Source organism: Sphingopyxis sp. EU05-FHT14B03 (genome assembly GCF_058790875.1).
This window is the reverse complement of sequence record NZ_JBYTDC010000002.1, coordinates 824707-936648: the sequence shown is the minus strand read 5'-3', so window position 1 is coordinate 936648 and position 111942 is coordinate 824707. Positions and strand designations below refer to the sequence as shown.

105 protein-coding genes and 3 tRNA genes (2 of these 108 cut by a window edge) are annotated in these 111942 nt (G+C 66.2%); 51 read left to right on the top strand and 57 right to left on the bottom strand.

What is annotated here, in order from left to right; genetic code table 11:
* Positions 1-691, bottom strand: partial view of a peptidylprolyl isomerase gene (locus tag AC3WS4_RS13575; protein ID WP_492739681.1) — the 5' portion only. Its footprint begins 242 nt before the window's first position; 691 of the gene's 933 nt are visible here — the first part of the coding sequence; its start codon is at positions 689-691; the stop codon falls past the left edge of the window.
* 74 nt (positions 692-765) lie between these two features.
* On the opposite strand from AC3WS4_RS13575, the gene AC3WS4_RS13570 reads away from it, so the two are divergent.
* A tRNA-Ser gene (locus AC3WS4_RS13570) sits at positions 766-856 on the top strand.
* Positions 857-862: 6 nt separating this feature from the next.
* Here the strand turns inward: AC3WS4_RS13570 and AC3WS4_RS13565 are convergent.
* The 3 genes from AC3WS4_RS13565 to AC3WS4_RS13555 are packed head-to-tail and all read right to left on the bottom strand — an operon-like array spanning position 863 to position 6666.
* Positions 863-2263 (bottom strand): efflux transporter outer membrane subunit, encoded by a 1401-nt coding sequence (locus tag AC3WS4_RS13565; RefSeq protein WP_187141399.1) that lies wholly within the window; start codon positions 2261-2263, stop codon positions 863-865.
* A complete protein-coding gene (locus AC3WS4_RS13560) occupies positions 2260-5454 on the bottom strand; it encodes an efflux RND transporter permease subunit (RefSeq protein ID WP_187141400.1) in 3195 nt (1064 codons plus the stop codon). The genes AC3WS4_RS13565 and AC3WS4_RS13560 overlap by 4 nt, the downstream gene beginning before the upstream one ends.
* Before the next feature lie 6 nt (positions 5455-5460).
* On the bottom strand, positions 5461-6666 hold the full coding sequence (locus AC3WS4_RS13555; protein WP_187141401.1) for an efflux RND transporter periplasmic adaptor subunit: 1206 nt from the start codon (positions 6664-6666) through the stop codon (positions 5461-5463).
* A gap of 206 nt (positions 6667-6872) precedes the next feature.
* Between AC3WS4_RS13555 and AC3WS4_RS13550 the strand changes: the two genes are divergently transcribed.
* From AC3WS4_RS13550 to AC3WS4_RS13535, 4 genes are all read left to right on the top strand, one after another.
* Positions 6873-10085 (top strand): autotransporter outer membrane beta-barrel domain-containing protein, encoded by a 3213-nt coding sequence (locus tag AC3WS4_RS13550; RefSeq protein WP_056351683.1) that lies wholly within the window; start codon positions 6873-6875, stop codon positions 10083-10085.
* A gap of 93 nt (positions 10086-10178) precedes the next feature.
* The gene (locus AC3WS4_RS13545; protein ID WP_316248976.1) at positions 10179-10889 is read left to right on the top strand and encodes an RNA polymerase sigma factor; all 711 of its coding nucleotides are present in this window, start codon (positions 10179-10181) and stop codon (positions 10887-10889) included.
* Positions 10879-11820: a FecR family protein gene (locus AC3WS4_RS13540; RefSeq protein ID WP_492739684.1), complete on the top strand. Its 942-nt coding sequence runs from the start codon at positions 10879-10881 to the stop codon at positions 11818-11820. Before AC3WS4_RS13545 ends, AC3WS4_RS13540 begins: the two co-directional genes overlap by 11 nt.
* Position 11821: 1 nt before the next feature.
* Positions 11822-14272: a TonB-dependent receptor gene (locus tag AC3WS4_RS13535; protein WP_492739685.1), complete on the top strand. Its 2451-nt coding sequence runs from the start codon at positions 11822-11824 to the stop codon at positions 14270-14272.
* A 231-nt stretch (positions 14273-14503) separates the two neighbouring features.
* On the opposite strand, the gene AC3WS4_RS13530 is transcribed toward AC3WS4_RS13535, so the two are convergent.
* The 13 genes from AC3WS4_RS13530 to AC3WS4_RS13470 form a co-directional block, all read right to left on the bottom strand.
* On the bottom strand, positions 14504-15643 hold the full coding sequence (locus AC3WS4_RS13530) for an acyl-CoA dehydrogenase family protein (protein WP_492739686.1): 1140 nt from the start codon (positions 15641-15643) through the stop codon (positions 14504-14506).
* Between the two features lie 107 nt (positions 15644-15750).
* The gene (locus AC3WS4_RS13525; RefSeq protein ID WP_056351696.1) at positions 15751-16944 is read right to left on the bottom strand and encodes an acyl-CoA dehydrogenase family protein; all 1194 of its coding nucleotides are present in this window, start codon (positions 16942-16944) and stop codon (positions 15751-15753) included.
* A gap of 133 nt (positions 16945-17077) precedes the next feature.
* A complete protein-coding gene (locus AC3WS4_RS13520; protein WP_492739688.1) occupies positions 17078-17977 on the bottom strand; it encodes a PAS domain-containing protein in 900 nt (299 codons plus the stop codon).
* A 69-nt stretch (positions 17978-18046) separates the two neighbouring features.
* Positions 18047-19681: a TadG family pilus assembly protein gene (locus AC3WS4_RS13515; protein WP_492739689.1), complete on the bottom strand. Its 1635-nt coding sequence runs from the start codon at positions 19679-19681 to the stop codon at positions 18047-18049.
* Complete coding sequence (locus AC3WS4_RS13510; RefSeq protein ID WP_492739690.1) at positions 19678-20094, bottom strand: TadE/TadG family type IV pilus assembly protein; 417 nt, start codon at positions 20092-20094, stop codon at positions 19678-19680. The genes AC3WS4_RS13515 and AC3WS4_RS13510 overlap by 4 nt, the downstream gene beginning before the upstream one ends.
* A gap of 302 nt (positions 20095-20396) precedes the next feature.
* A complete protein-coding gene (locus AC3WS4_RS13505) occupies positions 20397-20981 on the bottom strand; it encodes a phage tail protein (protein ID WP_262408007.1) in 585 nt (194 codons plus the stop codon).
* A gap of 78 nt (positions 20982-21059) precedes the next feature.
* Positions 21060-21665 carry a phage tail protein gene (locus tag AC3WS4_RS13500; protein ID WP_187141410.1) on the bottom strand — a complete coding sequence of 202 codons (606 nt, stop codon included), beginning with the start codon at positions 21663-21665 and terminating at the stop codon, positions 21060-21062.
* Positions 21666-21727: 62 nt separating this feature from the next.
* Complete coding sequence (locus AC3WS4_RS13495; RefSeq protein ID WP_492739691.1) at positions 21728-22333, bottom strand: phage tail protein; 606 nt, start codon at positions 22331-22333, stop codon at positions 21728-21730.
* 98 nt (positions 22334-22431) lie between these two features.
* A complete protein-coding gene (locus tag AC3WS4_RS13490; RefSeq protein ID WP_187141412.1) occupies positions 22432-23055 on the bottom strand; it encodes a phage tail protein in 624 nt (207 codons plus the stop codon).
* A gap of 44 nt (positions 23056-23099) precedes the next feature.
* The gene (locus AC3WS4_RS13485; protein ID WP_492739693.1) at positions 23100-23768 is read right to left on the bottom strand and encodes a phage tail protein; all 669 of its coding nucleotides are present in this window, start codon (positions 23766-23768) and stop codon (positions 23100-23102) included.
* 3 nt (positions 23769-23771) lie between these two features.
* Positions 23772-24380 (bottom strand): phage tail protein, encoded by a 609-nt coding sequence (locus AC3WS4_RS13480; RefSeq protein ID WP_492739694.1) that lies wholly within the window; start codon positions 24378-24380, stop codon positions 23772-23774.
* A 105-nt stretch (positions 24381-24485) separates the two neighbouring features.
* Complete coding sequence (gene yghU / locus AC3WS4_RS13475; protein ID WP_492739695.1) at positions 24486-25367, bottom strand: glutathione-dependent disulfide-bond oxidoreductase; 882 nt, start codon at positions 25365-25367, stop codon at positions 24486-24488.
* A 72-nt stretch (positions 25368-25439) separates the two neighbouring features.
* Positions 25440-26618 (bottom strand): CaiB/BaiF CoA transferase family protein, encoded by a 1179-nt coding sequence (locus AC3WS4_RS13470; RefSeq protein WP_492739697.1) that lies wholly within the window; start codon positions 26616-26618, stop codon positions 25440-25442.
* Between the two features lie 142 nt (positions 26619-26760).
* Between AC3WS4_RS13470 and AC3WS4_RS13465 the strand changes: the two genes are divergently transcribed.
* The 9 genes from AC3WS4_RS13465 to virB11 all read left to right on the top strand — a co-directional run bounded on the left by AC3WS4_RS13465 (position 26761) and on the right by virB11 (position 38051).
* Positions 26761-30024, top strand: coding sequence for an amidohydrolase family protein (locus tag AC3WS4_RS13465; protein WP_492739699.1), 3264 nt, complete (start codon positions 26761-26763; stop codon positions 30022-30024).
* A 228-nt stretch (positions 30025-30252) separates the two neighbouring features.
* Positions 30253-30576 (top strand): TrbC/VirB2 family type IV secretion system protein, encoded by a 324-nt coding sequence (locus AC3WS4_RS13460; protein ID WP_262408008.1) that lies wholly within the window; start codon positions 30253-30255, stop codon positions 30574-30576.
* A 9-nt stretch (positions 30577-30585) separates the two neighbouring features.
* On the top strand, positions 30586-30870 hold the full coding sequence (locus tag AC3WS4_RS13455) for a VirB3 family type IV secretion system protein (protein ID WP_056351740.1): 285 nt from the start codon (positions 30586-30588) through the stop codon (positions 30868-30870).
* Positions 30843-33221, top strand: a complete 2379-nt coding sequence (locus tag AC3WS4_RS13450; RefSeq protein ID WP_492739790.1) for a VirB4 family type IV secretion/conjugal transfer ATPase — start codon at positions 30843-30845, stop codon at positions 33219-33221. Before AC3WS4_RS13455 ends, AC3WS4_RS13450 begins: the two co-directional genes overlap by 28 nt.
* On the top strand, positions 33218-34453 hold the full coding sequence (locus AC3WS4_RS13445) for a type IV secretion system protein (RefSeq protein ID WP_492739701.1): 1236 nt from the start codon (positions 33218-33220) through the stop codon (positions 34451-34453). The genes AC3WS4_RS13450 and AC3WS4_RS13445 overlap by 4 nt, the downstream gene beginning before the upstream one ends.
* Before the next feature lie 11 nt (positions 34454-34464).
* Positions 34465-35292 carry a VirB8 family type IV secretion system protein gene (locus AC3WS4_RS13440; RefSeq protein WP_492739702.1) on the top strand — a complete coding sequence of 276 codons (828 nt, stop codon included), beginning with the start codon at positions 34465-34467 and terminating at the stop codon, positions 35290-35292.
* Complete coding sequence (locus AC3WS4_RS13435) at positions 35289-35987, top strand: TrbG/VirB9 family P-type conjugative transfer protein (protein ID WP_492739703.1); 699 nt, start codon at positions 35289-35291, stop codon at positions 35985-35987. The genes AC3WS4_RS13440 and AC3WS4_RS13435 overlap by 4 nt, the downstream gene beginning before the upstream one ends.
* Positions 35984-37048, top strand: coding sequence for a TrbI/VirB10 family protein (locus AC3WS4_RS13430; protein WP_492739704.1), 1065 nt, complete (start codon positions 35984-35986; stop codon positions 37046-37048). The genes AC3WS4_RS13435 and AC3WS4_RS13430 overlap by 4 nt, the downstream gene beginning before the upstream one ends.
* 1 nt (position 37049) lies before the next feature.
* Entirely contained in the window at positions 37050-38051 is a 1002-nt protein-coding gene (gene virB11 / locus AC3WS4_RS13425; RefSeq protein WP_056351750.1) for a P-type DNA transfer ATPase VirB11, read from the top strand.
* A gap of 50 nt (positions 38052-38101) precedes the next feature.
* On the opposite strand, the gene AC3WS4_RS13420 is transcribed toward virB11, so the two are convergent.
* From AC3WS4_RS13420 to AC3WS4_RS13405, 4 genes are all read right to left on the bottom strand, one after another.
* Positions 38102-39067, bottom strand: a complete 966-nt coding sequence (locus AC3WS4_RS13420) for a right-handed parallel beta-helix repeat-containing protein (RefSeq protein WP_492739792.1) — start codon at positions 39065-39067, stop codon at positions 38102-38104.
* A gap of 58 nt (positions 39068-39125) precedes the next feature.
* On the bottom strand, positions 39126-40097 hold the full coding sequence (locus AC3WS4_RS13415; RefSeq protein WP_492739705.1) for a right-handed parallel beta-helix repeat-containing protein: 972 nt from the start codon (positions 40095-40097) through the stop codon (positions 39126-39128).
* 175 nt (positions 40098-40272) lie between these two features.
* Positions 40273-41220: a NosD domain-containing protein gene (locus AC3WS4_RS13410; protein ID WP_056351761.1), complete on the bottom strand. Its 948-nt coding sequence runs from the start codon at positions 41218-41220 to the stop codon at positions 40273-40275.
* 59 nt (positions 41221-41279) lie between these two features.
* Positions 41280-42248, bottom strand: a complete 969-nt coding sequence (locus tag AC3WS4_RS13405; protein ID WP_492739706.1) for a right-handed parallel beta-helix repeat-containing protein — start codon at positions 42246-42248, stop codon at positions 41280-41282.
* A 341-nt stretch (positions 42249-42589) separates the two neighbouring features.
* Between AC3WS4_RS13405 and AC3WS4_RS13400 the strand changes: the two genes are divergently transcribed.
* Positions 42590-42679 (top strand) — tRNA-Ser (locus AC3WS4_RS13400).
* Positions 42680-42748: 69 nt separating this feature from the next.
* Here AC3WS4_RS13400 and AC3WS4_RS13395 read toward each other — a convergent pair.
* Positions 42749-43396 (bottom strand): Yip1 family protein, encoded by a 648-nt coding sequence (locus AC3WS4_RS13395; RefSeq protein ID WP_492739707.1) that lies wholly within the window; start codon positions 43394-43396, stop codon positions 42749-42751.
* Positions 43397-43576: 180 nt separating this feature from the next.
* On the opposite strand from AC3WS4_RS13395, the gene hspQ reads away from it, so the two are divergent.
* Entirely contained in the window at positions 43577-43960 is a 384-nt protein-coding gene (gene hspQ / locus AC3WS4_RS13390) for a heat shock protein HspQ (RefSeq protein ID WP_082545292.1), read from the top strand.
* 9 nt (positions 43961-43969) lie between these two features.
* Here hspQ and AC3WS4_RS13385 read toward each other — a convergent pair whose 3' ends face one another.
* The gene (locus AC3WS4_RS13385; protein WP_492739708.1) at positions 43970-44854 is read right to left on the bottom strand and encodes an ABC transporter permease; all 885 of its coding nucleotides are present in this window, start codon (positions 44852-44854) and stop codon (positions 43970-43972) included.
* 111 nt (positions 44855-44965) lie between these two features.
* Between AC3WS4_RS13385 and AC3WS4_RS13380 the strand changes: the two genes are divergently transcribed.
* Positions 44966-45658, top strand: coding sequence for a GcrA family cell cycle regulator (locus AC3WS4_RS13380; protein ID WP_492739709.1), 693 nt, complete (start codon positions 44966-44968; stop codon positions 45656-45658).
* Between the two features lie 10 nt (positions 45659-45668).
* Positions 45669-46070: a PaaI family thioesterase gene (locus AC3WS4_RS13375; RefSeq protein ID WP_187141427.1), complete on the top strand. Its 402-nt coding sequence runs from the start codon at positions 45669-45671 to the stop codon at positions 46068-46070.
* Between the two features lie 63 nt (positions 46071-46133).
* Here the strand turns inward: AC3WS4_RS13375 and AC3WS4_RS13370 are convergent, their stop codons facing one another.
* Entirely contained in the window at positions 46134-46970 is an 837-nt protein-coding gene (locus AC3WS4_RS13370; protein WP_492739710.1) for an outer membrane protein, read from the bottom strand.
* 168 nt (positions 46971-47138) lie between these two features.
* Here AC3WS4_RS13370 and parE point away from each other — a divergent pair, with 168 nt between their 5' ends.
* The 4 genes from parE to AC3WS4_RS13350 all read left to right on the top strand — a co-directional run bounded on the left by parE (position 47139) and on the right by AC3WS4_RS13350 (position 51611).
* Entirely contained in the window at positions 47139-49118 is a 1980-nt protein-coding gene (parE, locus tag AC3WS4_RS13365; protein WP_492739711.1) for a DNA topoisomerase IV subunit B, read from the top strand.
* Positions 49119-49201: 83 nt separating this feature from the next.
* Positions 49202-49723 carry an RNA polymerase sigma factor gene (locus tag AC3WS4_RS13360; protein WP_492739712.1) on the top strand — a complete coding sequence of 174 codons (522 nt, stop codon included), beginning with the start codon at positions 49202-49204 and terminating at the stop codon, positions 49721-49723.
* On the top strand, positions 49720-50307 hold the full coding sequence (locus AC3WS4_RS13355) for a hypothetical protein (protein ID WP_492739713.1): 588 nt from the start codon (positions 49720-49722) through the stop codon (positions 50305-50307). Before AC3WS4_RS13360 ends, AC3WS4_RS13355 begins: the two co-directional genes overlap by 4 nt.
* Positions 50304-51611, top strand: a complete 1308-nt coding sequence (locus tag AC3WS4_RS13350) for a serine hydrolase (protein ID WP_492739714.1) — start codon at positions 50304-50306, stop codon at positions 51609-51611. The genes AC3WS4_RS13355 and AC3WS4_RS13350 overlap by 4 nt, the downstream gene beginning before the upstream one ends.
* On the opposite strand, the gene AC3WS4_RS13345 is transcribed toward AC3WS4_RS13350, so the two are convergent.
* The 8 genes from AC3WS4_RS13345 to uvrC all read right to left on the bottom strand — a co-directional run bounded on the left by AC3WS4_RS13345 (position 51612) and on the right by uvrC (position 58860).
* A complete protein-coding gene (locus AC3WS4_RS13345; protein ID WP_492739715.1) occupies positions 51612-52088 on the bottom strand; it encodes a DUF417 family protein in 477 nt (158 codons plus the stop codon).
* 61 nt (positions 52089-52149) lie between these two features.
* On the bottom strand, positions 52150-52941 hold the full coding sequence (locus AC3WS4_RS13340) for a LysR family transcriptional regulator (RefSeq protein WP_056351805.1): 792 nt from the start codon (positions 52939-52941) through the stop codon (positions 52150-52152).
* Entirely contained in the window at positions 52938-53339 is a 402-nt protein-coding gene (apaG, locus tag AC3WS4_RS13335; RefSeq protein WP_187141451.1) for a Co2+/Mg2+ efflux protein ApaG, read from the bottom strand. The genes AC3WS4_RS13340 and apaG overlap by 4 nt, the downstream gene beginning before the upstream one ends.
* 20 nt (positions 53340-53359) lie before the next feature.
* Positions 53360-54565, bottom strand: a complete 1206-nt coding sequence (locus AC3WS4_RS13330) for a trans-sulfuration enzyme family protein (RefSeq protein ID WP_492739716.1) — start codon at positions 54563-54565, stop codon at positions 53360-53362.
* Positions 54566-54570: 5 nt separating this feature from the next.
* Positions 54571-55617 (bottom strand): 3-isopropylmalate dehydrogenase, encoded by a 1047-nt coding sequence (leuB, locus tag AC3WS4_RS13325; RefSeq protein WP_492739718.1) that lies wholly within the window; start codon positions 55615-55617, stop codon positions 54571-54573.
* 177 nt (positions 55618-55794) lie between these two features.
* Positions 55795-56532, bottom strand: a complete 738-nt coding sequence (gene recO / locus AC3WS4_RS13320; protein WP_492739720.1) for a DNA repair protein RecO — start codon at positions 56530-56532, stop codon at positions 55795-55797.
* The gene (locus AC3WS4_RS13315) at positions 56520-56912 is read right to left on the bottom strand and encodes a PaaI family thioesterase (protein ID WP_492742825.1); all 393 of its coding nucleotides are present in this window, start codon (positions 56910-56912) and stop codon (positions 56520-56522) included. Before AC3WS4_RS13315 ends, recO begins: the two co-directional genes overlap by 13 nt.
* A 13-nt stretch (positions 56913-56925) precedes the next feature.
* Positions 56926-58860: an excinuclease ABC subunit UvrC gene (uvrC, locus tag AC3WS4_RS13310; RefSeq protein WP_492739722.1), complete on the bottom strand. Its 1935-nt coding sequence runs from the start codon at positions 58858-58860 to the stop codon at positions 56926-56928.
* Between the two features lie 83 nt (positions 58861-58943).
* On the opposite strand from uvrC, the gene AC3WS4_RS13305 reads away from it, so the two are divergent.
* Both AC3WS4_RS13305 and AC3WS4_RS13300 read left to right on the top strand, forming a co-directional pair.
* Positions 58944-59663 carry an SDR family oxidoreductase gene (locus AC3WS4_RS13305; RefSeq protein ID WP_492739723.1) on the top strand — a complete coding sequence of 240 codons (720 nt, stop codon included), beginning with the start codon at positions 58944-58946 and terminating at the stop codon, positions 59661-59663.
* Between the two features lie 11 nt (positions 59664-59674).
* Positions 59675-60319, top strand: a complete 645-nt coding sequence (locus AC3WS4_RS13300) for a glutathione S-transferase family protein (RefSeq protein ID WP_492739724.1) — start codon at positions 59675-59677, stop codon at positions 60317-60319.
* A gap of 64 nt (positions 60320-60383) precedes the next feature.
* Here the strand turns inward: AC3WS4_RS13300 and AC3WS4_RS13295 are convergent, their stop codons facing one another.
* From AC3WS4_RS13295 to AC3WS4_RS13260, 8 genes are all read right to left on the bottom strand, one after another.
* The gene (locus AC3WS4_RS13295) at positions 60384-60929 is read right to left on the bottom strand and encodes a F0F1 ATP synthase subunit B family protein (protein WP_492739725.1); all 546 of its coding nucleotides are present in this window, start codon (positions 60927-60929) and stop codon (positions 60384-60386) included.
* Positions 60922-61419, bottom strand: coding sequence for a F0F1 ATP synthase subunit B family protein (locus AC3WS4_RS13290; RefSeq protein WP_056351828.1), 498 nt, complete (start codon positions 61417-61419; stop codon positions 60922-60924). The genes AC3WS4_RS13295 and AC3WS4_RS13290 overlap by 8 nt, the downstream gene beginning before the upstream one ends.
* A gap of 71 nt (positions 61420-61490) precedes the next feature.
* Positions 61491-61721, bottom strand: a complete 231-nt coding sequence (locus AC3WS4_RS13285) for a F0F1 ATP synthase subunit C (protein ID WP_037515205.1) — start codon at positions 61719-61721, stop codon at positions 61491-61493.
* 44 nt (positions 61722-61765) lie between these two features.
* Positions 61766-62518, bottom strand: coding sequence for a F0F1 ATP synthase subunit A (locus AC3WS4_RS13280; RefSeq protein WP_056351830.1), 753 nt, complete (start codon positions 62516-62518; stop codon positions 61766-61768).
* A gap of 61 nt (positions 62519-62579) precedes the next feature.
* Positions 62580-62909, bottom strand: coding sequence for an AtpZ/AtpI family protein (locus tag AC3WS4_RS13275; RefSeq protein WP_056351833.1), 330 nt, complete (start codon positions 62907-62909; stop codon positions 62580-62582).
* A 232-nt stretch (positions 62910-63141) separates the two neighbouring features.
* Positions 63142-63540, bottom strand: coding sequence for a YdbL family probable chaperone protein (locus AC3WS4_RS13270; protein ID WP_156377831.1), 399 nt, complete (start codon positions 63538-63540; stop codon positions 63142-63144).
* 11 nt (positions 63541-63551) lie between these two features.
* Complete coding sequence (locus tag AC3WS4_RS13265) at positions 63552-63767, bottom strand: YnbE family lipoprotein (RefSeq protein WP_056351836.1); 216 nt, start codon at positions 63765-63767, stop codon at positions 63552-63554.
* A complete protein-coding gene (locus tag AC3WS4_RS13260; RefSeq protein WP_492739728.1) occupies positions 63764-66928 on the bottom strand; it encodes an intermembrane phospholipid transport YdbH family protein in 3165 nt (1054 codons plus the stop codon). Before AC3WS4_RS13260 ends, AC3WS4_RS13265 begins: the two co-directional genes overlap by 4 nt.
* A gap of 156 nt (positions 66929-67084) precedes the next feature.
* Between AC3WS4_RS13260 and radC the strand changes: the two genes are divergently transcribed.
* On the top strand, positions 67085-67762 hold the full coding sequence (radC, locus tag AC3WS4_RS13255) for a RadC family protein (protein ID WP_492739729.1): 678 nt from the start codon (positions 67085-67087) through the stop codon (positions 67760-67762).
* Positions 67763-67994: 232 nt separating this feature from the next.
* On the top strand, positions 67995-68411 hold the full coding sequence (gene rnk / locus AC3WS4_RS13250) for a nucleoside diphosphate kinase regulator (RefSeq protein ID WP_082545252.1): 417 nt from the start codon (positions 67995-67997) through the stop codon (positions 68409-68411).
* A gap of 61 nt (positions 68412-68472) precedes the next feature.
* Here the strand turns inward: rnk and AC3WS4_RS13245 are convergent, their stop codons facing one another.
* A complete protein-coding gene (locus AC3WS4_RS13245; protein WP_492739730.1) occupies positions 68473-69015 on the bottom strand; it encodes an EF-hand domain-containing protein in 543 nt (180 codons plus the stop codon).
* 195 nt (positions 69016-69210) lie between these two features.
* Here AC3WS4_RS13245 and purB point away from each other — a divergent pair, with 195 nt between their 5' ends.
* The 9 genes from purB to AC3WS4_RS13200 all read left to right on the top strand — a co-directional run bounded on the left by purB (position 69211) and on the right by AC3WS4_RS13200 (position 77153).
* The gene (gene purB / locus AC3WS4_RS13240) at positions 69211-70524 is read left to right on the top strand and encodes an adenylosuccinate lyase (protein ID WP_492739731.1); all 1314 of its coding nucleotides are present in this window, start codon (positions 69211-69213) and stop codon (positions 70522-70524) included.
* 232 nt (positions 70525-70756) lie between these two features.
* Positions 70757-71119 carry a LapA family protein gene (locus tag AC3WS4_RS13235; protein ID WP_056351847.1) on the top strand — a complete coding sequence of 121 codons (363 nt, stop codon included), beginning with the start codon at positions 70757-70759 and terminating at the stop codon, positions 71117-71119.
* Positions 71116-71790, top strand: coding sequence for an orotidine-5'-phosphate decarboxylase (gene pyrF / locus AC3WS4_RS13230; protein WP_056351851.1), 675 nt, complete (start codon positions 71116-71118; stop codon positions 71788-71790). The genes AC3WS4_RS13235 and pyrF overlap by 4 nt, the downstream gene beginning before the upstream one ends.
* Before the next feature lie 115 nt (positions 71791-71905).
* Complete coding sequence (locus tag AC3WS4_RS13225) at positions 71906-72538, top strand: phosphoribosylanthranilate isomerase (RefSeq protein WP_492739732.1); 633 nt, start codon at positions 71906-71908, stop codon at positions 72536-72538.
* Complete coding sequence (trpB, locus tag AC3WS4_RS13220; RefSeq protein ID WP_187141444.1) at positions 72535-73746, top strand: tryptophan synthase subunit beta; 1212 nt, start codon at positions 72535-72537, stop codon at positions 73744-73746. The genes AC3WS4_RS13225 and trpB overlap by 4 nt, the downstream gene beginning before the upstream one ends.
* On the top strand, positions 73743-74066 hold the full coding sequence (locus AC3WS4_RS13215; RefSeq protein ID WP_492739733.1) for a hypothetical protein: 324 nt from the start codon (positions 73743-73745) through the stop codon (positions 74064-74066). The genes trpB and AC3WS4_RS13215 overlap by 4 nt, the downstream gene beginning before the upstream one ends.
* Entirely contained in the window at positions 74063-74854 is a 792-nt protein-coding gene (gene trpA, locus AC3WS4_RS13210) for a tryptophan synthase subunit alpha (RefSeq protein WP_492739734.1), read from the top strand. The genes AC3WS4_RS13215 and trpA overlap by 4 nt, the downstream gene beginning before the upstream one ends.
* On the top strand, positions 74851-75702 hold the full coding sequence (gene accD, locus AC3WS4_RS13205) for an acetyl-CoA carboxylase, carboxyltransferase subunit beta (protein WP_056351863.1): 852 nt from the start codon (positions 74851-74853) through the stop codon (positions 75700-75702). Before trpA ends, accD begins: the two co-directional genes overlap by 4 nt.
* Positions 75703-75812: 110 nt before the next feature.
* Positions 75813-77153, top strand: a complete 1341-nt coding sequence (locus tag AC3WS4_RS13200) for a bifunctional folylpolyglutamate synthase/dihydrofolate synthase (RefSeq protein WP_492739735.1) — start codon at positions 75813-75815, stop codon at positions 77151-77153.
* Positions 77154-77314: 161 nt separating this feature from the next.
* On the opposite strand, the gene AC3WS4_RS13195 is transcribed toward AC3WS4_RS13200, so the two are convergent.
* The 3 genes from AC3WS4_RS13195 to AC3WS4_RS13185 all read right to left on the bottom strand — a co-directional run bounded on the left by AC3WS4_RS13195 (position 77315) and on the right by AC3WS4_RS13185 (position 80017).
* Complete coding sequence (locus AC3WS4_RS13195; protein WP_492739736.1) at positions 77315-78058, bottom strand: tetratricopeptide repeat protein; 744 nt, start codon at positions 78056-78058, stop codon at positions 77315-77317.
* Between the two features lie 2 nt (positions 78059-78060).
* Positions 78061-79473, bottom strand: coding sequence for an MFS transporter (locus tag AC3WS4_RS13190; protein ID WP_492739737.1), 1413 nt, complete (start codon positions 79471-79473; stop codon positions 78061-78063).
* Between the two features lie 103 nt (positions 79474-79576).
* Positions 79577-80017: a response regulator gene (locus tag AC3WS4_RS13185; protein ID WP_056351872.1), complete on the bottom strand. Its 441-nt coding sequence runs from the start codon at positions 80015-80017 to the stop codon at positions 79577-79579.
* A 154-nt stretch (positions 80018-80171) separates the two neighbouring features.
* On the opposite strand from AC3WS4_RS13185, the gene AC3WS4_RS13180 reads away from it, so the two are divergent.
* A complete protein-coding gene (locus AC3WS4_RS13180; RefSeq protein ID WP_492739738.1) occupies positions 80172-81044 on the top strand; it encodes a pseudouridine synthase in 873 nt (290 codons plus the stop codon).
* Complete coding sequence (gene rsmD, locus AC3WS4_RS13175; RefSeq protein WP_492739739.1) at positions 81044-81586, top strand: 16S rRNA (guanine(966)-N(2))-methyltransferase RsmD; 543 nt, start codon at positions 81044-81046, stop codon at positions 81584-81586. Before AC3WS4_RS13180 ends, rsmD begins: the two co-directional genes overlap by 1 nt.
* Before the next feature lie 31 nt (positions 81587-81617).
* Here rsmD and AC3WS4_RS13170 read toward each other — a convergent pair whose 3' ends face one another.
* The 3 genes from AC3WS4_RS13170 to AC3WS4_RS13160 all read right to left on the bottom strand — a co-directional run bounded on the left by AC3WS4_RS13170 (position 81618) and on the right by AC3WS4_RS13160 (position 84320).
* On the bottom strand, positions 81618-82883 hold the full coding sequence (locus AC3WS4_RS13170) for an MFS transporter (RefSeq protein ID WP_492739740.1): 1266 nt from the start codon (positions 82881-82883) through the stop codon (positions 81618-81620).
* Between the two features lie 83 nt (positions 82884-82966).
* Positions 82967-83707: a CPBP family intramembrane glutamic endopeptidase gene (locus AC3WS4_RS13165; protein ID WP_492739742.1), complete on the bottom strand. Its 741-nt coding sequence runs from the start codon at positions 83705-83707 to the stop codon at positions 82967-82969.
* Between the two features lie 46 nt (positions 83708-83753).
* A complete protein-coding gene (locus AC3WS4_RS13160; protein ID WP_492739743.1) occupies positions 83754-84320 on the bottom strand; it encodes a septal ring lytic transglycosylase RlpA family protein in 567 nt (188 codons plus the stop codon).
* A 316-nt stretch (positions 84321-84636) separates the two neighbouring features.
* Here AC3WS4_RS13160 and AC3WS4_RS13155 point away from each other — a divergent pair, with 316 nt between their 5' ends.
* The 4 genes from AC3WS4_RS13155 (at position 84637) to AC3WS4_RS13140 (ending at position 90414) form a co-directional block, all read left to right on the top strand.
* Positions 84637-86931: an ATP-dependent helicase gene (locus AC3WS4_RS13155; protein ID WP_492739794.1), complete on the top strand. Its 2295-nt coding sequence runs from the start codon at positions 84637-84639 to the stop codon at positions 86929-86931.
* A gap of 306 nt (positions 86932-87237) precedes the next feature.
* Positions 87238-88134 carry a DUF4349 domain-containing protein gene (locus AC3WS4_RS13150; RefSeq protein WP_492739744.1) on the top strand — a complete coding sequence of 299 codons (897 nt, stop codon included), beginning with the start codon at positions 87238-87240 and terminating at the stop codon, positions 88132-88134.
* 47 nt (positions 88135-88181) lie between these two features.
* The gene (locus tag AC3WS4_RS13145) at positions 88182-89231 is read left to right on the top strand and encodes an aspartyl/asparaginyl beta-hydroxylase domain-containing protein (RefSeq protein ID WP_492742823.1); all 1050 of its coding nucleotides are present in this window, start codon (positions 88182-88184) and stop codon (positions 89229-89231) included.
* Between the two features lie 19 nt (positions 89232-89250).
* Positions 89251-90414 (top strand): acyl-CoA dehydrogenase family protein, encoded by a 1164-nt coding sequence (locus tag AC3WS4_RS13140; RefSeq protein ID WP_492739795.1) that lies wholly within the window; start codon positions 89251-89253, stop codon positions 90412-90414.
* Between the two features lie 30 nt (positions 90415-90444).
* Here the strand turns inward: AC3WS4_RS13140 and AC3WS4_RS13135 are convergent.
* A tRNA-Ala gene (locus AC3WS4_RS13135) sits at positions 90445-90520 on the bottom strand.
* A gap of 87 nt (positions 90521-90607) precedes the next feature.
* Here AC3WS4_RS13135 and AC3WS4_RS13130 point away from each other — a divergent pair.
* Complete coding sequence (locus tag AC3WS4_RS13130) at positions 90608-91624, top strand: NADP-dependent oxidoreductase (RefSeq protein ID WP_492739796.1); 1017 nt, start codon at positions 90608-90610, stop codon at positions 91622-91624.
* Between the two features lie 9 nt (positions 91625-91633).
* Complete coding sequence (locus AC3WS4_RS13125) at positions 91634-91999, top strand: DUF7668 domain-containing protein (RefSeq protein WP_492739746.1); 366 nt, start codon at positions 91634-91636, stop codon at positions 91997-91999.
* A 37-nt stretch (positions 92000-92036) separates the two neighbouring features.
* Here the strand turns inward: AC3WS4_RS13125 and AC3WS4_RS13120 are convergent, their stop codons facing one another.
* Together AC3WS4_RS13120 and AC3WS4_RS13115 are read right to left on the bottom strand one after the other, a co-directional pair.
* Entirely contained in the window at positions 92037-93443 is a 1407-nt protein-coding gene (locus AC3WS4_RS13120; protein ID WP_492739747.1) for a DEAD/DEAH box helicase, read from the bottom strand.
* A 114-nt stretch (positions 93444-93557) separates the two neighbouring features.
* A complete protein-coding gene (locus AC3WS4_RS13115; RefSeq protein WP_492739749.1) occupies positions 93558-94085 on the bottom strand; it encodes a hypothetical protein in 528 nt (175 codons plus the stop codon).
* A 192-nt stretch (positions 94086-94277) separates the two neighbouring features.
* Here AC3WS4_RS13115 and AC3WS4_RS13110 point away from each other — a divergent pair, with 192 nt between their 5' ends.
* The 3 genes from AC3WS4_RS13110 to AC3WS4_RS13100 all read left to right on the top strand — a co-directional run bounded on the left by AC3WS4_RS13110 (position 94278) and on the right by AC3WS4_RS13100 (position 97135).
* A complete protein-coding gene (locus AC3WS4_RS13110) occupies positions 94278-95702 on the top strand; it encodes an FAD-binding oxidoreductase (RefSeq protein ID WP_492739751.1) in 1425 nt (474 codons plus the stop codon).
* Between the two features lie 100 nt (positions 95703-95802).
* Positions 95803-96579, top strand: coding sequence for a SapC family protein (locus AC3WS4_RS13105; protein ID WP_492739752.1), 777 nt, complete (start codon positions 95803-95805; stop codon positions 96577-96579).
* Between the two features lie 13 nt (positions 96580-96592).
* Complete coding sequence (locus tag AC3WS4_RS13100; protein ID WP_492739753.1) at positions 96593-97135, top strand: cytochrome b; 543 nt, start codon at positions 96593-96595, stop codon at positions 97133-97135.
* Positions 97136-97152: 17 nt separating this feature from the next.
* On the opposite strand, the gene AC3WS4_RS13095 is transcribed toward AC3WS4_RS13100, so the two are convergent.
* Positions 97153-97362, bottom strand: a complete 210-nt coding sequence (locus AC3WS4_RS13095; protein WP_056352362.1) for a DUF1674 domain-containing protein — start codon at positions 97360-97362, stop codon at positions 97153-97155.
* 64 nt (positions 97363-97426) lie between these two features.
* On the opposite strand from AC3WS4_RS13095, the gene AC3WS4_RS13090 reads away from it, so the two are divergent.
* The gene (locus AC3WS4_RS13090; protein ID WP_492739754.1) at positions 97427-98719 is read left to right on the top strand and encodes an RsmB/NOP family class I SAM-dependent RNA methyltransferase; all 1293 of its coding nucleotides are present in this window, start codon (positions 97427-97429) and stop codon (positions 98717-98719) included.
* Here the strand turns inward: AC3WS4_RS13090 and AC3WS4_RS13085 are convergent.
* From AC3WS4_RS13085 to AC3WS4_RS13075, 3 genes are all read right to left on the bottom strand, one after another.
* A complete protein-coding gene (locus AC3WS4_RS13085; protein WP_492739755.1) occupies positions 98716-100500 on the bottom strand; it encodes a TRAFs-binding domain-containing protein in 1785 nt (594 codons plus the stop codon). The two genes, AC3WS4_RS13090 and AC3WS4_RS13085, sit on opposite strands and share 4 nt — an antisense overlap.
* Positions 100497-101702: a TIR domain-containing protein gene (locus AC3WS4_RS13080; protein WP_492739756.1), complete on the bottom strand. Its 1206-nt coding sequence runs from the start codon at positions 101700-101702 to the stop codon at positions 100497-100499. The genes AC3WS4_RS13085 and AC3WS4_RS13080 overlap by 4 nt, the downstream gene beginning before the upstream one ends.
* Before the next feature lie 106 nt (positions 101703-101808).
* Positions 101809-103530 carry a DUF885 domain-containing protein gene (locus AC3WS4_RS13075; RefSeq protein WP_492739758.1) on the bottom strand — a complete coding sequence of 574 codons (1722 nt, stop codon included), beginning with the start codon at positions 103528-103530 and terminating at the stop codon, positions 101809-101811.
* Positions 103531-103658: 128 nt separating this feature from the next.
* Here AC3WS4_RS13075 and AC3WS4_RS13070 point away from each other — a divergent pair, with 128 nt between their 5' ends.
* The 4 genes from AC3WS4_RS13070 to AC3WS4_RS13055 all read left to right on the top strand — a co-directional run bounded on the left by AC3WS4_RS13070 (position 103659) and on the right by AC3WS4_RS13055 (position 107887).
* On the top strand, positions 103659-104981 hold the full coding sequence (locus AC3WS4_RS13070; protein ID WP_082545255.1) for an MFS transporter: 1323 nt from the start codon (positions 103659-103661) through the stop codon (positions 104979-104981).
* 150 nt (positions 104982-105131) lie between these two features.
* Entirely contained in the window at positions 105132-105803 is a 672-nt protein-coding gene (locus AC3WS4_RS13065) for an RBBP9/YdeN family alpha/beta hydrolase (RefSeq protein ID WP_056351924.1), read from the top strand.
* Positions 105800-106720, top strand: coding sequence for a cysteine synthase A (gene cysK / locus AC3WS4_RS13060; protein WP_187142226.1), 921 nt, complete (start codon positions 105800-105802; stop codon positions 106718-106720). Before AC3WS4_RS13065 ends, cysK begins: the two co-directional genes overlap by 4 nt.
* A 9-nt stretch (positions 106721-106729) precedes the next feature.
* The gene (locus tag AC3WS4_RS13055; RefSeq protein ID WP_492739760.1) at positions 106730-107887 is read left to right on the top strand and encodes a cell wall hydrolase; all 1158 of its coding nucleotides are present in this window, start codon (positions 106730-106732) and stop codon (positions 107885-107887) included.
* A gap of 233 nt (positions 107888-108120) precedes the next feature.
* Here AC3WS4_RS13055 and AC3WS4_RS13050 read toward each other — a convergent pair whose 3' ends face one another.
* From AC3WS4_RS13050 to cysN, 3 genes are all read right to left on the bottom strand, one after another.
* The gene (locus AC3WS4_RS13050; protein ID WP_492739761.1) at positions 108121-109251 is read right to left on the bottom strand and encodes a zinc-binding dehydrogenase; all 1131 of its coding nucleotides are present in this window, start codon (positions 109249-109251) and stop codon (positions 108121-108123) included.
* A gap of 179 nt (positions 109252-109430) precedes the next feature.
* Positions 109431-110180, bottom strand: a complete 750-nt coding sequence (locus AC3WS4_RS13045) for a 3'(2'),5'-bisphosphate nucleotidase CysQ (protein WP_492739762.1) — start codon at positions 110178-110180, stop codon at positions 109431-109433.
* Between the two features lie 3 nt (positions 110181-110183).
* Positions 110184-111942, bottom strand: the 3' portion of a protein-coding gene (gene cysN, locus AC3WS4_RS13040; protein ID WP_492742820.1) for a sulfate adenylyltransferase subunit CysN. 167 nt of this gene lie beyond the right edge of the window; 1759 of the gene's 1926 nt are visible here — the last part of the coding sequence; its start codon lies beyond the right edge, outside the window; its stop codon occupies positions 110184-110186.

Genomic DNA, 111942 nt, shown 5'->3' with positions numbered 1-111942 from the left:
GCGGCAGGCTCGACAGATATTCGATGCCGCCGATCACGCGCCCGACCAGCGCTATGTTGCGGTCGAGATGGCGGGGGGCATGGCCGATCACGGCATAAAGCTCGGCGCCCGAGCCGGTATCGGGCGACAAGTTACGGCCAACGCCGACCATGCCGTAACAATGGACGGGCCAAGCGCTGCCCTTGTCCAATGCAATCGGCCACCCAAGCCGGGGTATGGCCGCACCGGCATAAGCGTCCTTTCGATTCTGACGTCGCAAAACAACCTTGATGGGGAAAGCTCTGCCGCTGACCACATAATTCGATTCCGGCACCACCGCCAACCCGTCGGGCAACGCCTTCTTCTCGGTCGCGTCGCCCCATTGCGCGACATAATTGTCCTGCACCCGGTTGACGCTCGTCCCGTCCCACCAATGCGCGGCGGCGAGCTTGCGGATATTGCCGATCCACCCCCGGCTGAACGGCGCGGGCATCAGCTGGATGACGACGCGGCGCGGCTTGCCCATCGCGTCTGGCGCGAGGTCCATCACCAGCAGGTCCGACGCCGGAATCGCGACCCAGTCGCGCGCCGGCGCCGCGGCGGCGATCTCGCCCGGCGACGGGATTTCGGCGGCGGGCGCCGGTGCCTGCTGCGCGGCGGAGGGAGCGGTGAGCGCGAGGGCCGCTGCGGCGGCGAGGAGGCTGTGTTTCATAGGCGATGTCTGCCACGCCCATGCCGCTTGCGAAAGCCCCGCCAAGCGATTAGGGCGCCCCTTCCAGTGCATGCGGAGCGGTGGCCGAGTGGTCGAAGGCGCTCGCCTGGAAAGTGAGTATACGTCAAAAGCGTATCGAGGGTTCGAATCCCTCCCGCTCCGCCATTTTCCCTATTCGGTCGAAATCCCGTCGTCGCCCAGCGAGCGGTACAGCGTGATCCGGTTCCGCACCGCCGCCAGTTCGACCGCAATCTGCGCGCGGCGGGCGCTGTAGAGGCTGCGCTGCGCGTCGAGGCTCGACAGGAAGCTGTCGACCCCGCCGCGATAGCGGGCGTCGGTCAGCCTTGCCGTATCGGCCGCCGCCTCGGTGTTCGCGCGCGCGGCGCGCAGCCGCTCGCCAAGCGTGCCCTGATCGGCGAGCGCGTCGGCGACTTCGCGGAACGCGGTCTGGATCGCGCGTTCGTAACTCGCGAGCGCCGCATCGCGCTGCGCCTCGCTGACGGCGACCCCGGCACGGCGCCCGCCGGCGTCGAAGATCGACAGGCTGGCGTCGGCGCCTGCGCTGAAGCGGAGCGCGTCGCCGGTGAACAGCGACCCCAGCGCATCGCTCGCGAAACCGAGCAGGCCGGTCAGCGAGATCGTCGGGAACAGCCGCGCGCGCGCGACGCCGATATCGGCATTGGCGGCGCGGAGCAGATATTCGGCCTCGACCACGTCGGGTCGGCGCAGCAGGACTTGCGAATTGGTTCCCGCCGGCAGCGTCGCGATCGACGCGCTGACGTCATCAAGTTTCTGCGGCAACAGCGCCTTGTCGTAATCGGCACCGACGAGCAGCCGGATCAGATTCTCGTCCTGCGCCACCGCGGCGGTTTGCAACGCCAGGTCGCCCTCGGCGGTCGCCAGCACCTGTTCGGCCTGGCGCAGGTCGGTGCGCGGTGCGACCCCGCCCTCCAACCTTGCACGGGTCAACGTCACGCTGCGCCGCGCGCTGTCGGCGGTCTCGCGCGCGATTCCCAGCAGTTCGCGGTCGGCGGCATGGTTGGTCCAGGCCTCGGCGAGATCGGCGACCAGCGCCAGGCGCACGGTGCGGGCCACCGCCTCGGTGGAAAAGGCGCGGTCGCGGTCGGCGGCGGTCGCGTTGGCGAGCCGCCCGAACAGGTCGAGTTCGAACGCCGAAACCCCGGCCTGTAGCGCATAGCTCTCGCGTCCGCCGCTCGCGACGCCGCCCGCAATACCGCCGTCGGTATAGTCGCCCGAGCCGCTGATCCCGATCGCCGGGAACTGCGCCGATCGGGTCACCCGCACCTGCGCCCGCGCCGCCGCGACATTGGCGGCGGCGACGCGCAGGTCGCGGTTGTTGGCGAGCGCCTGATCGATCAGCGCCTGCAGCCGTGGATCGCGAAACAGGGCGGCGAGCGTCACCCGCGGCAGCGCCGCCTCGCTCTGCGCCAGATAAGCATCGCCGACCGGCCACGACGCCGGCACCGGCGGCGCCGGCTGGACATATTTGGGCGCCAGCGAACAGGCGCCCAGCGCCAGCGTCGCCGCGCCCAGAAGCAGGACGCGCGTCATGCCGCCACCTCGCTGCCGTCACGCCGGCGGCCGATCCAGCCGCGCACCGCGAGCAACCCGTCGCGCACCCCGCGGCGGACGAGGACGAAGAAGAGCGGAATGAAGAAGATCGCGAGGAAGGCGGCGGTGAGCATGCCGCCGATCACCGAGGTGCCGATCGCGACGCGACTGTTCGCGCCCGCCCCGGTCGCGATCGCCAGCGGCAGCACGCCGAAGATGAAGGCGAAGCTGGTCATCAGGATCGGACGCAGGCGGATGCGCGCCGCGGCGACCGCCGCCTCGATCACGCGCTTGCCCTTGCGCTCTTCCTGTTCGGCGAATTCGATCATCAGGATCGCATTTTTCGCCGCGAGTCCCATCGTCGTGAGCAGGCCGATCTGCAGATAGACGTCGTTTTCGAGCCCGCGCAGCGTCACCGCGAAGACCGCGCCAATCAGTCCGAGCGGAATGACGAGCAGCACCGCGAGCGGGATCGACCAGCTTTCATAGAGCGCCGCGAGGCACAGGAAGACGACGAGCAGCGAAATCGCATATAGGAAGGGCGCCTGCCCCGACGACAGCCGCTCCTGATAGGAGGACCCCGACCAGGCGACGCTGGTGCCGGCAATCTCGCCCGCCATGCGCTCCATCTCGTTCATCGCTTCGCCCGAGCTGGTGCCGGGGGCCGGCTGCCCTGAGATTTCGAACGCCGGCACGCCCTGAAAGCGCGAACTGCTGCTCGGTGTCGTCGACCATCCGACCTTCGCAAAGGCCGAGAAGGGCGACATCTCGCCGTCGCTCGATCGGACGTACCATTGACCCAGATCCTCGGGTTTGGCGCGATAGGGCGCATCGCCCTGCACATAGACGCGCTTGACGCGGCCCTTGTCGATGAAGTCGTTGACGTAGCGCCCGCCCCAGGCGGTCGCGAGCGTCGAATTCACGTCGCTGTTGGTCAGTCCATAAGCGGTCAGCCGCTGGGTATCGACGTCGACCTTCAGCGTCGCGACGTCGGGAAGGTCGGACAGGCGCACCGATGTCAGCTTGGGATTGGCGTTCGCCATCGCCAGCAGTTTCTCGCGCGCTTCCACGAATTCATCGCGGCTCATGCCGCTGCGGTTCTGGAACTGCATCGTGAAACCCGAGGAATCGCCGAGACCGCGCACCGCGCCGGGCACGAGCGCAAAGATCTGGGCATCGCGCAGTCCGCTGAGCGCCTTGCGCGCGCGCGCAGCGATCGCGTCGGCGGTGTTTTCATCGCCCGAACGCTCGTCCCAATGGACGAGGTTGACGAAACCCTGCCCGGTATTCTGTCCCGCGGCCGAACCGCCGCCGCCACCCGCGATCAGGAACAGCGCCCCGACGTTCGCCTTTTCCTCGGTCAGCATATATTTTTCGATCGCGTCGCGGACCTCGAGCGTCCGCCCCTGCGTCGCGCCGGCGGGCAGGCGGAACTGGACCTGGACGCGCCCCTGGTCCTCGTTGGGCAGGAAGCCGCCGGGCAGGCGCAGGAAGAGCACGGCCAGCGCGACGAGCAGCACCGCATAGATGCCGAGGAACAGCCATTTATGGTCGACCACCTTGGTCACGCTGCCGACATATCGCTCGACGGTGCGGTCGAAGCGCGTGTTGAAGCCGTCTTTCGCCCGTTCGAGCAAGGCGCGCGCGCGCGGAAAACGCCCTCGCGGCGTCGCGGCATCGCCCTGATGCTTGGGCTTGAGCAGGGTCGAGGTCAGCGCCGGGCTGAGGATCAGCGCGACGAGCACCGACAGCATCATCGCCGAAATGATCGTGACCGAGAACTGGCGATAGATGACACCGGTCGATCCGCCGAAAAAGGCCATCGGCAGGAACACTGCCGACAGCACCAGCGCGATCGCGATCAGCGCAACCTGCAATTCCTGCATCGACTGGATCGTCGCCTCGCGCGCCGACATTTCGGGATTCTCTTCCATCAACCGCTCGACATTCTCGACGACGACGATCGCGTCGTCGACGAGCAGGCCGATCGCGAGCGTCAGCCCGAACAGCGTCAGCGTGTTGATGCTGAACCCCAGGATATAGAAGATCGCAAAGGTCCCGAGCAGCACCACCGGCACCGCGATCGCCGGGATAAGCACCGCGCGCCAGCTTTGCAGAAAGACGAACATGACGAGGATGACTAGCAGGATCGCCTCGAACAGCGATTTCTGCACCTCGCTCACCGACAGCTTGATGAAGGCGGTGGCATCGTTGGCGTAGCTGTAGGTCAGTCCGTCGGGGAAATCGGCGGCGAGTTCCTCCATCCGCGCCTTCACCCGGTCGGCGGTTTCCAGCGCGTCGGAGCCGGGCGACAACGAGATCGACATGCCGGCGCCGGGGTGGCCGTTGATGCGGCTCACGACGGCATAGCTTTCGGCGCCGATCTCGACCCGCGCGACATCCTTGATCCGCACCGCCGCCCCGTCGGGCAGCGTCTTGAGCACGATATTTTCGAACTCGGCCACCGTCTGCATTCGCGACTGGGCGGTGACCGTGGCGTTGAGCATCTGGCCCTGCGGCGACGGCAGGCCGCCGACCTCGCCCGCCGCGACTTCGGCATTCTGCGCGGTGATCGCCGAAATCACATCGCTCGGCATCAGCGACACCGCGGCGAGCCGCTGCGGGTTGAGCCAGATACGCATCGCGTGCGGGCCGCCGAAGATATTGACCTCACCCACGCCCTCGACGCGCGACAGCGGGTCCTGGATGTTCGACGCCATATAGTCGGACACGTCCTGGTTCACGCGCGTGTCGGTCGCGTCATAGACGCCGACGAGCAACAGCGTGTCCGAATTGGCCTTGGTGACGCGAATGCCCTGCGCCTGCACCTGTTGCGGCAGGCGCGACAGTGCCGCCTGGATCTTGTTCTGGACCTGCACCTGCGCGATGTCGGGGTCGGTGCCCTTGGCGAAGATGGCGGTGATGTTCGCCTGCCCGCGCGAACTCGACTGCGAACTGAAATAGAGCAGCCCGTCGATCCCGGTCAGTTGCTGCTCCAGCACCTGGGTGACGCTATTCTCGATCGTCTCGGCCGATGCGCCCGGATATTGCGCGCGGATGTTGACCTGCGCCGGCGCGATGTCGGGATATTGCTCGATCGGCAGCAGGTACAACCCGCCGACCCCGCCGAGCATGACGATGATCGCCAGCACCCATGCGAAAATCGGACGATCGATGAACAGGCGCGACATGGACGGTCAGTTACCCTTCGCCGCTGGCTTTTCCGAAGCGCCGCCCGCCGTGCCGCCCTTGGGCACCCCGACACGTTGCCCGCTGCTCGCCGTGACAGGACGGATCGGCTGCCCCTGCCGCAAATTGCCGAGCCCCTGGCTGATGACGCGGTCGCCCGCCTTCAATCCGTCGGTGACGATCCAGTCGGTGCCCAATGTGCGATCGGCCTTCACCTTGCGGCGCTCGGCCTTGTTGTCCTTGCCGACCAGATAGACGAATGCCGACCCGTCGAAATCGCGCTGCATCGCCGCCTGCGGCACGCGGAAGGCATTTTCTTCGATCGCCTGGTCGAACGCCGCCTTGACGAACATGCCGGGAAGCAGCGTGCCTTTGGGATTCGGGAAACGCGCGCGCAGGGTCACCGTGCCGGTTTCCTCGCTGACCACCGCTTCGGAAAATTCGATCGTTCCGGCAAAGCCATAGGCGCTGCCGTCTTCGAGGATCAGCCGCACGCTGGTGCTGCCCGGCAGGACGCCGCCCGCGGCGATCGACTGGCGCAGCGCGGTCAATTCGGCGCTCGACTGCTGCATGTCGACATACATCGGGTCCGTACGCTGGATCACCGCGAGCGGATCGGTCTGGTTGGCGTTGACCAGCGCACCGGCGGTGAACAAGGTTCGCCCGATGCGACCGCTGATCGGCGCGGTGATCGTCGTATAGCGCAGGTTGATCCGCGCGGTTTCGAGCGCCGCTCCATTCTGTGCGACGACCGCATTGGCAACGCGCGCCTGCGCCAGTGCGTCGGTGTAATCCTGCTTGGCGATCGCCTCCATCTCGGCGAGCGGGCGGAAACGGTCGGCCTTGACCTTCGCCGCTTCGGCGCTGGCGCGCGCGCTCGACAGATTGGCGGCCGCCTGGTCGACCGCGGCCTGATACAGGCTGGCGTCGATCTGGAACAGCGGCTGGCCGGCGCGGACATAACCGCCCTGTTCGAACAAGCGCCGCCGGATCAGGCCGTTGATCTGCGGGCGGACTTCGCTCGTCTCGAACGCCACCGTCCGCGCGCCGAGTTCGATCGGCACCGGAACGGTGGCCGGCTGGACGACGACATAGCCGACCTCCGGCGCCTGCCGGTTGCCATCGCCCTCGTCGCTCGCCGAACAGCCCGCAAGCAGCGCCATCGCGACACAGATCGCGCCGAGCCGAAGCCTCGGCCGCCCATTCACATGCATTCGAAGAACCTTTTCGGGCTGGGGACTAGCCTTAAGTCGCTATCCTTGAGCAAATTGGGCGGTCTTGCGCAATGCTTTGGTTACGATTGCGACAGGTTGCGACAATTTTGCTGGCCGCGAGCGATTTTTTTCCAAGGCTGCGCAGGGCGGGGTCCGTCTTGAGATTGTCGCGGGACCCTTCCCGCCCCGATTTCAAGAGGACCTTCATGCGCAAGACCCTACTCGCGTCCACCTGTCTTGTGGCTGTCATCGCCACGCCTGCCTATGCCGAAACCGTGATCGGCAACGCGCTCACCACGCCCATCCGCACCTCGACGGTCAATGGCGGAACCGCCCCCGATGACGCGAGGCTCGCCGCTTCGGGATCGATCAAGCCGACCTCGGGCACCGCGGTCACGATCGACAGCAATCACAAGATGACCAACGAGGGCACGATCCAGATCACCAACGCCGATGGTTCGATCGGCATTTTGGCCAATGCGGGCACGACCGGCGCGATCACCAACGCGGCCAGCGGCAAGATCGTCATCGACGAGACCTATGCGCCGACCGACATCGACAATGACGGCGACATCGACGGCCCCTTCGCGGTCGGCACCGGACGCGTCGGCATCGCGACCGCCGGCGCCTTTACCGGCAACATCGTCAATTCGGGTGCGATCACGGTCGAGGGCAATGATTCGGCCGGCATCCGCCTCGGCGGCCCGCTGACCGGCAAGTTCACCAATGACGGCACGATCTCGGTCCTCGGCGACCGCGCGCTCGGCGTCGGTCTGCGGGATGTCACCGGCAATGTCCGCCTCGCGGGCACGATCACCGCCACCGGCCTCGATGCCACCGCAGCGCGTCTCTCGGGCAACATCACCGGCGCGCTTGAGATCCAGGGCACGTTGACCTCGACCGGCTACCGCACCACCACCGTCCCCGCCGACCCGTCGAAGCTCGACGCCGACGATCTGCTCATCGGCGGCCCGGCGCTGTCGATCGAGGGCGACGTGACCGGCGGCATCATCTTCGCCGTCCCGCCCAAGGACAGCAGCACCACCGACAATGACGAGGACAAGGACGGCATCGAAGACGCCAAGGAAGGCTCGGCTTCGGTCCGCTCCTTCGGGTCGGCACCCGCCGTGCGCATCGGCGCCGCGGGCCGCGATGTCACCATCGGCCCCGTCGCGGGCACCGGTACCAATTTCGGCGTCATCATCGACGGCGCGATCCTCGGCAACGGCCTCTATGCCGGCAAGAATGCGGCCGCGATCCAGATCGGCGGCATGGGCGGAAACGTCACCATCGCCGGCGGCCTCGCGATCGGCAGCAGCGGCACCGTCACGGCGGTTTCCAACGGCGCTTCGGCGACCGCGCTGCAGGTCGGCGCCGGCGCGACCGTCCCCGAAATCCGTAACGCGGGCAGGATCGAAGCCTCGGGCGGCAACGCCGCGACGGCGATCTCGACCGGCATCCTCGTTCAGGCCGGCAGCAATGTCGGGATGATCCGCAACAGCGGCACGGTCAGCGCCAAGGCGGCGGGCACCGACGGAACCGCACGCGGTATCGTCGACCTGTCGGGCAATGTCGGGCTGGTCGAAAACAGCGGCACGATCACCGCGACCGGGGCGCTGGGCACCTCCGACCGCAACATCGCGATCGACCTGTCGGCCAATACCGGCGGCGCGTCGGTCAAGCAGACCGCCGTCGCTTCGGGCATCACCGCACCGTCGATCGTCGGCGACATCCGTTTCGGCGTCGGCAACGACCTGATCGACATCGCCGACGGTTCGGTGAAGGGCGACAGCTTCTTCGGCACCGGCAACAACACCCTCGCGCTGTCGGGTGACGCGACGTACGACGGCACCGCCCAGTTCGGTAACGGCAACGACATCATGACGCTCGCCGGCACCTCGAAATTCGGCGGCCTTGCCGACTTCGGCGGCGGCAGCGACACGCTGACCATCGGCGGCACCGCGATCTTCTCGGGTCGCCTCGCCAATGCTCAGGGCCTCGCGGTCGCGGTCAATGGCGGCGCCTTCGACGTCGTCGGCGCGGCGACGATTTCGTCGCTCGCGGTCACCAACAAGGGCGTGCTCGGCGTCACCCTCGACGGCGGCACCACCGGCACCGCGATCCAGGTCACCGGCAACGCCAGCTTCGGCGCCGAATCGAAACTGGCGCTGCGGCTGTCCAGCCTCGACAACGCCGAGGGCCAGCATGTCGTGCTGACCGCCGGCACGTTGACGGGTGCCAGCAACCTCACCACCACCTCGACGACGCTGCCCTTCCTGTTCAAGGGCACCCTGACCTCGAACGCCACCCAGCTGATCGTCGACGTGTCGCGCAAGAGCACGACCGAACTCGGCCTCAACCGCTCCGAAGCGGGCGCCTTCAACGCGGTGATCGACGCGCTCGCGGGGGACGAGGCCATCGAACAGGTGTTCCTCGACATCACCAACGGCACCCAGTTCAAGGGCCAGCTCGGCCAGATGCTGCCCGAGCATGAAGGCGGCGTGTTCGAAACCGTCACCTCGGGCTCGCGCGCCCTCGGCCGCTACCTGATGGATCCCAACGCGCCGTTCCAGGACGAAGGCAAATGGGGCTATTGGGTCAACCAGGCCGTGTGGGGCACGTCGAAGAGCATCGGCGACACCGCCGGTTACGACGTCACCGGCTGGGGCATCTCGCTCGGCGCCGAAATCAAGTCCGACATGGGCAATTTCGGCGGCTCGATCGCGTTCCTCAGCGGCAAGGACGGCAACGCCAGCAACCTCAATGAAGTGACGTCGAGCCAGTTCGAAGGCGCGCTGCACTGGCGCCTGCGGTCGGACGGCTGGATGGCGAATGCCCGTATCTCGGGCGCGCCGATCAGCTTCAAAGGCACCCGCCGGTTCCAGGCCGAGGCCGGCGCCGACGACATCGACGAAACGATCCGCGGCAAGTGGGACGGCACTTTGTGGTCCGCCTCGGGTTCGGTCGCGCACGACGGCCGCCTGGGCGGATTGTCGGTGCGCCCGACGGTCGCGGTCGACTATTATAAGCTCACCGAAAAGGGCTACACCGAAACCGGCGGCGGCGACGCACTCGACCTGACGGTCCTCGGCCGCGACAGCGACGAACTCGCGGTCTCGGGCACCGTGGCGGTCGGCCTCGATTTCGGCGGCACCGACGAATATGACGGCTGGACGCGCTTCGAGATCGAAGGCGGCCGGCGCCAGATCGTCGGCGGCTCGCTCGGCACGACGACGGCGTCGTTCAAGGACGGCACGCCCTTCACCCTCGTCCCCGACGATCGCACGAGCGGCTGGGTCGGCCGCATCCGCGGGATGGCCGGCAACTCCTCCTTCCAGGTGGGCGGCGAACTTTCTGCGGAAGAACAGCAGAGCCATATCGGCTGGGCTTTCCGCGCGAGCCTCAAGGTCGGTCTCTGAAGGGCACGCCCCCGCCCCTGACCGGCCTTGTCCGCAAGGGGGAAGCATTACCCCACCCTCCGCTTCCCCCTTGCCTTGCTTTTTGAACGAACGATGAGGACCATGATTGCCGCCACCGTCCCCTTTCTCCCCCAGCAGGACCGCCGTCCGGGCATCGGCGGAGTCATGCTGCGGTTGCGCGTGCCGCACGGTGCGCTATATGACGGCTCCGCCAGGGGGACGGGGGGCGCCGGCCAAACAGGTGTCGTTCAGCAGCAGATGGCGTTCCGAATCAACCGATCCATGACCGATGCGACCGACGCACCCTCGCCCGCGCAGGGCATCGAAGGCGTATTGCTCGCCAACCGCGACCGCATCGTGCGGTTCCTCGAAGTGCGCGGCGCGGGCGACGGCGCCGAGGACCTGTTCCAGGACCTGTGGATGCGGCTGACCGAGCGCCGCACCGGACCGATCGCCGATCCCTTGTCCTATGTGATGCGCGCCGCGAACAATCTGATGCTCGATCGCTATCGCTCGGCGCGCCAGCGCATGCTGCGCGACCATGCGTGGGGCGAAAATACCGCGGTCGAAAGACCCTCGGCCGAGGCCGCGCTGATCGCGCGCGAGCAGCTCGTGCAGGTCGAGGCGGCGGTGACCGCGACCGGTGAGCGCCCGGCGCGCATCTTCCGCCGTTTCCGTGTCGACGGCATCGCCCAGCGCGACATCGCCGCCGAATTCGGCGTCAGCCTCAGCACCGTCGAGGCCGATTTGCGCAAGGTCTATGCGGCGCTTGCCGCGGTCAGGAGGCATTTCGATGCGTCCTGAAACCGACCCCATCATCGAAGCCCGCGCGATCGACTGGGTGATCCGCCAGCGCGACCCCGAATTCGCCGACTGGGACGCCTTCGCCGACTGGCTCGGCACAAGCCCCGACCACGCGGCGGCCTATGACGCCGCCGCGCTCCTCGACGCCGATCTCGACGCGCTGCCCCGCGATCCCGCGCCGTCGGTCGTCATCCGCGAAGACGCGGCACCGCGCCGCGCTCCTTCGCGCCGCGCCTGGTTCGGCGGCGCGATCGCCGCGGCGCTGGTCGGCGCGATCGTCCTGCCCAACCTCGGCCTGTTCGCCGACCCGAACCGCATCCAGACCGCGGCGGGCGAACATCGCACCCTGACGCTCGCCGACGGGTCGAAGATCGAGATCAACGGTGGCTCGGTCGTCACGCTCGACGAGGATCGCCCGCGTTTCGCGCGCCTCGAAAGCGGTGAGGCGATGTTCCACGTCGTCCACCGCGAAGGCGATCCCTTCGTCGTCGAGGCCGGCGAAAACCGCATCGTCGACCTCGGCACCGCTTTCAACGTCGTGCGCCGCCACCGCGAAACATCGGTCGCCGTGTCCGAAGGCATCGTCGTCTATAATCCGCAGCGCGACAATGTCCGCATGCTTGCCGGCGAAGGCATCGAGGCCCGGGACGGCGACGCCAGGCCGCCCAAGGTGCGCAGCGTCGATGCCGCGTCGATCGGCGGCTGGCGCTCGGGCCTGCTCGTCTATGCCGACACGCCGCTGGCGGTGGTCGCCGAGGATTTGCAGCGCACCGCCGGGATGAAAGTGACCGTCGCGCCCGAGGCGGCGCAACAATCGTTCCGGGGCGCGCTGGTCGTCGGCGACGATCCGGCCCGTACCATCGCCGACCTCGCCGCCCTGTCGGGGACACGCGCCGAAAAGCGCGGCGACGGCTGGGTGCTGACGCGCTGATATGAACCGCAGCCTGCCCCTCCTCGTCGCGGCCGCCGCCCTGTGTGCGCCCACCGCGGCGTCGGCGGCGGAAGAGCGGGCGTTCGACGTGCCCAAGGGCAGCCTCGCGACCGCGCTGCCGCTCGTCAGCCGCCAGGGCGGGGTCAGCATCAGCGTCGCTGATGCGCAATTGTGGAACGGGCGGGTCAAGGCGGTGCGCGGGCGGATGAGCGTCGACGAGGCGATCCGCCGCATGCTCACCGGTACCGAAGCGCGCGCGGTACGGGTCAGCGCGACCAGCTGGCGGATCGAGCGCCGCCCCTCGCCGCCGCCGAAGGTCGCGCGGCGGGCGACCTCGCCGCCAAAAACGCCGCCATCGAGGACACGGGAACCCGACAATCTGGTCGCGGGTCCCGGCGACGAGATCATTGTCACCGCCTCGAAGACCGACCTTCCCTACGCAAGCTTTGCCGGCGTCGCCACCGTTCTCGATGGCGGCGATTTGGCGTTCGGCGGCGAGCGCGGAATGGAATCGATCCTGTCGCGGATGGCGACCGTCTCCTCGACCCATCTCGGCTCGGGGCGCAACAAGCTGTTCATCCGCGGCATCGCCGATTCCAGCTTCACCGGTCCGACCCAGTCGACCGTCGGCCAATATCTCGGCGACATCCGCCTCAGCTACAATGCCCCCGACCCCGACCTGCGCCTGTACGACATCGAAAGCGTCGAGATTCTCGAAGGGCCGCAGGGCACCCTCTATGGCGCCGGATCGCTCGGCGGCATCATCCGCGTCGTGCCGCAGGCGCCCGATCCCGACCGGCAGACGGTACAGGCGAGCGCAGGCGTGTCGCTGACCCAGCATGGCGACCCCGGCGGCGACCTCGGCGCGACGGTCAACCTGCCGATCGGCGAGACCGGCCATGCGCTGCGCCTCGTCGGCTATATGATCAGCGACGGCGGCTATATCGACAATCCGCTGCGCGGGCAGAAGGACGTCAACCGTGTCAATGTTCGCGGTGGCCGTGCCACCTTCCGCGTCGACGCCGGCGACGACTGGACCATCGATCTCGGAGGTGTCTATCAGTCGATCGTCTCGCAGGACGCACAATATGCCGACAAGAACGCCCCGCCGCTGATCCGCAATTCGATGGTCGAGCAAAATGCCAAGGCGAAATACGGCCTCGGCACGATCGTGGTGATGAAGGACTGGGACGGGCTGCATTTCCAGTCGTCGAACGCCTTCGTCAGCCACCGCCTGTTTGAGCGCTTCGACGCGAGCAATCCGAACGACCCGCCGCGCATCCTCGACCAGCGCAACGCGACGCGGATGTTCGTCAGCGAGACGCGCCTGTCGCGGCCGTTCGACGATGGCCTCGGCTGGGTGATCGGGGCCAGCATCCTCGACAATCGCACCCGCCAGAGCCGCGAACTCGGCAACGCACTGGTCCAGATGCCGCTGACCGGGGTCGCCAACCGCATCACCGAATTCACCGGTTATGGCGAGGCGACGGTCGAGGTCATGCCGAACCTGATCGCCGCGGGCGGCCTTCGCCTCTCGCACGCGAGCCTCGACGGGTCCGGCAGGGATATCCCGCTCGATGTCGCTTTCGCGGGCCGCGCCGAAACCGCGCATCGGTCTGAGACCGACCTGTTGCCGTCCGCCTCGCTGCTCGCCTTGCCGGTGCGCAACGTGACGCTCTACGTTCGTTACCAGGAGGGCTTCCGTCCCGGCGGCCTCGCGGTCGACAATAATTTCGTCCGCCGCTTCCGCAACGACCAGGTCCAGACGCTCGAAGCCGGCGTGCGCTTCGGCGAAAAGGGCTGGACGCCGTTCGACGCCAGCCTCTCGGTCTCGCACAGCCGCTGGCGCGACATCCAGGCCGATTTCATCGACACCAACGGCTTTCCGACCACCGCCAATATCGGCGACGGCCGGATCACCAGCATCACCGGCGCCTTTGCGGTGCGGCCGACGCCCGAATTGTCGTTCGAACTCGGCGCGGTCTATAACCACAGCCGCGTGACCGAGCTTTTCTCCGGCGAACTGCGCACCATCGCGGTTCGCGCCGCCGCCGCGGGGGGCGATGTCGGGATCACCATCCCGCAGGAGGCGCTGCTCGCGCGCCTCGGCCAGATTCCCAATGTCGCGCGCTACGCGGTCCGCGGTTCGTTCAACTATGCCGCACCGATGGGCGACGAGGATCTGCGCATCAACGGCTGGGCCAATTATGTCGGCCCGTCGCGGCTCGGTATCGGCCCGATCCTCGGCGAGGGTCAGGGCAAATATCTCGACACCGGCCTCGCGATGCGCCTCGGCGATCATCGCCGCGGCCTGTCGCTGACGCTGACCAACCTGTTCGACGCCAAGGGCAATCGCTTCGCGCTCGGCACGCCGTTCGTCGAGGGCAGCGCGGGCTTCCTGACCCCGCTGCGCCCGAGGACGATCCGCATCGCGATCGACGTGGCGTATTGATTTCAGCCGACCGACCGCTTTTGGGCGGTTAGCGGCCGTCTCAATCCTCCCTGTCGCGCAGCGATGGGGAGGTGGCAGCGCGAAGCGCTGACGGAGGGGCTGACGCGGTCAAAGGCTGGCGCGAGGCCGCGGCCCCTCCACCACCGCTTCGCGGCGGTCCTCCTCCCCATGGCCTTACGGCCACCGGGAGGATTGGATGGGACCCGCTAGCGCCCCGAGCCGCCTTGCAAGCTACTCCGCCAGCGTCAGCGCCTCATAGCGTTCCATATGATAATCGGCGCTGCCGAACTGGCCCTCGATCATCGTTGCGCGCTTGAAATAATGGCCGATCGCCAGCTCCTGCGTGATGCCGATGCCGCCATGGGTCTGGATCGCATTCTGCCCGACGAAGTTCGCGCCGCGTGCGACCTTGTTCTTCGCCGCCGACACCGCCGCCTTGCGTTCGTCGGCGGGCAGGCCGAGCTTCAGCGTGCCCATGATCGTCATCGAACGCGACTGTTCGACCTCCATGAACATGTCGACCATGCGGTGCTGCAGCACCTGGAACTTGGCGATCGGAATGCCGAACTGCTTGCGCTGCTGGGTATATTCCAGCGTGCCTTCGTGCAGCTTCTGCATCACGCCGGTGGCTTCGGCGCAGACCGCGATCGTCGCTTCGTCGACGACCTGTTCGATCAACCCCAGCCCCGCGCCCTCGCCGCCGAGCAGCGCGTCGGCGGGGATCGCGACATTCTCGAAATAGATTTCGGACGCGCGGCTGCCGTCGACGGTCGGATAGTCGCGGCGGACGATGCCCGGCAGGGTCGCGTCGATCAGGAACAGCGACACGCCGTCGCGGTCGCGTTGGCCGCCGCCGGTGCGCGCGGTGACGAGCAGATGCGTCGCCCAGGGCGCGGCATAGACCACGCCCTTGTGTCCGTTGAGCACATAGCCCGCACCGTCCTTCTTGGCGGTCGTGCGCAGGTTCGCGAGATCGTAGCGGCCCTGCGGTTCGGCATAGGCGAAGGCGACGATGACATTGCCCGCGATGATCTCGGGAATATATTTGTCCGCCTGCGCGCCGCCAACGGCCTTGAGTGCGCCGCCCGCGATCACGACGGTCGGCAGATAGGGCTCGATGCCGAGCACCTTGCCCAGTTCTTCCATGATAATCGCATTTTCCAGCGCGCCGCCGCCAAGGCCGCCATGCTCTTCGGAAAAGGACGCGCCGAGCATGCCGAGTTCCTGCGCCAGCGCGGTCCAGATCGCCGGATCGCGGCCTTCGTCGCTCGCGATGAACTTCTGGCGCGTCTCGAAATCATAGGTGTCGCTCAGAAAACGGGCGAGCGTGTCGCGGATCATGTCCTGCGTTTCGGTGTAGGTGAAATCCATCTCTATATCCTCGTCGCCCCCGCGAAGGCGGGGGCCGCTATCGTTTTACACTGCGGCGCTGGATAAGGCCGACTGCGGCCCCCGCCTGCGCGGGGGCGACGCATGCTTCAGAGTCCGAGCACCATCTTCGCGATGATGTTGCGCTGGATCTCGTTCGACCCGCCGTAAATCGTCGTCTTGCGGACGTTGAAATAGGTCGGCGCGGCGCGGTGGGCATAGTCGGGCCCGATCGGATGCTCGTTGTCGCCTTCCCCGAAACCGCGGAAATAGGGTGCGCCATAATGGCCGACCGCTTCCAGCGTCAGTTCGGTCAGCCGCTGCTGGATTTCGCTGCCCTTGATCTTGAGCAGGCTCGATTCCGGCCCCGGACCCTTGCCCGCGTTCGGGCCGGCCAGGCTGCGCAACTCGGTGAATTCGAGCGCGGTCAGGTCGATCTCCAGCTCGGCGATCTTGCGCTTGAAGAACGCGTTGGCGAGCAAAGGCTTGTCGCCGTCGAGCTCGGTGCGGGCGATTTGCTTGACCTTCTCGACTCCGCGCTTCGACGACGCGACGCCGGCGATGCCGGTGCGTTCGTGGGCCAGCAGGAACTTGGCGCAGGTCCAGCCCTTATTCTCTTCGTAAACACGCTGCGACTGCGGGACGCGAACGTCTTCGAGCCACACCTCGTTGACCTCATGCTCGCCGCCGAGCGTGATGATCGGGCGCACGGTGATGCCGGGGGACTTCATGTCGATCAGCAGGAAGCTGATGCCTTCCTGCTGCTTCGCGTCCTTGTCGGTGCGGACGAGGAAGAAACCCCAGTCGGCGTGCTGCGCCATCGTCGTCCAGGTCTTCTGGCCGTTGACGATATAGTCGTCGCCGTCGGGCACAGCCGCTGTGCGCAGGCTGGCAAGATCGGACCCGGCGCCGGGTTCCGAATAGCCCTGGCACCACCAATCCTCGCCCGACAGGATGCGGGGCAGGAAATAGGCTTTCTGCTCGGGGGTGCCAAAGGTGTAGATCACCGGACCGACCATCGCGAGGCCGAAGGGCATCAGGCGGATGCAGTCGGCGCGCGCGGTTTCCTCGGAAAAGATGAAGCGCTGCGTCGGGGTCCAGCCGGTGCCGCCATATTCGACGGGCCATGCCGGGGCGACCCAGCCCTTGTTGTACAGGATCTTGTGCCAGGCGAGGAAATCTTCCTTGGCGAGTTCGTCGCCCTCATCCTGCTTGCCGCGCAGGTCGGCGGGGTAATTTTCCGCGATGAAGCTGCGCACTTCCTGCTGGAAGGCGAGGTCTTCGGGGCTGAACTCCATGTCCATTATGATTCTCCCAAGGGCTATGCCGACCTTATATGGCCGGTTCACGCTTACGTAAAGGTAAGTTGCTTCTTGCTACGCGATATGCGCGATCATCGTGAAGATGCGCGTCTTTGTCCAGCGCAGCAAGAATGCGTCAGCCCACGCCGCCCCGCCGCGTCACGATGACCACCGCCCCGTCGCTGAAATAGGCGTTGCGCCGCTCGGCGATCGACAGCGTCACCGGGACGATGGCGCCGTCGCGAACCACCAGGTCGGATTCGATCCGCGCCGGTTTCCCGTCCCGCAGCACCCCCTCCAGCGCATCCGAAAATTGCGCCCGCCGCGCGACCGCGAGCAAGGCGGAGAATTTCACCCGCCGGATCGCCTCGTCGCCGACCCCCAGCATGGCGGTCAGCGAGGCATTCGCATATTCGACCGCCTCGCGCAGCGAGATGCACGCATGGCCGATGCCGCCATCGGCATCGAGCGCGCGGAGCGCCGCCGTCCGCGCGTCGCTGGCCTCGAGCGCGGCGATCGCTTCGCTGACGTCGCGCAGGATGATCGCGCCGCCGATCGGCAGCGGAACGAGGTCGGCGTGCAGCCATTGCCCGGGCCGCAACAGCGACGGCAGGTCGCCCGAGAAGCGCTCGCGATGGTCGATCATGCGCAGGATGTGGTGAAAGATCAGGCTCGTCTCGATCCCCGGCAGCGCGGCGGCGAGCGGCTGCCCGACCAGTGTCGCCGTGGCGACCTCGAGCATGTCGGCCGCCGCCGGATTGACCGCCGAGATCCGCCGCTGCCGATCGACGAGGATCAGGCTGTCGCGGACCGATTCGAGCAGCAGGACCTGGGAATCGCGCAGCTGCGTTTCATTCGAAACGCCCTCGCCCGCCCCGCCCAGCCGCCGGTAATCGTCGAGCGAGATCAGCACATGCGCGTCCTTGCCATGATGGGTCACCACGACCGGCTTGCGCGCCGAATGCAGTCGCCAGCTGGCAAAACCGCGAATGAAGTCCGCCGCCGATACGCGCGCATGGGACTGGCCTGTTTCCATCTCATCCTCCGAAGCATCGCTGCTCCTTCCCTTATGGGTCGGTTTGGGACGCTTTCGCTCCGGAACGGACTAACCGACGAGCTTCGCCTGGCCGCAGCGCAGCGCGTTGACCCGTGCATCGGCCTGCCCGACATGGACCCCGAGCACCCCGGTCACCTGCTGCAGCACCCCGTCGAGCAGCGGCGCGGTTGCGCCGACCGTGGTGGCGACAAGCGACTTCAAAGCGCTCAGATTCAGCCCGATTCCCAGCACCGCCCCGCTAAGGTCCATGCGGTCGGCGAGCGACTTGGCCGCCCCCGCCACCAACCCCGTGCTCGACACCGTCTTGACCGTGCCGTCGGTGATATTCGTTCGCGAGAAGGCGACGGGTTTTTCCGCCAGATCGGACAGAACAAGTTCGGCCTCGGCGTCGACGCTGGCGAGCGGCAGTTTCAGCAGGCGCGCCTTTTGGGGATCGAGCGGGCGGCTCATGTCGCGAAACGCGCTGTCGGTGACCGTCCCGATCGCCAGCGACGCGGGCGACGTCGTTACCGCCAGCGTTACCGCCTTGCTCGCATTCTTGCTGCAATCGATCGCAGAAATCCGCGCCGAGGCCGATCCGAGTTCGGCGAGGATCGGCAATTCGATCGTCGCGACCGGCGTCGCGATCCGGGTGTCGATCCGCAATCGCACCTGCGCGGTGCGGACGACGACCTGATTGTCGTCGGTCACCGCGATCAGCGGCGAATTCGCCGGCGGCTCGCCGATGATCAGCGCCAGCTTCGCCTGCGTTCCGCCCGGCAGCGCGCCGACGAGGTCGAGGTCGACCTGCCGGTCCGCGGATCCCAGGATCAGCATCGTGCGCAACAGGCTGAGCAGGTTGACGCGCACCGGGTTGGCGGCGTCGACCCGTATGCTCGACGAACGCGGGCCAAGATCGATCGCCGACGCCGGCACGAGTTGCGTCGCGGTCGCTCGCGCCGCCATATGTTCGACCAGCGGCGCGACATGGCTGTCCGATGCCGCCGCCAGCGCCGACAGCACCTGCGGCATCGTTACCCGGCCGTCGAGCGTCTGGCCGAAGGTCAGCGCCTCGACCCCGATCTCGCTGCGCAAGGCGTCGGAGAATTTCAGCAGGTCGACGTCGGCGCTGGCCAGCGCGTTGTAATCCATCAGCGACAGGTTGAGCTCGCTGCCGGTTAGCGCCGACAGGATAGCATTGGGGACCCCGCCGCTCACCGCCGCGACGCGCGACCCGAGCGAGAAGGCGGCGTAGCCTCGCCGCGACCCCGTCGCCGAAGCGCTGATGATATTGCTGTCGCGTCCGGTGATGACGCGGCCGAAGAACAGCCGATGCTCGCGCGTTAGCACGACGCGCACCGCGTTGGGCGACGCACCGCCGGGCGTGAAGCGCCGTTCGGCGGCGACACCGACGTCGGCGACATAGCGGCCGGGGGTCAGCGCGGCGATCGTGATGTCGCAGTTGCAATTGGCGGCGATGATGCGCTCGGCCGCGGCGCGCTCCTCGCCCGGCTTCGCCGCCGCCGCCATCGCCGCGGCGTCGGCGATCCCCTGCAGTTTGCGGCGATCGAGGTGGAGCGATCCGACATCGACCGCGAGCGCGGCTGCCCCGATCAGCATGATCATGCCGAAAGCCGCGGCGACGCTGATGCTGCCACGAACGTCGCGCGACAGCCGGACAAGAAGGGCCCGCGCGCGCATCATTCGGCCGGCAGTTCGAAGGTCGCGCTGGCGCGGATGATATCGCCCGGCGTGGGCACGAGTGTCGAGCGCAGCAAATTGCCTTCGGGCACATGATAGGCGAGATCGACCGTCACCGCCTGCGCATTTTCGGACACCAGCACGCTGCGCAATTCGCGTCGATAACCGCCGACGCCGTGCATGCTGCGGTCGATCGCGCGGATCGCGACGGCGCGTCGATCGGCGGCATCGAGCCCCGTGATCGCGGCGCGTGCGCCGTCGTTCGCCGCCTGCTGGACGCTGTGCGCGAGCAGGAAATATTGACCGTAGATGAGGATGCCGAGCAACAGCATCAGGAAGAGCGGCAGCAGCAGCGCCGTCTCGATCATCGCGGTGCCGCGCCGGTCGCGGGCCAGTCGGGTCGATGTCTTTGTCATGCCGGCGATTATGCGCAGCGGGCGTAACCGGGCCTGCCTGCATCGCGGAATCGCGAAATACCGGAATTACACATTTTTGCCGGACCCGATTGATCGAGGGCATATTTCAGTCCGGGCGGCAATCGGCCATTTTTGTTTCGATGCAGGAACATTGCTAACGCGATCCTGCCATGGCCGCCGGCCCCGATGTCGGAAAACAGGAAAATTAGGCGCCGAAAACGGCGAAAGCCGCACCCCCTGGAGGGCGCGGCTTTCGAAACCACGACGATCGGTCAGACGATCGCGAAATCCCTATCCCCGCGTCAGTTGCGCGCGGGGAAAATGCCCTGCGTCGCGATGCACCACTGCACCGTCAGATAGGGCGGGCGAACGGGGATCGGGATATTGTTGCCCGTCGGCTGGAACTGGACTGTTCCCGGACTCATCAAATTGCCGACCGGGTCACTGCCGCCCAGGAAGCTGCTGTTCGACGAAATACCGAAGGCATTGCCGCTCGCGGTGGTCGCATTCGCCTGCGGCACCGCGGTCTGGACCGCCGAGCGGTGGGTGTGGCTCGGGATTTGGGTCGTCAGCAACGTCGTCGTTTCGGTTCCCGTCTGTTCGCCCAAAAGATAGGGCGACAGACCCGGTCCGCTGCCCTGGTTGATCGCCATGCGCCCGCGCATGTCGGGCAGCGCGAACGTCGTCTGCCCATTGCCGCCATAGGTGGTTCCCAGCAACGAGAACAACGCCGTGTTGGTGCTGATCGCCAGAATCTGGCCCGACGCCGATGCCCAGCCACGCGGGCAGAAATTGAAGCCGACCTGCATCATCTGGCCAAGGTACATCTCGGTCGCCTGCGCCGATGCCGGCGACGTATAGGCCAGCGAGCTGGCGGTCGTCGCCAACAGCAACGCGACTTTATGAAAATTCCCAGTGCGTGTCATATACGCCTCCCCAAATTTCAATAGGTTCGTCGAGCGCGATCAGTTGCGCGACGGGAATATGCCCTGCAGCGCGATGCAGAAACGGTTGACGAGGAACGGCGACACCGTCGGCGCCGTCGTCGTCGCGGTGTCGCCCGCGCCCTGTACCGTGATCGTATCGACATGCATCGTGACGTTCAGGTTGGTCCCGGTCGCATATTGATTGTCGGCCGTCACGGCGAAGGCATTGCGGAAAGAGCGTCGCTCGGTCGCATTGCCCGGATTGGTTTCGATCGTCGCGACGTGGATATGCGCCGGCAGGTTCGACTGGTTCAGTGTTGCCTGCTGCGCTCCGCCGACCTGGCCCAGGGCATAGGGGCTAAGGCCCGGCCCCTGACCCTGGCTGATCGCCATGCGCCCGCGCAGGTCGGGCAGCGCGAAGGTCTGGACACCATTGCCGCCATAGGTGGTCCCCAGCAACGAAAAAAGCGCTGTATTCTGTGCGATCGAAAGAATCTGGCCGTCGGTGGTGGCCCAGCCGCGCGGGCAGAAGCTGTTGCCGACCTCGATAATCTGCCCGAGATAATAGTCCTGCGCCGCCGCCGGCACCGCCGCGATCGCTGCCGCGCTTGCCGCGCCCAGTGCGAGAATTTTTGTATGCCGCATCGTCATACTCCCCTGAAATCCCTCTACCCTCGATGCGCGCCAGCGCGCGCCGACCCGCGCCGTCAGTTCGACGACGGGAAAATCCCGAATGCCTTCACGCAATATCGGATCGCCAGCAGCGGCGGGACGATCAAATAGGGCTGATTGCCGCCGGCGTTCGCGACGACGATCGACCCGCGCTCCATCAGGTTCGAGTTGGGTGCGGTACCGTTGATATATTTCATCGCCGGCGTCGTCGCAAAGTTATTGCCAACCGGCGTGGTGGTATTGGCGGCGTCGCTCGTCGCCTTCATCAGCGCGATATGCTCGTGCTTCGGCATCCCGGCCAGCGTCATCGTGTTGGTTTCGGTGCCGCCGGTCTGGCCCTGAACGCGCGTGGTCAACCCGTTGCCGGTCCCGACGTGCATCGAATAGCGCCCGCGCATGTCGGGCATGGCGAAGGTGTTCACCCCGTCGCCGCCATAGGTCGTCCCGAACAGCGTATAGAGCGCCGAATTGTTCGCGATCGAGATCAATTGCCCGTTCGCTTCATAGGTATCGCGCGGGCAGAAATTATAGGGGACCTTCAACAATTCCCCCATATAAGTGTCCTGAGCCGCCGCCGGCGCCGCCAGTCCGATCACCGCGACCGCAGCCGCATACCAACGCGATTTATGCACGAAAGCCATTGCCCCGTCCCCCTGCCCTGATCAATGGCGCGAAGGCTAAATGTTTTTACTTCAAAGTCAAACGACCTTTGCTTATCCCAAAAGAATTTGGGAGGACTTTAGTTGCGCGCCGGGAAAATGCCCTCGACCGCGATGCACCATTTCAGCGCAATATAGGGCGGCCGGTTCGTAAGCGGCTGCGACCCGCCGGTCGGCAGGACCTGTACCATCGTGCGATCCATGGTGTTGCCTGTCGGATCGATCCCGGTCAGGAAGCTGTTGTTCGACGAGATGCCGAACGCGTTGCCCGAAGCGGTCGTGCTATTGGCCTGCGCATTCGCGGTCTGGATCGCGGCGCGGTGGTCGTGCTTGGGCAGGTTGGCCACAGTCAGCGTCGTGGTTTCGGCTCCCGCCTGCTGCCCGGGGTCATAGGTCGACAGCCCGGGCCCCTGCCCCGGATGATTGGCGGAGCGGCCGCTCATATTCGGCAGGGCAAAGGTCGTCTGGCCATTGCCGCCATAGGTGGTGCCCAACAGCGAAAAAAGCGCCGTATTCTGCGAAATCGGCAATGTTTGACCGCTGGCCTGGAGAAAGCCGCGCGGACAGAAGTTGAAGCCGACCTGAAACATTTCGCCGAGGTAAGGATCTGCAGCGTCGGCCTGCGCCGGTGCCGAATAGGCCAAAGTGCTGCCGCCCGCCACGAGCGCCAGGGTGAAATTCCGGATTGCCGTCTTGCCTGCCATGTCCCGCCTCCAATTTCGATGTTTCGATCGCCCGAAAGCGCAGCTCAGTTGCGCGAGGGGAATATGCCCTGCAGCACGACGCAATACTGGGTCACCAGAAAGGGCGACATATTCGGAATCGGCACCCCGTCGGTGCCGGTCTTCTGGACCGTCAGCGTTTCGGAATGCATGGTGCCGTCAAACGACACCGGGCCGCTCACCGGCGGCGTTTTATACTGGTTGTCGGGGGTCGTCGCAAAGGCATTGCGGAACGACCGCCGCTCGTTCGTCGCATCGGTCAACGACAAGAACGCCCCGGCATGGGAATGCGACGGCAGCGTATTGCTCGTCAGCGTGACAGTCTCCTGCCCGGAAATCTGACCTTGTTGATAGAATGCGCCACCGCCGAGTTGCCCGTCGCCGATCACCATCCGGCCGCGGATGTCGGGAAGCGCAAAAGTGTTGACGCCATTGCCGCCATAGGTCGTGCCGAGCAGCGAAAACAAGGCCGTATTCTGCTGGATCGAGAGAAGCTGTCCGCTCGCGCTTGCAAAACCGCGCGGGCAGTAAGCCGCTCCGACCTCCAAAATCTGTCCGAGAAAGAAAGTTTGCGCCGCCGCGGGCGTTGCCGATGCAATCGCCGCCACCGATGCCGTGGCCAGCGCCAGAGATTTTCCGTGCCGCATGATATTTCCCCTAAAGCCCTTTACCCGAAGCGCCGCCGCGCCCAGCACCGCCTAATTCGACGACGGATAGATGCCGGCCGTGACGACGCAATAACGGATCGTCAGCGTCGGCGGCCGATGGTCCCACGGCTGGTCGCCGCCGGTCGGCCGGATGATCACCGTCTCGCGATTCATCAGGTTCGACACCGGGACGGTTCCGCTGACATATTTGTTCGCGGGCGTGGTCGCGAAAACGTTGCGGAACGAACGCTGCGAATCACCCGCCGCCGATGTGGTGCGGAGCAGCGCGACATGCTCATGCCGCGGCATGTTGGCGATCGTCATCAAATTGGTCTCGGTGCCGCTTTTTTGCCCGAGGACACGGTTGGTCAGACCCGGGCCCTGCCCCACGCTGATCGACGAGCGTCCACGAAAATCGGGCAATGCAAAGGTGGTGACCCCGTCGCCGCCATAAGTGGTGCCGTATAGATTATAAAGCGTGCTTTCCTGCGCGATGCTCAGCAGCTGCCCCTCGGCATTCAACGTGCCCCTCGGGCAGAAACTGCCGGCAGTTTTGATAATCTGACCGACATAATTGTACTGCGCCGCCGCGGGTGCCGCAAGGCTCGCCGCGCCGATCGCCAGTGCGGATGCCGAAATATATGTGAATCTGCGTAGCACAGCCACCCCCCCTTGATGCCGCAAGTCGGGGAACGGTAACGGCTGTTTGCTGAAAGTCAAAGCCGACAATTCATATATTTCAGCCGCTTGAACCGGCCTCGACGATCAGCTGCCGTCGGCGACCGCCAATTTGTCCTGTGTCCGCGTGTCGAAATCCGACGCGTCGTGCCGCTCGTGCAACTGGCTCGCGGGGTCGCCGGTCACCCGGTTGACCATGCGCCCGCGCTTGACTGCGGGCCGCTTGGCGATTGCATCTGTCCAGCGCTGGACATTCTTATATTCGTGCACCTGCAGGAACTCGCCGGCGTCATAGACCAGCCCCTTGGCCAGCGCGCCATACCAGGGCCAGGTCGCCATGTCGGCAATGCTGTAGTCGCTGCCACCCAGATACTCGCTTTCGGCAAGGCGGCGGTCGAGCACGTCGAGCTGGCGCTTCACTTCCATCGCATAGCGGTTGATCGGATATTCCATCTTATATGGCGCATAGGCGTAGAAATGGCCGAAGCCGCCGCCAAGGAAGGGCGTGCTGCCCATCTGCCACATCAGCCACGACAGCACCTCGGCGCGCGCCGCGGTTTCGGTCGGCAGGAAGGCGCCGAACTTCTCGGCAAGGTGGATCAGGATCGCGCCCGATTCAAAGATGCGGATCGGCGCCGCGCCGCTGCGGTCGACCATCACCGGGATCTTGCTGTTGGGGTTGGCGGCAACATAACCGCTCGAAAACTGGTCGCCCTCGCCGATGTTGATCAGCCAGGCGTCATATTCGGCGCCGCTATGGCCCGCTGCGAGCAGCTCTTCGAGCATGACCGTGACTTTCACGCCATTGGGCGTGCCGAGCGAATAGAGCTGGAGCGGGTGCTTACCGACCGGCAGGTCCTTGTCGTGGGTCGGCCCGGCGATCGGCCGGTTAATGTTCGCAAAGCGCCCGCCGCTTTCCTTGTCCCAGGTCCAGACCTTCGGCGGAACATAGTCGTTGGCGTCGCTCATCGGGCACTCCTGCGCTAAATCTGTACTGACCGGTATCTAATCATTCGCAGCCTCAACGTCCAGCAGGGCGGCTCAAATTATACTTTGCGCCCGCAAAGCCGAAATCGCGTCGGCATCATAACCGATCGCCGCGAGGATCGCGTCGCTATGCTCGCCGACCTGCGGCGCGGCGGCGGGATCGGCCTTGGCACTCGCCGACAGGGTGATCGGGGTGCGCACGACGGGCGCCGCACCAAAGGCGCCCGGATAGGCCATCGCTTCGACCAGCCCCGTCGCCGCGACCTGCGGGTGCGCCAGCGCCTCCGACGGCTTCAGCACCGCCCCCGCCGGCACCTTCGCCGCGCCGAGTTCGGCCAGCGCCGCTTCGTTCGTCCGCGCCGCACACCATTCGGCCATCACTGCGCTCAGTTCCTCACCATGGCCACCACGCGTAATGTCGTTAGAGAAGCGCGGGTCGTCGACCAGCTCCGGCCGCCCGACCAGCCGCGCCCAGCGCGCAAAGATCGGGTTGCCGACGACCTGCGTCATGATCCATCCGTCCTGCGTCGCGAAGATGTCGGTCGGCGCCGAACTGAAGGCGCGGTTGCCCATCATGCCGCGGTCGATGCCGTTCAGCGCATGGTCGATCGTCAGCCCGTTGGTGATCGCGAGCGCGGTGCCGAGCAGCGATCCCGACACGCGCTGCCCCCTCCCCGTCGTCTCGCGTTCGCGCAGCGCCAGCATCACGCCGAAGGCGCAATGCAGCGCGGTGGTGAAATCGACATAATTGACCTGCGCCCGCGCGGGTTCGCCATGCTTGCCGCCGATATGCACCGCGCCCGACATCGCCTGTCCGACCGCGTCGAAACCGACATGCTGCGCCAACGGCCCTTCTGTTCCGAAAGCCGAAGCGGTGACCAGGATGATGCGTGGGTTGAGCGCCGACAGCGTCGGATAATCGAGCCCCAGCTTAACCAGCGCGTCGTCGGGCATGTTGGCGATCACGACATCGGCGGTGGCGACCAGCTTGCGCACGATCACGCGCCCCTCATCGCTGCCTGGCTTGAGCGTGAGGCAGCGCTTGCCGCGGTTCATCTGCAGGAACATCGCCCCCGACCCATCCTCGGCAACCGGCACCGAAAAGCGGTCCTCATTGCCGCCGGGCGCCTCGATGCGGATCACGTCGGCGCCGTAGTCGGCGAGCAGCGCGCCGCAATAGGGACCGGCGATATAGCGTCCGAAATCCAGCACCCGGATACCCGTCAATGGCACGCCTTGCTCTCCCGCTTATGTTTCTGGCGAACGGGCTAGCAGCCGTCCGTCGACCGGACCAGCGCCTTCATCGAAACCCCGCGCTTGCACTCGGGCGGCAAAGCCATATGGTCGCAGCATTATTTCAACAGGGGAAACTAAAATGGCGCGCTATGCACTCGCCCTGGCCATGTCGCTGGCCTGCTCGACCTCAGTCTTCGCTCAAACCGCTACGGCGCCCGCCCCATCCGAAAACGGAGACAAGAAGGCCGAAAAGTGGGACGTCAATGCGCCCCCCGGCATGACGACGCGCAAGGTCAATATCGCGGTCGACGAGGGCAGCTGGATGAACGTCGATGTCGCGCCCGACGGGCGGATGATCGCCTTCGACCTGCTCGGCGATATCTACACGATGCCGATCGAGGGTGGCACGCCAACGCGCATCGCCGAAGGCCTCGCCTATGAGCACCAGCCGCGCTTCTCGCCCGACGGCAGCCGCATCGCCTTTGTCTCGGATCGCGGCGGCGGCGACAATATCTGGCTGATGAACCGCGACGGCAGCGGCAAGGTCCAGCTGTCGAAGGAGGATTTCCGCCTGCTCAACCAGCCGAGCTGGTCGCCCGACGGCCAGTTCATCGTCGCAAAGAAGCATTTCACCACCGGTCGCTCGCTCGGCACCGGCGAAGTCTGGATGTACCATGTCTCGGGCGGCGCGGGCGTGCCGCTGGTCAAGAAGGCGAGCGAGCGGCTGCAAAAGGAACTCGGCGAGCCGATCTTCGCCGCCGACGGCAAGAGCGTCTTCTACACGCGCAACGTCACCCCCGGCCCGATCTTCGAATATGCGCAGGACAGCAACAGCGACCTGTTCCACATCGAACGCTATGCGCTCGCCGATGGCGAAATCAGCACCGCGGCCTCGGGTGCCGGCGGCGCGGTGCGTCCCACCCCTTCGCCCGACGGCAAGAAGCTTGCCTTCGTCCGCCGCGAAGGCACCCAGTCGAAACTCTATGTGAAGGACCTCGCTTCGGGGCAGGAGCGCAAGATCTACGACGCGCTCGACCAGGATGTGCAGGAAACATGGGCGGTCACCGGCGTCTATCCGAACATGGCCTGGACCCGCGACAACAAGGACATCGTCTTCTGGGCCGGCGGCAAGCTCCGCCGCGTCGGCGCGGATGGCGGCGAGGCGCGGATCATCCCGTTCCGCATCGCCGACGACCGCGTCGTGATCGACTCGACCCACCCGACCGTCGACGTCGCCCCCGACAGCTTCGAAACGAAGATGCCGCGCTGGGCCGAAGTCTCGCCCGATGGCCGCACCGTCGTGTTCGAAACGCTCGGCAAGCTGTGGACCAAGCCCGCGACCGGCGGCACCGCGCGCCGGCTGACCTCGACCAAGGACGATGCGATGGAGCTGTGGCCGAGCTGGTCGCGCGACAACAAATCGATCGTTTTTGTGCGCTGGACCGACAGCGGCCTCGGCGAAATCCAGGTGATCCCGGCGGCCGGCGGCACCGCGCGCAAGGTCACGGTCAATCCCGGCCATTACGCCGAACCGCGCTTCTCGCCCGACGGTAAGACGATCGCCTTCGAAAAGCGTGGTAGCGGCGGGCTGACCTCAACGCGTTGGAGCGAGGACCCCGGCATCTATCGCATCGCCGCCGCGGGCGGCACGCCCGAGCGCATCAGTTCCGACGGCGCCAAGCCGCAATTCGGTGCCGACAACGACCGCATCTTCATGATCACCGCCGGCGACGGCAAGAGCCAGCTCGTCAGCACCGACCTCCACGGGCAGGACAAGCGCACACATGCGAACGGCGAACTGGTCAGCGACTATGAAATCTCGCCCGACGGCCGCACGCTCGCGTTCCGGCAGAATTACGATGCTTATGTCACCCCGCTGATGCCCGGCGGGCAGGACGTGTCGCTCGGCACCAAGAGCGGCGCGCTGCCGGTCACCCGCGTCAGCGGCAGCGGCGCCGATTTCATGCACTGGTCGAACGGCGGCGCGAAGCTTCACTGGAGCCGCGGCGCGACCCTGTTCAGCGCCGACCTCGCCAGCCTCTTCACCAACGCCCCGGCGGACGACAAAGCACCCAAATTTGCGCCGCCAACCGACGGCGTTTCGCTGGCGATGACGCAGGCCGCCGCGAAGCACAAAGGCACGGTCGTCATCACCGGCGCCCGCATCGTCACCATGGCCGGCAACGACGGCGGCATCATCGACAATGGCGCGATCGTCATCGAAGGCGACCGCATCACCGCGGTCGGTCCGCTCGCGTCGATCAGCGTCCCCGCGGGCGCGGTCACCGTCGATGCCGCCGGCAAGACGATCGTCCCGGGCTTCGTCGATGCCCATGCGCATGGCTCGCACGGCGACGACGAGTTGGTCCCGCAGCAGAACTGGTCCGAAATCGTCAATCTCGCGATGGGCACGACGACCAGCCACAACCCGTCGTCGCGCGCATCGGAGATTTTCCCCTCGGCCGAAATGCAGCGCGCCGGGGTGATCCTCGCGCCGCGCATCTTCTCGACCGGCGAGATCATCTACGGCGCTAAGGCGGCAGGGGTCTATGCCGAGATCAACAGCTATGAGGATGCCCTCGCCCATGTCCGCCGCCTGAAGGCGCAGGGCGCCCACAGCGTCAAGAATTACAACCAGCCGCGCCGCGAACAGCGGCAAATGGTCGTGAAGGCCGCCCAGGCCGAAGGCATGGAGGTCGTTCCCGAGGGCGGTTCGCTCTACACGATGGACCTGACGCTGATCCAGGACGGCAATTCGACCGTCGAGCATAATATCCCGCTACACACCTTCTATCAGGATCTGGTTCAGCTCTGGGGCCAGACCACTGTCGATTACACCCCGACATTGGTCGTGACCTATGGCGGCCCGGCGGGCGATCCCTATTGGCGTGCTCACACCAATGTCTGGGAGCATCCGATCCTGTCGCGCCACGCGCCGCCGACCGAACTCGCCGCCCAGAACAAGCGCCGCACGATCGCGCCCGAGGGCGATTATGTCGACGACGATTCGGCGCGCGAGGCGTGGAAGATCGCGCAGGCGGGGCGCAACGTCTCGATCGGCGCACACGGCCAGCAATCGGGGCTCGGCGCACATTGGGAGATATGGTCGTTCGTGCGCGGCGGCTGGAGCAACATCGACGCGCTGCGCGCCGCCACGATCATGCCCGCGCGATCGCTCGGCTATGCGAAGGACATCGGCTCGCTCGAACCTGGCAAGCTCGCCGATCTCTTGATCCTCGACGCTGATCCGACGCAGGACATCCGCAACACCGACAAGATCCATCGCGTGATGCTCGGCGGGCGGCTGTACGATCCGCTGACGATGAACGAGGTCGACACCGGGAGCCGCAAGCGGGCACCCTATGGCTGGGAAAGCGATTTGCCGTCGGCACCATCGAATTAATCTAGTCGTCATTGCGAGCGAAGCGAAGCAATCCAGAACGGTTTACGCAGGCTCTGGATTGCCGCGTCGCCTTCGGCTCCTCGCAATGACGGAGACTGGTTTCATGCTCCCGCTATGAAACGACGAACTGTTGGGGTGAACGGCGCATCGCCCTTGCACCATGAAGCCCTTTGCCTATAGAGTTTTAAGCTTGGGGAGTGCTGAGGCCTGCAGGCCGGGGGGATGATTTTGCGTAAACTAAGTGCCAGACTATCGGCGATTGCTGCCACCGCGACCGGCCTTTTCCATGCATCCGCCGCCTATGCGCAAAGCAGCCTTCCCGACCCCGAGGGGTCTGGCGCCATCGTCAACGCGGTGCGGTGGCTGCAAGGCACGCTGCTCGGCACCGTCGCCACCGTCGTCGCGATCATCGCGGTCGCCTCGGTCGGCTTCCTGATGCTCACCGGACGGATCAACTGGCGTTACGGCGCCACCGTGATCCTCGGTTGCTTCATCCTGTTCGGCGCTGCCAGCATCGTCGCCGGCATCCAGTCGACCTCCGGCGGACTCTAGGGGCTCGCCGTGAGCGACCTCGACCGCGACCCCCTGTTTGTAGCGCTGACCCGCCCGCAGATGTTCGCGGGCGTCACCTACAGCTTCTTCGTGATCAACGCGATCGTCGCGACCGAGCTGTTCCTGATCTTCCGCTCGCTCTGGGCGCTGTTCGGCGCGCTGCTGGTCCACCTGGTCGGCGCATTGCTGTGCCTGCGCGAACCGCGCTTCTTCGACATATGGCTGACCAAGGTCAGCCGCTGTCCCCGCGTCAAGAATTTCAAGACCTGGCAGTGCAACTCCTACCGACCCTGAAACCGCACCCGGCGGCGAGCGACGGCGAGGTGCCGGCGGGCAAGCATTTGCCCTATGGCCGCCATGTCGACGATCACACGATCGAGACCCGCGACGGCATGCTGATGCAGGTCATCCGCCTGCGCGGCATCCTGTTCGAGACCGCCGACAGCGACGAGCTCAATTACCGCAAGCTGCTCCGCGACGCGATGCTGCAGGCGATCGGATCGTCGCGCTACGCGCTCTATCATCACGTCGTGCGGCGCGAGGCGAGCATCACCCTCGACAGCGATTTCGGCGATGATTTCTCGGAGGGACTCGACGAACGCTGGCAGGCGCGGCTCGCGACCAAGCAACTCTATCGCAACGACCTCTATCTCACCCTCGTCCGCCGCCCGGCGCCGGGGCGCATGGGGTTGCTCGATCGCCTGTCGGGCTGGCTCGGCTCGACCGGGCAGGATTATCGCGCCACGGTGACGCAGGAACTGCGCCTGCTCGACACCGCGCGCGAGGCGCTGATGGCGCAGCTCGGCAGCTACCAGCCCGAACTGCTCGGTCTCTACGACACCGATCAGGGGCTTTGCTCCGAACCGCTCGAATTTTTCGGCCAGCTCTTCTCGGGCGAGCCGCGCCGCCTGCTCGCGCCGCATCAGGACGCCGGCGACTATCTGCCCGATCGCCGGATCAGCTTCGGCGCCGAGACGATCGAGCTCGCCCCCGTCGGCAATGCCGAGCGCCGTTTCGTCGGCATCGTCGCGATCAAGGATTATCCCGCGTCGACCGCGACCGGCATGTTCGACGAATTGCTGCGCCTGCCCTTCGAAATGGTGATGGCGCAAAGCTTCGCCTTCGTCGACCGCCAGCCAGCGCTCGGCAAGATGAACCTCGCGCTGCGGCGCATGCGCTCGACCGAGGATGAGGCGCTCAGCCTGCGCGATCAGCTCGCGCGCGCCAAGGACGATGTTGCGGCGGGCCGCGCCGCCTTCGGCGAACATCATATGACGATCGCCGTCCATGGCGCGAGCGAGGTCGAGGTCAGCGCCAACATCGCCGACGTCCAGGCCTCGCTTGCCGAACTCGGCATTATCTCGGTGCGCGAGGATGTCGCGCTCGAACCGAGCTTCTGGTCGCAGTTCCCCGGCAACTTCAAATATATCGTCCGCCGCGGCATGGTCTCCTCGGCCAATTTCGCCGGGCTGGCCAGCGGGCATAATTTCGCCGCGGGCCGCGCCGAAGGCAATGTCTGGGGCAAGGCGGTGACGGTGTTCGAAACCACCGCCGCCGGTCCCTATTATTTCAATTTCCACCAGGGCGACCTCGGCAACTTCACCGTCATCGGCCCGTCGGGCTCGGGCAAGACCGTCGTCGTCAATTTCCTGCTCGCGCAGGCGCGCCGTTTCGACCCGCGCATCATCTTCTTCGACAAGGATCGCGGTGCCGAGCTGTTCATCCGCGCGATCGGCGGCCGCTACGACCAGCTTCGGCCCGGGGTCGCGAGCGGGCTCAACCCGCTCCAGCTCGACGACACCCCGGTCAACCGCCAGTTCCTCATCGACTGGCTCACGCAGCTCGTCGGCGGCGCCAGCATCGAGGAAATGGCGCAGATCAAGGATGCGGTCGACGCAAGCTATGCGCAGCCGCCCGCGCACCGCCGCCTGCGCCATGTCGCCGAACTGTTCCGCGGCGGCGCCCGTCCGCGCGCCGATGACATGTGGTCACGGCTGCGGCCCTGGTGGGGCGATGGCGAACGCGCCTGGCTGTTCGACAATGTCGAGGACCTGACCGACATGGACAGCCCGACGATCGGCTTCGACATGACCGTCATCCTCGACGATGCCGCGATGCGCACGCCGACGATGATGTATCTCTTCCACCGCGTCGAGGAGCGGCTGACCGGCGAGAAAACGATCATCGTCGTCGACGAGGGCTGGAAGGCGCTCGACGACGATGTCTTCGTGCGCCGGATCAAGGATTGGGAAAAGACGATCCGCAAGCGCAACGGCATCGTCGGCTTCGCGACGCAGAGCGCGCAGGACGCGCTCGAAAGCAAGATCGCCAGCGCGCTGATCGAACAGGTCGCGACGCAGATCTTCATGGCGAACCCGAAAGCCCGCGCTGCCGACTATATGGACGGCTTCGGGCTGACCGAGCATGAGTATCAGCTCATCCGCACCCTGCCCGACGATGCGCATTGCTTCCTCGTCAAGCATGGCAATGACAGCGTCGTCGTGCGGCTCAACCTGACCGGAGAGCGCGACCTGCTGACCATCCTCTCGGGCCGCGAGCGTACCGTGCGGCTGCTCGACCAGATCCGCGAGACCGCGGGCGACGATCCCGGCGCGTGGATGTCGCGCCTGCTGGCCGTCGCATGAGCTTTGCCCTCGCCACCTGCACGCCATCCTCGGGCGACAGCTTCGTCGCCGGGACATTGAGCGCCATCGAGTGTCAGGCGCAGACGATCGGCAACGCCGGTTATCTCGCGCTGTCGGCGCCGGGGTCCGGCATCATGGCCTTCCTCACCGCGATGCTGACGATTTTCGTCGCGCTGATCGGCTACCGCATGTTCGTCGGGCGCGGCCCCGATCTTGGCGGCGGGCTGCTGATCTTCGCCAAGATCGGCATCGTCCTCGCCCTCGCAACGAGCTGGCCGGCCTTCCGCACCCTTGTCTATGACGTCGCGATCGACGCACCGGCGCAGCTCGGCGCGACCGTCGGCGGTGCGGCCTCGCTCGACGGCGGCGGGACGGCGCTGACCGCGCGCCTGTCCGAAACCGACCGCGCGCTGCGCACGCTCAACGCCTGGGGCATCGGCGCCGAGCCTAACCGGGCCGGGGTCAGCGATGATCAGGGCATCGAACCCGACACCACCTATGAGACCAAGGCGCTCGGCGCCGCGCGGATGAGTTTTCTGACCGGCGCGATCGGCAGCATCGCTCTCACCCGCCTCGCCGCCGGCGTCCTGCTCGCGCTCGCTCCGCTCTTCATCGCCTTCCTGCTCTTCGACGCGACGCGCGGCCTGTTCGGCGGCTGGCTGCGCGGACTGATCGGCCTCACCCTCGGCACCACCGCGAGTTCGCTGGTCCTCGCGGTCGAGACTGCGATCGTCCAGCCGCGTGTCGTAACGCTGATCAACCTGCGCGCGTCGGGCTATTCGATCCAGGGATCGGCGACAGAATTGCTCGTGCTCGGCATCGTCTTCGCCTTCGTCGCCCTCGCGGTGCTGCTCGTCTCCTTCTATGTCGCGGCGGGCCTGCGCCTGCCGAGCTGGCAGTGGACGCAGCAATATCTGCCCGCCTCGCTCGGCGGCGCCGCCGGACAGGCCGGTCAGCGCCCGCTCGCCCAGCCCGCCGAACGTCAGGATCCGCGCTCGCGCGCCGCGGTCGTCGTCGATGCGGTCGAGGCGATGCAGCGCCGCGAAACGACCGCCGGCGCGGGTGCGGGCGGCGGCAATGACCGCGCCCGTGCCGTCGCCGGGGCCGTGTCCGCCACCAACGCGCCGCGCAATCCGCAACGCGCCTCCATCGATGGCGGCAGCGACGCACCGTCGCGCCGCCGCACCACCGGTCGCACCTCGACGAGCGGCAGCCGCCGGGACACACGCTGATGAAGCAGGATATGAAACAGAACCGCGAAGACTATCTGCAGGCCGCCGAAAGCTGGGGCGCCGACCGTCACGACGAGCTGACGAAATCGCGCCGGACCGCGTGGATCGTCGCCGGCGTTGCGGCGGCGATCGCACTGTTCGAAGCGATCGCGCTGGTCTTCCTGACCCCGCTCAAGACCGTCGAGCCCTATACTTTGCTCGTCGACCGTCACACCGGTTTCGTCCAGGCGCTCAACCCGCTCGAGCCGCAGCGGGTCAGCGGCGACACCGCGCTGACGCAAAGTTTCCTCGTCCAGTACGTCATCGCGCGCGAGAATTATAACGTCGACACGGTGCAGAACGACTATCGCAAGGTCGCGCTCTGGTCGGCCGACAAGGCGCGCAGCGACTATCTGACGATCATGCAGTCGAACAATGCCGCCAGCCCGCTCGTCAAATATCCGCGCGGCACGATGGTCGAGACGCTGGTGAAGAGCGTGTCCCCGATCAGCGCCAATGTCGCGCTGATCCGCTTCGACACCCGCCGCCGCGACGCCGCGGGCGACTGGCAGCCGGCGCAAAGCTGGGTGTCGACGATCAAATATCGCTATTCGGGCGAGCCGATGAAGCAGGAGGACCGGGTGTTCAACCCGCTCGGCTTCCAGGTGCTGAGCTATCGCCGCGACGCCGAAATGCTTCCCGTCGCCGTTCCTGCCGCGACGAACACGCCCGCCACAAAGGGGGCGGCAGGCGCCCCGATCGCGGTCGGCGACGAAGTGCTGCCACAACCCCCTGCCGGCGGGATGCGTCGCGGCGACGTCGTGAAGGTCCTTCCCGACGGCACACAGGTAACGCTGTGATTCGCCTGACGCCCGTCCTGCTAGCCGCGCTGGTCGCGCTGCCCGCGGCGGCGCAGATCGACCCGCAACCGGTCGGCATCGATCCGGCGATCCAGTCGGTCACCTATGCCGAGGGCAAGGTCGTGCGACTGACCGCAGCGACCGGCTATCAACTCACCGTCGAAATCTCGCCCGATGAGACGATCGAGAATATCGCGCTCGGCGACAGCAGCGCATGGCAGGTTTCGCCCAGCCGCCGCGGCGACCGGATTTTCATCAAGCCGCTGCAATATGGCATCACCACCAACATGACGGTGGTGACCGGCACCCGCACCTATTTGTTCGAACTCGCGCCGGCAAATTATGGCGGCGCGGGCGCGGCGCAGATCGTTCGTTTCGCCTATCCCGAAGCGACCGCGGTTTCGACCCCGCCCGACGAGCAGCGTATCGACCAGGGACTCTACAAGCTCAGCGGCACGCGCGAACTTTATCCCGCCGCGATCAGCGAGGATGGTAAGCGCACCTATATGCAGTGGAACGACGACGCCCTGCTCCCGGCCATCTATATCGTCGACAAGCTGGGGCAGGAGGTGCTGGTCGATGCGATGATGCGCGACGGTATCCTGACCATCGACGAGGTCGTGCCCAGCCTCGTCTTCCGCCTCGACGGCAAGCTCGCCCGCGCGGTGCGCCGCAGCCAGGCGCGCGCGAAATGACCGACACCACGATCTCCCCCGAACCGGCACCGACCAACGCGCCGCAGGTGCGCCGCCCGCGTCAGGGTCTCCCGACCGCGCTGCTCGTCGGGCTTGCGATCCTGGCCGCCATCATCCTGTTCGTGGCGCTCGAAGCGCGGCGCCAGAATGCAGAGGCCCCGGCCGTGACCGGCGCCCAGACCGCGATGGGCGCCGCCCCGCCACCGCTCGCCATCCCCGACGATTACCCGCAGCCGCCACAGCTTTTGCCCGCGCCGCTGGAACGCGATCTCGAAGCGCCGGCCCGCAACGCGCCGCCCCCGCCGCCGCAGATCGTCTATATGCCGCAACCCAATCCGGGCCCGCCGCAGGGTTATGACCCGCCCCAGCCGCCGCCGCGTGCGGTCGGGGCCGGACCGGTCCTCGTCTACGACGGCGCGGGTTCGACCGCCGCGGCGAGCGGATCGCAGGACGACGGCAACGGTTCGACATCGCGCGCCGCCGCACCCGCCGAGGCCGGACGCGTTCGCGCCGGCGTGCTCGCCAACCGCGCGACCACCGTCGTGCAGGGCTCGCTGATCCCCGCCGTGCTCGAAACCCCGCTCGACAGCTCGCGCCCCGGCTTCTCGCGTGCCGTCGTGTCGCGCGACGTGCGCAGCTTCGACGGCAGCCGGGTGCTGATCCCGCGCGGCAGCCGCCTGATCGGCGAATATCGCTCCGAAGCGACGCAGGGACAGAAGCGCGCCTTCATCACCTGGACGCGGCTGATCCGTCCCGACGGCGCGACGATCTCGCTGAACTCGCCTTCGGGCGACCCGCTCGGCCGCGGCGGGATCAAGGCCAAGGTGAACAGCCATTTCTTCTCGCGCTTCGGCGAGGCGATCCTGCAGTCGGTGCTCGACATCGGCGTCAACGCCGCGGCGAGCGCGACCAATTCGCCGGTCGTCATCCTTCCCGGCGGCAGCGGCACCCAGCGCCCGCAGCCGAGCAATATTGCCCCGACCCTGAAGGTTGCGCAGGGCACCAGCATCTCGGTATTCGTCGCGCGCGATCTCGATTTCTCGGGCGTGGAGCGGCGCTGAGATGAGCAATGTCGCGGCCCTGCCGGACGACCGCGTCTATTTTCGCAGCTACCTCGCGCCGCTCGCGCCCCTGCTCGGCCGCGATGACGTCACCGACATCTACGTCAATCGCCCGGGCGAGGCCTGGGCGGAATCGCTGACCGGCAGGATCGAAACCCACGACATCCCGGCGCTGACCGAACAGGTTCTCGAACGGCTCGCACGCCAGATCGCGGCACTGTCGCATCAGGGGATCAACCGCGAGCATCCGCTGCTGTCCGCCACGATGCCCGACGGCGCGCGCGTCCAGATCGTCGCACCGCCGGCGACGCGTGGCGGCATGGTGCTGGCGATCCGCAAACATGTTTCACCCGACCTTCGGCTCGAGGACTATGCCGACAGCGGCGCCTTTGCCGCGACCAGGGCGGGGCGGCTTGGCGAGGCCAGCGACCTCGACCGCAAATTGCACGACCTGCTCGACGCCGGCGACATTCCCGCACTGCTCCGCGCCGCGGTGCAGAACCGCAAGAATGTCCTGATCTCGGGCGGCACATCGTCGGGCAAGACGACTTTTCTCAACGCCCTGCTGCGCGAAGTGTCGACAAGCGAACGGCTGATCCTGATCGAGGACACGCCCGAAATCACCATCCACCATCCCAACGCCGTCGGCCTGCTCGCCGCCCGCAGCGCGCTCGGTGAGACGCATACGACCGCGGAGGACCTGCTTAGCGCCTCGCTGCGCCTGCGCCCCGACCGCATCATCCTCGGCGAACTGCGCGGCGTCGAGGCCTTCTCGTTCCTGCGCGCGGTCAACAGCGGCCATCCCGGCTCGATGACGACGATCCACGCCGACAGCCCCGAACGCGCCATCGAACAGCTCACGCTGCTCGTCCTGCAATCGGGCAGCCGCCTCGACCGCGCCGACGTTCATCATTATGTGCGCTCGACCGTCGATGTCTTCGTCCAGCTCGGGCGCAGCGGCGGCAAGCGCCATATCGCGGAAGTCAAACTGCGCGACGTCTGACCGCCGGAAGGCTTCCCACGATTGGCGATCCGTTGGGCGTCCGACGCTAGCTATTTCTTGGTAGCGCTATTGGTGAAACTGCCGTTTGACACATTATCGAGCAGAATATTGTCGCCGTAGCTCGACACCCTGGCACCACCTTGCGAGGAAACGCCGAGCATGTTGTGCGCGATAACGCTGCCCCTCACGCCGAGGATGGCACCGGCCCCCCGCGCATCGATCGCTCCGACCTTTTGGTCCTTGATGATGCTGTTTTCGATCGTCAGATGTATCTGTCCGCTCGACGCATTTGCCGTTATTCCGTGGTTATCAAAGCCCCAGCTGTCGTCAGTCGTTGTGGCAATCAGACTCTCGGACACCACGCCTTTCACCGACGCCGTGGACGAAGACGTGCCGACGGTAATTCCTGACCGCAAGCTATCCGTTATACGGATATTTCTGGCCGTAAAGTTCAACGTCCCCGCGGAGCTTCTATGAAGACCCAAACCGCAAAAATTGGCGCTCGAAGTTATATTTTCCAGAAGAACCGAACCAGCGTCGCTGACTCCGATCGCGCAACTGCCCAGATTGTGGAAGGTTGAATTTCGGACATGAAGCTCCTTGCCCGATAGGAACGCTATCCCGCCTTGACCGGCCCAGTTTCCTCCGCGGATATCAAGCCCGCTGAGAAATACCTTATCATCTGGGCCAGCTTCCACGACTATCGCGCCAAAGCGATTTTCGTATGTTAGCTCTGGCTGTATCTTACCAGTCTGGCCTTCGCAAATGATCGAGATCGACTTGGTGATCGTCACCATGCCGTACAGCCCGGCATCGAGGCAGTTGATCTCTCCCCCGGACGCCGTTTTGACGATGGCACCCGCAAAGGTTTGGCAGGGCGCCGTGCGGCTGCAAGGATTGAGATCGTCTCCAACTCCGGACACCCAGGTGCGCGTCGCCTGCGCCGATGCGGGCACCGCAAAGCCCATGGCCGCTGCAAGTGCAGACGCCATCACTGTGTGGCTCAAATATCGCATCACGCCATCGCCCCCGGAAAACCTGCCTGTTGCTCATTGTGGATCGACGCGGACCTTCTCACTGTTTTGGTACCACGACAGTAAAAACGCCATTATTGTTGTTACCGGCCACGACGTTGTCGCCAAAGCTAACGATGTTTCCTCCCGTCATCGTCCGAACACCGTTGCCATTGTCAGTGATCGTGCTTCGACTGGCGCTGACTGTGGCGGCACCGCTCTCGGACAGCACGCCGCTGCTGCTGTTGCCGTTGACGACCGTATCGATCAGCGCAACATTTGCGTTACCGCCGCCAGTTACCGACCGAACATAAAGGCCAATCTGGTTGCCAGAGACGACACTGCTTGAAATCATCCCCTTGACGCTCGCGCCGTCAGCGGAAGCATCGACGCGAATACCGCCCCGATTATTGTCGGTCACCCGGCTGTTGACAATGGTGAAGGAGGCGGAGGCATTCACTGCCGGCTGGATCATTACCCCTCCCGTCACGCCGCTCGACGCGCCGTTGCCGACAATGGTAACATCGTCGAGCACCAACCGGGCGGCGGGTAAGGTTGGTGTGAAATTGATCCCGAATCCATTGGTTCCGCGAAAGTTGCGGATCGTCGAATTGCGGATGAGCAGCCCGCCACCGCCCAAGAACCGAACGGCGTTGACCCCCGTTCCAAAACCCTCAAAGTCAAAGCCGCTTAAGAAAACGACATCATAGTCGGCCGCGTTCACGGTGATCGCATTCGCCCCCGTCACCAGCACACCATTGAATGTGTCGTCACATATGATTGCGATGCTTTTGGTGATGGTCACCGCACCAAAGCCACCCCCGTCGAGACAGTTGATCTCGCCGCCCCATGCAGTCTTGGAAACCGCCCCGGCAAAGGTCTTGCACGGCGCAGCGCGGCTGCAGGGGTTGACGTCATCGCCAACTCCCGACACCCATGTCCGCGTTGCCTGCGCCGCTGCCGGCGTCGCGAACGGCAACGCCAACAGCGATGCGCACGCGGCGAGCGATGCCCGCATAAAATATTCCGGCATGTTCTTCCCCTCGAGCCGTCGCCGGCCACGATCGTAGCCATAACCGGACAACGCGGGGTTAATGCCCTGCAATCGAGAGCGAAAAACTGATCGCAACAATCCCGCGATGTCTGACGCACACGAAAAAGGGCGCCCGGCTTTCGCCGGACGCCCCAATTTTCTGCCGATCGCTCCGTTACTGCTTCACGACCGAGCCAGTGAAACTACCGTTCGTCGTGTTGGCGACGATGACATTGTCGCCATAGGATTGCAGATTGGCGCCGCTCGCGGCCGCGATGGCGATTCCGTTGCCCGCGATGCGGTTGCCGACGAGCTGCGACGACAGGCTGCTGCCGGCAACCACCACGCCGTTACTGTTGCCGGTGATGACATTGTCCTTGACCAGCAACTGGATCGAGTTGCCCGACGTCGTCGCCGCAAGCGCAGTGCCGGTATCGGCGAGCAGGCTGTTGGACACTGTCGCCTTGACCGTGGTGCCTGCGTTGACCGGCTGGATGAACACGCCCGAATCGGTGTTGCCGGTGATCCGGACGTTGTTCACCGAAACCGTCGCGAGGCCGCCATTCGCGGGAACCACGACGATTCCGCCATTGTTGGCCGTCATCGTCACATTCTCGACGGTCAACGAGCTTCCCGCATTGGCCGGGGCGAAATTGATCGCATTGCCGGTGGCGCCCCCACGGAACCCGCGAACGGTCGAATTGCGGACAACCACCCCGCCAGCCTGGAGGATGTTCACCGCGCGTCCGCCCTGGCCGAAGCCTTCGAAATCGATGCCGCTGATGATGACAATGTCGCTCACACCCGCATTGACGTTGATGCCGTTGCCGGCGGAAACCAGGATGGCGGCGGTCGTCGTGTCGCATTCGATGGTGATCGCCTTGGTGATCGTCACCGCGCCAAAGCCGCCCGGATCGAGGCAGCTGATCTCGCCGCTGGCGGCGGTCTTCGAAATCGCCCCGGCAAAGGTCTTGCACGGCGCGGTGCGGCTGCACGGGTTGGCGTCGTCACCGACCCCCGAAATCCAGGTCTTCGTGGCCTGCGCCGATGCCGGTGCGGCAAAGGCCATCGTGCCGGCAACCGCGGCGGACGCGTAAATCAGCGCTTTGATGGAATGTCTCATGATCGTTTCCCCAAATCTGTACCCAAAGCGCACCACCCCCGCGGGCGGCGCGCCGGAGATTATTGCTTGCCGACGGTCGCGGTGAACGCGCCGTTGTTGCCGTTGTTGATCACCTCATTGTCGCCGAGGCTGACCATCGCGCCGCCGCTGACCGAACGCACGCCAAAGGCGCTGTTCTGCGAAATCAGGTTGCCGCTGGCATAAAGGCTTGCGCCGACGTCCTGCGCGACGATGCCGTTCTGGCCGCCGCTGATCACATTTTTGCTGATCACCGCATCGACGACATTGCCGGTCGGAACCTTCGCGAAGATCGCGCTGGCCGAGTCGGTGAACACGCTGTTCGTCAGCGTGGCCTTCACCGTCACGCCGGTGAAACCGGTCGTGTCGAAACGCACCGCCGTGCCGGCGATGTCGCTGGCCTGGAGATTGTTGATCGCGACCTTCGCGGCGACATTGTTTCCCGGCTGCACCAGGATGCCGCCCGACCCGTTGCCGACGCCGTTCTTGACCAGCGTGACATTGTCGATGACCAGCGAGGTCGTGGCGGTGGTCGGCGTGAAGGTGACGCCATAGCTCGTCGCGCCACGGAAACCGCGAATCGTCATATTGCGCAGGTGCACATTGGCCGCGCTATTGATGCGCACGCCGTTGGTTCCCGTGTTGATCCCATCGATGTTGATGCCGCTGATCACGACATTGTCGGACGCGCCGGCGGCGATCGTGATGCCATTGGTACCGCTGGCGATGATCGTCGCGTCGACATTGTCGCAGAGCAGCTTGATCGACTTGGTGATCGTCACCGTGCCAAAGCTGGCGGGGTCGAGGCAATTGATCTCACCGCCCGCTGCGGTCTTCGAAATCGAGCCTGCGAAAGTGCGACACGGCGCGGTCCGGCTGCACGGATTGACGTCGTCGCCGACGCCCGAAACCCAGGTCCGCGTCGCCTGTGCCGAGGCCGGCGTCGCCAGCGGAATGGCTAACAGCACCGCAAACGCCGCCCATAGCGCGCGCATAGTATATCTGGTCATAAACACCCCCAATGATCGCCCGGTCGCCTGTCGGCCCAAGGCCGCGCGATCGGAACAAGTCCCACCCAAATGCTGCGATCGATCCGGAAAAGCGGTGCCTTTCGTGCCGCCCCTTCCCGATCGCGCACGAAGATTCGCCGACTTCGGTGAAGCGGCGGTCTCCCCGGCGCGAACATGACAGGATCGGACATGGCTAGCAAGCGCTTAACCATGCGAGCAGAAACGGACGGGGACGCGCTATCCCGTTCTTTTCGCGGACTCTTGTCGCCGAGGCACGCTTTGCGTGCCGCAGGGGGGTTGCAACATCATCGCGCCGTCGCTAGGGGCGTCTGCCTCAGCGAGGAGAGTTGGCTGAGTGGTCGAAAGCGTCGCACTCGAAATGCGAAGTGCCGGCAACGGTACCGAGGGTTCGAATCCCTCACTCTCCTCCATTTTCCCGTTATCGACCAACGGTGAGGCCGCGGGCCGCTTCGAAGGATCTTCGGAGCGGCCGCGGGGCTTCAGAGCGTTGGTGCGACGATCGTCGGGGCGATGAGCGGCGCGGCGATCAGCCCGACGACCAGCCCGACCACCAGGAACAGCGCGATCGCGGCGATCACCACGACGACCGTATAGCCGACCGCCTTGTCCTGCGGCACCTTCATCAGGATCGGCAGGCCCAGATAGAGCAGATACAGGCTGTAAAGCCCCACGATCCCCAGGACCGCCAGCGACGGCACGATGCCGAAGATTCCGGCGAGCCAGGCGGCCGTGGCCGAATAGGCCGCAACCTTCAACGCCTGGATCTGGTTCTTCTGCCCGCCGAAGTTGGGCGCCAGCCCGTCGATGATCCGCGCCAGCACGAAGGTGGTCGCGAGCGTCATGCCATAGGACAGGATGGACGACACCAGCGCGCCGACGAGCGGCGGGCGAAAGGTCATGCCCAAAATGCCGATGCCGAACACCTGTCCGCCGATGAACTGCGCGACCGGACCGATCGCGGCGAGGACCAGCACATAGGGCATATAGATCGACTGGGTGGTCGCCGGCTCGGTGTCGATCGCGGCCCAGGTCTCGCTCGGCTTCAGGATGATGTCCTTGGCACGCTGGACGATGCCCGCGGCCGGCGTGCCGGGGGGGATGGGTTCGCCAAAAGGTGTTTCGTTCATGCTATGCCTTTCCCTGGTTGCCAGGGACGGCCCCGAAACCCGAACGGGTCCGGGTACGCGTCCCGGGAGCAAAGTAGCTCAACTTGCCGACGCCTCTGTAACGGTCGTCACAGCCGGGATTCGGCAGGCCAAGTGTAACGGGCTTGAAACAAGAGGGAATAGCCATAGATAGAGGCGATGATGTCCGAATCTCCCATGGAATTCCCTGCCAGCGCCCCGAAGGCCGTCGTCGCCCCGCTGATCGAGCGCGCGCGCTTCGCGCCGGGCGATATCGTGCGTCACCGCCTGTTCGATTTCCGCGGCGTCGTCTTCGACATCGACCCCGTCTTTTCGAACAGCGACGAATGGTATGACGCGATTCCCGAGGGCATGCGCCCGGCGAAGGAGCAGCCCTTCTACCACCTGCTCGCCGAAAACGAGGACTCGTCCTATATCGCCTATGTCAGCCAGCAGAATCTCGTCGCCGACGGCGAGCATGGTCCGGTCGACCATCCTCAGATCGACGCGATGTTCGAATGGCTCGACCAGGGCGGCTATCGCCTTCGCGCGATCCACCGCCACTGAGGCAGGCGGTTACGCCTTCAGCTTCCAGCCCGACGCCAGCAGGCGATAGGTCACCACGCCCAGCGCGACATTGACCCCGACGAGCACGAGGATCGCGGTCAGCACCGGGTTCGTGATCGTCGAATCGACGGTGCCGATGAACCCGTAGCGGAACCCCATGATCGCATAATAGACCGGGTTCGCATGCGCCACGGACTGGAAGGCCGGCGCCAGCCGGTCGATCGCATAGAAAGTGCCCGAGAGCAGCGCGAGCGGGGTGACGACGAAATTGGTCACCGCGGCGGCGTGGTCGAACTTCTCGGCCCACACCGAAGTGATCAGGCCGAGGAAACCGAGCATCGAAGCCCCCAGCACGCCGAACACCGCGACCGCCCACAAATGGTCGGGCAGGACATGGACGTTCGGCCACAGCAGCATCGCGAGCCACAGCGCGCATCCGACCAGGATCGCCCGCGTCACCGCCGCGCCGATCAGCGCGATGATCAATTCGCCGACCGCGAGCGGCGGCATCAGATAGTCGACGATCGTCCCCTGGATCTTCCCGACGAGCAGCGAAAAGGAGCTATTGGCAAAGCTGTTCTGCAGCATCGCCATCATGATCAGCCCCGGCGCGACGAAATCGGCGAAGGGCACGCCGATGACGGTGCGCCCCGCCCCGCCCAGCGCGACGGTGAATATCACCAGAAAAAGAAGCGTGGTGATCGCCGGCGCCCAGATTGTTTGCAGCTGCACCTTGAAAAAGCGCCGCACCTCTTTGACATATAGGGCCTGCATGCCGGGCACGTTGAGCGTCCGGATATGCGGGACGCCCGGCTCCGCAAAGCGCGGGGTCGCGGCGAATTCTCCCGACATGGTGCCCGAGTCGGGGCGCGAAATTTGGGGCTGGTCGTTCATGGCGTTCTCGCCTATCGCCTCCCCGACTTTCCCGCAAGCTGGGCAACGACGGCCGCGTTCCGCAGGGGACCGCCGGACCGCCCGCACGGCGGAATGATAAGGATTTGAAGAATGTCTTGGACCGACGAGCGCATCGAGAGCCTGCGCAACATGTGGGAAAAGGGGCTGACCGCCAGCCAGATCGCCGACGAACTCGGCGGCGTCAGCCGCAACGCGGTGATCGGCAAGGCGCATCGCCTGGGCCTGAAATCGCGCCCCTCGCCGGTGAAGGCGACCGAAAAGGCAAAGCCGGCAAAGGTCGCCGCACCGGTGGCTCCCAAGCCTGCGGCACCGCCGCCCGCGCCGCGCGCCGCCGCGCCGGCCCCCGTGCGCCCGGTCGCGCCCGTGCGCCCCGAACCGCAGCCCGTCCCCCAAACGGAGTCGGATGACGAAAGCGGCGTCGACGCCGCACCGCGCAAGCCCGACGCACCGCGTATCGTCTCGATTGGCCCCGGCGGCTTCATCCGCCAGGGTCCCGGCGACCAGCAGGCGCCGATTCCGCCCGCGCCGCCGCGCCGTCTGGTGCCCGCCAAGCCGAGCCCCGAGATCGCCGGCAAGACCACGTTGCTCGACCTCAACGACCGCATCTGCCGCTGGCCGATGGGGCACCCGGGCGAACCCGACTTCCATTTCTGCGGCGTCGCCGTGAACCCGGGCTTCCCCTATTGCGTCGAGCATTGCGGCCGCGCCTATCAGGCGCAGCTGCCGCGCGGTACCCGCCGCCCGCCGCCGCCGCCGCCGTTCGGAGGCCCCCGGGTCCGTTGAGGGGCGTCCGTTGAGGCCGTTCGAGCAGGATTTCGATTTCGCGCGCGCGCTCGGCATGAAAATGATCGAGCGCGGCGACGGGCGCTGCACGATGGCGATCGACATCAATGCAAAGCAGCATTTCAGCCCGCAACGCGCGGCGCACGGCGGCGTCGCCTATAGTCTCGCGGATTCGGCGATGGGCGGAGCGCTGACCAGCCTCCTGCCCGACGATTATTGGTGTGCGACGCTCGAGATCAAGTTCAACTATCATGTTCGGGTCGGCGAAGGCAGGCTGACCTGCGAGGCTGCGGTGCTCCACCGCGGCAAGCGCATCGCCAACATCGAAGCGCGCCTCTACCAAGACGAGCGCCTGGTCAGCAGCGCCAACGGCAGCTTCGCGATTTTTCCGGCGCCTGGCGCCCGATCGTAAAAAGGCGCCGAACCTGTCGCAGGTCCGGCGCCTTCCTTTAAATCTTCCACGGGTACCAACCGTTTAGAAGCGGAAGTTCAAACTCGCACGCACGCTATGCGTCCGGAAATGGTCGTCGCTGCGCTTGATGTCGGTACCCGGACCGTTCTGCAGGAACGGATTGGTCGCCGCCGCGGTTCCCGGCCCGACATTGACGACAAAATCATCGTCCTGAATGTCGGTGTAGAGATATTCGAGGCCGAGCGAGACATTCTTGGTCAGCATCGCCTCGGCACCGCCGCCCGCGACATAACCCCAGCCGTTGGTGCGGCCGTTGTCGGCGAAGCTGTTCACGCTGTTCGTCGTCGAAAAGCGATTGTCGAGCTTGGCATAGGCGCCGCCACCGGTCGCATAGAACAGCACGCCGCCGCCGGGGGTATAGCCGGCCCGCAGCCGCGCATTGGCCTGATAGTCGGCCGAGCGCGAGAAGCGATAGGCAGCGGGGGTCGTCGAGAAGCCCGACACGCTGTCCTTGGCTTCGCTACGCCCACCTTCGAGGACCGCACCGATCACGATATTGCCCATGCGCCGGTCATAACCAAGCTTGCCGAAATATTCGAAACCGTCCTTGTCGTTCCGGCAATTGCCGTTTGCCGTACCGCTCGGCGAGCCGCCGCAGAATCCAGGCGAAAAGGCGTTGGCGCCGCCCGACGTATTGACGTTTTCGCCATAGGTGCCGTCCTGGTTGGTGTCGAAGACGAAGGTTTCGCGACCATCGTTCGGCTGAACGGTATAACCACCGGTGACGCCGACATAGGGACCGTTGAAATCCTGCGAGGTGTCGCGACCGCTTTGAGCGAACGCCGGGGTCGCCATTGCGGCCACGGCCGCCGTGGCGGCGAGGAGAGAGAGGGTTTTCATTTTTTGCTCCGCTTTTTGAATGACTTTGCGTCGACGGAGAAACCTTCCCCTTCCCCCCGAAGTTCCTCATGCTGCCGAAAATCGGACGAAGCGAGTGCGTCGGGCGATGGCCGAACGGCGCGACAACCGCCCTTGCCAGCGCCCTTCACGCCCTCCTATAGCAGGGTCATGAGTCACGATTTGTTCGACGGCAACACGCCCGCCACCGACAGCTACAACGCCTCGCAGATCGAGGTGCTCGAAGGGCTCGAACCCGTGCGCCGCCGCCCCGGCATGTACATTGGCGGCACCGACGAACGCGCGCTCCACCATCTCGCCGCCGAAGTGATCGACAACAGCATGGACGAGGCGGTCGCCGGCCATGCCAACCGCATCGAAGTCACGCTCGACGCCGGCAATCGCCTGACCGTGGTCGACAACGGCCGCGGCATGCCCGTCGATCCGCACCCCAAATTCCCCGGCAAGTCGGCGCTCGAGGTCATCATGACCATGCTCCACTCGGGCGGGAAGTTCGAGGGCAAGGCCTATGCCACGTCCGGCGGCCTGCACGGCGTCGGGGTCAGCGTCGTCAACGCGCTGTCGGCCGACACGGTGATCGAGGTCGCGCGCAACAAATTGCTGTACCGCCAGCGTTTTTCGCGGGGTACGCCGCAGGGCGGGCTCGAAGAACTCGGCCCCACCCCCAACCGGCGCGGCACCAGCGTATCCTTCATCCCCGACCCTGAAATCTTCGGCGACCACGGGCGTTTCAAGCCGCAGCGCCTCTATCGTATGGCGCGCTCGAAAGCCTATCTGTTTGCCGGGGTCGAGATTCGCTGGAAATGCGCGCCCGAACTGATCGGCGACGACACCCCCGCCGAAGCGGTGTTCCAGTTCCCCGGCGGCCTCGCCGACCATCTGAAGGAACAGATCGGTACCCGCGAATGCGCGACCGCCGAGCCTTTCATCGGCCGCCAGGATTTCCCCGGCGATCAGGGCCGCGCCGAATGGGCGATTGCCTGGCCTTTGTGGTCCGACGGGTCGTACAGCTGGTATTGCAACACCATCCCGACCCCCGCCGGCGGCACCCACGAAGCCGGGCTGCGCTCGGCGCTGACCAAGGGGCTCCGCGGTTTCGGCGAGTTGATCGGGCAGAAGAAGGCGGCGCAGATCACCGCCGAGGACGTCTTCAACGGCGGCGAGATGATGCTCTCGGTCTTCATCCGCGATCCCCAGTTCCAGAGCCAGACCAAGGACCGACTGTCGAGCCCCGAAGCGGCGCGCCTCACCGAAAATGCTGTGCGCGACCATTTCGACCATTTCCTGTCGGACAATATGGACCGCGGCCGTGCGCTGCTGGGCCTCATCCTTGAACGCATGGACGAGCGCCTGAAGCGCAAGGCCGAGCGCGAAGTGAAACGCAAGACCGCGACCAGCGGTCGTAAGCTCCGCCTGCCGGGCAAGCTTACCGACTGCGCGAACGACGGTCCCGAAGGCACCGAATTGTTCATCGTCGAAGGCGACAGCGCGGGCGGCAGCGCCAAGCAGGCGCGCGACCGCAAGACTCAGGCGATCCTGCCGATCCGCGGCAAGATCCTCAATGTCGCGAGCGCCAGCAACGACAAGATCCGCGCCAACACCGAAATCGCCGACCTTGCGCTCGCGCTCGGCTGCGGGATGCGCAAGGACTGTGATTCCGACCGGCTGCGCTACGAAAAGATCGTCATCATGACCGACGCCGACGTCGACGGCGCGCATATCGCGACCTTGCTGATGACCTTCTTTTTCCAGGAGATGCCCGACATCGTTCGCAACGGCCATGTCTATCTGGCGCAGCCGCCGCTCTATCGCCTCACCGCAGGCAATGTGACCGCCTATGCCCGCGACGACGCGCACCGCGCCGAACTCGAAGCGACGCAGTTCAAGGGCAAGAAGGTCGACGTCGGCCGCTTCAAGGGCTTGGGAGAAATGAACCCCAACCAGTTGAAAGAAACGACGATGGATCCCGCGACGCGCTCGATGCTGCGCGTCACGCTGCCGCAGGAATATGAGGAACGCCATCTGGTCAAAGACCTCGTCGACCGGCTGATGGGCAAGCATCCCGAACATCGTTTCCAGTTCATCCAGGCCAATGCCGCGACCCTCGACGAGGCGGCGATCGACGCCTGACGAAATAAATTTCACCCCTCCCGTCAGAAATTTCCGTCGCGGCCGACTAAAAGGCCATGCGACACGAAAGACGGGAGATCGGCGTGGACGAAGCCGGACGGGACAGGCTCTTTGCGGATGCGATGGCGCGCTTCGGCCCGGCGCTCGCCCGCATGGCGCGCGGCTATGAAGCCGACCCCGATCTCCGCCGCGATCTCGAACAGGATATGCAGGTCGCGCTGTGGCGAAGCTTAGCCAATTTCGACGGGCGCTGTTCGCTGAGCACCTGGGTCTGGCGCGTCGCGCACAATCGTGCGACCTCGCACATGCTGGCACACCGCCGCCGCAACGCCCGCGGCTGGACGAGCATCGAGGATGTCGACCTCGCGACCGACGCCCCCTCCCCTTTCGACGCGGCGGAAAGCGACCGGGCGATGGCGCTGATCCTGTCGATCATCGACCGCCTCGACCCGCCCGACCGCCAGATATTGCTGCTCTATCTCGAGGGGATAGCAAGCGCCGAGATTGGCGAGGTGACCGGCGTTTCGCCCGACTCCGTGACGACCAAGATCCACCGCTTCAAAGCCATGCTCACGCGCCGCTTCGCGCAAGGAGGTGCCGTATGACCGATTTTTCCGACGACGCCCGCCTGCACGGGCTTTGGCAGGGCGGCGACGCCGCTCTCGCCCCGCTGCCGCTCGACGAGATCAAGCGCCGTGCGGCGCGGTTCGGCGATATCGTCCGGCGCCGCAACCGCCGCGAATATATCGCCGCTGCGATCGTGCTCGCGGGCTTCTCGCTCTACGCCATCATCCTGCCCGGCGCGCTGCTCAAGATCGGCAGCCTGCTGGTCATCGCCGGCGTGCTGGTCGTCGTCTGGCAACTGGCGCGCCGCACCTCGCGCCCCGACCCGGACGCCGAGGCGGCCGACGTTCGGGCCTTTTACCGCGCCCGGCTGGTCCGCGAGGAACATATGCTCGCGCGGGTCGGCCTTTGGTATCTCGCGCCGCTGCTTCCCGGCCTGCTGACCTTCATGGCGGGCGAGGCGATATTGCTCGGCCGGACCGATGCGCTCGGCCTCACGCTGTTCCTCGTGCTTCCGCTGCTGCTTTTCGGTGGCATCTGGTTGCTCAACCACCGCGCCGCCGCCATGCTCCGCGCCCGGATCGACCGGATCGACCGCGCGGCCACGCCAGGAGACTCCGAATGAAGCCCATGCTGACCGCCCTGCTCGCTGCGACGCTGATCGCCCCGTCGGCGGTGTCTTATGCCCAGCCGCCCGAAACGGCTGCTGCCGCCGCCACGGCCTTCGACAAGCACGCTGCGCAGCTCGTCGACCTGCTCGCCGGGCGCATCGCCTATGCCGACTATTTCGACCCGTCCTTCCAGACCGCGGTGCCCGAGGCGCAGTTCCAGGCGATCACCGCCAGCCTGATCGCCCAATATGGCGCCCCGGTGGCCGTCGACAGCGCCACATCGGCCAATGGCCGCGCCGGAACGGTGATGCTCCGCTTCGAAAAGGGCGTCGGCACGATCGCGCTCGAAGTCGGCGCCGGCGAGGGCGCCCGCGTCACCGGGCTGCGGATCACCGGCTTCACCATGGCGGGCGACAGTTTCGACCGTGTAACAAGCGAGATCGCCGCGCTCCCCGGCGCCACCGGCTTCCTCGTCGCCGAACTCGACGGCGCGACGATCAGGCCCATCGCCGCCACGCAGCCCGACCGGCAATTCGCGATCGGCTCGACCTTCAAGCTCTACATTCTCGACGAACTGGCGGCCCAGGTCGCCGCCGGCCAGCGCAAATGGTCCGACGTCGTGCCGCTGTCGCACTTCAGCTTTTCGTCGAGCGCGACCGCCAACTGGCCGAAAGACACCCCGGTGACGCTCCAGACGCTCGCCAACTGGATGATCTCGGTCAGCGACAATGGCGCCACCGACACGCTGATCCACCTGCTCGGCCGCGAGAAGATCGAGGCGCGGATGCGCGGCACCGGCCACAGCGACCCGTCGCGCAACATCCCGTTCCTGACCACGGTCGAGGCCTTCGCGCTCAAGGGCGACAATTTCGCCGCCGAACGCACCGCCTTCGTCGCCGCCGACGACAAGGCGCAGCGCAAACTCATCGAAACGAACAAGGATCGGCTGACCCTCGCCAACGTCGACGGCGTCAGCTTCAGCGGCGGCCCGCGCTTCATCGATAGCCTCGAATGGTTCGCCAGCCCCACCGACATCGCCCGCGCCTTCATCGACCTGCGCGCGCGCCAGTCGGATACGACGATGGCAGCAATGGCGATCAACAACGGCGTCGGCCCCGGCGCGGCGAAGGGCTGGTCCTATCTCGGCTACAAGGGCGGCTCTGAGCTTGGCGTGCTGTCGATGAGCCTGCTCGGCCAGCGCGAGGCCGATGGCAAATGGGTCGTCGTCACGATGAGCTGGAACAACCCCGACGCGGCGGTCTCGACCGAAACGATCGCCGGACTGGTCACCCGGTTGCTGGCGCTCGCCGCCAGATAATCAGGCGACCGCTCCGGCCTGCTCCCGCAACGCGTGCCCGGCATGCAGCGCCAGAGTCACGCACCCGGCGAGCAGCACCGCGTCCTTGAACAGAAATTGCGCGAACGCCCCCATGAACGGAAAACCGTAGCCCGGCTCCCACAAAGGAGCGCCGAGGGCAAAGCTGAGCGTGATCAGGAAGGTGCAGACACCCATCAAGGCCCCGACCAGCCCGGCGCGGTGCGACCAGGCTCCAAGCGCGATTAGCGCGCCCGCGGCCAATTCGATCACGCCGATGACGTTGCTCGCACCCTGCCCCCCGATCAACGGGTACATCCAGGCGAACAGCGGATAGCCCATGGCGATCTGCGCGACACCCTCGGCCTCATAGGCGGCGAATTTCGCTATTCCGAAGAGCGCAAAGATCAGCACCAGCGACCAGCGCAGCGTCGCAAGGCCGAAGGTTACCGGAGGCAACCGGTCCGCAAATTTCCACATTGATATTCCCCTGTTGGTCTCGATTGCCAACGGGTTCGGGAAAGATTCGCCGCAGGTTACATCAAGCGGTCAGCGCCGCGACCAGCGCCTTGACCTTCGCCTGCCGCCACTGCGGCGTCGGCGCGACCAGCCAGTAACCGCGCTTCACGGCAAAGGCCTCGCGCACCAGCCGCACCCGGCCCGAGGCGATATCGGCCTCGGCGAGCATCGCGGGGACATTGGCCTGTCCCAGCCCGTTGGCGGCGGCGTCGATCGCCAGCCCCGCATCGCCCAGCCGCAGCGCGGGTTCGCCGTCGTCGACCGGGCAACCCGGCCAGGCGATCCGCGTGTCGCTCGCGCTGCCCGGACCCGCGACGGTCACCATCATCGCCTCGGCCAGCGCGACGCCCTCATGATCGCCGGTGCCGTCGCTCCAGAAGATCGCGAGATCGAGGTTCGCTTCGGTAAAATCGATCCCGCCGTCCGCCGACACCAGGGTGAAGCGCACATCGGGCGCCTGCTGGCTGTAACGCGCGAGGCGCGGCGCCAGCCATTTGGCGGTCAGGTCGCGCGGCGCGGCGATCGTCAGCGACTGCGACGATTGCCCCGCCTGCATCGCGCGCACCGATTCCTCGAACTGCAGGAACCCCTGGCGCAGCGCGTCGAGCCCGGCATCGGCCTCGCCGGTCAGTTCCAGCCCCTTGGGCGTGCGGCGGAACAGCACCACGCCCAGCATATCCTCGAGCGCGCGAATCTGCTGCCCGACCGCGGCGGGGGTCACCGCCAGCTCGTCGGCGGCGCGGGTGAAGCTCAGGTGCCGGGCCGCTGCATCGAATACGCGCAGCGCGTTGAGCGGCAAATGGGTGCGTTTCATGGGGCGGTCGCAGGCATCTTCAGGGCGAATTGGGGGATCGCGATCAGCATATGTCCGCCGTCGGCGCCCTCCATGTCGTAACTGCCGATCATCGATCCCTCCGGGGTCGGCAACGGGCATCCCGAAACATAGTCGAACGCACCGCCCGGCTGGATGATCGGCTGCTCGCCGACCACGCCTTCGCCCTCGACCTCGCTGACCTGTCCGCGCCCGTCGACGATGCGCCAATGGCGGTTGATCAGTTGCACGGCGGTGTCCCCATGGTTTTCGATGCGGACATGATAGGCCCAGAACCAGCGCCCCAGCGACGGGTGCGACTGTTCGGGCAGATAGCTGACCGCCACCCGCACCGTCACCGCGCCGGTCGTTTCCGCATAGGGAAAGAAGGAGTCGATCATCGTCACGCCGTCAAAATCGCCTAAAGCCCGACCTTGGTCAATGCCTGGTCCAGATCGGCGATCAGGTCGCGCGGATCCTCCAGCCCGATATTGATCCGCAACATGCCTTCGACGACGCCCATATCGGCGCGCGCCTCGGCGCTGACGCCATAATGGGTGGTCGAGGCGGGATGGCAGCACAGGCTGCGCGAATCGCCGATATTGTTCGAAACATCGACCAGTTCCAGCGCGTTGAGAAATCCCATCGCCTGTTCGCGGCCTTCGAGGACGAACGAGAAGATCGGCCCGCACGCGTCCATCTGGCTCATCGCCAGATTATGCTGCGGATGGCTCGCCAGTCCGGGGTGCAACATCCTGGTCACCCGTTTTTCGATCGCCTTGCCGACCGCGAGCGCATTTTCGGACTGGCGCCGCGCGCGCAGGTCGAGCGTTTCGAGACCCTTCAGCACCACCCAGGCGTTGAACGGCGACAGGTTCGGCCCGGTGTTGCGCTGGAACGGCAACAGCACCTCGTTGATGAACTTCTCGGTCCCGCACACCGCGCCGGCGAGCACGCGGCCCTGCCCTTCCATCAGCTTGGTCGCCGAATAGGCGACAACATCGGCGCCGAAATCCATCGGGCGCTGCAGCACCGCGGTCGCGAACGCATTGTCGACGACGCTGGTGATCCCATGCGCTTTCGCGACGGCGCAGACATGCTTCATGTCGACGATGTCCATCGTCGGATTGGCGGGCGTCTCGAAGAAAAAGACCTTGGTGTTCGGCTTGATCGCCTTTTCCCACGCGTCATTGTCGCGCCCGTCGATCACCGTCGTCTCGATGCCGAAGCGCGGGCAGAGATGGTCGACCAGCCAGCGGCACGACCCGAACGCCGCCTTCGCCGCGACGATATGGTCGCCCGCCGACAATTGGCACAGCAGTGCCGTAGTCATCGCCGCCATGCCGGTCGCCTGCGTCCGGCACGCCTCGGCGCCTTCCATCAGCGCGATCCGCTCCTCGAGCATCGCCACCGTCGGGTTCTGCAACCGCGAATAGGTCATGCCCTGCGCTTCGCCGGCAAAGCGCGCCGCCACTTCCTCGGCGCTGTCGTAGGTGTAGCCCGAGGTCAGGAACAGAGCCTCCGACGTCTCGCCATGCTCGCTGCGCCAGGTGCCGCCGCGCACCGCCTGCGTCGCGGGATGCCAGTTGCGCGTAGTACCGCGATCGAAACCCGTTGTCTTTTTCATCTGCCTTATCCGTTCAAAACCGCCACGACCGCATCACCCAGCGCCGCCGTGCTCATCGTACCGCCCAGGTCGGCGCCGCGGCATCCGTCCGCCAGCACTTGTCCCACCGCCGCCTCGATCCGCGCCGCGCTCGCCTCGTCGCCGCCCGAATGACGCAGCAACATCGCGAGCGACAATATCATCGCCAGCGGATTGGCGATGCCCTTGCCGGCAATATCGGGGGCGCTGCCGTGGATCGGTTCGTACAGCCCCTGCTTGCCCTCGCTCAGCGAGGCCGAGGCGAGCAGGCCGATCGACCCCACACACATCGACGCCTGGTCGGACAATATGTCGCCGAACAGATTGCCGGTGACGACGACGTCGAACTGCCCCGGATTGCGCACCAGCTGCATCGCGGCATTGTCGACATACATATGGCTCAGCGTCACGTCGGGGTATTCCGCCGCCACCTCGATCACGACATCGCGCCACAGCTGCGACGTCTCCAGCACATTGGCCTTGTCGACCGAGCAGAGCCGCTTCTGGCGTCCCTGCGCCGCGCGGAACGCGACATGCGCGATGCGCCGCACTTCGCTCTCGCTATATGACATGATGTCATAGCCTTCACGCTCGCCGCTGGCGGTGGTGCGGGTGCCCTTCTCGCCGAAATAGACGTCGCCGTTGAGCTCGCGCACGATCAGCAGGTCGATCGCCGAGGCGACCTCGGGACGCAGCGCCGAACTGTCTTCCAGCCCCGCGAACAGCTTCGCGGGCCGCAGATTGGCGAACAGCCCGAGTTCGGAGCGCAGCCCCAAAATCGCCTGTTCGGGCCGCAGATGGCGTTCGACACTGTCGAAGCGCGGATCGCCGACCGCCCCGAACAGGAGTGCATCAGCCGCCTTCGCCTTGGCCAACGTCTCGGGCGGCAGCGGGTGGCCGGTTGCCTCATAAGCGGCACCGCCGACGAGCGCGCGGTCGAGCGTCACCGGAAGCGCGAGCGCGGCGAGCACCTTCTCGGCCTCCGCCATGATTTCCGGACCGATACCATCGCCAGCCAGCAGCAGGATATTCAATGCGTCGCCCTTTCGTGTCTCGCGAGCCGCTTAGGCAGCGAGCGCGCACGACGCAACCGTCGCGTTGGCGGAGCACCGCCGGGCCTTCTTGTTCGTCACCCCGGACTTGATCCGGGGCCCGCCTCGTCTTGAGGATGAAAAGGCGGGTGCCGGGTCAAGCGCGGCATGGCGAATGGGCTATGCAACCGCCCTGCCGAGCCGGTCGATCAGCCGCGCGCGTACGCCGAGCAGTTCGCGGTTGCGCCCTTCGAGCAGATCGCGGTCGAGGAAATGCCCGGTGATCGCCAGCCCGTCTAGTACATCGTCCATCGCCTCGACCGCGCCTGCGCCCCGCAGGAACGCCGGAAGGCGAAGCAACCGCTCCTCATATCCGACCGCCGCCTCGACACACACCGCGCCGCCCGACTTCGGACTGACAAATGCCAGACCATTCCGTGACCCCGTCACCACGCATTCGTCGAGATCGAGCCCGAACCCCAGTTCGGCGAGCAGCAACAGCTCATACCGCGCCAGCGCCGCCGCCCATAGCCGCGCCGAAGGCGCCACCCCGATCGCATCGAGCAACCCCGACAGCGCATCGAAAAGCGCCGGGTAAGGCTGGCTCTCGGGCAGGATCGCGGCGGTCAGGCTCGTCACCCAGTCGATCGCGGCCGACGGTAGCGGCTCGGCCAGCAACGGCGCGCGGCTCGCCAGCAATTCGGCCGTCGCCCCCGCCAACTGCTCCTCGGTCCGCGCCCGCAGTTCGAGCGCGACCAGATTGCCCGGCATCAATATCGGGCGAAGCCGCCGCGATCGCCCGCCGCGCACATAGCCCACGACCAGCCCCGCCTCGCGCGTCAGCGCGCGCAGTATCGCGCCATGCTCGCCATGCACGCGCACCGCGCAGACGATGGCTTCGGCGCTCAGGCTGGCCAAAGCACCAGCTGCGTCTGCGTCACCAGCGCGACATCGGCGCCCTCTTCGGTGCGGATGCGCGTCTGCCACACCGACACGCGGTTGCCGACCTTCACCGGGGTCGCTTCGCCGACCAGCACCGACCCGACCGGCCCGCCACCGAGGAAATTGGTCTTGCTCTCGATCGTCGTCGTGCCCGTGGCGCCCTCGGGCAGCGTCAGGAAAGCGCCCACCGCGCCAAGGCAATCGGCGAACGCCATGATCGCGCCACCATGGACAATGTTCCCAGCGGTGCAGATCTCCGCCCGCACCGGCAGCTTGCCCGCGACGCGCTCCTTAGTCCCTTCCTGGATCGTCACCCCGAGCGTCCCCGCCAGCGGCATCATCGCGCCAAAATCCATCGTCCCGCTCTCCTCACCGTCCCGCGTGGTAGAAATCATGCACCGCCTGCGCCACCGCCGCGCTCACGCCCGGCGCTTTCTGCAAATCCTCGAGGCTCGCGCCGCGCACCGCGCGCGCGGTGCCGAAATGCATCAGCAGCGCCTTCTTGCGCGCCGGACCGATCCCCGGCACCTCGTCGAGCGGCGACGATCCCATCGCTTTCGCCCGCTTCGCCCGATGCGCGCCGATCGCGAAGCGGTGCGCCTCGTCGCGCAACCGCTGGATATAGAACAGTACCGCATTGTTTGGCGGCAAGGTGAATTCGCGCCCGTCGGGATGATAGAAAGTCTCGCGTCCGGCATTGCGGTCGGGTCCTTTCGCCACACCAATATACGTCAGATCGTCGATTCCCAGCTCGGCGAGCACCGCGCCCGCCGCCGATACCTGCCCCTTGCCGCCGTCGATCAGCACCAGGTCGGGCCATTCGCCCTTGGTGCGCTCGGGGTCTTCCTCGATCGCGCGCGCGAAGCGGCGCTGGAACACCTCGGCCATCATCGCGAAATCGTCGCCCGGCTGCGTCTCGGCGCGCTTGATGTTGAACTTACGATAGGCGCCCTTGATCCAGCCCTCAGGCCCCGCGACGACCATCGCGCCGAGCGCGTTGGTGCCCTGGATATGGCTGTTGTCGTAGATCTCGATCCGCTGCGGCGGGTTGTCGAGGTCGAACAGGTCGGCGAGTTCGCGCCCCAGCTTCGCCTGGCTGCTGCTCTCGGCGAGCCGCCGGTCGAGTTCCTCGCCTGCGTTGCGTACCGCCTGCTCGAGCAGCCGCCGCCGGTTGCCGCGCTGCGGCACGCTGATCTCGATCTTGCGTTCGGCGAGTTCGCCCAGCGCCTCGGCGACCAACGCGCATTCCTCAGGCTCGCGGTCGACGAGGATCAGCTTCGGCGGCGGCACGCCTTCGTAAAATTGCATCAGGAAGCTCGCCATCACCTCGGCTTCGGGAACCCCCGACACATGCGCCGGGAAAAAGCTGCGATGCCCCCAATTCTGCCCGCCGCGGATGAAAAAGCCCGCGATGCAGAGCTGCCCGCCCTTCGCCGCGAGCGCAAAGACGTCGGCGTCGCCCAGCCCGTCGGCATGGACCGACTGGCTCCCTTGAATGAAGGTCAACGCCTTCAGCCGGTCGCGCACGATCGCCGCGGTCTCGAAATCCATCGCCTCGGCGGCCTGCGTCATCGCATCGCCGAGCCTTTTCTGGACCGCGATCGACCGCCCTTCGAGGAAATCCTGCGCGTCGCCGACGAGCTGCGCATAGTCCTCGGTCGAGATACGACCGACGCACGGCGCGCTGCACCGCTTGATCTGATAGAGCAGGCACGGCCGCGACCGATTGGAGAAAAAGCTGTCGGTGCAACTGCGCAGCAGGAACGTCTTCTGCAACGCGTTGAGCGTCTGGTTGACCGACCCCGCGCTCGCGAACGGCCCATAATAGCGCCCCTTGGCGCGCCGCGCGCCGCGATGCTTCTGCACCCGCGGGAATTTATGATCCATGCGCAACAGGATGAAGGGAAAGCTTTTATCGTCGCGCAACAGCACATTGTACGGCGGGCGATAGCGCTTGATCAGCTGCGCCTCGAGCAACAGCGCCTCGGCCTCGCTCGTCGTCGTGACGATCTCCATCGCGCGCGTCTGCGACACCATGCGCTGCAACCGCTGCGGCAGCCGCGCGACCTGCGTATAATTGGTCACCCGGTTCTTCAGCGCGCGTGCCTTGCCGACGTAAAGCACATCGCCGCGCACATCGAGCATGCGATACACCCCGGGCCGCGTCGGCAGCTTCTTCACGACGTTGCGGATCGCTTCGGCGCCACGCTCGAGGTCGGGCTGGTCGCCCTCCCCGTCGCCGCCGCGCATCACATAGGTCGCCTTCTCTTCGTTGAATCGGTCGGGAGCGTTCGGGCGGGCCATGATTTTGCATGTAGGCGAGGACGATGCGACCCGCCATAGTGTGACAGGTAAAGTGACAGGCAAATTGACATCGGAGGGGTCGGATGGAGATACGCGGCAAATTGGCGCTGGTAACCGGCGGCAGCGACGGCATCGGGCGCGAGATCGCGCTGCAACTGCAGGGATCGGGCGCCGACGTCATCGTCACGGGCCGCTCGCCCGACAAGTTGCAGGCCATGGCGGCGCTCGGCTTCGGCACCATCGCGGGCGACCTGTCGACCGCGGCGGGCGTCGATGCGGTGGTCGACGGCGTCGCGGGCAAGCCGCTCGCGATCCTCGTCAACAACGCCGGGGTCGGCAGCGACTATGAACTCGACGACCCGGCCACGCTCGACAGCGCCGCGCACTGCATCCGCACCAATCTCGACGCGCCGACCGCGCTGTGCACCCGGCTGCTGCCGGTGCTGCGCGCCCAGCCCGAGGGCGCGATCGTCAACGTCACCTCGGGCCTCGCCATCGCGCCGCGCGCCGGCGGGGCGATCTATTGCGCCACCAAGGCCGGGCTGCGCAGCTATACGCAGGCGATCCGCCACCTGCTCAAGGACAGCAACGTCCATGTCATCGAGGCGCTGCCGCCGGTGGTCGAGACCAATATGACCGCGGGCCGCAGCGGCAAGAAGATGAGCGCGCACGACTGCGCCGCCGAAATCGTCGCCGGCATCCGCTCGAACAAGCGCGAGGTCAACGCCGGCATGGTGAAGCTGTTGCAGACCCTCCACAGCATCTCCCCCGCCCTCGCCCGGCGGATCATGATCCGGTTCTGAAGGAGGACGCGATGATCACCCTCTATGGCGAAGGCCGCGGCTTCCGCGTCGCCTGGCTGCTCGAGGAACTGGGGCTGCCCTATCGCATGCGCCCGGTCGATCTGCTTAACGGCCTGGAGAAGGACACCGAATTCCTCGCCGTGAACCCCGCCGGCTTCATCCCGGCGATCGTCGACGGCGACACGGTGCTCGTCGAATCGATCGCGATCCTCGAATATCTGCTCGCGCGGCACGGCCCGAGCCCGCTCGCACCCGCGCCGACCGACGCCGACTTCGCAACCTATCTGCAGTTCCTGCACATGGGCGAGGCCGGGCTTGCCGGGCCGATCAACGCGATCGTCGCCACCATCATCCTCGCCCCCGAGGCCGAGCAGACGAACTGGACGACAAAATGGGCGCGCGACATCTTCGAAAGCCGCCTCGGCCTCGTCAGCCGCCAATTGGCGAAGACGCCTTACATCGCGGGTGACCGCTTCACCGCCGCCGACATCTCGGTGACCTACGCGCTGCAATTCGCCCAGCGCACGATCGGCTACGTCCTCGGCGACACCGAACGCGCTTACATCGCCCGCACCACGGCGCGCGAAAGCTACGCGCGCGCGATGGACGCCTGTCCCGCCACCAAGGCATGGGTTGCGGGGCTCACTATCCCCTAGCACCCCAAAACAAAACGCCCGCGGAAATCCGCGGGCGCCTTGTTGTCGGCACTGTCGCTCGGGCTCAGCCCTTGGCGACGCCCGCGATCGCCTGATCGACCAGCGCCTTGTCGGCCCCGGCGTCATGCTTGTCGGCGATCAGCTTCGCCGCGGCATCGGTTGCGGCCTTGGCGGTCGCCGCACGAACTTCGGCGAGCGCACCGGCTTCGGCCGCCGCGATGCGGTCTTCGGCCATCTGCTTGCGGCGGGCGATCAGCGCGGTGGCGTCGGCCTTGGCCTTGGTCACCAGCGTCTCGGCCTCGGCTTCGGCGCGGGTGCGCATCTGGTCGGCTTCCTTCGCCGCATCGCCGAGCTTCGCTTCATATTCGGCCTTCAGCGATTCTGCGTCGAGGCGGAGCTGCTCGGCTTCCTTGAGCTGCTTCGAAATCTCGGCAATCTTGTTGTCGAGCATGCCCGCGACCAGCGCCGGCACCTTTTTCCACAGCAGGATGGCGATGAAGATCGCCATCGCGATCGAGACCCAGACGGTCGCGTCGATGAAACCGAACGACGCCGGTTCGACGTGCGTCTCGCCCGCGGCTTCGGACAGGATCAGAGCAAGATTAGCCATGGAGCACCGCCTTCACCGCCGACTTGGCATCCGCCGCGCCGATTTTCACGCCCGACAGCTTCGCGACCAGGTCGGTCGCCGCCTCGGCCGCGACCGATTCGATCTCAGCCATCGCCGAGGTGCGCGCCGCCGAAATATCGGCTTCGGCGGCACCCAGCTTGTCCGCCAGTTCGGCATCGACCTTGGCGAGACGCTTTTCGGCGTCCTTCGCGGCCTTGTCCTTGGCGTCGGCCACCGCCTTTTGCGCCGCGGCGCGGCTGGCGTCGCTTTGCTGGCGATAGCTTTCCTCGAGGTTGTCGGCGGCGGCATGCGCCGCCTTTGCCGCCGCGAGATCGTCGGCGACCTTGCGGTCGCGCGCATCCACCGTCGCCTCGATCTTCGGCAGCATGCCGCGGCCGATGACAAGGAAAACGAAGCCGAAGGTCAGCAGCACCCAGAAAATCTGCGATGCGGCATACCAGTTTTCAGCGAATTGGCTGATCTGAGGCATGGACTATCTCAACGAACAAAGAGGAAAGCGGTCGCGGGGCGGGCGCCGAAACGCCCGCTCCGCCGACGAAATCAGGCTGCCTTGAGGTACAGCAGGATCGCGATCAGGAACGACAGCAGACCGAGAAGTTCGGCAGCCGCGAAGCCGATGAACAGGCGGCCCTGCTGGCCGTCGGCAGCTGCCGGATTGCGAAGCGCGCTTTCGAGGAAGCTGCCGAACACATTGCCCACACCGATGGCGGCCATACCGGCGCCGATGGCGGCCAGACCGGCACCGATGAGCGAAGCTGCTTGAACGTCCATTGTATAAACTCCTTGGGAAAAACGTTAGTTAAACGGTTGAAAAATCAGTGCAGGTTGATCGCGTCGTTCAGATAGAGCGACGTGAGCAACGCGAAAACATAGGCCTGGATACCCGCGACCAGCAGTTCGAGCCCGCTGATGCCGACCATCAGCGCCATGCTGGGGATGCCGACGCCGATGCCGATCGCCGGGCTCGCGGCCAGACCATCGATGATGAACGAAGCGAACACCTTCATCAGCACGTGACCGGCGGTCATCGCGACGAACAGTCGCAGCGCGAGGCTGAACGGACGGACCATGAACGACACGAGTTCGATCACCGGGATCAGCCACAACAGCCACCAGGGCGTGCCGTGCGGGACGAAGAGCGAGAAGAAATGCAGGCCGTGGCGCCAGAAACCGACGATCAGCACGATCGCGAAGCTGAGGATCGCGAGGAAACCGGTGATCGTGAAATGGCTCGTCACGGTGAAGGGATGGACGCCGAACAGCCCGAGCGGCGCGAGGCCGATGAGGTTGAGCATCAGGATGAACATGAAGAGCGAGAAGACATAGGGCGTATATTTGCGGCCTTCGGGGCCGATATTCGCGTTCATCATGCTGGAGATGAAGCCGGTGAAACCCTCGACCGCGACCTGCCAGCGACCGGGGACGAGCTGACGCTTCATGCCGCCGATCATGAACACCCACAAAAGCAGGCCGGCGACGATCATCCACATCGCACTCGTCGTGAAAGCGACCTCGTGACCCCCGACATGGAACATGTCGAACATCTTCTGCACCTCGAACTGGTGCATCGGGTCCACTTTACCTTGATCCGCCACGCGATACCTCGCCTAAATCCCAGTCAAACCAGCTTCAATCCGGCTTTGTCGGCCGAATATTGGCAATTCGAAATATGTTCCTGAAGGCGACCGCCACTCCGAGGAACAGCACCACCAACAGACCCCAGGGCGCAGTGCCGGCAAAATGATCGATCGTCCAACCGACCAACGCGCCGCCACCGATGCCGCCCAGCAATTCCGCCAATACGCGGTTACCGAGCTTGTAATTGGCATCGGTCTCCGGTCCGGCGTTCACCGCGTTCCGTTTTGCTTCTGCGGCTTCGGCCCGGTCCAATCGCTCTTCGAGCGAGACCAGGCGCGAATCCTCCGAAGCTGGTTCCGGATCGCTGCCGTTCCCCGTCATTTCCCGCCATCCTCCTGAAACAGCGCCGGAAAGCTCCGGTTCCGCCTGCGAAAAAAGGCCCGAAAAATCGGGGGACCCCTAAGGCGCGGTCCGTTTAGGAATGACGCCCCATTAAGTCAATGCTTGTGCGCAACTGCACAAAAATGGCGCCGGGCGGGCGCACAAAAATGCCGCCGCGTTTAGGGGCGCGGCGGCATGTGACGCCCGCAGGCGCCCTTGTCGTTCCGAAAAATCAGGGGCAGCGCGAATCGCGAACCGGCGCGCCGGCGTCGCGGGTCTTCCAGCTCTTGTCGGGCGCCATATATTTCTCGCCCGGCTTGGTCTTGGCGATCAAATTGCAACCGGTGACGAAGGCGAACTGTTCGACCGTGCTGCCTGCCGGGGCCCCGCTGGTGTAGGCGGCCTTGCGCTTGATATTGATGTCGTCAACGATCGCGCGGACCGCCGGGGTCGGGGTCGAGGCATAGCCGAGATAGCCGTCGGGCTGCTCGCCGACCTGCCCTGCCGAACGGGCGGCCTCATAAGCGGGGTCGCGCTGCGCCATCGCCGCGGGCACCATCAGCGCCACGGCGGCGGTCGCGGCCAGGGCGGCCATCGCAATTCCGGTGGGTTTCCAAATCTTCGTCATCATATTTTTCCCTGTCAGAATATCGAGCTATTCTGTTCGATCAGCTTTTTGGCATCTCCATCAAGCCGGTACACGATTTCTTGCTTGATGTTGATATTCAGGTTGATCTCGATCGGCTTGTCGGGGGTTTCGATCTGCACGCAGCCGGTGAGGGCCGCCGCGCCGATCGTTACCGCAAGACACCGACCGATCCCGGCCCGCCTCCTCGCTTCACTTCTTGTTCTCTTCATTGCACGGGCTCGCTTGCTGGAGGCTGAACGGTCGAATTTTTCGCGGCGGCGGCTTTGGCGTCTTCCTGCGCCTGCATCAGCGCCGGCAGATTCTGTTCGATATAGACGGTCGGATCATAAAAGCCCTTGGCCGATGTGATCAACTGGCGGAACGGCGCCTGAATCTTGATGTTGAAGACGAGCGGCAGCTTGGCGACCTGGCGCGTGATGAAGTTCTGCGTCGCGCCTTCGCCCTGCCCGATGCCGCCGAAGCGGATGTCGGTGACCATCTCGCCGTCGAGGTCGCCGTTGAGGATGATGGTGAGGTCGTCATATTTGAGGCTGCGCAGCGCGCCGAAGGCAAAATTGGCCATCACGCCAAGGTCGTGGTTGGTCAGCTCGCCGACATAGGCCAGCGTTCCGCCGCCATCTCGCGCGTCGATGCGGCCGCCGACGATCCGTCCGCCGAGCCCGTCGAACTCGACCGGCAGCGTGCCGTCGAACTTGCCCGTCGCGTTGATATTTTCAAACCCGAAATTCTGCAGGAAGATCGCGGCATCGACCCCGACGAGATCGAAGGTCAGCCGTCGCGGCTGGTCGGCGTTGAAATTGAGCGTCGTCGGATGCAGCTCGAGCGTGCCGCCGGCAAAGGGCCAGCTGCCGCCCTGAATCCGCACCCGATTGTCGCCGAGCAGCTGATATTCGATCTCGCCGTCCTTCACCGGAATTCCCGGATTGAGCTCGGCGAGCCGGACCTTCTGGTTCGGCGCCGAATGGAGGCCGATCAGGTCGTCGAAGGTCAGCGTCGTCGTCGCGCCGGTGACCGGACCAAAAGCGGCGGCGAGATTGCTGTTCGCGGTCGCAAAGGTGCCGCGGCTCGTCACCCCGGCGGGCGACCAGTCGATCCGGCCATCGCCGACCACCGATCCCTGCACATTGGCGACGACGCCGAGCGCAAGACGAGTGAGCTGGTCCGGCTGAAAAGTGTCGCCGAAGCGCAATTCGAGAACCTTCAGATCGGCAAATCCGGTTCCACTGCCGAGTTCGTGCCGAATCACGGTGTCGAGCACATGCGCGCCGCTCCGCCGTTCGGCGAAGCCCGCGGTCGCGTCGATCCGGCCATCGGCGAAGCGCAGCGCGGCATTGGTACTGATCAGCGGGAAGAAGCGCGCGTCGGGTTCGGGCAGCGCGTCGGTCACGACGATCGACCCGTCGAGCCCAAGCACGCCGCCGGTCCAGGTCCAGCGCCCGCCGATCTCGCTCATGTCGAGCGGCACCGCGCCGATCTTGCCGGCCGCGCCGACGAGGTCGCCCGCGAGACCCTTCGGCGTCGACGCGCCGGTGATCCGTTCGGCGCTGAACCGGGTGACGCCCTCGCCTTCGCCCAGCCGCACATCGGCGCCCGCCAGCGACCAGCGCATCGTCGCCAGGTCGAACTCGCCGGCCCCGGACGCCAGCGAGAAGGGCGAGGTCCCGCTCGTCCCGCGCAGCGCCAGCCGCGGCATGCGGATCTGTCCGCGTAGCCCGTCGGGACCCGCCGCGAGCAGGGGCTGGCCTGCGCGGCTGCACAGGTCGACCGCCGGCCCGGCGAGCCGGAAGCCGCTGACGTCGATGCGGTCGGCGGCGATCCGCGTGCAACCACCGCTCAGCGCCAGCGCCCCGGTCGGCGCCAGCACGCCGTCGATCGGCACGCGCAATTGCTCGACGCGTCCACCGGCGAGCGGGCCGGTGAGTTCGGCGACGGTCGCGAAGCGCATCATCCCGCCCGCCCCGCCAGAGAATCGCACCGGCGCCAGCGCCAGCCGCGAACCCTCGGCGACATAGGGCTCAATCCGCGCCAGGCCGGACAGCGTGCCGTCGGCGCGGCGGTCGAGATCGAGTGTGCCTTCGGGCAGTCCGCCACCGCCGAACGCCCATTGGCCCTGCACGACGAAAGCTGGCGCGGCGGCCGCGAACAGATAGCCGATCCGGCTATCGGCGCCTCCCGTCAGCCGCGCGCCGCTTTCGCTGACCAGATCGAGCCCGATCAGCTCGATACGTGCGGTCTTGCCTTCGCCCGCCAGCGCAAAATCGGCCTTGCCGCCGAGGTCGCCCAGCATCCGCGCCACTGCTCCGCTGGCCTTGGAGCCCAGCGGTCCGACCGGACTGCCGGCCAGTCCATTCGCACTCGCGGCGATGCGCTGGCGCAGCCCGGCGCTGGCCGAAGCGCGCGCGAAGCCGATGCTGCCCTTAAGCTTGGGTGCCGCTTTGCCGACCTCGCCGGTCGCGTCGATGTCGACGCGGCTCGCGGCGAATTCGGGTCCACTCAACCGCTGCGCCTCGCCGTCGAGCGTCAGCGCGGTTCGGTCGGCATTGCCCTTGAACCCGGCGAGCAGCGCCACCCGTTCGGCACGCGCCGGACCCGCGACAAGCGATACCAGCGCCGCGGCGGCCTTGCCCTCCCAGCTCAGCAGGTCGGCGCCCAGCGTCACGTCGAGCGCGACCTGCGGCGCGCGCGCGATGACGCTTTCCTCGGCGCAGCGCACTTCGCGCCCGCGCAGCGGTCCTTTCAGACGCGGTTTCAGGTCACGCACCGTCAAGGGGCCGTAAAAACTGATCGCATCCCCCCGGCATCCGCCCGCATCGATCGTCGGGGCGACCAGCGCGAGCGTCCCCGAAAAATCGCGCTGCAGATGCCCGCGCCCGTTCAGCGTCGCGCCGACATTGCCCCATGGCGTCTCGACCCGCGCCCGCGCGTCGGTCAGCACCGCCGACAGGTCCGGCAGCGCAAAGGGATCGGTGCTCGTCGGATCGCGGAACTTGTCGAGCGCGCCGAGCGACAGCCGCCCATCCTTGAACCGCCCGTACAGCCGCACCCCGTCGGCGGTGATCGTTGAAACATAAGGCCCGCTCCACCCGTAACCGAGCGAGATTTCGACGACCTTCGCGGTCAGGTCGGGGCGTTTGGGGTCGCCGATGACGACGTTGGAAATGCGCTCGGTACGAAAACCGATCTCTTCGATGTCGTAAGTCGCGGGTACGCCCAGCGAATCGAGCTGTTCGCGCACGAAGCGATCGGCGATCGGCTCGCGCGCCAGCCACAGCCCGCCGACAAGCACCGCGAGCGCCGCGCCGGTCAGCCAGCGCTTCTTGATGCGGCGACGCTGCCTGACCATTCTGGCGGTTTCGACGGAGTCGGTCATGGCGCCTTTATTCGATCCTCATGCGCCCCGGCGGGTCCGCCCTTTGCTGAAAGATAACGCCGAAATGGCGCAATTGGCTGCAAAAGACAGGACGTTGCCATATGCGACAAACCTTATGGCCGTTGAGTGCGCCCCACAAGCTGCTATTCCGGATCCATGGGGGACGCCGATCATACGGGACATCGCGCGCGGCTGCGCGCGCGGCTGCTCGACACCGGCGGCGAGGCGCTCGCCGATTACGAACTCGTCGAATATCTGCTCGCCCTCGCCATCCCGCGCCGCGATACCAAGCCGCTCGCCAAGGCGCTGCTCCGCGAATTCGGCTCGCTGGCACAGCTGATCGCCGCCGACCCCGATGCGCTGCGCCGTGTCGACGGGCTCGGCGACGCCGCGATCGCGGCGCTCAAGGTCGTCCAGGCAACCGGCCTGCGCATGCTCAGGGGCGAATTCGTCGAACGTCCGCTGCTCTCCAGCTGGGATGCTCTGCTCGACTATCTGCGCGCCGACATGGGCCCGCTCGATATCGAACGCGTCCGCGTCCTCTATCTCAATACGCGCAACATGCTGATTCGCGACGAACTGGTCAGCGAAGGATCAATCGACCAGTCCGCCATCTACACCCGCGAAGTCGTCAAGCGCGCGCTTGAGCTTGGCGCCGCGGCGATCATCCTCGTCCATAATCATCCCAGCGGCAGCCCCGAACCGAGCCGCCAGGATATTGCGATCACCCGCGATATCGCGGCAGCGGCGGCGAAACTGGGCATCACCCTCCACGACCATATCATCATCGGCGGGTCCGATTACCGCAGCATGCGCGCGATGGGGTTGCTCTAGGATCCTGACTGAAGACCCGCGATTTGACTTCCCCCGCCACACAGGACATCATCCCTTTATGCAGATTCGACGCGGCCTTCTCCGCTTCCGTTTCCACGGGGGTCAACTTCTCGCGGGCATCTAGCCCCGGGTTCCGGCGCGTTCGCCCCGAGCCCGGGGCAAATTTCCGACAAAATTTGATCGCGTGCGCGAACGATTGCGTGCGCCTGCCCTTATCCGGAAAGTCCGCACCATGACCCAGACCAAAACCAAATCGCGCGCCGCGCGTCCGGCGATCCACATGATCGACGTCGAAGCCGACCGGCTGACCGAACTCGCGCTGCACAAGCAGCACGAACTGAACCGCATTTATGAAATGCTGCTCGGCGAGATCGACCGTGCGTCGATCTGCAGCCGCGACAAGATTGCCGCCAATGTCGTGACCATGGGGTCCGAGGTGACCTTCACCGATGAAAAGACCGGGACCCAGCGCACGGTCGAACTCGTCTACCCCGCCTTTGCCGACATCGCGGCGGGACGCGTGTCGATCCTGACGCCGGTCGGGGCCGGACTCATCGGCCTGCGTACCGGCCAGTCGATCATGTGGCCCGACCGCGGTGGACAGGAACATCGGTTGACGATCATCGCGGTGAAACAGCCGTCCGAATGAAGGCCAGACGCGATGAAGCCGCCGGATCGCTCCGACGGCTTCACCACCCAGTCAGGGGCGCTTACGCGCCGCGCGACAGGAACGCGGTCAGTTCTTCCTTGCTGACGGTGCCGTTCTTGTCGGCATCGGCAGCACCCCAGGCCTGACCAATCCAGGTCTGAACCTCGGCCGATTCGACATCGACCGTGGGCTCGCTGGCGCTGCGCAGCTTCTTCATCCAGCCGGCGAATTCGACTTCGCTGAGCTCGGCACTCGAATCGGCGTCATAGGTGGGGAACTCCTTGTCGACGATCTGGGCGACCTGGGCCGGGGTTGCGGCGCTGCCGCTCGACGCGGACTGCGCGGTGGTTGCTTCGCCAGCCGGGGGAGCGGGCTGACTCGCCGGCGGGGTTGTCGAAGCATCGGGAGCCGGAGTCGGCGCGGGCTGTGCGGCGTCGGGCACCGGCGCAGGCTGCGTCGCCTCGGTCGCGGGTTCGGACGGCTGGCTTGCCGGCGGCGCGTTGTCGGTCTGGGCCGGCGGTGCGGTCGGATCGGCGGGCCGGTCCTGCGCCAGCGCGGGGAAACTGATCGCGGCGGCGCCAATCAAAAGCATGGTTTTCAACATGATATTTCTCCTGTTGTGGTGCGACGCTTCGCCTTGCGCGCCGCTGTCCTGAAGGGGCATAGGATCAACCGCGCGCCAAAAGCGTAAGTTGCATTTCGGTGGCGATTGGCGGGGCGGCCCGTCCCTGCTAGGGCGCGCCCTGTCGCGATTCCGCGCCGATTCCGCGATAAATTGATCCTAAAGGAAGGAAAAACCATGGTCCCGCGTTACGCCCGGCCCGAAATGACCGCCATCTGGTCGGCCGAAAACCGGTTCCGCATCTGGTTCGAGATCGAGGCGCACGCCACCGACGCGCTCGCCGAATTGGGCGTCGTACCCCAGGATGCCGCCAAAGCGCTGTGGGACTGGTGGGCGACGAATCCCGTCATCGACGTGCCCGCGATCGATGCGATCGAGGCGGTCACCAAGCATGACGTCATCGCCTTCCTGACCTGGGTTGCCGAGAATGTCGGCGACCAGGCGCGCTTCATGCACCAGGGCATGACGTCGAGCGACGTGCTCGACACCTGCCTCGCGGTCCAGCTCAGCCAGGCCGCCGACCTGTTGCTCGCCGATCTCGACGCCTTGCTCGCCGCGATCGAACGCCGCGCCCGCGAACATAAAATGACCCCGACGATCGGCCGCAGCCATGGCATCCATGCCGAACCGGTGACCTTCGGATTGAAGCTGGCTCAGGCCTATGCCGAGTTCGACCGCTGCAAGACGCGGCTGATCGCGGCACGCGCCGATATCGCGACCTGCGCCATTTCGGGCGCGGTCGGCACCTTCGCCAACATCGACCCGCGCGTCGAGGAGCATGTCGCGGCAAAGCTCGGCCTGTCGGTCGAACCCGTCTCGACCCAGGTCATCCCGCGCGACCGCCATGCGATGTTCTTCGCGACGCTGGGCGTCATCGCCGGATCGATCGAGCGGCTCGCGACCGAAGTCCGCCACCTGCAGCGCACCGAAGTGCTGGAAGCCGAGGAATATTTCTCGCCGGGCCAGAAGGGTTCGTCGGCGATGCCGCACAAGCGCAACCCGATCCTGACCGAGAATCTCACCGGCCTTGCGCGCATGGTGCGCAGCGCGGTCGTCCCGGCGCTCGAAAATGTCGCGCTGTGGCACGAACGCGACATCAGCCATTCGTCGGTCGAGCGCTTCATCGGTCCCGACGCGACGATCACCCTCGACTTCGCATTGGGCCGCCTGACCGGCGTGGTCGACAAATTGCTCGTCTATCCCGAACGGATGCAGAAGAATCTCGACCGCATGGGCGGCCTCGTCCATTCGCAGCGCGTCCTGCTCGCGCTGACACAGGCGGGGGCGAGCCGCGAGGAAAGCTATGTCCTCGTCCAGCGCAACGCGATGAAGGTGTGGGAAAGCGACGGCGCGCTGTCACTGCTCGACCTACTCAAGGCCGACGCCGACGTCACCGCGAAACTGTCGGCCGACGAACTGACCGCGCTGTTCGACCTCGGTTACCACCTCAAGCATGTCGACACGATCTTCGCGCGGGTGTTCGGGGAGTAATGGCTCAATCCTCCCTGTCGCGAAGCGATGGGGAGGTGGCAGCCCACAGGGCTGACGGAGGGGCCGACGCCGTCAGGCGCCGTGCAAGCTTTCGGCCCCTCCACCATTCGCTTCGCGAGCGGTTCCCCTCCCCGCCGCTTCGCGGCAGGGAGGATCAAAGGCACGCCCCCCTCTGGAAACCCGCGCCAAACTCGCTTAGGACTCATGCGGGGTCGGAACAGGAGCAACAGACGTGGGCATAGTACGGACGATCATCTGGGTTTTGCTCACCGCGGTGCTGGTCGTGTTTTCGATGGCGAACTGGAACCCGATCACCGTCACCATCTGGCCGGGTCAGGTGCTCGACACCAAATTACCGGTGCTGATCCTCGTCTCGTTCCTGATCGGCAGCGTCCCGCTATGGATCGCGCTGCGCGCCGCGCGCTGGTCGCTCAAACGCCGCCTCGACCATAGCGAGCGCCAGCTCTCCGACCTGCGCGCGATGGCGAACCGCCCCGCAGATGCCCCGGCGACCGCGCCGCTTGCCGCGACGCCGGTGAACGACGTTCCCCCGACCGCCACCCCGACCGACCTCTTTCCTACGGACAAGCCATGACCTCGCCGCTCTATCTCGCGATCGACACCACCCACCTCGACGTCGCGCAGACGCTGGCGCAGAAGGTGCGGCACCATGTCGGCGGGCTGAAACTCGGGCTCGAATTCTTCTGCGCCAACGGCCATCATGGCGTGCATGAAATGGCCAAGATCGGCCTGCCGATCTTCCTCGATCTCAAGCTCCACGACATCCCGAATACCGTCGCCAAGGCGATTCAGGCGCTGCGCCCGCTCGAACCCGCGATCATCACCGTCCACGCGGCGGGCGGCCGTGCGATGCTCGAAGAGGCGAAGGCGTCCGCCGGGACGAACACCAAGGTTGTGGCGGTCACCGTGCTGACCAGCCTCGACGCCCCCGATCTCGAAGATATCGGCGTCGGCGGCACCCCGCACGACCAGGTCGTCCGCCTGACCAAACTCGCGCGCGAATCGGGCCTCGACGGCATCGTCTGTTCGGGTCAGGAAGTGAAGATCGCGCGCAACACCTGGCCAGGCGGCTATTTCGTCGTCCCCGGCGTCCGCCCCGCGAACGGCAGCGCCGGTGACCAGAAGCGGATCGTCACCCCGGCGCAGGCGATGGCCGACGGCGCGTCGATCCTGGTGGTCGGCCGCCCGATCAGCCAGTCGCCCGACCCCGACCTGGCAGCGCGCGAGATCGAGGCGACGCTTTAGACCTGCACGCACTCCCTTTCCCGTTCGTGTCGAGCGAAGTCGAGACACGCCAACACAGCGCCAGACGTGTCTCGACTTCGCTCGACACGAACGGACATTGGATCATCCGGTAGCCATGCCTCCACTCGTCAAAATCTGCGGCCTCAAGACGTCCGAAGAGGTCGAGGCCGCCATCCGTCACGGCGCCACGCACATCGGTCTCAATCATTACGAACCCAGCCCGCGCTACGTCGATCTCGACACCGCGGCCGAGTTGCGCAAGCAGGCCGCCGCGGGCGGCGTCAAGGTCGCACTCCTGCTCGTCAACGCGGGGCCGCAACTCACCGGCGCCGCATGGAGCGCGGTGCGGCCTGACATCCTCCAGTTCCACGGCAACGAGACCCCCGAGTGGATCAACGCGGTCAAGACGAACACCAAGACCGAGGCGTGGAAGGCGGTCGGGCTGAAGGATGCGGGGACGCTGACGCGCTCGCTGCAATATGAGGGCGTCGTCGACCGGCTGCTCTTCGATGCCCCCGCGCAGGCGATGCCGGGCGGGACCGGCACGCGCTTCGACTGGTCGCTGCTCGTCGGGCATCGGCATAGCATCGATTGGGGCATCGCGGGCGGGCTGACCCCCGCCAATGTCGCGCAGGCGATCGCCGAGACCGCGGCGCCGCTCGTCGACGTCTCCTCCGGGGTCGAGAGCGCGCCGGGCGTCAAGGATGTGGACAAGATCGCCGCTTTCCTTAAAGCGGCGGGCCGATGACACACGCACCCAACAGCCTTCGCACCGGCCCCGACGAGCGCGGCCATTTCGGCCAGTTTGGCGGGCGCTACGTCGCCGAAACGCTGATGCCGCTGATCCTCGACCTCGAGCGCGAATATCGCGCGGCGCAGGCCGACCCGGCGTTCAAGGCCGAATTCGACGATCTGCTGAAGAATTATGTCGGTCGCCCGAGCCCCTTGTGGCTTGCGCAGCGCCTGACCGATCACCTCGGCGGGGCGAAGATTTACCTCAAGCGCGAGGACCTCAACCACACCGGCGCGCACAAGATCAACAATTGCATCGGCCAGATCCTGCTCGCGAAAAGGATGGGCAAGCAAAAGATCATCGCCGAGACCGGCGCCGGCCAGCATGGCGTCGCGACCGCAACCGTCGCGGCGCTGTTCGGCCTGCCCTGCACGATCTTCATGGGCGCGGTCGACGTCGCGCGGCAGCAGCCGAACGTGTTCCGCATGAAGCTGCTCGGCGCCGAGGTGGTCGCGGTCGAGAGCGGCGCAAAAACGCTCAAGGATGCGATGAACGAGGCGCTGCGCCACTGGGTCGCGAACGTCCACGACACCTTCTACATCATCGGCACCGTCGCCGGGCCGCACCCTTATCCCGAACTCGTTCGCGATTTCCAGTCGGTGATCGGCGACGAAGCGCGGGCGCAGATATTGGAGGCCGAGGGCCGCCTGCCCGACATGCTGATCGCCCCCGTCGGCGGCGGATCGAACGCGATCGGGCTGTTCCATCCGTTTCTGGATGACGACGGCGTCGAGATCGTCGGCGTTGAAGCGGCGGGCGAAGGGCTGGACGGCAAGCATGCCGCGAGCCTTGCCGGCGGGCGGCCGGGCATCCTGCACGGCAACAAGACCTATCTGCTCCAGGACGAGGACGGCCAGATCACAGAGGCGCACAGCATCTCCGCCGGCCTGGATTATCCGGGCATCGGCCCCGAACATAGCTGGCTCCACGACATCGGCCGCGTCCGCTACGAACCCGTCACCGATGCCGAGGCGCTGGCGAGCTTCCAGAAGCTCACCAAGCTCGAAGGCATCATCCCCGCGCTCGAAAGCGCCCACGCCATCGCCGCCGCCGAACGCATCGCGCCGACGCTCGGCAAGGACAAGATCATCATCGTCAACTGCTCGGGCCGCGGGGACAAGGACATCTTCACCGTCGCCGACGCGCTGGGGGTGAAGCTGTGAAGGTCGGACTCGACGATTTCACCGGGCGCCTGCGCAACGCGATGGCCGAAGCGGCAGCGAGCTATGGAGTCGCCCCTCCTTCGCCCGATGCCATCGTCGAATTGCACCTTCACGGCATGCACGATCACTCGATCGCAGAAGCGGCAGAAGAACTGTTTCTGGGCGAGCAGCAATTCTACAAATGCATCGACGTGTCGGTCCATCCGAAGCGCAGCCCGGACGTGTTTTTTGTGAGGGCAAGCGGCCATACACCCTGCCCACGGGAGGAAACCATGCACGCCGCGTCGTCCGGCCCCTTTCATGTGATCATGCCCGCATGACTCGCTTCTCCACCGCCTTCGCCAAGCCGCGTAGCGCCCTTGTCGCCTTCATCACCGCAAGCGATGGCAACACCGCCGCGAACCTCGACGCGCTCGTCGCGGGGGGGGCCGATGTGATCGAGCTCGGCATGCCCTTTACCGACCCGATGGCCGATGGCCCCGCGATCCAGGCCGCGAATTTGCGCAGCCTCGCCAAGGGGACGACCACCGCCGATATCTTCGCGATGGCGACGGCTTTCCGTGCACGCCATCCCGACACCCCGCTCGTCCTGATGGGTTATGCGAACCCGATGACGGTGCGCGGCGCCGACTGGTTCGCCGCCGAATGCGCGAAGGCCGGGGTCGACGGGATCATCTGCGTCGACATCCCGTCGGAGGAAGACCCCGAACTCGGCCCCGCGCTGCGCGCCGCCGGGGTCGACCTGATCCGCCTCGCGACGCCGACCACCGACCCCGCGCGCCTGCCCGCCGTCCTCGATGGCGCGGGCGGTTTCCTCTATTATGTCAGCGTCGCCGGCATCACCGGCCAGCAACAGGCCGCGCAGGCGAGCATCGACGAAGCGGTCGCGCGCCTGAAAGCCGCCACCGACCTGCCCGTCGCCGTCGGCTTCGGCGTCCGCACCCCCGACCAGGCTGCGCAAATCGCCAAGGTCGCCGACGGCGTCGTCGTCGGTTCGGCGTTCATCGACATCATTGCCGAGCATGGCGACGCCGCCGCGCCTTATGTCGAGGCCTTCACCCGCACCCTCGCCGATGCTATTCATAGCGCCAAGGAGATCGCCGCATGAGCTGGCTCGAACGCGTCCGCAACGCCCTGCCCTTCGCCGCAAAGCGCGATACCGCCGACAACCTCTGGCACAAATGCCGCGAATGCCAGCAGATGGTGTTCGTCAAGGAGTGGGCCGACAATCTCAACGTCTGCCCGCGCTGCGACCATCATGATCGCATCGGCGCCAGCGAGCGGTTCCTGCAATTGTTCGACGGCGGCCTGCACGAGATCCTCGCCGCGCCGCCGGCGCCCGAGGACCCGCTGAAGTTCCGCGACACCAAGAAATATGTCGACCGCATCAAGGCGGCGCGCGCCTCGACCGGCGACCGCGACGCGTATCAGAACGCCTTCGGGCGGATCGGCGGGCATCCCGCGGTCGTCGGCGTCCAGGATTTCGCCTTCATGGGCGGATCGATGGGGGTCGCGGTGGGCGAAGCCTTTGTCGCCGGGGTCGAGGAATCGATGCGGCGCGGTGCGCCCTATATCGCGATCACCGCCGCGGGCGGCGCGCGGATGCAGGAAGGCACGCTGTCGCTGATGCAGATGCCGCGCGCCACCGTCGCGCTCGCGCGGCTGCGGCGGGCGGGATTGCCCTATATCGTGCTGCTGACCGACCCGACGACCGGCGGGGTCACCGCGAGCTATGCGATGCTCGGCGATGTCCAGATCAGCGAGCCCAAGGCACTGATCGGCTTTGCAGGTCAGCGCGTGATCGAGAATACGATCCGCGAAAAATTGCCCGAAGGCTTCCAACGTGCCGAATATCTGCTCGATCACGGGATGATCGACATGGTCGTGCACCGCAAGGAATTGCCCGCGACGCTGGGCCGACTGATCGGATATCTGGCGCCCGAGAAGGCGGCCTGACGACCACAGCATCGTCATTGCGAGCGAAGCGAAGCAATCCAGGGCGGTTTTATGCGACACTGGATTGCTTCGCTTCGCTCGCAATGACGATGTAATTTAGAGCAACGATCATGCCCGACCACGCGCACAGCGCCGATCCCGCCGTCCAGGCCCAGCTCGACCGCCTCACCGCGCTGTCGCCGGGGCGCGACATCCTCGGCCTCGACCGCATCGCCGAGATTTGCGCACGCCTCGGCAATCCGCAGAATAGCCTCCCGCGAACCTTCCATGTCGCGGGCACCAACGGCAAGGGTTCGACCTGCGCCTATCTCCGCGCGATCCTCGAAGCGCAGGGACGCCGCGTGCACAGCTACACCAGCCCGCATCTCGTGCGCTTCAACGAGCGCATCCGGATCGCGGGAACGCTGATCGACGACGCTGCTCTCGCGTCGCTGCTCGAAGAGGTGCTCGACGTCGCGCACGACCTGCGGGCGAGCTTCTTCGAGATCACGACAGCCGCCGCCTTCCTCGCCTTCGCGCGGACCCCCGCCGACGACTGCATCATCGAGGTCGGGCTCGGCGGGCGGCTCGATGCGACCAATGTCATCCCGGCGCCCGCGGTGTGCGGCATCGCCTCGCTCGGCATCGACCATGAGGCGTTCCTGCTCGCGCCCGAGGCGGGCACGCCCGGCGATCCCGCCGTCCGCATCGCGTGGGAAAAGGCCGGCATCTTCAAGCCCGGCGCGGCGCTCGCGACGCTCGCTTATCCCGAACCGCTTATGCGCATCATCGGGGATCGCGCCGAAGCCGTTGGCGGTTCGCTGTTTTCCGAAGGGCGCGACTGGAGCATCGAGACACAGGACGAAGGCTTTCGCTGGACCTCGAAATTCGGCTCGATCGCCGCCCTGCTCGAAACGCGGATGGCCGGCGCGCACCAGCAGCGCAACGCAGGCCTCGCGATCGCGATGCTCAACATCGCCCCGCATCCGCGCCCTGACGAGGCCGCGGTGGCGCAAGGCGTCGCCATCGCCTTCTGGCCGGGCCGGATGCAGAAGCTCGCCGACGGCCCGCTCACCCGCCTTCTACCCGCCGGCACGACCGCCTGGCTCGACGGCGGTCACAATCCCGACGCCGGCAACGCGCTCGGGCGCGCGCTGGAGGACCATGCGCCGCTCCACATCGTCTGCGGCCTGCTGAGCAACAAGGACGCGACGGGCTTCCTGCGACCCTTCGCCAACCGCATCGCATCATTCCAGGCGGTGCCGATTCCGGGACACGAGCATCACGATCCCAAGGATCTCTGTCATTGGGTGCAGAGCGATCTGGGGATCATCGACGCACAGCCCTGCGCCGATGTCGTGGCGGCGCTGCGTCATATCGCGGCGCACCGACCGCCGGGCGAGGTGCTGATCTGCGGGTCGCTGTACCTCGCGGGGGTGGTGCTGGGCGCCAATGGCGAAGTGCCGATTTGAGGGGCGGTTTGCGGGAGGGATTCAATGCCATCTCCCATTTCCGTTCGTGTCGAGCGTAGTCGAGACACGCTTGGGGAGCGCCGGCCTTCAGGGTGTCTCGACTACGCTCGACACGAACGGGATTTATGGGGCGACTTGACGACGAACGCCCAAAAGCCGCCCTAGCCCAGCTCGGCCAGCATCCGCTTTGCCCAGTCATACATGTCGGCGTTGGCCTTGAGCATCGCCGGCGGGGTGCGCTTCTTGCGCATCTCGACCTCGTTCAGCATCGCCCGGGCTCCCACCTTGTCGCCGCCCGCAATGAGCAGCCCCGCGATCCGGCAGCGCACCTCGTCGCCGGGCACGCGGTCGACGATGCCGCGATACAGCGTCAGCGCCTCGACGCTGCGCCCGTCGAGTTCGGCGACCTTCGCGCGCAGCAGATCGCGCCGATCGCGTTCGGATTGCGATCCGGTTTCGGGTAGCCGGTCGAGCGCCGCCAGCGCATCGACGACGAGACCGGCCTCATAGGCCGCCTCGGCGATCCGCATCCCGATCGCGCGGTCGACGTGCGGCGACATGCGCTCGGCCTCGCGAAACTGTTTCAAGGCCTCGTCATAGCGTTCGCGGATCATCAGCGCGTCGCCATATTCCAGCCGGTTGGCGATCGTGTCGCTGAACGCGACCGCGTCGCGCGCGTCGCGCACCCGGCGTTCGGGATCGATGCTGTCGGCGATATTCGCCCGCACCTGCCGCACCCGCCGGTCGCGCGACAGGTTCGGCATGATCTCGACAATGAAATAGGCGAGCATGCCGATCATCGGCAGGAAGGCGATCGCCATCACCCAGGCGGTGTTGCGCCCGTTGCGGAAGACATGGACGATGCAGGCGACCTGCAGCGCGATGGTGACGCCGATCCAGAGCATGGTCAGCCCACCGGCTTGGGAGCGGCTTCCTGGTCAACGTCCACCTTGCCGGCTGTGCCAACCGACAGGTCGACCAGCCCGCTGCGCATCATCCACCAGAACAGCAATATTCCCGGCAACGCCGCGACGACGGTGAAGAGGTAGAAGTTCACATTGCCGAACTCCTCCATCATCGTACCCGCGGTCGTACCCGTCAGGAAGCGCCCGACCACGCTCGCCGCCGAGCTGATCAGCGCATAGTGCGCGGCGGTGAAGCGGAGGTCGCACAGGGCCGAGAAATAGGCGACGACCACAACGCCGCCGATCCCGCTCGCGATATTCTCGAAGCCAATCGCGCCCGCAAGGCCCCAATTGCTGTGCCCCGCCATCGCGAGCAGCGCGAAACTGAAATTGCTCACCGCCATCAGGATCAGGCTGATCAGCACCGACTTCTTCATGCCGAGCCGGGCATAGAGGATGCCGCCGATGAAAATGCCGATCAGATAAGCCCAGAAACCGATACCGACGTCATAGATGGCGATCTCGTCGTTGCTGAATCCCAGGTCGTCGAGCAGCAGGCGCAGCGTCAGCTGGCCCAGCGTGTCGCCGATCTTGTGAAGAAGGATGAACAGCAGCACCAGCCACGCACCATGGCGGCTGAAAAATTCGGTGAACGGGCCGATGATACCGGCGACGATGCCGGGACGCCCCTCGCGGGTCACCGCGTCGCGGTGTCGCTCGGGTTCGCCGACCCAGAAGGCGGCGATCACGGCCGGCAGGGCGAACAGCGCGCAGGCCAGATAAGCCGCTTCCCACCCCTGTCGTGCCGCCAGAAACAGCGCCAGCCCGCCCGCGCCTGCGGAACCCAGCCGCCAGCCATATTGCGACATGCCCGACCCGACGCCAAGCTGTTCGGGCTTGAGAATCTCGATGCGATAGGCGTCGATGACGACGTCGAACGTCGCGCCGGCAAAGCCGACGAGGACGGCACCGACGGCCATTTCGAACAGCGCGGCGAATTCGCCTTCGTGACCAAGTCCGAACAATTGCATGAATTGGCCCACCGGCGACCCACCGACGTTGGTTGGATCGACCAGCGCGAGGTTGCCCACCGCGAGCATCACCAGCGCTGCGGTCAGGATCAGCCACGACACGCGCTGACCGAGACGACCGATGACGGGAAGGCGCACCGCATCGACGACCCACGCCCATAGCGGCTTGAGATTATAGACGAGGAACGCGAGCGAAAAGGCGGTGATGGACGATTTCTGAAACCCGTCCTGCGCCAGTCGCGTGGTCAGCGTCGCCCCGATCATCGCAAAGGGAAAGCCCGACGAAATACCGAGCAGCAAGGCAGCCAGCGGTGCGCGCTGAAGATAGGGGCGGATACTGTCCGACCAGTTCTGGCGCGGCGGCGTCACGGTTTCAGGCTGCAAGCTCGTCTCCCCTTCCCGCCACGCGGAACCTCGAAGACGGGCCTAAAGCCTCGGGGTCAAATTGGAAGCGCCTATTTGGCGGCCCAGCGCTGAACCGTTCGGCTTACGCCGCCTCGGGCCGCCAATAGGTGGTCAGCCCGCTCACCTTGCGCGGCGGCGCCTCGTTCTTGCAGCTCATCGCCTCGAGCGCCCGCAGCGCCGCGACCAGCGCCGACGCGCTGTGTGGCTTGTTCAGGCAGGCGAGCGCGATGTCGGCGGCATCCTCGGGGCATTGGCCGGTCACCAGCAGCACCGCGATGCCGCGATCGCGCGCCAGCCGCGCGACGTCGCGCCCGGTCATGTCGCCCGCGAGTCCGAGGTCGAGCACCAGCGCGTCGATCTGTTCGACCGCCATCAGCGCCACCGCCGCCTCCCCCGAATCGACCGAGGCGATCACGTCGTAACCGCTGTGTTTCAGCGTCCGCTCATTGTCGAACGCGACCAGCGGGTCATCCTCGATGACCAGCAGCCGCTTGATGCACGACGGGCGGGGCGCGAACAGCATGATGACTCCCTTTATCGGCGACATGACGCGCTGATACCCTTCCTGCAAGCCGGCTTTTGCGCACCATCGACGAAGCGGTGCATTTCCGGCTATGAGCGTGGTCACAGCGCAACACTTTGCCCCGAATAACGACAAGAAAGCCGTTTCCGTTCCCATGAAATCACCCCGCCCTCCCCGATCGGGACCGCGCACCGCGCGCCCCGCCGACGACAAGCCCGACGCCCCCCGCGGGCGCCGCGCCGCGCGCGTCGCCGCGCCCCCGCGCAAAGCCAGGGAGGCCGAGCCCGAGCATGAGGACGGCCCGCAGCGCATCGCCAAGCTGCTCGCCCGCGCCGGCGTCGGGTCGCGCCGCGACGTCGAACGTATGGTCGAGGAAGGGCGCATCGCGCTCAACGGCCAGATCGTGGTCCACCCGGCGCCGCTGCTGACCTCGCTCGAAGGGCTGACCGTCGACGGCAATCCGGTCGCCAAGCCGGTGTCGACGCGCCTCTATCGTTTTCACAAGCCCGCGGGCTGCATCACCGCGGCGCGCGATCCCAAGGGGCGCAAGACGATCTATGATCTGCTGCCCAAGGGCCTACCGCGCGTCATGCCAGTCGGCCGCCTCGACTATAACACCGAGGGGCTGCTGCTGCTGACCAACGACGGCGAGTTCAAGCGCCAGCTCGAACTGCCCGCCAGCGGGGTCGAACGCACCTATCGCGCCCGCGCCTTTGGCGAGATCAGCCAGACGCAGCTCGAGGAACTGGCGATGGGGATCGAGATCGAGGGCGTCCGCTATGGCAAGATCATCGCCAACCTCGAACGCCGCACCGGGCGCAACCAGTGGGTCGAAATGACGCTGACCGAGGGCAAGAATCGCGAAGTGCGCAAGGTGCTCGAACATTTCGGGCTGCAAGTCAGCCGCCTGATCCGCACCCGTTACGGCGAGTTCAGCCTCGAAGGGCTTGGCATGGGCGACGTCGACGTCGTGCCGCGCGACGATCTGTTCAAATTCCGCCGCCACCTCGGTTCGGGCAAGCCCTGATGCGTGTGATTTCGGGAGAATGGCGCGGCCGCAAGCTGATCGCGCCCAAGGGCGACGCCACGCGGCCGACCGCCGACCGCACGCGCGAGACCCTGTTCTCGATGCTCGCGAGCCGCCTCGGCAGCTTCGAAGGGCTTTATGTCGCCGACCTGTTCGCGGGATCGGGCGCGCTCGGCATCGAGGCGCTGTCGCGCGGCGCCGAGCATTGCCTGTTCGCCGAGCAGGACCGCGACGCGCTCGACGCGTTGAAGGGCAATCTCGCCGCGCTTGGCGCCGCCGCGCGTGCGGATGTGCGCGCCGGATCGGTGCTCAGCCTCGGCCCGGCGAAACGCAGCTACGACCTGCTGCTGCTCGACGCCCCATACGCCACCGGCGCCGGCAGCGTCGCGCTCGACAAATTGAACCGCCTCGGCTGGATCGCGCCCGAGACCTGGGTTTCGGTCGAAACCGGCGAGAAGGAGGCCGTCGAGGTCGCGGGCTTCGAGATCGATGCCGAACGCAAGGTTGGCAAAGCGAAGCTGACGCTGCTCCGCTCCGTCTAAGTCCTCCCTGCGGCGTAGCCGTGGGGAGGATTCAGGATGGGCGCCCGCGCACCATCGTCAGCCCGCCGAAACTGATCACTCCGGCGAGCGCGAGATACAGCCCGACCGCCGCCGTCCCGCGCCAGTCGCCGAGCGCCTGCGCGACGATCGGCGCCGCCGCGCCGCCCAATATGCCACCCGCGTTGAAGGTCATCGACGCGCCGGTGTAACGCACTTCGACCGGGAACAGCCCGGTCAGCCAGGCGCCGAGCGGGCCATAGACCAGCCCCATCACGAACAGCGCCGACGCAAGCCCGACGAAGATCAGCCACCACGATCCCGACGCCAGCGCCGGCCCGAACAGGAAGCCGATCAGGATCGTCGCCCCGCAGCCCCAGGTCAGCACCTTCTGCGCGCTTGCCGCGTCGCTCCAGTACCCGGCGACGATAATCCCTACCGCCATGAACAGGATCGCGCCGAGCTGGATCAGCAGGAACTGCTCCTTCGGATAACCGAGCGTCGTCGTCCCATGCGCGAGCGCGAAGCTGGTCGAGAGATAGAAGATCGCGAAACAGGCGACGACCGCAAAGGTCCCCGCGAGGGTCGGCAGCAGATGGCGATTCAGGAGTTCGCCGATCGGGACGCCGACGGGCCGATCCTGTTCGAGCGCCTCGGCGAAATCGGGGGTCTCGCCGATCTTGAGCCGCACCCACAGCCCGAGCCCGACGAGGATCGCCGAGAGCAGGAAGGGGATGCGCCATCCCCATGAAGCGAACTCGGCATCGCTCATGCCCAGCCCGAGCAGCAGGAACAGGCCATTCGCCGCGATGAACCCCACCGGCGCGCCCAATTGCGGCACCATGCCGAAACGCGCGCGCCAGCCCGGCGGCGCATTCTCGACCGCGAGCAACGCCGCCCCGCCCCACTCGCCGCCGAGCCCGAACCCCTGACCGAAGCGCAGGATGCACAGCAGCAACGGCGCGACCCACCCGACCATCGCATAGGTCGGCAGGAAAGCGATCAGCAGCGTCGAAATGCCCATCAGCATCAGCGACGCCACCAGCGTCGACTTGCGCCCGATCCGGTCGCCATAATGGCCGAACACCACCGCCCCGACGGGCCGCGCGAAAAAGGCGAGGCCGAAGCTCATGAAGCTCAGCATCAGCTGCGCCGACGGCGATTCGGACGGAAAGAAGAGCGGCCCGAACACCAAAGCCGCGGCGGTGCCGTAGATGTAGAAATCGTAGAATTCGACCGCGGTGCCGACGAGGCTCGCGGTCAGGATGCGCCGATGCTTGCGATAGGGTGCCAGATCCATGGCGACCAACCCCTCCCCTCTTGGTTTTCGCTGCCTTGAACGGCGACGCCCTCTCGATGCAAGCGATATTCCCTGCGTCCCGGTCAATTCTCCCATCGCAGGAAGATGGCGGTAAAGGTCAGCGTGTCGATCACGCCGTGCAACAGGATCATCGGCCATAGATTGCGCTTGAACAGCAGGAACATCGTCCCGAACGCCAGCCCGATCCCGAAGGTCACCACCGCGCCGCGCCAGCCCTGGTAATAATAATGGCCATAGCCGAAGATCAGCGCCGGAACGACGACCGCCAGTACAGACGCCAGTACCGGCGCCAACCGACCTCCGCCGAACAACCTATGCAGCCGCGTGATCAGATAGCCGCGAAAGAACATCTCCTCGCCAAAGGCAGCGGCGGTCCAGACGATGGCGAGCCACAACAGGAAATGCGGCACGCTCCCGGCAACCTCGCCCCAGCGCCCTTCGACGCCTGATGGCACTTCCTTCAGGAAGCCGAGCCCGACCGCCGGGCCAGCGATCGTCGTCAGCGCGACCACCACGGCAAAGGCGACCAAGGTCAGCCCGGCCTTGGGCAGCACCATCAACTTCGCTTTCCATCCGGGCAGCGGCACCAGCCCCATCGCCGACCATCCGGTCCCGTTCGCGCGCAGGTAAAGCGTCAGCAGGGCCAGCGTCAGCAACAGCGACACCGGGCCGGCGTACCGCCAGAAGATCAGGCTGAGCAGATATTTCGACAGCAACGCAAAGCCGACAAAGCCCGCGATCTCGGCGGCGAGGGCTAGGCGCGACGGCAGCGGGTCGATATCGGCAGCGGTGGCGGTGTGCATCTCCACCAACTGTATTATCTGTGTAACACTGTCAAGCGGGGCCGCCTCAGCGGCTCGGCTCCGCCATCCGCGCGCGCAACCGCTGCAACTCCTGCCCCGTCACCGGCGGCCGCGATGCCGCGCCCTCGCCCTCGCGCAGACGCTTGCGGTCCTTCTCCGACGGCTCGACGCGGCGGACGCGCACCGCGGCATGACCCTGCGCCTTGATGCCGAGTTCCTCGGCGGCGCCGCGCGACAGGTCGATGATCCGGCCCTGCGCAAAGGGTCCGCGATCGTTGACCCGCACGATGATCCGGCGGCCGCTGTCGAGCGCGGTCACCTCGACATAGGTCGGCAGCGGCAGCGTGGTGTGCGCGGCGGTGATCCAGCCGGGCCGGAATTGCTCGCCATTGGCGGTGCGGTTGCCCGATTCGTTGCCGTACCAGCTGGCGTAGCCGACCGCGTCATAACCCGGCGCGGCGGCGGGCACATAGGTGGTGCCGCGAACCGCATAAGCCGGGCCGATCCGCACCGGCGTGTCGCTGACCGGACGAAAATTGCCGCCGGCGCAGGCGGTCAGCAGCAGGGCCGCCGATGCCGTGCCCGTCAGCCGGAGTATGGGATAGGCTCGCATCGGGGTGACGGTAGAGGCGAAGATGGCCGGGATAAAGAGGGAGGTTGGGTTTGAAAACCACGCTCAATTTCCGTTCGTGTCGAGCGAAGTCGAGACACCCATCGGGAGTGCGTGCCTTCGGGGTGTTTCGACTTCGCTCGACACGAACGGGGTTGGAGGGCGGCGCGGGCATAGCGATCCTCCCCGTGCCGGGGAGGATCGCTATGCCCGCCACCGATCGCCGGCGATCACCCCCGCAACCAAATCCACCCCTCCCCGCTGGACAGCGCGCGCGCTGTTCCCTAATCGTTCGCGCGTGAACGATACCCCTGCCTCGATGCCCGACCTCGCCCGCCCCGCCCCCTCGGACCCGCCCTATCTGCGCGGCCTCAACGGCCCTCAGCGGCAGGCGGTGCTGACCACCGAAGGCCCGGTGCTGATGCTCGCGGGTGCGGGCACCGGCAAGACCGCGGCGCTCACCGCCCGCCTCGCGCATATCATCGCGACGCGCCGCGCCTGGCCCTCCGAAATCCTCGCGGTCACCTTCACCAACAAGGCGGCGCGCGAGATGCGCGAGCGGATCGGACGGATGATCGGCGACGCGGTCGAGGGCATGCCCTGGCTCGGCACCTTCCACAGCATCGCGGCCAAAATGCTGCGCCGCCACGCCGAACTCGTCGGGCTGCAAAGCAATTTCACCATCCTCGACACCGACGACCAGCTCCGCGTCCTGAAACAGCTGATCCAGGCCGAGGGACTCGACGAGAAGCGCTGGCCGGCACGCCAGCTCGCGGGGCTGATCGACAAGTGGAAGAACCGCGGGCTCGTCCCGTCCGACCTCGACGCCGCCGACAAGGAAGCCTGGGCCGATGGCAAGGGCCAGCATTTCTATGCGCTCTATCAGGCGCGACTGAAGACGCTCAACGCCTGCGACTTCGGCGACCTGCTGCTCCACATGCTGGTGATCCTCAAGACCCACCGCGACGTGCTCGAGCAGTATCAGGACCGCTTCAAATATATCCTCGTCGACGAATATCAGGACACCAACGCCAGCCAATATCTGTGGCTGCGGCTCCTCGCGCAATCGCGCAAGAATATCTGCGTCGTCGGCGATGACGACCAGTCGGTGTACAGCTGGCGCGGCGCCGAGGTCGCGAATATCCTTCGCTTCGACAAGGATTTCCCCGGCGCCACCGTGATCCGCCTCGAACAAAATTACCGCTCGACGCCGCAGATCCTCGCCGCCGCATCGGCGCTGATCGCGCAGAACAGCGGCCGCCTTGGCAAGACTTTGTGGACCGAACTCGAGCCGGGCGACAAGGTCCGCGTCGTCGGCGTCTGGGACGGCCCCGAGGAGGCGCGCCGCGTCGGCGAGGAACTCGAAACGCTCCAGCACCGCCGCGTCTCGCTCGACCGCGCCGCGATCCTCGTCCGCGCCCAGTTTCAGACCCGCGAGTTCGAAGACCGCTTCATCGCGATCGGCATGCCGTATCGCATCGTCGGCGGTTTCCGCTTCTACGAACGCGCCGAAATCCGCGACGCGCTCGCCTATCTGCGCCTCGTCCAGTCGCCCGCCGACGACCTTGCCTTCGAACGCATCGTCAACGTGCCGAAACGCGGGCTTGGCGACAAGGCGATCCAGCGCATCCACCAGTTCGCGCGCGCCGAACGCAGCCCGCTGCTCCAGGCCGCGGCGCAGATCACCGAGACCGACGAACTCACCCCGCAGGCGCGGCGCCAGCTCGCCACGTTCGTCGCGCAGATGCGCGGCTGGCGGACCAAGGCGAACGACCTGTCGCACCCCGAATTGACCCAGCTGATCCTCGACGAATCGGGCTATACCGCGATGCTGCAGGCCGACCGCAGCGTCGAAGCCGCGGGCCGCCTCGAAAACCTCTCCGAACTCGTCCGCGCGATGGAGGAATATGAGTCGCTCGAGGCGTTCCTCGAACATGTCAGCCTCGTCATGGACCGCGACAATGACGACACGACCGAGACGGTGACGATCATGACGATCCACGCCGCCAAGGGGCTGGAGTTCGACCATGTATTCCTTGCGGGGTGGGAAGACGGCGTTTTCCCGTCGCAGCGCTCGATGGACGAGGGCGGCATCGCCAGCCTCGAGGAGGAACGCCGCCTCGCCTATGTCGCGATCACCCGCGCCCGCGTGCGCGCCAGCATCTATCATGCCGCCAACCGCCGCATCTATGGCCAGTGGACAAGCAGCATCCCCAGCCGCTTCATCGCCGAAATTCCGCCCGAACATGTCGACAGCGAAAACAGCTTCGGCGGCGGCCAAAGCCTGTGGCGCGCCAACTGGTCGGCGCAGGGCGATCCGTTCGCGCATGTCGCCGAGCGCAACCCCTCGCGCACGATGACGCGCGGCCCCGCCTGGCAGCGCGCCGTGGCAGGGTCGACGACGGTGACCCGCGCCCCCGCGCCCAGCGAACGCGGCCCCGCCGCCTCGGTTGGCGCCAAACCGCGCGCCGACCTGGCGATCGGCATGCGCGTGTTTCATGAGAAGTTCGGTTACGGCGAAATCATGGACATCGACGGCAACAAGCTGGAGGTCGAATTCGAGTCGGCTGGCAGCAAGAGGGTGCTCGACAGTTTTGTGAAGGCGGCGGGATAGCTTCACGCGGGCGCTTTTGGTGTATGATGGATCGCTGACGTAAATATCCTCCCTGTCGCGCAGCGATGGGGAGGTGGCAGCGGCAAAGCCGCTGACGGAGGGGCCGACGCCGTCACGCGTCGCACAGCCTTTCGGCCCCTCCACCATTCGCTTCGCGAACGGTCCCCCTCCCCATGGCTTCGCCACAGGGAGGATTTCAACGTCCTCCAACGGCGGCGACCACTCCACACAAACCCTATTGTCAACCATATCAGTTATGATACTCCATATCGTGCGGCCAACGAGTCGCATCTTTGGGAGAGTCTCATGAAAACCAAGCTCTTGGCGGGCGCGATGGCGCTCGTGCTGGTCGGCTGCGGCCAAAAAGCGTCCGAGGAATCGGCGGCGAGCAGCGCCCCCGCCGCCACCGAAATGGCCTCCGCCGATGCCGCCGGCGGTCCCGACGTCGCGATCACCGCCGCCCCCGGGGTCGCCTTTCACTATCGCTACGCCTTCCGCCTCGACGACGACCGCATCGCCGCGGTGCAGGAGGAACATGCCGCCGCCTGCGAAACGCTCGGCGTCGCGCGCTGTCGGATCACCGGCATGGATTACCGGCTGATCCGCGACAATGAAGTCGAGGGCCGGCTGGAATTCAAGCTCGACCCCGCCATCGCGCGCAAGTTCGGCAAGGATGCGATCGCCAGCGTCGCCAAGGCCGAGGGTGTACTCGCCGCGGCCAATATCACCGGCGAGGACGTCGGCGCCCAGATCAGCGATTCGCAGCGCCGCAGCGCGGGCATCGCCGACGAGATCGCGCGCCTCGAAGCGCGGCTCAAGCAGGGCGGACTCGGCGACCGCGAACGCACCGAACTCCAGCAACAGATCGCCGGACTGCGCCAGCAACTCGACGGCGAGCGCGAAACGCGGCGCGGCGGCGAGGTTCAGCTCGCGACGACCCCGATGGTATTCGACTATCAGGGCGCCGGCGGCCTGCCCGGCATCGGTTATGGCAATCCGTTCAGCGACGCGGCGAACATGCTGGTGCGCAGCGGCAGCACCCTACTCTCGTTCGTCCTCGTCGTCGGCGCGGCGGTCCTGCCGTGGGCGCTGTTCTTCGCCGGCCTGCTGCTGCTGTGGCGCACCCCACCCGTCGTCGCGGTCCGCAAATGGCTGGTCGGCAAGCGCGCCGCGCCTTCGGCACCGCCGCCGCCGGAAATCTAGGCCCACCGCTTCTTGCAAAGGGGCCGCGCGGCGCTATGGCAAGCGCCATGACCGGCGAGGGGACATGGCTGGAGCAGGCGCGCGCGGCCCACCGGCGCGGCGACGACGCGGGCGAAGGCGCCGCGCTCGACGCCGCGATCCGCGCCGATCGCGCCAATATCGCCGCGATCCTCGCCATGGCCGAACTCAAGCGCCGGCTGTCCGACGACCGCGCCGCGGGCAGCTTTTACCGCCTCGCGCTCGGCACCGCGGCCCAGGCGCGCAGCGTCCCGCCGGCGCTGCACCCCGGCCTCCAGCGCGCCGAGGTCTTTCTCGCCGCGACCGAACAAGCCTTCGCCGATCACCTGCTCGGCCAATTACGCGGCGCGGGGATCGACGCCGCGGGCGCGACCCCGCGCGTCGCCGAGGCGCTGCGCATGCTCGCGGGCGAGCAGCCGCTCTACCTGCAACAACCAAGCATGTTCTATTTCCCCGGCCTTGCGCAGCGCACCTTTTTCGACCGCGCCGAGTTCGACTGGGTGCCTGCGGTCGAGGCCGCGACCGATGCGATCCGCGCCGAACTGCAAGCCCTGGTCGCGGGCACCGCCGACCGTTTCGGCCCCTATGTCACCGCCAGCCCCGACCGGCCTCCCCCCAATAATCCGCTGCTCGATAAAGCCGACTGGAGCGCCGCCTGGCTTTGGAAGGACGGCGAAATCGCCGAGGGCATGGACATGCTCTGCCCAGAGGCCCTCGCCGCGCTCGCGCAGGCGCCGCAACCGGTGATCCCGGGCCGCGCGCCCCTCGCACTCTTCTCGCGGCTCAAACCCGGCACGCATATCCAGCCGCACCACGGCATGCTCAACACCCGCCTGATCTGCCACCTGCCGCTGATCGTCCCCGACGGCTGCGGTCTGCGCGTCGGCGCCGAGACGCGCGCATGGCGCGAAGGCGAATTGACGATCTTCGACGACAGTTTCGAACATGAAGCGTGGAACCGCGGGACCAGCGACCGCACCGTGATGCTCTTCGAAATCTGGCGCCCCGACATCGACGCCGACGAGCGCGACCAGTTGACGCGCATCTTCTCCGCGATCGACAGCTATTCAGAACAATAATCCAAATGAGGAAAATATGATGACCAACCCGGGAATGGACGCCGACATCTACGAAGCCTTTATCGAACAGTTGCAGCGCTATGTCCGCGACCGGCTGATCCCCGCCGAAGACCAGCTTGAGGAGCTTGGCCGCGTTCCCGACGACATCCTCGCCGAGATGAAGGACATGGGCCTGTTCGGCATCACCATGCCCCCCGAATATGGCGGGGCGGGCATGAACGTCAGCCAATATGTCGGCTTCATCCGCGAGATCGCTTATGCCTCGCCCGCCTATCGTTCGATCGTGTCGATCAACATCGGCATGGTGTGCAAGTCGCTGACCGGTTTCGGCACCGATCAGCAGAAGGAGCATTGGCTGCCCAAGCTCGCGACCGGCACCATCGCCGCCTTCGGCCTCACCGAACCCGACAGCGGGTCGGACAGCGCGGCGATGAAGACCCGCGCGGTGCGCGACGGCAACGGCTATGTGCTCAACGGCACCAAGCGCTACATCACCAACGCCCCCTTCGCCGACGTCATCCTGGTGATGGCACGCACCAACGCCGAGGCTTTGCCCAAGAACGCGCATGTCAGCGCCTTCATGGTCCCGCGCGACGCGCCCGGGGTGTCGATCGGCAAGCCCGACGGCAAGATGGGCCAGGCGGGATCGCAGATCGCCGACGTCATCCTCGACAATGTCCGGGTCGACGGCGACGCGCTGCTCGGCGGTGAGGAAGGCATCGGTTTCCGCGCCGCGATGCAGAGCCTCGACAACGGCCGGCTTTCGGTCGCCGCCGCCAGCGTCGGCTATGCCAAGCGCATGCTCGACACGGGGCTGCAATATGCGATGGAGCGCAAGGCGTTCGGCGAGCCGATCGCCAATTTCCAGTTGATCCAGGCGATGCTCGCCGACAGCAAGGCCGAAATCTACGCCGCCGAATGCATGCTCGCCGACGCCTGCGCGCGCGCCGACCGCGGCGAGAAGATCATCGTCGAGGCCGCCGCGACCAAGATGTTCGCCAGCGAAATGTGCGGCCGGGTCGCCGATCGCGTCGTCCAGATCCACGGCGGCGCCGGCTATCTCAAGGAATATCTGGCCGAGCGCTTCTATCGCGACTGCCGCATTTACCGCATCTATGAAGGAACCACGCAGATTCAGCAGCTAGTGATCGCGAAGAACATGATTCGAGACTTCGCGGGGTAAGCGGTTCGGAAGTTAGGGGAATCGGGTCGCTGGTGGAGCCGAGGGGAATCGAACCCCTGACCTCTGCAGTGCGATTGCAGCGCTCTCCCATCTGAGCTACGGCCCCGCGACGGCGGGGTCTTAACGGCACCGAATACGGCTGGCAACGGCTTTTCTGACGATTGGGCGACGGACACTTATCGAGGGGGATATGATGGCGCGAGCGTGGCACCTGACCAGCAGGCCAACGGGCTTGCCGACGATGGACAATTTCGCCCTCCGCGACCTCCCCGACGCGCAGTTGCAGGCCGACCAGCTGCGGGTGAAGAATCTGTGGCTGTCGGTCGACCCCTATATGCGCGGCCGGATGAACGACGCGAAAAGCTATTCGGCCAGCTTCCAGATCGATCAGCCGATGACCGGCGGCGCGATCGGCGAGGTGATCGAAAGCAATATGGGCGGCTTCGCCCCCGGCGACCTGATCCTCCACATGGGCGGCTGGCGCGATGGCGGGGTCATCGGCCTCGACATGTCGCCGAACAAGCTGCCCGTGGCGGCGCTCGCGGCGGGGATGACCCCGCAGACCTTCCTGCACAATATGGGACTGACCGGTGGCACCGCCTGGATCGGCCTGCTCCGCATCGCGGCGGCGAAACCCGGCGACACCGTCTTCGTCTCGGCGGCGGCGGGCGCGGTCGGGTCGGCGGTAGTCCAGATCGCCAAGGCGCGCGAGATGACGGTGATCGGCTCGGCCGGCGGCGCCGACAAATGCGCCTGGGCCCTCGATCTCGGCGCCGATGCGGTGATCGACTACAAGGCCGGCCCAGTGCTGCCGCAACTTGCCGCGGCGCTCGAAAAGCTCGGCAAGCCGGGGATCGACGTCTATTTCGACAATGTCGGCGGCGAACATCTCGACGCCGCCTTCGCGACCGCCAGCGATTTCGCGCGCTTCGCGATCTGCGGCATGATCGACGTCTACAACGACGGCAAGGCGCAGGAGATGAAATATCTGATCCGCACCATCCCGGCGCGCATCCGCATGGAAGGCTTCATCTACACCGACCAGTTCTTCGACTGCGTCGAGGAATTCTACGCCGACATGGGCGGGCTGATCGCCAGCGGCGCGGTGACGATGCGCGAGACGGTGCATGAGGGGCTGGAGGCGGCGCCCGAGGCGTTTCTGGGGCTGTTCGCGGGGGCGAACATGGGGAAGATGCTGGTTCGGGTTTAGGGCCGGGATATGCTTGCACGCGATGAAATTGAACGCCCCGTTCCACAGGAATGGCGCGTCACATTTCAGGAAATCGCCGCCGCCTTTGTCACCGGCGATTTCGGGCTGCAAAATCACCCTATCGAACGGGTCGCGCCGGTCGATGAGCCGACGTCCGATTTCATAGCGAGCTGCGTCGCTGCCTATGGCGATTCCATTGCCCCGCTACGACCGGCTACCTGGGAAAGATCCTGCTATCTCTGGATGGACGGCTATTGGCAATTCCTTGTTGATCTTTCGACCGACGGGCAAGAAGTCAGCGATTTGACGCTCCACGCGATATTGCGCGAAGGCGACGATACGCGGCTGGAGATACAGTCGGTCCATGTCCCATAGCGCGCAATAAGCCTAATCAGGCTGCTCCGGGCGGGACCTAGCTACCGAACCCGAACGACAAAAAGTCGGGCATCGGGCCGTTCCAGCCGTCGTCGGGGCCATCATCATCCTGATTGCGCGACTTCGCCGGTGCGGGCTTGCGATCGTCGGCCTTCTTCGCGGGTCTGGCCGCCTGCTTATCCGCGACGGTTTCGGCACGCGGTGCTTCGGCGCGTTTCGATTCGGCAGCGGGCTTGGCGCGGCCGCGACCGCCGCGGGCGGATCGTTCGCGGCGCGGTTCGCGCTCTTCGCGCGGCTCGTCCGTCGACGCCTTGGCAGCCTCGGCCTTCCCGCCGCCGCCATGGACCGGGATCGTATAGCCGGTCAGCTTCTGGATATTGTCGATCGCCTCGTCATCCGACGGCGTGATCAGCGTGAAGGCACGGCCCTGCGCGCCCGCGCGGCCGGTGCGGCCGATGCGGTGGACATAATCGTCGGGGTGCCACGGCGCATCGAAGTTGAAGACATGGCTCACGCCCTTCACATCGAGTCCGCGCGCCGCGACGTCGGACGCGACCAGGATATTGATCGTCCCGGCCTTGAAGCGGTCGAGTTCGGCGATGCGGCTCGACTGGTCCATGTCGCCATGGATTTCGCCGGCCTTGAAGCGGTCGCGCTGCAAGGCTTTGGCCAGGTCGCGCACCGTCGTCTTGCGGTTGCAAAAGATGATCGCGGTGCTGATGTCTTCCGACTCGAGCAGGTCGCGCAGCGTGTCGCGCTTGCCGCGCTCGCTGGTCTTGACGACGAACTGCTCGATATTCTCGTTGCGGCTCGCCGGGCGTGCGACTTCGATCGTCTTGGGATTCGACAGGAATTTGTCGGCCAGCTTCTTGATCGGCGGCGGCATCGTCGCCGAGAACAGCAGGGTCTGCCGATTCGCCGGCAGCTTGGTGCAGATATTCTCGATGTCGGGGATAAAGCCCATGTCGAGCATGCGGTCGGCTTCGTCGATCACCAGCAGGTTGCAACCGGTGAGCAAGATCTTGCCGCGCTCGAACAGGTCCATCAGGCGGCCGGGGGTCGCGATCAACACGTCGACGCCCTTTTCGAGCGCCTTGACCTGATCGCCCATCTGCACGCCGCCGATCAGCAACGCCATCGAGAGCTTGTGATATTTGCCGTATTTTTCAAAGTTTTCCGCGACCTGCGCCGCGAGTTCGCGCGTCGGTTCGAGGATCAGCGAGCGCGGCATGCGCGCCCGCGCGCGGCCATGCGCCAATATGTCGATCATCGGCAGCACGAAGGACGCGGTCTTGCCGGTGCCCGTCTGGGCGATGCCGATCATGTCGCGCATCATCAGCACCGAGGGGATCGCACCCGCCTGAATCGGCGTCGGTTCGTCATAGCCCGATTCAGTGATCGCGCGCAGGGTTTCGTCGGAAAGGCCGAGGTCGGCAAATTTCATAGGGTCATCATGTCCGGAAAATTGAGGTCGCACGGCGTCCCACGCCAGCCCGCGCTGCGGCGCCCTTGCGGAACTACCAGCCGAAAGTCAAGAAAAGCTGGCGAAAATCGCCGATTAATCGTCGTCGCGCACCGCGACCATCAGGCGGAACTTGTCGATTTCGCATTTGGCACCGGTTCGTGCGTGAATCTCGTCGCGATCCTCGCAAAGCTGGCCGTCCTCGTTACCCTTCATGTAGAAACCGGCATAGAAATCGAGCGCGCGGCAACCGCGGTTGAGCTGCGCGCGCAATCGCTGCCTCTGCCGCGTGATCAGGTCGATGCTGTCGCGCTGAACCGCCTGCATTCCGATGATGTTGCGCATCGCGACGCATTTCGGCGCCCTTTTTTCTTTCCAGACGATCGGCGGCGCTTCGCGCTTGCGCTGCGGCTCGCCGGGGCTTGCCGCGAAATTGGTGAGCGACGATCGCTGCGCCGGTACGCGGATGATCAACTGCTGTTCGATGATGACCTGGAACCACGGAGCGCCGGCGCTTTCGGGCATGGGCACCATCGCGGCGATCGGCTCGGGCGGCGCTATCGGCGCCTCCGTGTCGGCCGCGGGTGCCGCGGCCACCAGGAACAGGGCAAACGCTGCCGTCACTGCGCGTCGGGCGCCCCCTCGGCGCGCTGACAAAAACCGTTGTTCACCCTTGGCTCCCGAACCCGATGCTGGCTGGACGCGCGGGCTTCACTCGTCCATGGCCTCCCCAATAGCGATCATGATTGAACAGCAAATGAACTGTTGTCGACCCATTTTGACGATCCGTCACCTCGTTCGCGAATGTCCGCGCCGATGACGCGGCCCCCGACGCCCGACCTGCTGGCACAGCTTGCCGCCCTGCTCGGCCCCAAGGGCTTCGCGACCGACGACGACAGCCTCGCGCCCTGGCTCACCGACTGGCGCGGCAAATATCACGGCCGCGCCGCCGCGATGCTCTCCCCCGCCACCACCGCCGAAGTCGCCGCCGTCGTCCGGCTTTGCGCCGAAGACGGCGTCGCCATCGTTCCTCAAGGCGGCAACAGCGGTATGGTCGGCGGCGCGACCCCCGATGCCAGCGGCATGCAATTGCTGCTCAGCACGCGCCGCATGAACCGCGTCCGCACCATCGATCGCGCGGCGGGACTCGCCGTGGCCGAAGCCGGCGTCATCCTCGAGAATTTCCACAATGCCGTACTGGCGGAGGGGTTCCGGTTTCCGCTGACCCTCGGCGGCAAGGGGTCGGCGACGATCGGCGGGCTGGTATCGACCAATGCCGGGGGCACCCAGGTGCTGCGCCACGGCACGATGCGTGCCCTCGTCGCGGGGGTCGAGGCGGTGCTGCCCGACGGCCAAGTCTTCGACGGACTGACGCCGCTAAAGAAGGACAATCGCGGCTATGACCTGCGGCACCTGCTGTGCGGGGCGGAGGGGACGCTGGGCATCGTCACCGCGGCGACGCTGCGCCTCGTCCCCGCCGCACAGGACCGCGCGACCGCATGGATAGGCCTCGAAAGTCCCGACAAGGCGCTGCTCCTGCTGCGCCGGCTCGACGCAGCGATCGGCGCCCCGCTCGAAGGCTTCGAGATCGTCCCGCACGGCTGCCTGGACGCGGTGCTGCGCCACATCCCGCAGACGCGCCACCCGCTGGGCGGCGACTGCCCTTGGTATGCACTGGTCGAACTCGCTGGCGACAAGGCCGACGACCTGTCGTCGCGGCTTGAGACCCAACTCGCCATCGCGCTGCAGGCCGGGCTGATCGACGATGTCGTGATCGCCAAGAACGACCGCGAAAGCGACGATTTCTGGCGGCTGCGCGATTCGATCTCGGAGGCCGAGCGTGCCGAGGGGCCGGCGATCCAGCACGACGTCAGCGTGCCGGTCGACCTGATGCCGCGCTTCATCGCCGACAATCCGGCGCGCCTCGCCGCCGCCTTCCCCGGCGCCCGCGCCCTGTCCTTCGGCCATCTTGGCGACGGCAACGTCCATCATCATGTCCAGCCGCCCGCCGGGATCGACGGCCGCGCCTGGATCGCCGCGCATGGCGAGGACGCGAGCCGCCTCGTCTACAGCCATGTCATCGAACTCGGCGGCTCGCTTTCGGCCGAACATGGTATCGGGCAGATGAAGCGCGACCTGTTCGCCGCGCTCGACAGCCCGACCCGCCTCGCGGCGCTGCGCGCGATCAAGGCAGGGCTCGACCCTGCCGGCCTGTTCAATCCGGGCAAGCTGATCGGCTAGGCCCGCAACCGTCCCCCTTGCGTCGCGGCGCGCAGCCCAATAAGGCGCGCAATCGCATTTTTTCGCCCGCCGGTGCGGGTGTTCAGTTCGGAGTTTTATCATGGCCACTGCGCCCGCCGCCAATCTGCCGCTTTTCTACAAGGATCTGGTTCCGCTCTCGAGCGTCGATCACGCCAATTTCCATGCCCGCTCGCTGGACAAGGCCGACTTCCTGATCAACCAGCATGCGGTGCCGCTGACCTCGGACGAATTCGTCTCGGCGAGCCGGTTCTACCCGATCGTCTTTTCGGCCGGCGACAATCCGGTGCCGCTTGCGCTGATGGGCCTTAACGAAGGCGTCAACACTTTCGTCGACGACGAGGGCAAGCTGATCAACCCGGTCTATGTCCCGGCCTATGTCCGCCGCTACCCGTTCCTGCTCGCCAAGCTGCGCCCCGACACCGACGAACTGTCGCTGTGCTTCGACCCGACCTCGGGCGCCGTCGGCGAATTCGAAGAGGGCGATGCGCTGTTCGCCGGCACCGAACCGACCGATCCGACCAAGGCGGTGCTCGAATTCTGCAAGAATTTCGAGGAAGCGGGTCAGCGCACTGGCGTCATGATGGACGAGCTGAAAAAGGCCGACCTGCTGATGGACGGCGAAGTCAGCATCCAGCCCGAAGGCAGCGACAAGCCCTTCATCTACCGCGGTTTCCAGATGGTCGACGAGAACAAGCTGCGCGAACTGCGCGGCGACGTGCTGCGCAAGATGATGCAGAACGGCATGCTCGGCCTGATCTTCGCGCACCTCTTTTCGCTGCAGCTGATGCGCGAAGTCTTTGCCGAGCAGGTCAAGGCCGGCAAGGTGCCGTTGATTTCGGAAGCCCCGCTCGTCTGAGGAATTGAACCCGATGGCCACCATGTCGACCGGCGCCCCGCGCTACACGAAGGTGGCCATCTGGCTTCATTGGGCGATCGGCCTCGCGGTGATCGCCAATATCGGCCTCGCGATGCTGACCGAGGATATGCCGCGCGAAACACATCGGGCGGCGATGTCGATCCACAAGGCGCTCGGCATCGCGATCCTCGGCTTGACGGTGCTGCGTATCCTCTGGCGGCTCGGCCACAAGCCGCCACCGCTGCCCGCCGCGACTCCCGCCTGGCAACGGCCGGTCAGCAAGCTCGTCCATTTCCTTTTCTACGCGCTGCTTATCCTGCTGCCGCTATCGGGATGGGTCTGGATGTCGGCCGCCGACCGCCCGATCGACTTCTTCGGCCTGTTCACCGTGCCGTCGATCGCCAGCCCCAGCAAAAGCCTCGCCGACACGCTGCACGAACGGCATGAAGTGCTGGGTCTCGCGATGCTCGCCCTCGCCGCGATCCACGTCCTCGCGGCGTTGAAGCACCAGTTCGTCGACCGCACCGGGCTGATCGGGCGGATGAATCCCTTTTGACCGCCGCGTCGGCGGGGTCAGAAATCGATCGCCAGTCCCTTGAGTTCCCAGTCGCCATAGCGCACGGGGTTGCGGCCGCCGGGCTGGTCCTCGGCCTTTTCCTCGCGGATCGGTTCGGGCGCCGGAACCGGGGCGTTGGTCCAGCCTTCGGGCGCTTTCACATGCGCGGGGCGCTTGGCCGCGCGCGGCGTGCCGCCGATGGTCTCTGCTTGGCTGTTTTCGGTCATGACGCCGATGTTATAGGAGTTTCCGTGCCCCACGCCAACCGCCCCCGTACCGGATTCCGCCGTCATGGCTGACCGTCGTCCCCGCCGCCCCCGCGGCGCGCATCAGGCCGACCCGCCGGGCACCGCGACGCGCAAGGCGGCGCTGCGCCTGATCGACGCGGTGCTGCGCCGCGGCGACCCGCTCGACCTCGCCGCGCATGCTGCGACGCAGGGCCTGCCGCCGCCCGACCGCGCCTTTGCCGTGGCGATCGTCTCCGAAGCGCTGCGGTGGATGAGCGACATCGACATGCTCATCGACGGCGCGACCGCCCAGCCGCTGCCCGACGACGTCAAGTCGCGTGCCGTGCTGCGGATCGCGCTGGCGCAGTTGCTGGTGCTGAAAAGCCCGCCGCACGCCGTCGTGTCGACCGCGCTGCCGCTCGTCGACGGCGGCCCGCGCCGCCTCGTCCATGCGATCCTGTCGCGCGCGCAGCAGGAGGAATGGCAGCTGCCCGAAAGCGCGAGCCTGCCGCCGGCCACCGCCGAACGCTGGGCCGCTTTATGGGGCGACGCCTTCGTCGCCGCCGCCGAAACCGCATGGAGCGCTCCGCCGCCGGTCGACCTCAGCTTCGCCGCCGCACCCGACGCGGCCGGCTGGGAGGGCGCGCAGTCGCTCGCCCCGCATCACCTTCGCCTGCCCCGCGGCCACGCGATCGAAACTCTGCCCGGTTTTCGCGAAGGCGGCTGGTGGGTCCAGGATCTCGCTGCCACCCTGCCCGCGCGGCTGCTCGGTGCTGGCGAGGGCCGCTCGGTGCTCGACCTCTGCGCCGCGCCGGGCGGCAAGACGATGCAGCTCGCCGCCGCCGGCTGGTCGGTCCTCGCGGTCGATTCGAGCGCCAAGCGCCTCGCGCGGCTCGAGGAGAATCTCGACCGCACCGGCCTGCACGCCGCCGTCGTCCAGGGCGATATCCGCAAATGGCAACCCGGCGAGGCCGCCGACGCGGTGCTGCTCGACGCGCCCTGTTCGGCGACCGGCATCTTCCGCCGCCACCCCGATGTGCTTCACCGCATCGAGCCGCGCCAGATTGCCGAAATGGCCGAATTACAGGCTGAACTGCTCGGTCGCGCCGCGCCATGGGTGAAGCCGGGCGGGGTGCTCGTCTACGCCACCTGCTCGCTCGAACCCGCCGAGGGCGAGGAGCGGATCGCCGCCTTCCTGGCCGATCATCCGGACTGGACCATCGACGCCGCACGCGCCGACGAACTTCCCGCGGGAATCGCCCCGACCGAACAGGGCTTCATCCGCACCCTTCCCGGGATGCTGGCCGAAGCCGGCGGCCTCGACGGTTTCTTCATCGCGCGGTTGCGGGCGCCCTAGGCGGCGCGGCGCGACAAGCGGTACAGCGCGAGTTCGCCATAATCCTTGGCGAGCCGCACCTTGCCGACATAGTCGCAGTCGAACTCGCGCGCGTCGCCAAGCGCGAGCATCGCCGCCATCGGCTGGGTGCAATAGATTTGCCCGACTAACGTCACCGGCTCGATCCGCGCGGTGCGCGTGACTTCGGTGCCGTACCATAGTTCGTTGCCAACCACCGGGTCCTGCCCGCGATAGATCGGCCCGAAGTGAATGCCGGTGCGCATCCCCGCCTGATGGCCTTCGAGCCCCAGTCCGGCGGGCAACACGTCGAGCCGCTCCTGCATGTCCAGCGCGATCCACGCCGCGACCGCGGGGTCCGAAATGATCGCATAGACGGCATCGCCCCAGGTGTTGCGGAACAGCACCGCCTCGCCATATTCGTCGAGCACCCGCCCGATCCCGCCCATCACCTCCTGTGCAAAGATCGGCAACTCCGCCTCGCCAAGCTTTGAAAACCCGGCAAAATCGGCGAACAGGATCGCATAAAGCCCGCGCCGCGTCCCGTCGGGCGGCTTGGGCGCCGGCGGGAACTCCAGCGACCGGTCGAGTCCGCCGACCGCGATCGCCACCGTGCGCCCGCCATGCGCCTGCCACAGCGCGATATCGGCGTTGGTCCCGGCGATCGCATCGGCGCTGCGCGCCGTCACCGCGGGGTCGACGACCGCGAACTGGATCGCTTCGCTTTCCAGTTCGCGCGCGCGCAACCGGGCGAGCCCCATCGCGGTGTGCGAGCCGAGGATGAACTGGCAATCGTCGCTGACGAAGCGGGTGTTGCTCGCGAAATGGACCATCGCCGCCGCGTCGCGGCAATGGACATAGCGCGCGACCCATGCCTCGCCGCCCGACCGCACCGACTGCGCGATAAAATCCTCCTCGGCGAAGGGCAGGATGATCGTCAGGTCGATGCCGCGCGCGATCGCCTCCTCGGCAAAGATGATGTCGGCACCGCAGGCAAGCGGGCCGATCAAGGCCGACAAGGGCTGCGCATCGAGCGCGGCGGCGATCGCGCGCCGCGCGCCGGCTTCGCCCTCGCCGCCGGCCCGGAACATGCGCCCGCAATAGACGCCGACCGGCGGCGGGCGCAGCAGGTCGACGATCGCCGCCGCGCTGGCGGCCTCGATCGCACCGCTCTGCGCCAGCCGCGCGAATTGCCGGCACGTCGAGGCGCGATCCCCGGCGCGCGCGCTGGCCATCATATCGACCGCCTGCGCGTGACGCAGCGCCTCGTCGCCGCGCCCGAGCAGCAGCAGCGCCTCGATCAGCGTCACCGCGTCCCAATAATCGCCCGCCGCCCCCGCCGCCGCGATCGGCTCGGCGAGCGCGGCGCCGCGCGCGCGGTCGCCGAGCAGCGCGAACAGGCTCGCTGCGTTGATCGCCGGGAAGGTCGCGCCCGACACCTCCCACGCGTGATGATAGGCGGCGGCGGCCTTTTCGAGCCAGGGCCGCCGTTCGTCGGCGCGCTGGTCGAAGGCGCGGTCCTTCCAGATCCGCCCCGCTAGCGCGAGGCTGTCGACGTCACCCGAACCGGCGAGATCGAGCGCCTCGTACAAATGCATCGCGCCCAGGCTGTCGCCCGATGCGGCGAGCGCGCGCACCATCAGGTAGCGCAATCGCGGGCTGTCGATGCCCGCGCGGCGCGCGGCGGCGGCGCAGTCGAACGCGCTCAACGCATCGCCCTGCCCCAGCCGGTGCGCGACCTCCGCCTCGCTCGCGGCGCAGTCCGGCGCTGCGCCTTCGCTCATTGCGCGGCGGCTTCGGCCGATTTCAGCAATGCGACATTCGCCTTTTCGATGCCCGAAAGCTGCACATTGTCCGTGACCGGCTTGTACCAGCCGAACTGGCTGAAATGCGCGCGCAGGCTGGCGTCCTTGAAGCGGAAGCCGTTGCGCGCGAAAATCTCGTTGCGCGCGATCCGCAGTTCGAGCGCGCTGTAATTGCCGAGTTCGTCCGCCGACAGCAATCGCTCGCTGCTGTCCGGGATGACGACCCCGCTACCGCCGACCCCGGTCGGCATCGGCCCGGCGGGAAGCGACGACGCCCCCGCGCCGGGTGCCGGATCGGAGTTCGCCCCGTCGAGCACGCGGATCAGTTTGCGGAACATATAGCCCGTGGTGCCGTCGCCCTTGCGCACGCGCCACCAGCTACCGCTTTGCTGATAGGTCAGGAACTTCTCGCCCTCGAGCACCTTGCCGAGGATCGCCGACTGCGACGAGGCTTGCGCACGGATGTTGGTGAAACCTTCGGGATCGTTGATCACCGCGGCGAGGACAAAAGCCTCAACCGGCGCCGCACCATCATCTGCCGTTTCCGGGGCCCCCGCGACGGCGGCGCTGCCCGATCCGGAGCCGTCGCTCACCGTCGTCCGCATCGGCGTCGGCTGCAGCAGCCACCAGAGCAGGCCCGCACCCATGACCGCCGCCGCGCCCAATATCCACGGCAGTGGCGAGGACCGCGGCGCCGTCGGCTCGGCGGGCGCGGAATAGGCGGCGGGCGCCGGGGCGGGCGTGGGTGCCCGGACGGGAACAGGCGCCGCCGGCGGCGCGTCCACCGGTGCCCGTCCGCACAACTCCTCCAGACTCATCAGCACCTTGCGCCAGCCGCTATGGTCGGCCTCGCCATGCCAGTCGGCGAGTTCGGCGAACTGGATCTGGTTGAACGGCAGCGGCGGCATGACGTCATCGATCGCGGTCTGCACCAGCTTCTTCTGGTTGCGCGCGACATCGGCCTCGGCGCGCACCCATTCGGATTTCGCCGATGTGTGCGACCAGACGACGATCGCGGCTTTGGCCATGCCGATCTTCTCGGTGATCACATCGCCATAGGATTTGTGCGGCGGCAGTTCGGCGTCCCACCACACCTCATAACCCGCCGCTTTGACCGCCTGCGCGATTTCGGCCACGCGCGCCTTGTTGTCGCGCGAATAGGAAATGAAGACATCGACCATCGGCTCGCCCCTTGTTGCCGGGCAAGGCTAGCGGGGGTTGGTGCCTATTGCCAGTGCTCGCGGTCACATCCAACCCTCTCCCCGGAAGGGGAGAGGGTTATGAGCTTCAGAACACCGCCTTCGGCGCCGCTTCCTTCATCATCGCCGCGCGCACCATCGGGATCGGCGGGCCGCCGTACGAGAGGAATTCGTCGTGGAACGCCTTCCACTTCGTCTTGTCGCCCTTGGTCCAGTCGTCGCGCAGCTTGCGGATCATCAGCTTGCCCATCGTATAGTTAAGATAGGCGGGATCATAGGTGCCGCGCGCCGCCTGTTGCCGCGCATTGCCCTCGTCCTGATAGCATTGGTCCTTGAACAGCTTTTCCGAATCCGCGACCGTCATGCCCTTGGTGTGCAGCCCGATCGCCGACAGATAGCGGCAATCGCGCAGCAGCGCGTTCGACAACTGGCCGATGTGCGTCTCGGGGTCGCCCTCGCCCAGCCCGGCGTCCCACATCATTTCCTCGGTATAATGCGCCCAGCCCTCGGCAAAGGCATAGCCGACGAACAATTTGCCGAAGATGCTCTCGGCGCGGTTCGCATGGAGGAAGTTCAGGAAGTGGCCAGGCCACACCTCATGGACCGAGGTGAACAACAGGTCCTTGCGCCCCGGCACGAAGTCCGCCTGCGTCTGCTTGTCCCACGCCGGGTCGGGCGGCGAGATATAATAGACCGACGGCAGGCCTTTCTCATAGGGTCCGGGAATGTCGATATAGGCGCTGTTCTGCCGGTTGTACGGCGGCGATTCCTCGACCTGCGCCTGTTCGGTGCCCGGGATGCTGACGAGGTCCTTTTCGACGAGGAAGGCGCGCAGCGTCGGCAACTGGCGCCGCGCTTCGGCGACCGGGCCGTCGGCAGGTTTGTCGCTGTTCATCTTCTTCATGCAGTCGGCGATCGTCATGCCCGCGGCATAGGTGGCGCAGGCGGCCTTCAACGCGTCCTGGTTGCGCTTGAGGTCGGCCTGCCCGATCCGTTCGAGTTCGTCGATCGGCGTGTCGACGCCCTCGTTGGTCAGGATCATCTTGGCGAATTTGCCGGCGCCGAGCGCATAGCCGTCGGTCGTGCCCGGCTGCGATCCGACATATTTGGCAAGGTCGGTCATCGCCGCGCCCGCTTTCGCCGCCGCGTCGTCGAACTGCGTCTGCAGCGCTTCGTCCTTGACCGAAGCGAAGGCGGCCTTGGCGTCGCCCTTATAATAGTCGGCAAAGCCGCCGAAACCCGCGGTGCCATATTTGACGAAGGTTGCGGGCAGCGGCAGCTTGAGGTTCGCCTTGATCTGCGCGGCGGCTGCGGGGACCTTTTCGGCATAGGCGATGAACGCCTTCATCCGCGTCGTCGCATCGGCATAAGGCCGCGAGATATAGACATTGGGGTCGAGTGCACCGGTGTAGAAGGCCGGGTTCTTCGCCGCGAAATCGGTATCGCGCAGGAAGAACAGCTGTCCCTCGGCGACCTTGACCAGATAGTCGCGCTCGAATTTCTCGGCGTCGGTCATCGCGCCGTCGAACGCCTTGGCGTCGGCGATCGCCTTTTCCAGATACGCCGCCTGCTTCTCCAGTCCCGCGGGCGACCAGTCGGGCAGTTGCCCATCGAACTCATGCTTGCCCTGATAGACCGCAAAATTCGGGTTGAGCGGGAAATAGCCCTCGATGAAGCCGTCGCGAAACTGGGTCCAGCTCTTGGCGCCGGTCGCCGACGCCGACTTGTTGTCCGACGCGTTGCAACCGGCCAGGACGAACAGCGTCGCGGCCATGGCGACCCCGCCGAAGCGAGCGAATTTGCGTGTCATATCTTGAAACTCCCCGATGACGATGGCGGGTTTCTGCCACCATGACCGGCATGTGACACCTGCTAATCGACGAACGGCAGACCTATGCGGTCTGGACAGCGGGGAAAAGCCGGTTAGGGCGGATCGCAATGGCAACGATCCTCCCGCCCGACGCCGACGAACCGGCGATGCCCGAAACCCCGTCCAGGGCCCCCTCCCCGCTCAGTTTCGTCGACTACCGATATTTCTGGCTCGCGCGCTTCACCGCGGTGATGGCGACGATCGCGATGGTCGTGGTCATCGGTTACCAGCTTTACGACACCGCGCGCACCGATTACGGCATGTCGATCAAGGAGGCGTCGTTCCAGCTCGGCCTGCTCGGGCTGTTCCAGTTCGTGCCGCTCGCGGTGCTCACCCCGGTCGCGGGCTGGGTCGCCGACCGTTTCGAACGGCGCAGCGTCGCGATCTTCTCGAACCTGATCGACCTCACCATCGCCGCCGCGCTCGGCTGGTTCACTTATACCGACGGACTCACCCTGCCCCTGCTCTTCGGCCTCGCCGCGCTGCACGGCGTCGCGCGCGTCTTTTCGGGTCCGGCGATGAGCGCGATCGCGCCGAACATCGTGCCCCCCGCCGTGCTGCCGCGCGCGATCGCGATGAGCAGCATCGCCTGGCAGTCGGCCTCGGTGATCGGCCCCGCCGCGGGCGGATTGATCTACGCGGCCCATCCGACCTCGGTCTATATCTTCGCCGCCGTGCTGCTCGCTATCTCGGCCTTCACGATCAGCCGCGTCCGCCCCGTGCTGCCGCCGCCGGTCGAGGTGCGTCGTCACCCGTTGCGCGAAATGCTCGACGGGCTGCAATTCACCTGGCGCGAGCGATTCCTGCTCGGCACGATCACCCTCGACCTGTTCGCGGTGATCCTGTCGGGCGCGACCGCGCTGCTGCCGGTGTTCGCGCGCGACATTCTCCACAGCGACCTCATGGAAAATGCCACCATGCTCGGCCTGTTGCGCGCCGCCCCCGCGGTCGGCGCCGCGATCGTCGCATTGGGCCTCGCCTGGCGCCCGATCGAGCGCAATGTCGGGGTGAAGATGCTGTGGGCGGTCGTCGCCTTCGGCGCCGCGACCATCGCCTTCGGCCTGTCGACCAACCTCTTCCTGTCGCTCGCGATGCTGGCGTTGCTCGGCGCCGCCGACATGTTCTCGGTCTTCGTGCGTGGCACGCTGATCCAGCTCAACACCCCCGACCATATGCGCGGCCGCGTCAGCGCGGTGTCGGGCCTCGCGATCTCGGCTTCGAACGAGCTCGGCGAAATGCGCGCCGGATCGATGGCAGCTGCCTTCGGCCCGATCACCGCGATCGTCTTCGGCGGCGCGGCGGCGATCGGCGTCACCGCGCTCTGGGCATGGATATTCCCCGAACTGCGCCGCGCCCGCACCTTCGAACCGCAGTTCAAACAGGCCGCCTGACGCATTTCCGCGCCCGTCCGAAAGCGCGAAATCAACTCGTCGCAAACTGCCTTCCTTTCGCCACAAAGTGATTGTCAATTTATTTAGTTGAATTATCTCGGTTGCACCCGTCACCGCGGTTTCCTTCCTTCATCCGATGGAGATCCAGAGATGCACACCACGCTGATACGCCACAAAATCCTGACGATTCCGGGCCTCGACAACAGCGGCCCGCGCCATTGGCAGAGCCTGTGGGAACATAAATTCGCCGACTGCGAGCGAGTCGACCTCGGCAACTGGGCCGCGCCCGCAAAGGACCAATGGGTCGAACGCATCGCCGACGCGATCGCCGCCGAGGACGAACCGGTGCTGATCGCGGCGCACAGCCTCGGCTGCCACGCCTTCGCCCACTGGTTCGCCCATGCCGGCGGCGTCGCCCGTGCCCGCGTCGCCGGGGCGCTGCTCGTCGCGCCGCCCGACCTCGGCGACCTGCGCCGCGACAGCCGCGTCGCCGACTTCAGCGACGCCCCCGCCTTCACCTCGCGCACCCCGATCGTCGTGGTGGCGAGCGACAATGATCCCTATGCCAAGACCTCGCACGTCTGGCGGCTGTCGCGGCAATGGGACGCGCGCTTCGTCAATGCCGGGCCGTTCGGGCATATCAACGCCGACTCGGGCGTCGCCGATTGGCCTTATGGACAGTATCTGCTCGCATCGTTACAACCCGCGCCCACGCCCGCCCTCGCCGACGAAGCGCTTTGGCTCCGCAGCGGAGACTGGCCCAATCGTCTCGCGCGGCGCGATCCGCGGTTCGACTTCAAGGAAAGCCTGCACCGACCATGAAAGCCAATTCGATCCTCGATACCATCGGCAACACCCCGCACATCCGGGTCGCCAAGCTGTTCCCCGACGCAGAAGTCTGGGTGAAGTCGGAACGCAGCAACCCGGGCGGGTCGATCAAGGATCGCATCGGCCTGGCGATGATCGAGGCGGCCGAGCGTGACGGCAGCCTTCAACCCGGCGGCACCATCGTCGAGCCGACGTCGGGCAACACCGGCATCGGCCTCGCGATGGCCGCCGCGGTCAAGGGCTACAAGCTCGTGCTCGTCATGCCCGAAAGCATGTCGCTCGAACGCCGCCGCCTGATGCTCGCCTATGGCGCGACCTTCGACCTGACGCCGCGCGAAAAGGGCATGAAGGGTGCGATCGAACGCGCGATCGAATTGGTCGAGACGACTCCGGGCGCGTGGATGCCGCAGCAGTTCGAGAATGAGGCGAACATCGACGTCCATGTCCGCACCACCGGCCCCGAAATCCTCGCCGATTTCGCCGACACCCCGATCGACGCGCTGATCACCGGGGTTGGCACCGGCGGCCATATCACCGGCGTTGCGCAATTTCTGAAAGGCCATTGGCCGAACCTCAAGGTCTTCGCGGTCGAGCCCGTCGCATCGCCGGTCATCTCGGGCGGCCAACCCGGCCCGCATCCGATCCAGGGCATCGGCGCCGGCTTCATCCCGCGCAACCTGCACACCGACCTGCTCGACGGCGTGATCAAGGTCGAGGCCGCCGACGCCAAGGACTATGCGCGCCGCTCGGCGACCGAGGAAGGCATGCTCGTCGGCATCTCGTCGGGCGCCACCCTTGCCGCGATCGCCCAGAAACTCGCCGAGCTGCCCGCGGGCAGCCGCGTCCTCGGCTTCAACTACGACACCGGCGAACGCTACCTCTCGGTCCCCGACTTCCTCCCGGAAATCTGAGGCACTCCCATGGCGCGCGAAGCGCCCGCAGCAACGACGCCATTGTGGCGCGACCGGTCGGCATGGCTGTTCGCGCTGCTGGCGGTCGGCGCGATCGTCGCGGTGCTCTACGCGAGCAGCCTCGGCGGTCCCGCGCGCTACAGCGTGCACCTGCCTCCCGTCGCGCCGCCCGCCAGCACGGTTCCGGAGGTGCTCCCGATGGAATTGGCGCCGATCGCCGAGGACGACGCGCGCGCCGCCAATGCCAAAATCCCGCTGGTGACCAAGGGTTTCGTCGCGGCGCGACCCTTCGTCTATGCCGGCGACGCCGACAACCGCGGACGCGCGCGCGACTGCCTCGCCGCCGCGATGCTCTATGAGGCGGGCGACGACAACAAGGGCCAACGCTCGGTCGGCCAGGTCATCATCAACCGCGTCCGCCATCCCGCCTTCCCCAAATCGATCTGCGGCGTCGTGTTCCAGGGGTCGGAACGCGTCACCGGCTGCCAGTTCACCTTCACCTGCGACGGCGCGTTGGCCCGCCGCTATTCGGATGCCGCGTGGACGCGGGCGCAGGTCAATGCCGAGATCATCCTGTCGGGCGGCACCGACCCGTCGGTCGGCCTCGCGACGCATTACCACACCGACTGGGTGCGCCCCTATTGGAGCGACAGCCTCGAAAAGATCGCGGTCGTCGACACCCATCTCTTCTTCCGCTGGCCCGGCTATTGGGGGACGCCCGGTGCCTTTCGCGGCAACGTCGCGGGGGTCGAGGCACCGGTCGCCAAGATGGCGGCGCTCTCGCCGCTGCACATGGCCGGCCTCCCTGCCGAACTCGCCGCCACCGAGGTCGACCCCGCCGCCGGCGAACCGCGCGTCACCGGTGCCGCGGTGCCCGGCCAGGTGGTCTCGGGCGGGCGCGAGACGATCACCATCACCCTCGACCGCAAGGCGACCCCCGAAAGCTTCGTCACCCTCGCGCTGCGCCTCTGCGGCACCCGCGAATATTGCAAGTTCATGGGCTGGACCAACCCGGTGCTCAAGCCCGAGAGCGAAGCGATGAGCGACATGCAGCGGTCGGCGATGACCTTCTCCTATCTGCGCGACGACAAGGCGGGATTCGAGAAGGCGCTGTGGAACTGCAGCGAGTTTAAGCGCGACGATGTGCGGCAGTGCATGAAGCGGTGATTGGGGCGTAGTCCGGCGACAGCATTGCGGTCGTAGCTCCTCTCCCCTTGAGGGAGAGGATAGCGTAGCTTGCTCCGACAGGAGCTAGCGAAGCTTGGTGAGGGGCTGCGACGTCAGCGGACGCAAAACCCCCTCACAACTGCGCTAGGCAGCAAGCTGCCAAGCCTTCATATCTCTCCCTCAAGGGGAGAGAGGGTCATCCATCCAGCGTCTGCTCCTGCCCGGAACCTGTCCTATGGCCGGATCAGATATTTCTCGCCCGTCCGCTTCGCATTATAGCCCGCGATCACATCGAGGTTCAAAGCCTCGACCAGCGAAATCTCATGGCTGTAATGGCTCTTGAACGTCGTCGTCAGTTCGTCGACCACGCGTTTGCGGAGCCGCATATTGGTCTCCATCCCCGCCTTCTGCAGGAACGGCGTCAGCAGGAAGCCCGACAGCGACCAGGTCAGCCCGAAGCTGCGGTTCAGCACCGTCGGCCCCAGGTCGAGCGCGCCATAGATATAGACCTGCTTGAACGTGTCCGAGCCATAGCGGCTGTACGTCGTCATCCGCTTCACCGCCGCGACCTCCATCGCCGACAATATCTGCCCGGCGAGCTTGCCGCCGCCGATCGCATCGAAACCCAGCGTCGCGCCGGTCTCGACCAGCGCCGCGGTCAGCTGCTCGACGAAATCGTCAGCGCCGCTGTTGACGATATGCGTCGCGCCGATGCCCTTCAAGATTTCGACCTGCGCATCGCTGCGCACGATGTTGACCAGCGGAATACCGTCCTTGGCGCAGATCTTGACGAGCATCTGGCCGAGGTTCGACGCCGCCGCGGTGTGGACGAGCGCGCTATGCCCCTCGGCCTTCATCGTCTCGGTGAAGGCGAGCGACGTCAGCGGATTGACGAAGCAGGAGGCGCCGTCGGCGGGCTCGGTGCCGTCGGGCAGGACCATGCACATCATCGCCGGCAGGCAGCGATATTCGGCATAGATTTCGCCGCCGATCAGCGCGACGGTCTTGCCGACCAGCGCCTGCGCCTCGGGCGACGCGCCCGCTTTCACGACCAGCCCGCAGCCTTCGTTGCCGATCGCCAGCGCATCGCCGACGCGGCCCGTCATCGCGCGCATCCCGGCGGGCGGAATATCGGCGCTGATCACCGGCAGCCCGTCGCGCTCCGACGCCCGCGCGGTCGACATGTCGGCGCCGCCGAACAGCAGGCCGAGGTCCGACGGGTTGATCGGGGTCGCGAGAATCTTGACCAGCACCTCATGCGCCGCGGGTTCGGGCATCGGGCGGCGCTCGAACGACACCTCAAGTTCGCCCTCAGGCTTCACCAGCGTCAGCATCACGAGGTTGGTGTCAGGCAGGTCGGTCATCGCGCGTCTCCCATGGGTTCGGTTTTTCGATGCAACCGAAATAGGCGGACACGGCCGGACTGGCAATCGCGAAGCGCGACGCCCGTGTGGTTTTTGAAGGTAGATATAAGGGATTCCCCTCCCTTTCAGGGAGGGAAGAGAGAAGGCCGCAACCGCCCGGAACCTACCTCGCCCGCGCCCTACTCCGCCGCGACAAACTCCGCTGCCAGCCGCAACGCTTCCGCCGCGAATTCCTTCCGGCAGATCAGCAGGTCGGGCAAATAGGGATTCGCACAATTATACACCAAAGGCGACCCGTCGACCCGGCTGACGTGCAGCCCCGCCGCCGCCGCCACCGCCGCGGGGGCGCAATTGTCCCATTCATACTGCCCGCCGGTGTGGAGATAGATGTCGGCCTCGCCGCGCACCACCGCCATCGCCTTGGCGCCCGCCGACCCCATGCCGAGCAGTTCGGCGCCCATCTTCTCAGCGACGAACACCGCTTCGGCGGCGGGGCGGGTGCGGCTGACCAGCATCTTCGGCGGCACATTCGCCGGTGCGAGCGGCTTCGGCGCCCCCGACGTCAGCGTCAAGCCGAGTCCCGGCAGCGCCACCGCGCCCACCGTCGGCACGCCATCGACCGCCAGCGCGACATGCACCGCCCAGTCGCTGCGCCCCTCGCTATATTCGCGGGTACCGTCGAGCGGATCGACCACCCACACGCGGCTGAACGAACAGCGGGTCACGCTGTCTTTTTCCTCTTCGGACAGGATCGCGTCGTCGGGCCGCGCGGTGCGCAATTCGTGCATCAGCATCGCATTGGCGCGCGCATCGCCGGCGTTGCCGAGCGCCTTGCCCTCGAACTCGCCCGACGCCTGCAACGCGAGCAGGATCACCCCCGCCGCGGTTGCCAGCCGCTCGGCCAGCGCCTCGTCACTTTCATGAATCATCTTTTACCCCAGCAAGCGGTCCACGATCAGGTCCGCCGCCTCTTCGGGGGTCATCGCGGTGGTGTCTATCCTGATTTCGGCGTCTTCGGGCGCTTCGTAAGGGCTGTCGATACCGGTGAAGTTTTTGAGCTGTCCGGCGCGGGCCTTTTTGTAGAGACCCTTGACGTCGCGCTTCTCGGCTTCGACCAGCGGCGTGTCGATGAATATCTCGACGAACTCGCCCGCGGGCAGCATCGATCGCACCATGTCGCGTTCGACCTTGAACGGGCTGATGAACGCGGTGATCACGATCAGCCCGGCGTCGGTCATCAGCTTGGCGACCTCGCCGACGCGGCGGATATTCTCGATCCGGTCGGCCTCGGTAAAGCCGAGGTCCTTGTTCAGCCCGTGGCGGACATTGTCGCCGTCGAGCAGGAAGGTATGCCGGTTCATCCGGTGGAGCTTCTTCTCGACGAGGTTGGCGATCGTCGACTTGCCCGACCCCGACAGCCCGGTGAACCACAGGACGGCGGGCTTCTGGTTCTTCAGCCCCGCATGCGCCTCGCGGCCGATGTCGAGCGCCTGCCAATGGACATTCTGGGCGCGGCGCAGGCTGAAGTGCAGCATGCCCGCCGCGACCGTCGCGTTGGTGAGCTTGTCGATGAGGATGAACCCGCCGAGGCTGCGGTTGTCGCCATAGGCCTCGAACACCAGCGGCTTGTCGGTCGCGACCTCGACGACCCCGATGCCGTTGAGCTCGAGCGTCTTCGCCGCGAGATGGTCTAGCGTGTTGACGTTGATCTCATACTTGGGCGCCTGCACCGTCGCCGAGACGCTCTGCGTCGCGAGCTTCAGCCAATAAGCGCGGCCGGGGATCATCGCCTCGTCGGCCATCCACACGAGCGTCGCCTCGAACCGGTCGGCGACCTCGGGCGGCGCATCGGCGAGCGCGATGACATCGCCGCGCGAACAATCGACCTCGTCGGCGAGGCAGAGCGTCACCGACTGCCCGGCGACCGCTTCGGGCAAGTCGCCGTCGAGGGTGACGATGCGGCTGACGGTCGAGGTCTTGCCGCTCGGCAGGATGCGCACCGCATCGCCCGGCTTGATGGATCCGCCCGCGATGAGGCCGGAGAAGCCGCGGAAGTCGAGGTTCGGGCGGTTGACCCATTGCACCGGCATGCGAAAGGGCTGCTCGACATCGCGCTGCGCGGCAACTTCGACCGCTTCGAGATGCTCGACCAGCGCCGGTCCCTTGTACCAGGGGGTGTTGTCCGACAGCGCGGTGATATTGTCGCCCTTGAACCCCGAGATCGGGATCGCGGTGAAGTGGGTGATGCCGATCTCGGTCGCGAAGGCGCGGTACGAGAGCAGGATGCGCTCGAACACCGCCTTGTCGTAATCGACGAGGTCCATCTTGTTCACCGCGAGCACGATATGGCGGATGCCGATCAGGTGCGCGAGATAGCTGTGGCGGCGGGTCTGGGTCAGCACGCCCTTGCGCGCGTCGATCAGGATCACCGCGAGGTCGGCGGTCGAGGCGCCGGTGACCATGTTGCGGGTATATTGCTCGTGCCCCGGGGTGTCGGCGACGATGAACTTGCGCTTCTCGGTGGTGAAGAAGCGGTAAGCGACGTCGATCGTGATCCCCTGCTCGCGCTCGGCGGCGAGGCCGTCGACGAGCAAAGCGAAGTCGATCTCGCCGCCCTGGGTGCCGACGCGCTTGCTGTCGGCTTCCAAGGCCGCCAGCTGATCCTCGAAGATCATCTTGCTGTCGTAGAGC

Bases quoted from the DNA above. Each gene is read 5' to 3' on its own strand.
- AC3WS4_RS13095 (WP_056352362.1), bottom strand. From the start codon at position 97,362: ATGACCGAAAACAGCCAAGCAGAGACCATCGGCGGCACGCCGCGCGCG.
- AC3WS4_RS13555 (WP_187141401.1), bottom strand. From the start codon at position 6,666: ATGCATGTGAATGGGCGGCCGAGGCTTCGGCTCGGCGCGATCTGTGTC.
- AC3WS4_RS13270 (WP_156377831.1), bottom strand. From the start codon at position 63,540: ATGATGACGAAGATTTGGAAACCCACCGGAATTGCGATGGCCGCCCTG.
- AC3WS4_RS13405 (WP_492739706.1), bottom strand. From the start codon at position 42,248: ATGACCAGATATACTATGCGCGCGCTATGGGCGGCGTTTGCGGTGCTG.
- AC3WS4_RS13280 (WP_056351830.1), bottom strand. From the start codon at position 62,518: ATGCACCAGTTCGAGGTGCAGAAGATGTTCGACATGTTCCATGTCGGG.
- AC3WS4_RS13545 (WP_316248976.1), top strand. From the start codon at position 10,179: ATGAGGACCATGATTGCCGCCACCGTCCCCTTTCTCCCCCAGCAGGAC.
- AC3WS4_RS13550 (WP_056351683.1), top strand. From the start codon at position 6,873: ATGCGCAAGACCCTACTCGCGTCCACCTGTCTTGTGGCTGTCATCGCC.
- AC3WS4_RS13085 (WP_492739755.1), bottom strand. From the start codon at position 100,500: ATGAGCGAAGGCGCAGCGCCGGACTGCGCCGCGAGCGAGGCGGAGGTC.
- virB11 (WP_056351750.1), top strand. From the start codon at position 37,050: ATGAGCAATGTCGCGGCCCTGCCGGACGACCGCGTCTATTTTCGCAGC.
- rnk (WP_082545252.1), top strand. From the start codon at position 67,995: ATGACCCAGACCAAAACCAAATCGCGCGCCGCGCGTCCGGCGATCCAC.
- AC3WS4_RS13050 (WP_492739761.1), bottom strand. From the start codon at position 109,251: ATGACCGACCTGCCTGACACCAACCTCGTGATGCTGACGCTGGTGAAG.
- AC3WS4_RS13275 (WP_056351833.1), bottom strand. From the start codon at position 62,909: ATGACGGGGAACGGCAGCGATCCGGAACCAGCTTCGGAGGATTCGCGC.
- uvrC (WP_492739722.1), bottom strand. From the start codon at position 58,860: ATGGCCCGCCCGAACGCTCCCGACCGATTCAACGAAGAGAAGGCGACC.
- AC3WS4_RS13430 (WP_492739704.1), top strand. From the start codon at position 35,984: ATGACCGACACCACGATCTCCCCCGAACCGGCACCGACCAACGCGCCG.
- AC3WS4_RS13385 (WP_492739708.1), bottom strand. From the start codon at position 44,854: ATGAACGACCAGCCCCAAATTTCGCGCCCCGACTCGGGCACCATGTCG.
- AC3WS4_RS13245 (WP_492739730.1), bottom strand. From the start codon at position 69,015: ATGTTGAAAACCATGCTTTTGATTGGCGCCGCCGCGATCAGTTTCCCC.
- AC3WS4_RS13355 (WP_492739713.1), top strand. From the start codon at position 49,720: ATGACCGATTTTTCCGACGACGCCCGCCTGCACGGGCTTTGGCAGGGC.
- AC3WS4_RS13155 (WP_492739794.1), top strand. From the start codon at position 84,637: ATGCCCGACCTCGCCCGCCCCGCCCCCTCGGACCCGCCCTATCTGCGC.
- AC3WS4_RS13130 (WP_492739796.1), top strand. From the start codon at position 90,608: ATGGCGCGAGCGTGGCACCTGACCAGCAGGCCAACGGGCTTGCCGACG.
- AC3WS4_RS13315 (WP_492742825.1), bottom strand. From the start codon at position 56,912: ATGGATTTTGGCGCGATGATGCCGCTGGCGGGGACGCTCGGGGTGACG.
- AC3WS4_RS13415 (WP_492739705.1), bottom strand. From the start codon at position 40,097: ATGCCGGAATATTTTATGCGGGCATCGCTCGCCGCGTGCGCATCGCTG.
- AC3WS4_RS13345 (WP_492739715.1), bottom strand. From the start codon at position 52,088: ATGTGGAAATTTGCGGACCGGTTGCCTCCGGTAACCTTCGGCCTTGCG.
- AC3WS4_RS13395 (WP_492739707.1), bottom strand. From the start codon at position 43,396: ATGAACGAAACACCTTTTGGCGAACCCATCCCCCCCGGCACGCCGGCC.
- radC (WP_492739729.1), top strand. From the start codon at position 67,085: ATGGGGGACGCCGATCATACGGGACATCGCGCGCGGCTGCGCGCGCGG.
- apaG (WP_187141451.1), bottom strand. From the start codon at position 53,339: ATGATCGACTCCTTCTTTCCCTATGCGGAAACGACCGGCGCGGTGACG.
- AC3WS4_RS13500 (WP_187141410.1), bottom strand. From the start codon at position 21,665: ATGCGGCATACAAAAATTCTCGCACTGGGCGCGGCAAGCGCGGCAGCG.
- AC3WS4_RS13370 (WP_492739710.1), bottom strand. From the start codon at position 46,970: ATGAAAACCCTCTCTCTCCTCGCCGCCACGGCGGCCGTGGCCGCAATG.
- yghU (WP_492739695.1), bottom strand. From the start codon at position 25,367: ATGAGCGACGCCAACGACTATGTTCCGCCGAAGGTCTGGACCTGGGAC.
- AC3WS4_RS13510 (WP_492739690.1), bottom strand. From the start codon at position 20,094: ATGACAAAGACATCGACCCGACTGGCCCGCGACCGGCGCGGCACCGCG.
- AC3WS4_RS13445 (WP_492739701.1), top strand. From the start codon at position 33,218: ATGAGCTTTGCCCTCGCCACCTGCACGCCATCCTCGGGCGACAGCTTC.
- AC3WS4_RS13440 (WP_492739702.1), top strand. From the start codon at position 34,465: ATGAAACAGAACCGCGAAGACTATCTGCAGGCCGCCGAAAGCTGGGGC.
- AC3WS4_RS13065 (WP_056351924.1), top strand. From the start codon at position 105,132: ATGCACACCACGCTGATACGCCACAAAATCCTGACGATTCCGGGCCTC.
- AC3WS4_RS13410 (WP_056351761.1), bottom strand. From the start codon at position 41,220: ATGAGACATTCCATCAAAGCGCTGATTTACGCGTCCGCCGCGGTTGCC.
- rsmD (WP_492739739.1), top strand. From the start codon at position 81,044: ATGCGTGTGATTTCGGGAGAATGGCGCGGCCGCAAGCTGATCGCGCCC.
- accD (WP_056351863.1), top strand. From the start codon at position 74,851: ATGAGCTGGCTCGAACGCGTCCGCAACGCCCTGCCCTTCGCCGCAAAG.
- pyrF (WP_056351851.1), top strand. From the start codon at position 71,116: ATGACCTCGCCGCTCTATCTCGCGATCGACACCACCCACCTCGACGTC.
- AC3WS4_RS13170 (WP_492739740.1), bottom strand. From the start codon at position 82,883: ATGGATCTGGCACCCTATCGCAAGCATCGGCGCATCCTGACCGCGAGC.
- AC3WS4_RS13295 (WP_492739725.1), bottom strand. From the start codon at position 60,929: ATGGCTAATCTTGCTCTGATCCTGTCCGAAGCCGCGGGCGAGACGCAC.
- AC3WS4_RS13120 (WP_492739747.1), bottom strand. From the start codon at position 93,443: ATGAAATTTGCCGACCTCGGCCTTTCCGACGAAACCCTGCGCGCGATC.
- AC3WS4_RS13055 (WP_492739760.1), top strand. From the start codon at position 106,730: ATGGCGCGCGAAGCGCCCGCAGCAACGACGCCATTGTGGCGCGACCGG.
- AC3WS4_RS13465 (WP_492739699.1), top strand. From the start codon at position 26,761: ATGGCGCGCTATGCACTCGCCCTGGCCATGTCGCTGGCCTGCTCGACC.
- AC3WS4_RS13305 (WP_492739723.1), top strand. From the start codon at position 58,944: ATGGAGATACGCGGCAAATTGGCGCTGGTAACCGGCGGCAGCGACGGC.
- AC3WS4_RS13165 (WP_492739742.1), bottom strand. From the start codon at position 83,707: ATGCACACCGCCACCGCTGCCGATATCGACCCGCTGCCGTCGCGCCTA.
- AC3WS4_RS13160 (WP_492739743.1), bottom strand. From the start codon at position 84,320: ATGCGAGCCTATCCCATACTCCGGCTGACGGGCACGGCATCGGCGGCC.
- hspQ (WP_082545292.1), top strand. From the start codon at position 43,577: ATGTCCGAATCTCCCATGGAATTCCCTGCCAGCGCCCCGAAGGCCGTC.
- AC3WS4_RS13110 (WP_492739751.1), top strand. From the start codon at position 94,278: ATGACGCGGCCCCCGACGCCCGACCTGCTGGCACAGCTTGCCGCCCTG.
- AC3WS4_RS13290 (WP_056351828.1), bottom strand. From the start codon at position 61,419: ATGCCTCAGATCAGCCAATTCGCTGAAAACTGGTATGCCGCATCGCAG.
- AC3WS4_RS13350 (WP_492739714.1), top strand. From the start codon at position 50,304: ATGAAGCCCATGCTGACCGCCCTGCTCGCTGCGACGCTGATCGCCCCG.
- AC3WS4_RS13380 (WP_492739709.1), top strand. From the start codon at position 44,966: ATGTCTTGGACCGACGAGCGCATCGAGAGCCTGCGCAACATGTGGGAA.
- AC3WS4_RS13535 (WP_492739685.1), top strand. From the start codon at position 11,822: ATGAACCGCAGCCTGCCCCTCCTCGTCGCGGCCGCCGCCCTGTGTGCG.
- trpB (WP_187141444.1), top strand. From the start codon at position 72,535: ATGACACACGCACCCAACAGCCTTCGCACCGGCCCCGACGAGCGCGGC.
- AC3WS4_RS13495 (WP_492739691.1), bottom strand. From the start codon at position 22,333: ATGGCTTTCGTGCATAAATCGCGTTGGTATGCGGCTGCGGTCGCGGTG.
- AC3WS4_RS13185 (WP_056351872.1), bottom strand. From the start codon at position 80,017: ATGCTGTTCGCGCCCCGCCCGTCGTGCATCAAGCGGCTGCTGGTCATC.
- AC3WS4_RS13515 (WP_492739689.1), bottom strand. From the start codon at position 19,681: ATGATGCGCGCGCGGGCCCTTCTTGTCCGGCTGTCGCGCGACGTTCGT.
- AC3WS4_RS13490 (WP_187141412.1), bottom strand. From the start codon at position 23,055: ATGGCAGGCAAGACGGCAATCCGGAATTTCACCCTGGCGCTCGTGGCG.
- AC3WS4_RS13105 (WP_492739752.1), top strand. From the start codon at position 95,803: ATGGCCACTGCGCCCGCCGCCAATCTGCCGCTTTTCTACAAGGATCTG.
- AC3WS4_RS13195 (WP_492739736.1), bottom strand. From the start codon at position 78,058: ATGCTCTGGATCGGCGTCACCATCGCGCTGCAGGTCGCCTGCATCGTC.
- AC3WS4_RS13075 (WP_492739758.1), bottom strand. From the start codon at position 103,530: ATGACACGCAAATTCGCTCGCTTCGGCGGGGTCGCCATGGCCGCGACG.
- AC3WS4_RS13260 (WP_492739728.1), bottom strand. From the start codon at position 66,928: ATGACCGACTCCGTCGAAACCGCCAGAATGGTCAGGCAGCGTCGCCGC.
- AC3WS4_RS13540 (WP_492739684.1), top strand. From the start codon at position 10,879: ATGCGTCCTGAAACCGACCCCATCATCGAAGCCCGCGCGATCGACTGG.
- AC3WS4_RS13045 (WP_492739762.1), bottom strand. From the start codon at position 110,180: ATGATTCATGAAAGTGACGAGGCGCTGGCCGAGCGGCTGGCAACCGCG.
- AC3WS4_RS13420 (WP_492739792.1), bottom strand. From the start codon at position 39,067: ATGCGATATTTGAGCCACACAGTGATGGCGTCTGCACTTGCAGCGGCC.
- AC3WS4_RS13530 (WP_492739686.1), bottom strand. From the start codon at position 15,643: ATGGATTTCACCTACACCGAAACGCAGGACATGATCCGCGACACGCTC.
- trpA (WP_492739734.1), top strand. From the start codon at position 74,063: ATGACTCGCTTCTCCACCGCCTTCGCCAAGCCGCGTAGCGCCCTTGTC.
- AC3WS4_RS13100 (WP_492739753.1), top strand. From the start codon at position 96,593: ATGGCCACCATGTCGACCGGCGCCCCGCGCTACACGAAGGTGGCCATC.
- AC3WS4_RS13300 (WP_492739724.1), top strand. From the start codon at position 59,675: ATGATCACCCTCTATGGCGAAGGCCGCGGCTTCCGCGTCGCCTGGCTG.
- AC3WS4_RS13140 (WP_492739795.1), top strand. From the start codon at position 89,251: ATGACCAACCCGGGAATGGACGCCGACATCTACGAAGCCTTTATCGAA.
- AC3WS4_RS13180 (WP_492739738.1), top strand. From the start codon at position 80,172: ATGAAATCACCCCGCCCTCCCCGATCGGGACCGCGCACCGCGCGCCCC.
- AC3WS4_RS13330 (WP_492739716.1), bottom strand. From the start codon at position 54,565: ATGAAAAAGACAACGGGTTTCGATCGCGGTACTACGCGCAACTGGCAT.
- AC3WS4_RS13285 (WP_037515205.1), bottom strand. From the start codon at position 61,721: ATGGACGTTCAAGCAGCTTCGCTCATCGGTGCCGGTCTGGCCGCCATC.
- AC3WS4_RS13225 (WP_492739732.1), top strand. From the start codon at position 71,906: ATGCCTCCACTCGTCAAAATCTGCGGCCTCAAGACGTCCGAAGAGGTC.
- AC3WS4_RS13560 (WP_187141400.1), bottom strand. From the start codon at position 5,454: ATGTCGCGCCTGTTCATCGATCGTCCGATTTTCGCATGGGTGCTGGCG.
- AC3WS4_RS13520 (WP_492739688.1), bottom strand. From the start codon at position 17,977: ATGGAAACAGGCCAGTCCCATGCGCGCGTATCGGCGGCGGACTTCATT.
- AC3WS4_RS13080 (WP_492739756.1), bottom strand. From the start codon at position 101,702: ATGGTCGATGTCTTCATTTCCTATTCGCGCGACAACAAGGCGCGCGTG.
- AC3WS4_RS13340 (WP_056351805.1), bottom strand. From the start codon at position 52,941: ATGAAACGCACCCATTTGCCGCTCAACGCGCTGCGCGTATTCGATGCA.
- AC3WS4_RS13150 (WP_492739744.1), top strand. From the start codon at position 87,238: ATGAAAACCAAGCTCTTGGCGGGCGCGATGGCGCTCGTGCTGGTCGGC.
- purB (WP_492739731.1), top strand. From the start codon at position 69,211: ATGGTCCCGCGTTACGCCCGGCCCGAAATGACCGCCATCTGGTCGGCC.
- parE (WP_492739711.1), top strand. From the start codon at position 47,139: ATGAGTCACGATTTGTTCGACGGCAACACGCCCGCCACCGACAGCTAC.
- AC3WS4_RS13525 (WP_056351696.1), bottom strand. From the start codon at position 16,944: ATGGACATGGAGTTCAGCCCCGAAGACCTCGCCTTCCAGCAGGAAGTG.
- cysK (WP_187142226.1), top strand. From the start codon at position 105,800: ATGAAAGCCAATTCGATCCTCGATACCATCGGCAACACCCCGCACATC.
- AC3WS4_RS13090 (WP_492739754.1), top strand. From the start codon at position 97,427: ATGGCTGACCGTCGTCCCCGCCGCCCCCGCGGCGCGCATCAGGCCGAC.
- AC3WS4_RS13145 (WP_492742823.1), top strand. From the start codon at position 88,182: ATGACCGGCGAGGGGACATGGCTGGAGCAGGCGCGCGCGGCCCACCGG.
- AC3WS4_RS13125 (WP_492739746.1), top strand. From the start codon at position 91,634: ATGCTTGCACGCGATGAAATTGAACGCCCCGTTCCACAGGAATGGCGC.
- AC3WS4_RS13265 (WP_056351836.1), bottom strand. From the start codon at position 63,767: ATGAAGAGAACAAGAAGTGAAGCGAGGAGGCGGGCCGGGATCGGTCGG.
- AC3WS4_RS13565 (WP_187141399.1), bottom strand. From the start codon at position 2,263: ATGACGCGCGTCCTGCTTCTGGGCGCGGCGACGCTGGCGCTGGGCGCC.
- AC3WS4_RS13070 (WP_082545255.1), top strand. From the start codon at position 103,659: ATGGCAACGATCCTCCCGCCCGACGCCGACGAACCGGCGATGCCCGAA.
- AC3WS4_RS13200 (WP_492739735.1), top strand. From the start codon at position 75,813: ATGCCCGACCACGCGCACAGCGCCGATCCCGCCGTCCAGGCCCAGCTC.